Consider the following 110,582-nt stretch of genomic DNA (forward strand, 5'->3'; position numbering starts at 1 on the left):
TAGGCGTCGGCGAGGATCGCGTCCATCAGCTCGGCCCGCTGCACGAGCCCGGCCTCGAGGTGGCGCCACTCCTCCGGCCCGATCAGCACCGGCACGTGCGACAGCGGCCAGGGCCGCTCGGCGCCGCCCTCCCCGTCATAGGCGCGGAACACCACGCCCGAATCGCGCAGATGCCGGTCGGCGGTCTGGAAGCGGCGCGCCACCTCGTCGACGCCGAGCCCGGCGAGCGTCTCGACGAACCGGCCCCAATGCGGCCGCACCGTGCCCGACAGGTCGATCAGCTCGTCGGCCGCCCCGGCGAGCGGCCGGTACCCCGCGATCAGCGCGGCGGCGCGCTCCCCCCGCGCCCGCCGCTTCGCCGCACTCTCCCCCCGTGCCATCGCCCCGCCTCAGATATTGGCCGGGCGGCGCAGGTCGAGCGTCGCCGGGAATTCGTCGGAGGGGATTTCCGGCATGGGCATGAAGGTGCCGCCGGTATGGCCGATCGCCTCGAAGCGGGCGAGCCGCCGCGCCTCCGCCTCGTAGGAATTGACCGGGAAGGTCTCGTAGTTCCGCCCGCCCGGATGGGCGACGTGATAGACGCAGCCGCCGAGCGAGCGGTGCGACCACTGGTCGACGATGTCGAAGGTGAGCGGGGCGTGCACCGGGATCGTCGGGTGGAGGCCCGAGGCCGGCTGCCAGGCCTTGTAGCGCACGCCGCCGACATAGGACCCCGTCGCACCCGTCGAGACGAGCGGCACCCGCCTGCCGTTGCAGGCGAGGATGTGGCGGCGCGGATCGAAGCCGTCGACGCGCACCTGCAGCCGCTCGACCGAGGAATCGACGTAGCGCACCGTGCCGCCGACCGCCCCCTCTTCGCCGAGCACGTGCCACGGCTCGAGCGCCTGCCGCAGTTCGAGCGCCACGCCCTGCTGCTCGATCCGGCCGCACAAGGGGAAGCGGAATTCGCGCTGCGCCTCGAACCAAACCGGCTCGAAGGGATAGCCGGCGCGGCCGAGATCGCCGAGCACGTCGAGGAAGTCCGCCCAGACGAAGTGCGGCAGCATGAAGCGGTCGTGCAGCGCCGTGCCCCAGCGGGTCAGCTTGCCCTGCTGCGGGGTGCGCCAGAACCAGGCGATCAGCGCCCGCAGCAGCAATTGCTGCGCGAGGCTCATCCGGTAGTCGGGCGGCATCTCGAAGGAGCGGAATTCGACGAGCCCGAGCCGGCCGGTCGGCCCGTCCGGCGAATAGAGCTTGTCGATGCAGATCTCCGCCCGGTGCGTGTTGCCGGTCACGTCGGTGAGCAGGTTGCGGAACAGCCGGTCGACCAGCCAGGGCAGAGGCTGCGGCCCGTATTCCGGCGGCGGCACCTTGGCGAGCGCGATCTCGAGCTCGTAGAGCGAATCGTGCCGTGCCTCGTCGATGCGCGGCGCCTGGCTGGTCGGGCCGATGAAGAGCCCGGAGAACAGGTAGGACAGCGAGGGGTGGCGCTGCCAGTAGAGGACGAGGCTCTTCAGGAGGTCCGGGCGGCGCAGGAACGGGCTGTCCTCCGGCCGCGCCCCGCCGACCACGACATGATTGCCGCCGCCGGTTCCGGTGTGGCGACCGTCGACCATGAACTTCTCGGTGCCGAGCCGCGAGGCCCGCGCATCCTCATAGAGCCCCCTGGTCGTCGAAACGCAGGTCGTCCAGTCGCCGGAGGGGTGGATGTTGACCTCGATCACGCCGGGGTCCGGCGTCACCTTGATCACGTCGAGCCGCGGGTCGACCGGCGGCGGATAGCCCTCGACATGGATCGGCAAAGCGAGTTCGGCCGCCGTCGTCTCGATCGCGGTCAGGATCTCGAGATAGTCCTCGAGCCGCTCGGTCGGCGGCATGAAGACGCAGAGCCGGCCGTCCCGCGGCTCGACGGCGAGCGCGGTGCGCACCGCCCGCGTGCCGGTCAGGAACTGGTCGACCTGCTCGGTCCGGTCGGCCTCCCCGCCCGCCGCGCCGGCGCGGGCGAGCACGTGCGAGGCGATCTCGTCCGGATCGGGCAGCGCCTGCGGCACGGAGCCGGGATCGGCCTGGATGATGTAGGGATAGGAGGCGGCCGGCACATAGGGCAGCGTGGCGAGCGGCAGGCGATAGCCGACCGGGCTGTCGCCGGGCACGAGGAAGATCTTGCCGCGCCGCAGCGGCCAGCGCTCCGAGATCCAGCGCGGCTGCGCCTTCGCCTGCCAGCGCTGCACCGGCAGCACGTACCCCGTCGGATTGCCGAGACCGCGCTCGAAGACCCGCGCGATGCGGGCGCGCGCCTCCGGATCGTCGAGCTTCGAATCCTCGGGCGTGACGTTTTCGGGCAGGTCCTGTTCTTTCAGGATCCAGTGCGCCGGGTCCTCATAGGCGGGGTGCACGAAGCCCGGGGCGATGCCGAGCGCCCCGGCGAGCCGCTCGGTGAAGCGCTTCGCCGCCGAGCCGTTCGCCTCCGCCGGCTTCGCCTCCTCCGCGATCAGCGCGGCGTTCCGCCAGATCGGCTTGCCGTCGCGCCGCCAGTAGAGCGCGAAGGTCCAGCGCGGCAGGCTTTCACCGGGATACCACTTGCCCTGGCCGTAATGCAGGAAGCCGCCCGGCGCGAAGCGGTCGCGCAGCCGCCGGATCAGCTCGTCGGCGCGGCTCCGCTTGGTCGGCCCGACCGCCGCGGTGTTCCATTCCGCCGACTGGTAGTCGTCGATCGACACGAAGGTCGGCTCGCCGCCCATGGTCAGCCGCACGTCCTGCGCCGCGAGGTCGGCGTCGACCTTCTGGCCCAGGGCGTCGAGCGCGGCCCAGCTCTCGTCCGAGAAGGGCAGCGTCACCCGCGGCTGCTCGGCGATCCGCTCGACCTTCATCTCGAAGGTGAAGTCGGACTTGGTACCGGGCGGCGCCGCGAACGAGCCGGTGATCGGCGCGGCCGAGCGGTAATGCGGCGTCGCGGCGAGCGGCAGATGCCCCTCGCCGGTGAAGAGGCCGGAGGTCGGGTCGAGCCCGACCCAGCCGGCGCCCGGAATATAGACCTCCGCCCAAGCGTGCAGGTCGGTGAAGTCGACCTCGGTGCCGGACGGCCCGTCGAGCGCCTTCACGTCGGGGCGGAGCTGGATCAGGTAGCCGGAGACGAAGCGGGCGGCGAGGCCGAGATGGCGCAGCATCTGCACGAGCAGCCAGCCTGTGTCGCGGCAGGAGCCGGCGGCGCTTTCGAGCGTCTCCTCGGGCGTCTGCACGCCCGGCTCCATCCGGATCAGATAGCGGATGTCGCCCTGCAGCTTCTGGTTCAGCCAGACGAGAAAGTCGACGATCGGCCGCTCCTCGCGCGGCACTTCGGCGAGCGCCCGTTCGAGCAGCGGCCCGGCCGGCTCCGGCGCCAGATAGGCGGCGAGTTCCTCGGCGAGTTCGGGCGCATAGGTGAAGGGGAATTTCTCGGCATAGGGTTCGACGAAGAAGTCGAACGGATTATAGACCTCGAGCTCGGCGATGAGGTCGACCTCGATGCGGAATTCGCGCGTCGGCTCGGGGAAGACGAAGCGGGCCTGCCAGTTGCCGTGCGGATCCTGTTGCCAGTTCACGAAGTGATTGGCCGGCGAAACCTTGAGCGCATAGCTCGGCACCTTGGTGCGGCAATGCGGCGCCGGCCGCAGCCGGATGACCTGCGGCGCGAGCGTGACCGCATGGTCGTAGCGGTATTCGGTGACGTGGCGAAGCGCGGCTAGGATCGACATGCGCGAACGGAACCCCCGAAAGACCTCGCCGCCCCGGCGTCGCCGCCGGGCGCGAGGCACGTGCCAAGATGGAACGGCGCGCCCGCCGCACGCAACATCCGCGCCAGCGCGCCGCCGGCGGGATCGCGCGGCAGGACGGCCCGGCGGCTCATGCCTTTGCCACCGTCGAGCGGAATTTCGCGGCGAGATAGGCGCCGGAGCCGACCGGCGCATATTTGGGCAGCGCGCCGGAGGCGAGGCAGGTCTCGATGCAGGCGATCTCCGCATCCCAGTTCGGCTGGTGGAAGAAGGCGATCGACTGGCGCCGCGTCGCGCCGGTGGCGCTCTTCGGCGGAACGGCGACGCGGTGCAGCGTCGATCGCCAGGCGTCGTTCGTCCAGCGCTGCATCAGGTCGCCGATATTGATGACGAAGGTGTCGGCCACCGCCGGCACGGCGTGCCAAGCGCCGTCGCTGCCGAGCACTTCGAGCCCGCCCGGTGCGTCCTCCTGCATCAGGATGGTGAGCGAGCCGTAATCGGAGTGCTCGCCGGCGCGCAACTGCCCGGGTGCCGGCTCCTCGGCGAGGTCGGGATAGTTGAGGAGCCGCAGCGCGCTCGCCTCGGCGTCGACGAAACGCTCGAAATGCTCGTCCGGCAGGCCGAGCCCGCGAGCGAAGAAACGCATGATGCGGCGGGCGAGCGCCGACATCTCGCGGTAATAGGCGCGCACCGCGCGGCGGAAATCGTCGCCGCCGAGCGGCCAGGGATTGGCGGAGAAGACGAAGGCCTCGGCGTCGTCGGCCGGCCGGTGGTCGAGCCGGCGGAACTCGGACGGGCCGAAGGAGAAGGTCTCCTTCAGATCGGCCGGCCGCGCCGCGCCGAGCGAGGCGGCGAGCGTCTCGCCCTTGACCGGGCTGTAGCCATAGGGATAGCCCGGATAGGGCATCGCCGCGGTCATCTTCTCGGCGAGCGGCCGGTCGAAGAAGGCGCGCGTCGCCGCCCATCCCGCAGCGATCGTGTCGGCGTCCGCGCCGTGCCCGGTGACGAGGAGGAAGCCCGTGTGTCGACAGGCCCGGTCGATCGCCCGCGCGACATGGTCGACGCCGCGCTGGTCGGCGAGATCGATGAGCGGCACGGCGGTCATGGCATCCTCTGCGCAAGTGACGCCGGGACAAGTGACCCGGGGAAAAGAGACCCGGCCCCGAGAGACCCGGTCGCGCCGGAGCCTAGGGGCCGGCTGCCTGTTTGGGAAGCATGCACGTGAATGACGCAGCAGAACCGGCCGTAGCGCCGGACTTCCTCCGCCGGCACGCCGACCTGACGCCGGCTTCGGCGCCCCGCGGACCGCGAATCGCCCTCCTCGATCTGGTGCGCGGCGGCGCCCTCGTCGCCATGGCGATCTATCACGGCGCCTGGGACCTTTCGTTCTTCCGCCTCGTCGCGATCGACGTCAACGAAGGCGGCTGGCGGATCTTCGCCCGGCTGATCGCCGGCACCTTCCTCCTCCTCTCCGGCGCGGCGCTCGCCCTCGCGACGCGGAACGGCCTGCGCTGGCGGCCCTATCTGCGGCGCACCGGCATGATCGCGCTCGCTGCCGTCCTCGTCACGGCGGCGACCTATTTCGTGATGGGGGAAGGCTTCGTCTTCTTCGGCATCCTGCACGAGATCGCGCTCGCGAGCCTCCTCGCCATCCCCTTCCTCGCCGCGCCGCTTTCCCTTGTCGGGCTCGCCGCGGCGGTCGTCTTCGCCCTCCCCTTCTTCTGGCGGCATGCGGTCTTCTCGGCCCCGCCGCTCTGGTGGGTCGGCCTCGCGCCGACGCCACCGCCCTCCTTCGACTATGTGCCGGTCTTCCCCTGGTTCGGCCTCGTGCTCGCCGGCCTCCTCTTCGGCCGGCTGATGATCGCGGGCGGTCTCGACCGCCGCCTCGCCGCGGTCGGCCTCCCCCGCCCATTCCGCCCCCTCGCCTTCGCCGGCCGGCACTCGCTGATCGTCTATCTCGTCCACCAGCCGATCCTCATCGGCCTCGCTTTCGTCACCGCGACCGTGATCCTGCCCAATCACGGCGTGACCGAGTTCCGCAGCCAGTGCGAGGCGGCGTGCGGCGCGAACGGCCAGCCGGACAGCGTCTGCCGGCCCTATTGCGCCTGCATCGTCGACGGGCTGCGCGAGGCCGGCGAGCTCGGTCCGGCGGTCGCCGGCATGCTGACCCCGACCGGACAGGACCGGCTCCAGACCGTCATCGGCGTCTGCCGGACCGAAGTGCTCGGCCCGCCCGTCGAGCGCGAAGTGCCGCCACCCTAGGCGCCCGTCGGGCCCGGAAGACGGGGATGACGCTGCATCCGGTTATCGATAAAGAGCAGGGATCGAAGAGGGAGAAACCGCGATGCGCGCGATCATCTGCGAAGAGCCGGGCCGGCTCGCCGCCATCGAGCGGGACCGGCCGGAGCGCCCGGCGGGCTGGGTGTCGGTCGACATCCGCCATGTCGGCGTCTGCGGCACCGACTTCCACATCTTCGCCGGCAAGCACCCCTACCTCGCCTATCCGCGCGTCATGGGCCACGAACTGTCCGGCACGGTGGCCGAGCCCTCCGAGGACGGCCGCTTCGCCGCCGGCGACGCGGTGATCGTCAACCCCTATCTCGCCTGCGGCAGTTGCATCGCCTGCCGCAAGGGCAAGCCGAACTGCTGCGTCGCGATCAAGGTGCTCGGTGTCCACACCGATGGCGGCATGTGCGAGCGGATCGTCGTGCCGGCCCAGAACCTCTATCCGGCCGAGGGCCTGTCGCTGCGCGATGCGGCGATGGTCGAGTTCCTGGCGATCGGTGCCCATGCCGTCCGCCGGTCCGAGGCGAAGCCGGGCGACCGGGCGCTCGTCGTCGGCGCCGGCCCGATCGGCCTCGGCACCGCCCTCTTCGCCCGCCTCGCCGGAGCCGAGGTCACCATGATGGACACCTCCGAGGAGCGCCTCGACAAGGCGGCCGGCACGTTCGGCTTCGCCGACCCGATCCGCGCCGGCGCCGACGCGATCGAGGCGGCGCGGCGGGCGACCGGCGGCGACTTCTACGACCTCGTCTTCGACGCCACCGGCAATGCCCGCGCGATGGAGGGCGGCATCGGCTTCGTCGCCCATGGCGGCTCGCTCGTCTTCGTCTCGATCGTCAAGGACCGTATCGGCTTCGACGACCCTGAGTTGCACAAGCGCGAAATGAAGATCGTCGGCAGCCGCAACGCGCTGAAGGCCGATTTCGAGACCGTCGTCGCGGCGATGAAGGCGGGCGCGGTCCCGGTCGACGCGATCAACACGCACCGCGCCGCGCTCGACGACCTGCCGGAGGCGATGCCGGCCTGGCTCGCCGACGGGCGCGGCCTGATCAAGGCCGTGCTCACCGTCTGACCGGCGCGGTGTTCGTCCTCGTCCAGCCGCAGAGGCCGGATTCCGCGCTCAGGGAGTAGACGAAGGTGGCAGGCCCGAAGGGCCGTCCGCCGCCTCGTCGACGGAGCGCATCAGCGTCGTCCGCGCCGAGGCGAGATGGCGGGAAACCGCCATCGTCAGCCTGTCCCGGTCGCCGGCGCGCAGCGCATCGATATAGGCGAGATGCTCGGCGATCGCCGAGGCGTTGCGCCGGCGTTCGTCCTGCTTCTTCCACTGGTAGTGATAGTGGAAGATGAATGAAATGATGTCGTAGAAATCGTGTATGAACCGGTTCGACGAAGCCTCATGGATCGTCCGATGAAAGGCGTCATCGAGATCGGAGAATTCCGGCCACCGCGTGTCGATCGCCGCCGCCAGCTCGTGATGCCGCGCCTCCAGTCGGTCGAGCTTCTGCCAGAGAGCATGCTCCTTGGGCAGTTCAAGGAAGGCACGGACCGAGAAATACTCGTACATCTCGCGGATATCGGCGAGTTCGGTGGCGAAACTCTTCGTCACACCCTTCAGAACCCATCCGCCGCGCGGCCTCTTCTCGATCAGCCGGAAGCGGGAAAACCGCATCAGGAATTCCCGCACCGCCGAGGTCGAGGTGCCGATCCGGCGCGCGAAATCGAGCTCGTTGACCGGGTGGCCGGGCCGGAAATCGCCCCGCTCGATGATCGCCATGAAGGCCCGTTCGACGAGCACCGCGGTCGATGTGGTCTCCGCCTCGGGGAAGAATTCGTCGGCCCGCGGCGCCCGCTTCACCGCCTTCGCCCGGCCGTCGACGGCGAGGATGCCGGCCTCGGCGAGCCGGCCGAGCCCCGCCCGCACCGTCGTCCGGCTCACCCCGAGGCGGTCGGCGAGCGCCGTCTCGGACGGCAGCGCGCCACCGGCGCCGACCTCGGAAGCGAGCGCCATCAAGCGGTTGGCGGTTTCCTTGAAGCGGGTGTTCGGCTTCACCATCGGGCCGCGTCAGCCCTCCGGAACGCCGTTCGACCAACCCCGATACCAGTCGACGAAGCGCGGTATGCCCTCCTCGAGCGGGGTGCGCGGCCGATAGCCGAGCTCGGCGGCGCTCGTCTCGATGTCGGCGCAGGTCTCGACCACATCGGCCGGCCGCATCGGCGCCTCGACGATCGTCGCCGCCCGGCCGACCGCCCGCTCGATCGCGGCGACGAAGGTCCTGAGCTCGACCGGCCGGTTGTTGCCGAGATTGAAAAGCCGCGTCTCGGCCGGCTCCGGCGTCCGGTCGACCGCGGCGAGCGTCCCCGCCACCACGTCATCGACGAAGGTGAAATCCCGCCGCATCCGCCCCTCGTTGAAGAGGGTGATCGGCCGCCCGGCCATGATCGCCTCGGTGAAGAGCCAGGGCGCCATGTCGGGCCGGCCATAGGGACCGTAAACGGTGAAGAAGCGCAGCCCCGTCGAGGCGATGCCGTGCACATGGGCGTAAGTGCGGGCGATCAGTTCCCCCGCCCGCTTGGTCGCGGCATAGAGCGACACCGGCTGATCGACCCGGTCCGTCTCCCGGAACGGCGTCGCCTCGTTGGCGCCGTAGACCGAGGAGGAGGAGGCGTAGACGACCTGCCGAAGCCCCGAGAGCCGGCGCGCCGCCTCGAACACCACCACCTGCCCGGCGACGTTCGACTGCACATAGGCGAGCGGGTTCTCGATCGAATAGGCGACGCCCGCCTGCGCCGCGAGATGCACGATCGCCGTGCAGTCGGGCTCGGCGGCGACGAGCGCGTTCATCGCCGCCGGATCGGCGACATCCCCCTCGACGAAACGGAAGCGCGGATGAGCGGAAAGGAGCGCGAGCCGGGCCGCCTTCAAACGCGGATCATAATAGGCATTCAGATTGTCGTAGCCGATCACCGTATCGCCGCGCCGGAGCGCCGCGCCCGCCGTGTGGAACCCGATGAAGCCGGCGGCGCCGGTCACAATCATCTTCAAGCGAAAGGTCCTCCGCGGAGGGGCGATAGAGACGAAGATGCCCTGTCTACCCGATCGAAAGAGCGCCTCATAGCGGCGCCGCCGCGGCCGGTCGGCGCGGCCTCGCGTGTTTCCACGATCGAACCGATCGGATATAGGGAATTTTCACCCCGGGCAGACCGATGATCTCTCAGAAAGCCAAATACGCCTTCAAGGCGCTGATCCATCTCGCCCGCCAGCCCACGGGCGCCACGGTGCAGATCGACGAGATCGCCCGCGAAGCGGGGGTGCCGCGCAAGTTTCTCGAACACATTCTGCTCGACCTGAAGCGGCGCGGCCTCATCGTCAGCCGGCGTGGACGCGCGGGGGGTTATACCATGCTGAAATCGCCCGCCGAGATCACGCTCGGCCAGGTGCTGCGGGCGATCGACGGGCCGATCGCGCCGCTCTCCTGCATCTCGCGCACCGCCTACCAGCCCTGTGCGGATTGCGCCGACGAGAAGACCTGCGCGGTGCGACGGATCTTCGCCGACACCTATGCCGCGCAGCTGCTGCTGTTCGATGCCACCACCCTCGCCGACGCCCTGCGCGGCGACGAAACGGCCGACAATCCCGCCGATCGAGAATCCGTTTTCGTGGCTTGAGGTTGCCGAGAAGGATTTTCTCTCTAGCCTCCTCCCGAGCCTATCGGCATAGTTTGAAATTGCCGACCACCTATGTCGAGATGAACGGGTCATCAATCAGGGAGGCCACCTCATGGCCATGACCTCCACCCGTCTTCGCCGCCGGGCCGCGCCGTTCCTCGCCGCCCTGGCGCTCGGCCTGTCCGTCGCCCTGCCGCCCGCCTTCGCCGATGTCGCGCTGCTCAATGTCAGCTACGACCCGACCCGCGAGCTCTACAAGGACTACAACACCGCCTTCGCCGCGCATTGGAAGCAGGAAACCGGCGAGACGGTCACCGTTCAGGTGTCGCATGGCGGCTCCGGCAAGCAGGCCCGGTCGGTGATCGACGGTCTCGACGCAGACGTGGTGACGCTGGCGCTGGAAGCGGACATCGATGCCATCGCCAAGGGGAGCGGCAAGATCGCCGCCGACTGGCGCGGCCGCCTGCCGCACAATTCGGCGCCCTACACCTCGACCATCGTCTTCCTCGTCCGCAAGGGCAATCCGAAAGGGATCAAGGACTGGGGCGACCTGATCAAGGACGGCGTCGAAGTGATCACGCCGAACCCGAAGACCTCCGGCGGCGCCCGCTGGAATTATCTCGCCGCCTGGGCCTACGCCAACAAGGCGTTCGGCAATGACGAGGCGAAGACCCGCGATTTCGTCGCGACACTCTACAGGCACGTCCCCGTGCTCGATACCGGCGCGCGCGGCTCGACCACGACCTTCGCCCAGCGCGGCATCGGCGATGTGCTGCTCGCCTGGGAGAACGAGGCCTTCCTGGCGCTCGAGGAACTCGGCCCGGACCAGTTCGAGATCGTCGTGCCGCCGCTCTCGATCCTCGCCGAGCCCCCGGTCGCGGTGGTCGACGGCAATGTCGACGAGAAGGGCAGCCGCAAGCAGGCCGAGGCCTATCTGACCTATCTCTACTCGGAAGAAGGCCAGACGATCGCGGCGAAGCACTATTACCGGCCGTCCGAGCCGGAGAAGGTCGCCGACAAAGCCCTGCTCGAGCGTTTCCCGAAGATCGATCTCGTCACCATCGACGATCCGCAGTTCGGCGGATGGGCGAAAGCACAGCCGACCCATTTCGGCGATGGCGGCGTGTTCGACCAGATCTACAAGCCGACCAAGTGAATTGCGCCGATCCGAGGTTGACCTCCGCTTAACCGGCCGAACGAGACGGCCCGCCCTGCGACCGCCCCTTTGATGGAGAGACGATGGCCGCCACGACCATCGCCAGCCTGAGAAAGCCGAGCGTCATCCCGGGATTCGGGTTGGCGCTCGGCTTTACCGTAACCTATCTCGGCCTCGTCGTGCTGATCCCGCTCGCCGCGCTGTTCCTGCGCTCGGCGTCGCTCGGCCCGGCCGAGTTCTGGCGGATCGCCACCGACGAACGGACCCTCGCCGCGCTCCGGCTGTCCTTCGGCGCGTCCCTCGTCGCCGCGCTCGTCAACGTCGTGTTCGGCCTGATCCTCGCCTGGGTGCTGGTGCGCTACCGCTTCCCCGGCCGGCGGCTGGTCGACGCGGTGATCGACCTGCCCTTTGCGCTGCCGACGGCCGTCGCCGGCATCGCGCTCACAGCGCTCTACGCACCGAACGGCTGGATCGGCTCGCTGCTGGCGCCCTTCGGCATCCGCATAGCCTACACCCCGATCGGCATCATGATCGCGCTCGTCTTCATCGGGCTGCCCTTCGTCGTGCGCTCGGTGCAGCCGGTGCTCGAGGATTTCGACCGCGAGACCGAGGAGATGGCCGCGACCCTCGGCGCGACGCGGCTGCAGACGGTGCGCCGCGTCGTGCTGCCGGCCATCCTGCCGGCCCTGACGACCGGCTTCGCCCTCGCCTTCGCCCGGGCCGTCGGCGAATACGGCTCGGTCATCTTCATCGCCGGCAACAGCCCGTACCGGACCGAGATCGCACCGCTGCTGATCGTCATCCGGCTGGAAGAATTCTCCTATCCCGCGGCCGCGACGATCGCCGTGGTGATGCTCCTGATCGCCTTCGCGCTGCTCTTCGCGATCAATCTCGTCCAGGCCTGGAGCCGCAGGAGGTTCGGCGATGTCTGACGCCGAGTTCACCACCGCGCGCCTGCCGGGCGCCGCGGCCGTGCGCTTCCGCCGGGTGACCACCGAGCGGGCGCCGGTGCGGATCGCGCTCGTCCTCGTCGGCATCGCTTTTCTCGGCCTGTTCCTGCTCCTGCCGCTCGTCGCCGTCTTCGTCGAGGCGCTGCGCGGCGGGGCGGCCGCCTACTGGACGGCGCTGGTCGAGCCCGACGCCGCCGCGGCGATCCGGCTCACCCTCTTCGTCGCGGCGATTGCGGTGCCCGCCAATCTCGTCTTCGGCATCGCCGCGTCCTGGGCCATCGCGAAGTTCGATTTCCGCGGCAAGAGCCTCCTCAACACGCTGATCGATCTGCCCTTTTCGGTCTCCCCGGTGATCTCGGGCCTGATCTACGTGCTGCTGTTCGGGGCGCACAGCTGGCTCGGGCCCCTGTTCAAGAGCGCCGGCATCCAGGTGATCTTCGCGGTGCCGGGCATCGTGCTCGCCACCATCTTCGTCACCTTCCCCTTCGTCGCTCGCGAGTTGATCCCGCTGATGGAATCGCAGGGCCGCGGCGACGAGGAGGCAGCGCTTTCGCTCGGCGCATCGGGCTGGCAGACCTTCTTCCGGGTCACCCTGCCGAACGTCAAATGGGCGCTGCTCTACGGCGTGCTGCTCTGCAACGCCCGCGCGATGGGCGAGTTCGGCGCGGTGTCGGTGGTGTCCGGCCATATTCGCGGCCTCACCAACACCATGCCGTTGCATGTCGAGATCCTCTACAACGAGTATAACTTCGCCGCCGCCTTCGCCGTGGCGTCGCTGCTCGCCGCGCTCGCGCTCGTGACGCTGGCAGTGAAATCGCTGCTGGAGTGGCACTATGCCGACGAAATCGCCGCCACCCGCAAGCATTGAGGCTTCGATGAACGCGAGACCCGACATCCGTCCGGCCGAGGCCGTGGCGCTCGGAGAGACCGAAGGACCGGCCATTCGTGTGACGGTCGAATCGGTGGCGAAGGCGTTCGGCGACACGCCGGCGCTGCACGGCGTCTCGCTCGACGTCGCGCCGGGCGAACTCGTCGCCCTGCTCGGCCCTTCCGGCTCCGGCAAGACGACGCTCCTGCGCATCCTCGCCGGGCTCGACGCGCCGACCGGCGGGCGCGTGCTCTTCGACGGCGAGGACGCGCTCCAGCTCACCGTGCAGCAGCGCAACATCGGCTTCGTGTTCCAGCACTACGCCCTGTTCCGCAACATGACGGTGTTCGACAACATCGCCTTCGGCCTCACCGTGCGGCCCCGCGACCGGCGCCCGCCGAAGGCCGAGATCCGCCGCCGCGTGCTCGCGCTGCTCGATCTCGTCCAGCTTGCCGGGCTCGAGCGGCGCTATCCGAACCAGCTCTCCGGCGGCCAGCGCCAGCGCGTCGCGCTCGCCCGCGCGCTCGCCATCGAGCCGCGCGTGCTGCTGCTCGACGAACCGTTCGGCGCGCTCGATGCGCAGGTGCGCAAGGACCTCCGCCGCTGGCTGCGCGAGATCCACGACCGCACCGGCCATACGACGTTCTTCGTCACCCACGACCAGGACGAAGCGCTCGAACTCGCCGACCGGGTCGTCGTGATGTCGAAGGGCCGGATCGAGCAGGTCGGCACGCCGGACCAGATCTATGACGCGCCGGCGAGCCCCTTCGTCTTCGGCTTCATCGGCGAATCCTCCTTCGTGCCGGTCGAGATCGCCGACGGCACGGTGACGCTGGACGGGGCGAGCCTCGACCTCGCCGCGCTCGGCGCAACGCACGGCAAGGCGACGCTCGGCTTCCGGCCGCACGACGTCGCGATCGTCTCCGAAGGTCCGGCGCTTTCCGGGCCGATCCTCTCCGAACGGCGGCACGGCGGCATGCGGCGGCTCGAGGTCGAGGTGGGCGCGGGCCGCCACCGGGCGGAGATCGACGTCGCCGTCGACGTGCCGCGGCCGGCCTCAGGGACGATCGCCTTCCGGCCGACCAAGTGGCGCGTCTTCCCTGCGTGAGCCCTCTTCCGCAAGCCCTTGCGAGGCCGTAAGGTCCGCCGCAACGGGCGAGCCGGCCCGACGAGAGAGGAACCGCTCATGAAACGCTCCCGCGTCAACGAGATCATGCGCGCAGCGGACGACTTCATCCGCTCCTTCGGGACGGTGTTGCCGCCCTTCGCCTATTGGACGCCGGACGAGTTCAAGGCGCGCAAGGAGACCGCGCGCGGCGTCATCGACGCCCGGCTCGGCTGGGACATCACCGATTACGGCGCCGGCGATTTCGACCGGCTCGGCCTGTTCCTGTTCACCGCGCGCAACGGCAACCAGGCCGATCTCGCCCGCGGCAAGGGCATGCTCTACGCGGAAAAGATCATGATCTCGCGGCAGGATCAGATCTCGCCGATGCACCGGCACAACATCAAGGCCGAGGACATCATCAACCGCGGCGGCGGCACGCTCGTCATCGAGCTGTTCATGCCCGACGCCGAGGGCGGCATCGACGAGAAGGCCGAGGTCACCGTGCCGACCGACGGCGTGATCCGCAAACTGCCGGCGGGCGGCAAGCTCGAGCTCGCGCCTGGCGAGAGCGTCACGCTGCTGCCCGGCGTCTGGCACGCCTTCTGGGGCGAAGGCGCGGACGTGCTGATCGGCGAGGTTTCGACCGTCAATGACGACCTGACCGACAACATCTTCCGCGAGCCGATCGGCCGCTTTGCCGCCATCGAGGAGGACGAGGCGCCGCTGCACCTCCTCGTCGCCGACTACGACGCCTGGCTGAAGTAACGGCTCGGCCTTAGCGAAGGGTGCCGGCGTATCGCGCCGGCGCCACCCGCCTGTGCGGGCGCGGCCCTGCAGGCGACGGCGGCCGCTCAGAGCGTCGGCAGGACGCGAAAATCCGTATCGCCCGGCGGCTCCGCCTCCTCGATCACCACCGTGTCGACGCGGGCGGCGCGCGGTCCCTCGCGGCAGGCGACGAGCATCGCCGCGACGGCCTCTCCGGCGCCGGAGAGAAGCGCCTCGACCGTGCCGTCGCGCCGGTTGCGCACCCAGCCGGCGAGGTCGCGTGCGCCCGCCTCCTCGACCGCCCAGGCGCGATAGCCGACGCCCTGCACCCGCCCCGAAACGACGACGCGCACGCTCCTCACGCCGCGACCCCGAGCCCGAGCAGGCGGAAGACCGTCGGCGGCAGCTCCGCCACCGCGGCGATCATCACGTCCGGCGGCTCGGCCGCGAACTCCGCCTCCGAGCCATAGCCCCAGGCGACGCCGATCACCGGCAGGCCGTTCGCGCGCGCGCCGGCGACATCGTGCATGCGGTCGCCGATCATCACCGCGGCGGCGGGGTCGATCCCCTGCTGCGCCAGCACATGGGCGATCACCTCGGCCTTGTCGACGCGGGTGCCGTCGAACTCCGAGCCGTGCACGGCGTCGAAGAAATCGATCAGGCCGAAATGGGCGAGGATCGTCTCGACATAGGGCCGCGGCTTCGAGCTCGCCGTTGTGAGCGTCAGGCCGGCCGCCTTGAGCGCGGCGAGCGCCTCGGGAATGCCGGGGAAGACGAGGTTCTCGTAAAGACCGATCGGCGCGTAGCGTTCGCGATAGAGCCGCAGCGCCTCCTTGGCGAGGAGGGGGTCGCCGTCGAGCATCGCCTGGAACGCGGCTTCGAGCGGCGGGCCGATCATCGCCCGCAGCGCCGCCTCCTCCGGCCGCGGCCGGCCGAGCGTCTCGAAGGCATAGGCGATCGAGCCGGTGATGCCGGGATAGGGGTCGGTCAGGGTTCCGTCGAGATCGAGGAGGACGGCGGGACGCGCCATGCGGCAAGGACTCCGTTCAGGCGAACTGCATGATCACGGCGTCGACCGCGAGGCTGTCGCCGGGTTTCGCAAGGATCGTTTCGACGACGAGATCGCGCTCCGCCCTGAGCACGTTCTCCATCTTCATCGCCTCGACGGTGGCGAGCGGCTCGCCCGCCTTCACCTCCTGGCCGACCGCGACGGCGATCGACACGACGAGGCCGGGCATCGGACAGAGGAGAAGGCGGGAGGTGTCGGGCGGCGCCTTCTTCGGCATGAGCGCATCGAGCGCGGCGACGGCGGGCGTCATCAGCCGCGCGTGGAGGTCGGCGCCGCGCCAGGAAAGCCGGAAGCCGGCGACCGCCGGGCGCAGCTGGACGGCGACCGGCTCCCCGTCGATCGTGCCGCTCCACACGGGCTCGCCGGGCGTCCAGCGCGAGGCGACGGTGACCGGCCGGTCCGCGCCGGGCAGCAGGACATCGATCTCGAGCGGGGTTGCGGCGATGCCGTCGGGTGTCGACAGCGCGATCCGCTCCTCGCCGAGCCGCACCACCCAGTCGGTCCGCCAGGCGCCCGAGGGCGGCGCGAGCCGGCCCGGCAGCCGGGCCCGCCGCTCTTCCTCGAGAAGGCCAATCGCGAGCGCCACCGCGGCGAGCCGGTGCCGCTCCCCGGGCTCGAGCGCGACCGGCGCGAAGCCGTCGGGATATTCCTCGGCGATGAAGCCGGTCGACAGCGCGCCTTCGCGGAAGCGCGGATGCGCCATCAGGGCGGAGAGGAAGGGGATGTTGTGACGGATGCCGTCGACGACGAAGCCGTCGAGCGCCGCGGCCATCGCATCGATCGCCTCCTCGCGGGTCGGCGCGTGCGTCGACAGCTTCGCCACCATCGGGTCGTAATAGACGGAGATCTCGGATCCTTCCGTCACACCGGTGTCGTTGCGCACCGTCACGCCGCCCTCCGCCTCGGCGGCCGGCGGGCGATAACGCGTGAGCCGCCCGGTCGAGGGCAGGAAGTTGCGATAGGGATCCTCGGCATAGATACGGCTCTCGATCGCCCAGCCGTCGAGGCGCACGTCCTTCTGGCGGATCGCCAGCCGCTCCCCGGCCGCGACGCGGATCATCTGCTCGACGAGATCGATGCCGGTGACGAGTTCGGTCACCGGATGCTCGACCTGCAGCCGGGTGTTCATCTCGAGGAAATAGAAGCCGCGGTCGCCGCCGACGACGAACTCGACCGTGCCGGCCGAATCATAGCCGACCGCCGCGGCGAGCGCGACCGCCTGCGCCCCCATCGCGGCGCGCATCGCCGGATCGACGAAGGGCGAGGGCGATTCCTCGACCACCTTCTGATTGCGCCGCTGGATCGAGCATTCCCGCTCGCCGAGATGGATGAGATTGCCGTGCTTGTCGCCGAGCACCTGGATCTCGATGTGGCGCGGATTCTCGATGAACTTCTCGAGGAAGACGCGGTCGTCGCCGAAGGACGAGCGCGCCTCCGATTTCGCGAGCCGAAAACCCTCCTCGACCTCGGCGGCCGAGCGGGCGATGCGCATGCCCTTGCCGCCGCCCCCCGCCGAGGCCTTTATCATCACAGGATAGCCGATCTCCGCGGCGATCACCGCGGCTTCGGCGGCGCTCTCGATGACGCCGATATGGCCGGGCACGGTCGACACGCCGGCGGCAGCGGCCTTGCGCTTCGATTCGATCTTGTCGCCCATCGCCTCGATGGCGACAGGGTTCGGCCCGATGAACGCGATGCCGGCCTCGGCGAGCGCCTGCGCGAAGGCGGCGCGCTCCGACAGGAAGCCATAGCCCGGGTGGACCGCGTCCGCCCCCGTCTGCCGCGCCGCCTCGACGAGCCGCTCGATCACCAGATAGGACTGCGCTGCGGGCGCCGGCCCGATCGGCACGGCGAGATCGGCCATCTCGACATGGACCGCATCGCGATCGGCGTCGGAATGGACGGCGACCGTCTCGATGCCCATGCGCCGGGCGGTCCTGATGATGCGACAGGCGATTTCGCCGCGATTGGCGATCAGGATCCGCTCGAACATGGGCGTTTCACGTTTCCTCGTCCCTTTCCTCGCTTCTACGCCGCGCCCTCCCCGCCATCAATCCGTCCTCCGGAGGGGTGTCCCCCGCCTCTCCCGGCCGGACGCCTCGTCGAGCCCCCGGCCTGCGCGAGCTTTACCACCTTGACACGCCCCGGTTCATACGATGATTTGAGAGGAGAGCGCGGCCGGCGCAACGACCCGGCCGTGATCCGCGAGACCGGACGCGCCGAAGATGCGCGCCGCATCTCGGTTTGCATCGTCCATCGCGCGCTTTCTCGGGGAGGAGAAGCCGTTGACTGAGACACCGGACGCGGCGGTCGCACCGGCCGCCGGCTTTCGCGACATCGTGCGTCTCGAGGGCGTCCAGAAATATTTCGGCTCGATCCATGCGCTGCGCGACATCGATCTTTCGATCGGCCGCAACGAGATCGTCGGCCTGATCGGCGACAACGGCGCCGGAAAATCGACCCTCATCAAGGTGATGACCGGCGTTCTCGCGCCGACATCGGGCCGCATCTTCATTCGCGATCGCGCCGTCGATCTCGGCGACTACTCGGTCCGCATGGCGCACGACCTCGCGATCGAAACAGTCTACCAGGACAAATCTCTCGCCGAGAAGCAGCCGCTCTGGCGCAACTTCTTCGTCGGCCGGCAGATCACCAACCGCTTCGGCTTCATCGACATCAAGCGGCAGAAGAAGATCGCGGAGGACATCCTCCTCAACTCGATCGGATTCCGCGGCGTCGGCATCACGGTCGACTCGACGGTGGCGCAGCTCTCGGGCGGCGAGCGACAGGGCATCGCGATCGGCCGGGCGATGCACTACAATTCCGACCTCATCGTACTCGACGAGCCGACCGTCGCCCTCGCCGTCAAGGAGGTGCGCAAGGTTCTCGATTTCGTCAGACGGATCAAGGAATCAGGACGCGCCTGCGTCTATATCGAACACAACCTCGCCCATGTGCACGAGGTCGCCGACCGGCTGGTCGTGCTCGATCGTGGCCGGGTCGTCGCCGAGATCGCGCCGCGCGACATGTCGGTCAGCGCGCTCACCGAGTTCCTGATCGACCTGCAGAAGGCGCATTGAGATGGGACGCGGTACCGCCGGCGGGATCGAGGGTCTGCCGATCATTCTCGTCTTCCTCTGCCTGCTCGGCCTGTTCATGTATACCGCGCCGAGCGTCTTCCTCTCGCCCTTCATCTACACGACCTTCCTGTCGACCCTGCCGCCGCTCGTTCTGCTGGCCGTCGGCCTCACCTATGTGATCGGCGCGGGCGAGATCGACCTTTCCTTCCCGGCGATCATCGCCTTTTCCGGCTTCGTCTTCGCCGTGTTGTTCAAGGAATACCAACTCGGCTGGATCGCCGTGATCGCCGCGCTCGCCGCAGGCCTCCTCGTCGGCTTCGTCAACGGCCTGCTGATCGCCAAGGTCGGCCTCCCCTCCTTCATCGCGACGCTCGGCACGCAGTTCTTCTGGGCCGGCATGGCGACCGTGCTGTCGGGGGGCAAGTCCTATGCGCTGCGCGGCGCGGAGGATTCGAGCGTCTGGCAGGTGCTGGTCGGCCGCCTCGATTTCGGCGCCGGCGCGCCGCTCTGGCTCAACCAGATCTCGCTGCAGGCGGTGTGGACGGCGCTCATCGCGGCCTTCCTCTGGCTGGTGCTCAACCGCCACCGCTTCGGCGAGCATGTCCTCTTCATCGGCGATTCGAACGCCGTCTCGCGCGTCGTCGGCATCGATGTCGACCGCGAGAAGATCAAGCTCTTCACGCTGATGGGCGGCCTCGCCGGCCTCGCCGCGATCTTTCTGACGCTCGAGAACAAGAATTTCTTCGGCAATCAGGGCCAGGGCTATCTGCTCACCGCGATCGCCTCGGTGCTGATCGGCGGCACCTCGATCTTCGGCGGCCGGGCAACGGTGATCGGCACCGTGTTCGGCTGTTTCATCATCGGCATGCTGGAAGCCGGGCTCGTCGCCTCGGGCCTCACCGGCGCCTGGGTGCGCACCGTGCAGGGCCTGATCTTCCTGATCGCCATCATCTTCTATCTGACCGTCGAGGAGCCGCATCGGCGCGCCGCACTGATGGCGCGTTTCGGCTTCCGAAGGGGGTTCGGCCGGGCGAAGCCCGCCGAGTGAGACGCGGCGAGAAGCCGGGAGAACGGCCGCCGCGACCGAAGCATGAACCGAGGGAGGAATCGATCATGCGGATGAAGCAGGTGTTGGGAGTGGGTGCCGCCGCCATTGCGCTCGGCCTCGGCGCGGCGCCGGCGCTCGCGCAGGACGCGCCGGGCGCGGGCCTCGTGATGTATATGCAGATGGGCGGCAATGCCGGCGACGGCGCGACGCTCGCCCGGCAGACCGGCGCGGCGCAGGCCGCGAAGGCGCTCGGCGTCGATCTGCGCGAGCAGTTCTCCGCCTGGGCGCCGGAAACCATGATCAACCAGTTCAAGGAGGCGGTCGCCGCCAAGCCCGCCTGTATCGAGATCATGGGCCATCCCGGCAGCGCCGCCTTCCATGATCTCGTCAAGGGTGCCGTCGACCAGGGCATCGTCGTCACCGTCGGCAATTCGCCGATGACCGACCTGCAGCAGGAATTCGGTGCGCACGGCCTCGGCTATGCCGGTGTCGATCTCTATGCCGGCGGCACGCTGACGGCGGAGGCGATGATCGCCAAGGGGCTCAAGGCGGGCGACGAGGCGATGGTCTATGGCGTGTTCAGCCAGGCCGAGCGCGGCCAGTCGGAAAAGGGCCTCGCGGACACGCTCGAAAAGGCCGGCCTCAAGGTCGACCGGCTCGAGATCACGCAGGAGGTCAATTCCGACACGACGCTCGGCGTGCCCGTGCTCGCCGCCTATGTGCAGAGCCATCCGAATCTGAAGGCGATCGGCACCCAGCACGGCGGCATCACCGGCATCATGGGCGAGGTGCTGAAAAAGGCCGGCAAGCAGCCGGGCGACATCATCGTCGGCGGCATCGATCTCGGCCCGGCGACGATCGACGGCCTGAAGTCCGGCTATGTCAGCGCGACGCTCGACCAGCTGCTCTATCTGCAGGGCTTCATGCCGGTCGTGCAGTGCGTGATGACCGCGAAATACAAGATGCCCGGCCTCAGCCTCAACACCGGCGCCGGCGTCGTGACCCCGGAGACGATCGACGGTCTCGTCGACCTGATCGACGCGGGGATCCGGTAACACACTCATTGCCGAAATCCGACCTCGACGCTATCATCATGATAGCGTCGAGGTTCATATGGGACAGATCCTAGTCAGAAACCTGGATGACGCCGTGATCGCGCGCATGAAGGCGCGGGCGCGGCGCGAGAGCACGTCGCTCGAGCAGAAGATTCGTGACCTCATTATCGCCGATGCGCGGCCTACACGCGCAGAACGCATCGAAGAAGCACGCGAGATCCGGGAGCGCATCGGACGGGTAAAGGGCAGTTCGGTGGAGTTGATCCGGGAGGATCGTGACAAGGATGAGCCTTATCGTTGATGCCTCCGTCGCGATCCGCTGGTATGTGCCGGAAGACGGTTGGCGCGAGGCTGAAGCCATCCTGCATGAACCAGACGAACTGCTCGCGCCCGATCTGATCATCGCGGAAATCGGCAGCGCGATCTGGAAGCGTATTCGAAGAGGCGACATACCCTCCGGCTTCGAGGCGGGTTTGCTCGAGCGAGCAGCGAGCGCTTTCGATGTGCTGGTGCCTTCTGCGGAGCTCGGCGCGGATGCGTTGAAGCTTGCCCTGAGCGTCGGCCATCCGATCTACGACTGCCTTTATCTCTCGCTCTGCCGGAGAGAAAACGCCGGCCTCGTCACAGCCGACAAGCGGCTCGCCGCCCTAGCGGCCGAGATCGGGATCATCACGAGGCTCCTCTAGCCGTCATGCTCGACCAGTTCCACCGCCGCGCCACCGGCCGGACGCTCGTGATGGGCGTGGTCAACGTCACGCCGGACAGCTTTTCCGACGGCGGCGACTTTGCCGACGCCGAGGCGGCGATCGCGCACGGGGTGGCGCTCGCCGCGGAAGGCGCAGACATTCTCGACGTCGGCGGGGAATCGACGCGGCCGGGGGCCACCGAGGTCGACGCCGAGACCGAATGCCGCCGCATCCTGCCGGTCATCGCAGGGCTCGCCCGGCGGACCGCGGTGACCCTCTCGGTCGATACCTACAAGGCTGCGGTCGCGGAGGCGGCGCTCGCCGCCGGGGCGCGGATCATCAACGATGTCTGGGGGTTGCAACGCGAGCCCGAGATCGCCCCAATCGCGGCGGCGCACGGCGCGGCGGTGGTCGCGAGCCATTGGGAGCGGGAGGCGCGCACGCCCGCCACCATCCTCGACGCCGTGCTCCGCTTCTTCGAGCGTTCGCTCGCCATCGCCCGCCGGGCCGGAGTTCCCGACGATCGAATCGTGCTCGATCCCGGACTGGGCTTCAACAAGACCGGCGCCGAGAACCTCGCCCTCCTCGCGCATCTCGACCGGATCGTCGCGCTCGGCTTTCCGGTGCTGGTCGGCGCCTCGCGCAAGCGCTTCATCGGCGAGCTGACCGGAAAGCCGCCGAAGGAGCGCACCATGGGTTCGGTCGGCGCCCATGTCGTCGCAGCGACGAAGGGAGCTTCGATCGTTAGGGTGCACGACGTCGCGGCGCATCGGCAGGCGCTCTCCGTCGCCGACGCCGTTCTCGCCGCGCAGGAGCACAGATGACCGACCGGATCCTGATCTCGGACCTTCGCTTCTTCGCCTTTCACGGCGTCTATCCCGAGGAGGAGACGCTCGGCCAGCGCTTCCGCGTCGACCTCGTGCTCGAGATCGATCTCGCCGACGCGGCCGGCAGCGACGCGGTCGACGACACGGTCAGCTATGCCGAGATCATCAAGCTCGCCGAGCGGATCACGACCGGCCGCCGCTTCCGGCTGATCGAGGCGCTCGCCGGCGCGATCGCGCAGGAGATTCTCGACGGCTATGAGCGGGTGGCGCGCGTCACCGTGCGGGTCACCAAGCCCGAGGCGCCGGTCGCGATCGCGGTCGGCTCCGTCGCCGTCGAGATCGAACGCGCCCGCCATGGATGAGGCCGTTCCGACCGCGGCCCATCTCGGCCTCGGCAGCAATCTCGGCGATCGTGCGGCGGCGCTGTCGGCCGCCGTCGGCGATCTCCGGCGCGCGCCCGGTGTTTCGGTCACCCGCGTCTCCTCGCTCTACGAGACGCCGCCCTGGGGTCCGGTGCCGCAAGGGTCTTATCTCAACGCCTGCATCGCGATCGAGACGACGCTGCCGCCCCGCGCCCTGCTCGAACTCTGCCTCGCGATCGAGCGGGCGCACGGCCGCGAGCGGCGGGTGCGCTGGGGGCCGCGCACGCTCGACATCGACGTGCTCGCCTATGGGGACAGGACGGTCGAAGCGCCCGACCTCCACATTCCGCATCCCCGGCTCACCGAGCGCGCCTTCGTGCTCGTGCCGCTCGCGGAGATCGCGCCCGACCTCGTCATCGCCGGCCGCACCGTCGCCGATTGGCGCGCCGTCATCGATACCGAGGGTATCCACAAGCTTCAGAAAGAGCTTTAGGAGAGATCGATTTCTCTTTCTTCCTCAATCGCCTAGAGTGGAATGTTGTCGTGCTTCTTCCACGGGTTCTCGAGCTGCTTGTTGCGCAGCAGACGGAGCGCCCGGGCGATCCGGCGGCGGGTCGAATGCGGCATGATCACCTCGTCGATATAGCCGCGCTCGGCGGCGACGAAGGGTGACAGGAAGCGGTCCTCATACTCCTTCGTCCGCTCGGCGAGCTTCTCCCTGTCGCCGTTCTCGGCGCGGAAGATGATCTCGACGGCGCCCTTCGCGCCCATCACGGCGATCTGCGCCGTCGGCCAGGCATAGATGACGTCGCCGCGCAGGTGCTTCGAGGCCATCACGTCATAGGCGCCGCCATAGGCCTTGCGGGTGATCACCGTGATCTTCGGCACCGTCGCCTCGCCATAGGCGAAGAGGAGCTTCGCCCCGTGCTTGATCAGGCCGCCATATTCCTGCGCGGTCCCCGGGAGGAAGCCCGGCACGTCGACGAAGGTGACGATCGGGATCGAGAAGGCGTCGCAGAAGCGGACGAAGCGCGCGGCCTTGCGGCTCGCATCGGCATCGAGCACGCCGGCGAGCACCATCGGCTGGTTGGCGACGATGCCGACCGTGCGCCCCTCCATGCGGCCGAAGCCGGTGACGATGTTCCGGGCGAAGGCCGCCTGGATCTCGAAGAAGTCGCCCTCGTCGACGGTCTTTCCGATCAGCTCCTTGACGTCATAGGGCTTGTTCGGATTGTCGGGCACCAGCGTGTCGAGCGAGGGCTCGGCGCGGTCGGCCGGATCGACGCTCTCGATCTCGGGCAGCGGCGCGCGGTTGTTCGCGGGCAGGAAGTCGATCAGCCGGCGCATCTCGATCAGCGCCTCGACATCGTCGTCGAAGGCGCCGTCGGCGATCGAGGAGCGCGTCGTGTGCACCTTGGCTCCGCCGAGCTCTTCGGCCGTGACGCTCTCATTCGTCACCGTCTTCACCACGTCCGGCCCGGTGACGAACATGTAGCTCGTGTCGCGCACCATGAAGATGAAGTCGGTCATCGCCGGCGAGTAGACGTCGCCGCCGGCGCAGGGTCCCATGATGACGGAGACCTGCGGGATCACGCCCGAGGCGAGCACGTTGCGCTGGAACACCTCGCCATAGCCGGCGAGCGCCGCGACGCCCTCCTGGATGCGCGCGCCGCCGGCATCGAACAGGCCGATGATCGGGGCGCCGTTCTTCAGCGCCATGTCCTGGATCTTGGTGATCTTCTGGGCGTGCGTCTCGGAGAGGGAGCCGCCGAACACCGTGAAATCCTTGGCGAAGACATAGACGACCCGGCCGTTCACCGTGCCCCAGCCGGTGACGACGCCGTCGCCGGCGATCCGCGTCTTCGCCATGCCGAAATCGGTCGCCCGGTGCTCGACGAACATGTCGAACTCCTCGAACGAGTCCTCGTCGAGCAGCACGGCGATGCGCTCGCGCGCCGTCAGCTTCGCCTTCATGTGCTGCGCGGCGATGCGAGCCTCGCCGCCGCCGAGCCGTGCCCGGGCGCGGCGCGCCTCGAGCTCCTCCAGAATGTGTTTCATACCCCGGTCCCGCACCGTCTCATGACCGATTGATAGCACCGGGCGGAGATGGCGGCGACGCTTCCTTCGACGGATAAAACGGCCGCGGCCGGTTCAGCCGCCGGCGCCGAGAACGAAGGCGGCGGCGTCGAACTCGCGCCGGCGAGCGGCGCGGCGAGCGGACGCCTCTTCATCGCCCCCCCACAGGCTCGCCTGATAGTCCTCGTCGACATGCGCTGCCGTCCAGGCCGCATCGGCGCTCAGCCCGCCATGGACGAGCGCGAGCGCCAGAGCCGCCGAGCCGGTCAGCGTCGTGATCGAGGAGAGCGCGGCGAGTGCGAGCGGATCGGGATCGCCGAGCGCCCGGTCGAACAGCGGCGCCGTCTCGTCGGGCTGCGCGACATGCACCACGCCGCCGGCGAGCACGAAGCGCAGGCCGAACCGCTCGCGCAGGAAGGCGAGCGGCGGGTCCCAGTGCTCGGTCTGCAGCTCGGCGAGGCGCTGCGGCCCATCGGCCCGGTAGCAGAGGAGGTCCGAACCCGCATAGCGCACGATCTCCGCCCGCACGGCCGCCATCTCGCGCGCGACGCCGTCCAGCGCGGAATTGACGAGACGGGTGAGCGGCATCGCGGCCGGGTCGATCTCGGCGCCTTGCGCGTTCCATTCCGCGGCGAGCGCTTCGGCGATGCGGGCCTTCGCGACGGCGAGCGGCGCGCGGGCCGGGGTGCGCGCCCGGCGGCCGTCGAGCGTCAGCACGAAACCTTCCGGAGCCGGTTCATAGGCCGCTCGCTCATAGAACCGCTTCGGCCTGGCCGGCGCAGCGAGCTTGCGCGCAGTCTCGACGGGATTGCCCGTCGCCGAAGGGGTTTCGAACCAGTCGACCTCGTCCGCCTTCATTCGTCCTCCACCGCCTCGTCGGCCTCGTCGCCCATGGTCGCGTCGAAACCGAGCAGATTCCAGCTCTGCTTCATATGGGGCGGCAGAGGCGCGGTGACATCGAGAATGCCGCCGGCGGGGTGCGGGATGACGATGCGGCGGGCGTGCAAATGGAGTTTCTGCTGCATGCCGCCCGGAAAGGTCCAGTTCGAATCGGCCTCGAAATATTTCGGATCGCCGATGATCGGATGGCCGATATGGGCGGCATGGGCGCGCAACTGGTGCGTCCGGCCGGTGACGGGCCGCATGGTCAGCCAGGCGAGATTCTGGCCCGCCTGGTCGACGACGCTGTAGAGCGAGACGGCGTGGCTGGCATCCTCCTCGCCGTGCTTCGCCACCTTCATCCGCTCGTCGCCGGGACCGCCCTCCTTGGCGAGCCAGGTCGAAATGCGGCCCTGCCGGGGCTTCGGGACGCCCTTGACCAGCGCCCAATAGACCTTGCGCGTGGTGCGCGCCCGGAAGGCGCCGGCGAGCTTCGAAGCCGCGAGCCGGGTACGGGCGACGACGAGCACGCCGGAGGTGTCGCGGTCGAGCCGGTGGACCAGCCGCGGCTTCTGGCCCTTCCGGTCGCGGAAGACCTCGAGCATGCCGTCGATATGGGTCGAGAGGCCGGAGCCGCCCTGCACGGCGAGGCCGGGCGGTTTGTTGAAGACGAAGACGTGCTCGTCCTCGTGCAGGATCATGTCGCGCAGCGCCTTTTCCGCGCCGCCGGGCGCGATCGCGCCCGGCTTCGCCTCATAGGCGCTGTTGCCCGCCTCGTCCGTGCCGAGCGGGGGAATGCGGATCGCCATGCCGGGGTCGACGCGATCGCTCGTCTTCGCCCGCGCACCATCGACGCGAACCTGGCCGGAACGCAGCAGCTTCTGCAGATGACCGAAAGAAAGGCCCGGATAGTGCTGCTTGAACCATCGGTCGAGCCGCATCCCGGCCTCGTCCGGCTTCACCACACGCGTGACGACACCCGCCATCGATTTTTCATCCTCTTCGGGCCGGCGTCATAGCATCAGGCGAGCGTCCTTACGAGGGCAAGGCCCAGAAACACCGCCGCGATGGCCCCGAGCACCGAGACGAGAACATAGAGGATCGCAGAAGGTGCCGCGCCGCGTTCGAGAAGTACCGCGACATCGAGCGAGAAGGCGGAGAAGGTGGTGAAGCCGCCGAGCACGCCGGTGGCGAGGAAGAGACGGGCCCCTTGCGTCCAGCCCTCACCGGCCTTCAGCGCCAGCCAGCCGGCGAGCAGCCCCATCAGGAAACAGCCGAGAAGGTTGATCACCATCGTGCCGAAGGGGAAGTCCGGCCCGGCGAGACGCATCGCCAGCGTGTTGACGCCGTGACGGGCAGCGCCGCCGATGCCGGCGCCGAGGAAGACGATGAGGAAGGGCATGGCGGCTCTCGGAAACGACGAGCGGGGAAGACAGGGAGGCGACGACATCCTATACCGCTCGCCGCCCCACAGGACCGAAATCGACCGCTGCCGATGATCGCACCCCCGCATCCCGCCCCTCGCCGCACCGTCGCGATCGTCGGCGCCGGACCGGCCGGCCTCGCCGCCGCGGAGCGGCTCGCCATGGCGGGTCATGCGGTCACCGTCTACGACCGCATGCCGTCCGCCGGACGGAAGTTCCTGATGGCCGGACGCGGCGGGCTCAACCTCACCCATTCCGAGCCGCTCGATGCCTTTCTCGGCCGCTATGGCGCGGCGCGGGGCTGGCTCGAGCCGATGATCGCGGCATTTCCGCCCGACGCGCTGCGCGCCTGGGCGGACGGGCTCGGCGCCGAGACCTTCGTCGGATCGAGCGGCCGGGTGTTCCCGAAGGCGATGAAGGCCTCGCCGCTGCTGCGCGCCTGGCTCGCCCGGCTCGGCGGTCTCGGAGTCGGAATCGCGACACGGCGGACGTTCCTCGGCTGGGACGAGACGGGCGCCCTGCTCTTTCGCGGGCCCGACGGCACGACAGAAGCGGTCGCCGCCGATGCGACGCTGCTTGCGCTCGGCGGGGCGAGCTGGCCCCGGCTCGGCTCGGACGGCGGCTGGGCGCCCCTGCTCGCGGAACGCGGCGTCGCGATCGCGCGGCTCCGGCCCGCCAATGCCGGCGTCCGCATCGACTGGAGCACGACCTTCGCCGAGCGCTTCGCCGGCGCGCCCGTGAAATCCGCCGCCTTCCTCCATGTCGGGCGGCGGCTCCGCGGCGAGGCGGTGGTTACCGCGACGGGCCTCGAAGGCGGCACGATCTATACGCTCTTCCCGGCGCTCCGCGACGCCGTCGAGACCGGGAGGACCGCGACGCTGACGCTCGATCTCGCGCCCGATCTCCCGTTGGAAACGCTCGTCACGCGCCTCGCCGCCCGGCCGGCGGCCGAATCGCTCTCCAACCGGCTGCGCAAAGCCGCGCATCTCGCGCCGGTTTCGGTGGGGCTGCTGCGCGAGGCGGCAGGCAACACGCCGCCGAAATCGGCCGACGCGCTCGCGGCGCTCGTCAAGGCGGCGCCGTTTCGCCTCACGGGCGTCGCACCGATCGAGCGGGCGATCTCGACTGCCGGCGGCATCGCCCGGGAGGCGGTGGACGGGCGGCTCATGCTCACCGCCCTCCCGGGCACCTTCGTCGCCGGGGAAATGCTCGACTGGGAGGCGCCGACCGGCGGCTATCTGCTGCAGGCGTCGTTCGCCTCGGGCCTCTGGGCGGCCGAAGGCATCATCGCGCGGCTCGGCGCCGGCTGAGCGCTCACCATAGCCGCGACACACCGAAGGCGTCGAAGACCGTTTCGTTGGACACGAGCACCATCTCCTCGGCGAGCGCCTGCGCGATCAGCATGCGGTCGAACGGATCCCTGTGCTCGCCGGGCATCGAGCCGGCACGGCGGCCGTGTTCGAAGCTGATCGGAAGCAGCTCGAAGCCTTCCGCTTGGATCTCTTCCGCCAGCCGCCCGACGACGGACGCGACGGAAGGCAGTTTGCCCCTTCGCACCTTGGTCGTCATCTCCCAAGCCGTCGCGGCACTCACGAACACCGTATTCTCCGGGTCGCCGATCGCCGCCTCGGCCCGAAGGGACAGTCGCTCACTGTCCTCGAGCCACCAGATCAACGCGTGCGTGTCGAGCAGCAGTCTCAATCCGGATCGTTCCAGGCTCTGAGTTCGTCATCCGGAAGCGGATCAAAGAAGGAATCGTCCAGATGGATGAGGCCTTTCAGACGTCCGGGCCGCCGCCGCGGCCGATCATCTGTGAGCGGTTCGGCCGCCGATTCAGGGATCGGCACGAGCCTCGCGACGGGCTCGCTTCCCTTCGCGATCACCACCTCGCCGCCGGCGCGCACGGTCTCGATCAGCGCGGCGAGGTCGGCCTTCGCCTTCTCGATGGTGACGGTCGTCATGCTGCGCCCTCCTTGTCGGCCTGCGCTCCTCGCTCGAGGTAAGCACTCGGCCACCGGAACAGCAAGCGGCAGGCGGCTCGCGAACCTTCAGGGCTCTCCCCGCTCCTTCCTGAGCTTCGCCCAATAATCCATCCGCTTGCGGATCTCGCGCTCGAAGCCGCGCTCGGCGGGAGCATAGAAGCTCTGCCGGCCGAGCGCCTCGGGAAAATAGTTCTGGCCGGAAAAGGCGTCGGGCTCGTCGTGATCGTAGCGATAGCCCGCACCATAGCCCTCGCCCTTCATGAGCTTGGTCGGCGCGTTGAGGATGGTCTTCGGCGGCACGAGGGAGCCGGCCGACTTGGCGGTCGCCATCGCGGCCTTGTAGGCGGTATAGAGCGCGTTCGATTTCGGCGCGGTGGCGAGATAGACGGCGGCCTGCGCGAGCGCGAGCTCCCCTTCCGGACTGCCGAGATAGTCATAGGCGTCCTTCGCGGCATTGGCGATGCCGAGCGCCTGCGGGTCGGCGAGGCCGATGTCCTCGACCGCCATCCGGACAAGCCGGCGGCCGAGATAGAGCGGGTCCTCGCCGGCGTCGAGCATGCGGCAGAGATAATAGAGCGCCGCATCGGGGTCGGAGCCGCGCACGCTCTTGTGCAGCGCCGAGATCAGATTGTAGTGGCCGTCCTGGCTCTTGTCGTAGATCGGCGCGCGCCGCTGCACGATCGCCTGCAGCGCCGCGGCGTCGAACACCTCGTCCGCCCGCGCCGCGCGCCAGACCTCCTCGGCGAGCGTCAGCGCGGCACGGCCGTCGCCGTCGGCCATCCGAACCAGCGCGGCGCGCGCCGTCTCGTCGAGCGGCAGCGGCCGGCCCTCGATCGCCTCGGCGCGCGCGAGAAGCTGGGCGATCGCCGCCTCGCCGAGCGGCTGGAAGACCAGCACGCGGGCGCGCGACAGCAGCGCGGCATTGAGCTCGAAGGACGGGTTCTCGGTCGTCGCGCCGACGAGCGTCACCGTGCCGTCCTCCATAACGGGCAGGAAGCTGTCCTGCTGCGCCCGGTTGAAGCGGTGGATCTCGTCGACGAAGAGCAGCGTGCCCTGGCCGATCGCCCGCCGGCCACGCGCCTGCTCGAACACCTTCTTCAGTTCCGCGACACCCGAGAAGATCGCCGAGATCTGCTCGAAATGCAGGTCCGTCTCGCGGGCGAGCAGGCGCGCGACGGTGGTCTTGCCGGTGCCGGGCGGCCCCCAGAAGATCATCGAGCCGAGCGAGCCCGAGCGCAGCATGCGGCCGAGCGCGCCGTCGGGGCCGACGAGATGGTCCTGCCCGACGACATCGGCGAGCTTCTCCGGCCGCATGCGGTCGGCGAGCGGCCGCGGCGCCGCCTTCTCCATGCCCGCGGCCTCGAAGAGGTTCGCCACCGCTAGCCGCCGATCACCGACCGGACTATGCGGCCGCCGCGCTCGATCGAGACGCGCCACAGACCGATTCGCTGGCGGGCGATCTGCGCGAGTGCCGCCGTCGTCTCGACGGGCTGGCGGTTGATCTCGACCAGCACATCGCCGGGGCGGAAGCCGACATCGGCGGCGTTCGAGCCGTCGGCGACCGCCGTGACGAGCGCACCGCTGGTCTGCCGGCCGCGATAGCCGAGTTCCTCCGTCACGGCGGGTGACAGGTTGACCACTGTGAGGCCGGCAAAGGGGGAGCCGCCATCGATCGTGCGCTCGTCGCGCGGCACGGTCTCGGGCGCCGCTTCGAGGGCGAGCGTCGCGGTGCGTTCGCGGCCCTTGCGCAGATAGCGCAGCTCCGCCGCACCGCCGACGCCGCGCGTCGCGAGGCGATAGTTGAGCGCGTTCGGGTCATCGACGTCGAGCCCGTCGACCGCCACCACGACATCGCCGGCGGCGAGGCCCGCCCGCTCCGCCGGACCACCCGGAACGAGCGCCGTGACGAGCGCGCCGCGCGGCCGGTCGAGGCCGAGCCCCTCGGCGAGTTCGCCGTTCAGCGCCTGGAAGTCGGCGCCGATCCAGGGGCGCTTGACCGCACCACCCGACTTCGCCGCATCGGCCACCACCCGGACGAGGTTGGCGGGGATGGCGAAGCCGATGCCCATCGAGCCGCCGCTGCGCGAATAGATCGCCGTGTTGATGCCGACCAGGCGGCCGTCGACATCGATCAGCGCGCCGCCGGAATTGCCGGGATTGATCGCAGCGTCGGTCTGGATGAAGAACTGGTAGTCGCTGACGCCGACCTGGGTGCGGGCGAGCGCCGAGACGATGCCGCTCGTCACCGTCTGGCCGACGCCGAACGGGTTGCCGATGGCGAGCACGATGTCGCCCACTTCGAGCGCGTCGGAATCGGCGAAGGCGAGCGTCGGATAGGTGCCCTTCTCCTTGATCCGCAGGATGGCGAGGTCGGTGCGCTCGTCCTTCAGCACGATCTCGCATTCGAGTTCGCGCCGGTCGGACAGCGCGACCTTCACCTCGTCGGCGTTCTCGATGACGTGGTTGTTGGTCACGATGATGCCCGAGGGATCGACGATCACGCCCGAGCCGAGCGATTGCTGGACGCGCGAGCGCGGCGCGGCGGGCGCATCGTCGAGACCGAAGAAGCGCCGGAAGAACGGATCGTCCATGAAGGGCGAGTTGCGCTGCCGCACGGTGCGCGAGGCGTAGACGTTGACGACGGCGGGCGAGACCTGCTTGACGATCGGCGCGAAGGAATAGCGGATCGCCTCCTCCGTCCGCGGCACGACACGCTCCTGCGCGACAGCCGCAGAGAAGGCGATCACCGCGGCGAAGACCGCCAGTGCCGCACGGTAGAGTTGAGACATCGAGCGTTTCCTCCTTCTCGCCGCGAAACTAGCAGAGATGTCGCTTGCCCGCGGCATGCAGATCGTCTCAGTGTTTGCCTCGCGGCGTGTTCGGGATAATGCTGATACGCGGGGGGCACGGAGCCGCAATGCAATTTCTCGCAGCTTATTCGGCGGGCCTCGTCCTGCTCGCGATCGGCCTGTTCCGTTTGCTGGCCGGACGGGGTGGCGCGACCGGCGGGCTGATCTTGGTCGCCGGTCTGGTGCTCGCGGCCGCCGGCGGGGCGGCCATGGTGATCGCCCCGCGTGACGGGCAGACGCTGTCGCTCGGCTTCGGCGATGACGGCGGTTCGAAGAGCCAGGAGCGGCTCGACGACGGTGCACCCCAGGACGAGCCCGGCAGCAACGCCGCGGCGCCGGCGGCCCCGGCCGCGGCGGAAGCCGAGGCGCCGACCCGCCCGCCGCGAATCATCGAGGCGCCCACGACGACGATCCGGCCGGCGGACGGGGCGGTCACCGAAGACGTTCCGGCACCGGCGGCCAGCCCCGATTTCGTCGACCCGCTGACGCAGGATGCGCAGGCCGCCGCAGAGCCGACGCCGCCGCTGCCGACACCCCCGCCGGACGACGACCGCGCCGTCGCGCTCGCCTCGCTAGCCCCGGCCGCGAGCAAGAAACAGAAGGCCTTCATGGAGGCGCTCGCCAAGGGACGCGAGGCCTATCAGGCCGCCGCGGACGATGTCGCCCGTGAGGCCGCGCGTGCCGATCGTTCGGCGGCGCTCTGCGGCACCGCATCGAGCCCCGATGTCGAGAACTGGGCGGCCACCGTCGAGGCGATCGACACCGATCCGAGCGGCCGCATCGCCTTCGCGGTCGCCCTGCCGGATGGCACGATCCTGCGCACCTGGAACAACCCGATGTCCGATCTCGACGATCAGACGCTGGTGCTCGCCGGCACCGAGCTCGCCGGCATCATCGGCGGGCTGAAAACGGGTGACGCGGTGCGGGTGTCCGGCAGCCTCTTCCCCGAACCGCCGGATTGCTGGCGTTCGAGCCGGCTGTCGGTCGATCAGGCGATCCGCGAGCCGAGCTTCATCTTCCGTTTTACCCGTGTCGCCCGGCTGCAGAACTGACGAGCCGTAGCGAGGAAAGTCCCTGATGTCCGATTCGTTTGATACCGCAGCGCTCGCCGCCCGCGTCGATGCCGCCGTCGCGAAGGCGATCGCCGAGAACCGCATCGTCGGCGCCGTCGTCCTCGTCGCGAAGGACGGCGCGATCCTCCACCGCGGCGTCGCCGGGCTCGCCGACCGCGAGGCGGGACGGCCGATGACCGAGGATGCGATCTTCCGGCTCGCCTCGGTGACGAAGCCGCTCGTCGCGGCGGCGACCCTGTCGCTGATCGAGGCGGGTGCGCTGACGCTCGACACCCCGGTCTCCGCCCATCTGCCGCGATTCCGGCCGCGCCTCGCCGACGGCACCACGCCGGACATCCTGGTGCGCCACCTGCTCACCCATACGGCGGGCCTCGCCTATGGCTTCAAGGAGACGGCGGGCGGGCCTTACCGCGCCGCCGGGGTTTCGGACGGCCTCGAGATTTCGGGCCTGACGCTCGACGAAAACCTCGAGCGGATCGCCGCCGTGCCGCTCCGCTTCGCGCCCGGCACGGGCTGGTATTATTCGGTCGCGATCGATGTGCTCGGCGCGCTGTTGCAAGCGGTGACCGGCGAGACGCTGCCGGAGATCATCGCGGCGCGCGTGACGCGGCCGCTCGGGCTCGCCGACACCGCCTTCGGGGCCACGGATCCCGACCGGCTCGCCGTGCCCTACGCCGACGGCGACCCGGCACCGCTCCGCATGGCCGGTCGCACCGAGGTCGACAATGGCGAAGGGACGTGGCTGACCTTCGACCCGGATCGCGTCTTCGATCCTGCCGCCTTCCCCTCCGGCGGCGCGGGGATGGCCGGCACGGCCGGCGACATCCTCCGCTTCCTCGAGGCGCTGCGCACCGGCGGCGCGCCGATCCTCGGTGCTGAGACCGTCGCCGAGGGCTCGGCCAACCAGATCGGCGACCTGCCGCGCGAGGCGGACGACGCCGGCTGGCGCTTCGGCTTCTTCGGCGCGGTGCTCGACGATCCGGCTGCGGCGAAGACGCCGCAGGGCCGCGGCACCCTCCAATGGGGCGGCGCCTATGGCCACACCTGGTTCATCGACCCGGCGGCCGGCCTGTCCGCGGTCTACTTCACGAACACCGCGATGGAGGGCGTCGGCGGAGCCTTTCCGACCGAGATTCGCGACGCCATCTACGGCTGATCGGCGACCCGCCCGCTCTTCCGGCGCCCCTTCCCTCAAAAGGAGGGGCGCTCCCGAGAGCTTCAGAGCGACCAGTCGAGCGGGCGCCCGATCATCCCGTCGACACGCTCGGTCAGTCCGTCGAAATACGGGCGCATGAAGGCCGCCGCCTCCTCATCGAAGGGCCCGCAGGGCGGCGCCGCATTGGCGCGCGGGAACTTCCCGCCGAAGCCCGCCGGATCGACATCGAGAAAGGCCGCGAGCGTCCTCATCGTCCGCTCGGGCTGCCCTGCTCAGAGGATGAAGAGATTGGGGCTCGCCACCGGCCGCAGCGCGTTCCCGCCGAGACCGGCGCGAGCGTGATGATCAAAGGCCGCGGCGGCCCCCCGCCCGCTGCGCGCCGCATCGCCGCCCTTTCGCCCCCTTCCGAAAAGAGAAAAGGCGGCCCACGGGCCGCCCCATCCACCTTCGAAAAGAGACCCTCGGGGCACGGCTTACGCCGCCTCCTCCGTCGCCTCGACCTCGGCCGCATGGCGGGCCTTGTCGTCGGCGCCCTTCGCTGCCGGATCGCGGTCGACGAACTCGATCACCGCGATCGGCGCCGAATCGCCATAGCGGAAGCCGGCCTTGACGACACGGGTGTAGCCGCCGTGCCGCTCCTTGTAGCGCGGGCCGATCGTCTCGAAGAGCTTCTTCACCTGCTCGAGGTCGCGGATCTGCGCGATCGCCTGACGGCGGGCGTGCAGGTCGCCGCGCTTGCCGAGCGTCACGAGCTTCTCGACGATCGGACGCAGGTCCTTCGCCTTCGGCAGGGTCGTGACGATCTGCTCGTGCTTGATCAGCGACGCCGCCATGTTGGCGAACATCGCCTTGCGGTGGCTCGCGGTCCGGTTCAGCTTACGGCCGGATTTGCCGTGACGCATGGCCCTCTCCTCAGTCTTCTGTCCGGCGGCTCACGCCGCGGGTCGCTGTCTCAATAATGGTCTTCGTAGCGTTTGGCGAGCTCTTCGATGTTCTCCGGCGGCCAGTTGGTCACCTCCATGCCGAGATGGAGACCCATCTGGGCGAGAACTTCCTTGATCTCGTTCAGCGACTTGCGGCCGAAATTCGGAGTGCGGAGCATCTCCGCCTCGGTCTTCTGGATCAGGTCGCCGATATAGACGATGTTGTCGTTCTTCAGGCAGTTGGCCGAGCGGACCGAGAGTTCGAGCTCGTCGACCTTCTTCAGAAGTGCCGGGTTGAAGGCGAGCTCGGGGATCGACTCCGCCGCGGTCTCCTTCTCGGGCTCTTCGAAATTGACGAAGATCGAGAGCTGATCCTGCAGGATTCGCGCGGCATAGGCCACAGCGTCGTCAGGACGAATCGAGCCGTCGGTCTCGACCGTCAGCGTCAGCTTGTCATAATCGAGCACCTGGCCCTCGCGGGTGTTCTCGACCCGGTAGGACACCTTCTTGACCGGCGAATAGATCGCATCGACCGGGATCAGGCCGATCGGCGCGTCCTCGGGCCGGTTGCGGTCCGCCGCGACATAGCCCTTGCCAGTGTTGACGGTGAACTCCATGCGGATCTCGGCACCCTCGTCGAGCGTGCAGAGCACGAGACCGGGGTTGAGCACCTCGATGTCGCCCACCGTCTGGATGTCGCCCGCCGTGACGACACCCGGACCGGACTTCCTGACCACCATCCGCTTCGGGCCATCGCCCTGCATGCGGATCGCGATCTCCTTGATGTTGAGCACGATATCGGTGACGTCCTCGCGGACGCCCGGGATCGAGGAGAACTCGTGCAGGACACCGTCGATCTGGACGGCGGTGACCGCGGCGCCCTGGAGAGAGGAAAGCAGGACACGGCGCAGCGCATTGCCGAGCGTCAGACCGAAGCCGCGCTCCAGCGGCTCGGCGACGACGGTGGCGAGCCGCTTCGGGTCCGAACCGGGCGCAACATCGAGCTTGTTCGGCTTGATCAGCTCTTGCCAGTTCTTGTGGATCACGGTCGTATCCTTTCGGTCGTTGCGCCCTCCGCCGGGGCGGCGGCGCGGCGTTCCCGTCCGGACAGGGAACGCTGAATACGGATGAGAGCCCGACGCGAGAAGGCGGCCCGACGGGCCGCCCTGGCGAGGCTCAGACGCGCCGGCGCTTGCGCGGGCGGCAGCCGTTGTGCGCGATCGGCGTCACGTCGCGGATCGAGGTGATCGTGAAGCCGGCGGCCTGCAGGGCGCGGAGCGCCGACTCGCGGCCGGCGCCCGGGCCGGAAACCTCGACCTCGAGGGTGCGCATGCCGTGCTCGGTGGCCTTGCGGCTGGCATCTTCGGCGGCCATCTGGGCCGCGAACGGGGTCGACTTGCGCGAGCCCTTGAAGCCCATCATGCCGGCGGACGACCAGGAGATGGTGTTCCCCTGCGCGTCGGTGATGGTGATCATCGTGTTGTTGAACGTCGAATTCACATGCGCGACGCCGGAGGAGATGTTCTTGCGCTCGCGGCGGCGCACGCGGGTGGCTTCCTTGGCCATTTTCGGTCCTTACCTTTGATCTCGACACCGCCGTAATGCCGGCGGCTCCACCGGGTCCGTCGCGCCCGGCATCGGCCGGACGCGCGGACCGCTCGACGTCACTTACTTCTTCTTGCCGGCGATCGGCTTCGCCGGCCCCTTGCGGGTGCGGGCGTTGGTGTGCGTGCGCTGGCCGCGGACCGGCAGGCCCTTGCGGTGACGCAGGCCGCGATAGCAGCCGAGATCCATCAGCCGCTTGATGTTCATCGACACTTCGCGACGCAGGTCGCCCTCGACGAGATAGTCGCGGTCGATCACTTCGCGGATCTGCAGCACTTCCGCATCGGACAGCTCGTTGACGCGGCGCTGCGGCTCGATGCGCACCTTCTCGACGATCTCCTGCGCCTTGGCGGCGCCGATTCCATGGATATACTGAAGCGCGATGACGACGCGCTTGTTCGTCGGGATGTTGACGCCGGCGATACGGGCCATGGGCCGTCTCCATATGAGGAGCCGAAGCTCCGGTTGCAGCACACCCCGCGTCCGGTGGAGGCCGGCCCCTGCGGGGGATCTCATGAGCGAACGAGGCCGCCCTCGGCCAAACCGAGAAACGCCCTCGTGCCTATTCGGAAGGCGGCGAGCCTTAGCGGGTCGCGACCCGTTCGTCAAGTCGTTCGAGCGTATTTTCGATCGCGGCCGTGACATCATCGATCGACTGCATGCCGTCGATCTCGGTCAGCATGCCGCGCGCCCGATAGTAGGGCGACACCACGGCGGTGTCGCGATTGTAGGCGGCGAGCCGGGTCTTGAACACGTCCGGGTCGTCATCCTTGCGGACCGTGCCGCCCGCGGCGACCGTCTCGGCCGCCCGCTTGGCGATGCGCTCCACGAGCTTCGACTGGTCGACCTTGAGCTCGATCACGGCGTCGAGCTTCAGACCCTTGGCCGCCAGCATGTCGGCGAGCGCATCGGCCTGCGCGATGGTGCGCGGAAATCCGTCGAGGATGAAGCCGCGCTGCGCATCCGCTTCGTCGATTCGCTCGGCGACAATGCCGATCACCACCTCGTCCGGAACGAGATTGCCGCCGTCCATGATCGCCTTGGCCTTGCGGCCGATCGGGGTTCCCGACGCCACCGCGGCGCGCAGCATGTCGCCGGTGGAGAGCTGCGGGATACCGTAACGCTTGACCAGTCGTGCCGACTGTGTGCCCTTCCCTGCCCCCGGCGGTCCGAGCAGTATGAGCCTCATCGCTTCTTCCCTCTGAGCTTGGCCTTCTTGACGAGGCCTTCGTACTGGTGGGCCAGGAGATGCCCCTGGATCTGCGACACCGTATCCATCGTCACGTTCACGACGATGAGCAGCGAGGTGCCGCCGAAGTAGAACGGTACGCCCGTCGCCGAAATCAGGAATTCCGGCAGGAGGCAGACCACCACCAGATAAACAGCACCGACGACCGTAATGCGAGTCAGCACATGGTCGATATATTCCGCGGTGCGCTGACCCGGTCGGATGCCGGGGATGAAGCCGCCATGCTTCTTGAGGTTGTCGGCCGTGTCGGTCGGGTTGAAGACGATCGCCGTGTAGAAGAAGCAGAAGAACACGATCATCGCCGCATAGAGGACCATATAGAGCGGCTGGCCGTGACCGAGCACGGCGACGATCGTCTGGAACCACGCCGGACCCGTGCCGGCCGAGAAATTGGCGATCGTCGCCGGGAGCAGCAGGAGCGACGAGGCGAAGATCGGCGGGATGACGCCCGCGGTGTTCAGCTTGAGCGGCAGGTGCGAGGACTCGCCCTGGAACATCCGGTTGCCGATCTGGCGCTTCGGATACTGGATGATCAGCCGGCGCTGGGCCCGCTCCATATAGACGATGAAGGCGATCGCGGCGACCGCCACGACGACGACCATCAGGATCACCCAGCCCGACAGCGCGCCCTGGCGGCCGAGCTCGAGCATGCCGGCGAGCGCGTGCGGCAGGCCGGCCACGATGCCCGCGAAAATGATCAGCGAGATGCCGTTGCCGATGCCGCGCGAGGTGATCTGCTCGCCGAGCCACATCAGGAACAGCGTGCCGCCGGTCAGCGTGATCACGGTCGAGATGCGGAAGAACAGGCCCGGGTCGTGCACGATGTTGGTGCCGCCCTCGAGGCCGACGGCGATGCCATAGGCCTGCAGGACGGCGAGCAGCACCGTGCCGTAGCGCGTGTACTGGTTGATGATCTTGCGGCCGGCCTCGCCTTCCTTCTTCAGCGCCTCGAGCGAGGGGATGATCGAGGTGAGCAGCTGGACGATGATCGAGGCGGAGATGTAGGGCATGATCCCGAGGGCGAAGATCGCCATGCGGCCGACGGCGCCGCCCGAGAACATGTTGAAGAGCCCGACAATGCCGCTCTGCTGCTGCGAAAAGGCAGAAGCGAGCGCATCCGGATTGATGCCCGGCAGCGGAATATAGGTGCCGAGACGGTAGACGAGCAAAGCGCCGAGCGTGAACCAAATGCGCTTCTTCAGCGCCTCGGCCTTCGCGAAGGCGCCAAAGTTCAGGTTTGCCGCAAGTTGTTCAGCTGCTGATGCCATGCCCCGCTCCGATCGGGCTAATTGAGCCCCCGACCAGGCCATAGTTGGTTGGTCCGCGACGCCGCATCAAGCGACATCTCACTCGGCTCCGACGATAGGGCGAAGACCGCTCCGCCTCGCGGGGCAAAAACGCCGCAGGGTTGCGGCGTTCGCGCTGGGATCGACGGAGAGGCCCTAAGGGCCTCACGCCGCGTCGGTCGTCTCGACCTTGACGGCGAGCAGCTTGACGCTGCCGCCGGCCTTCTCGATCGCCTCGAGCGCCGGCTTCGACGCACCGGCAACCTCGAAGGAGACGGCCGACTTGAGCTCGCCCGGACCGAGAACGCGCACGCCGTCCTTGAGCCGCTTGATCACGCCGGCGGCCTTCAGGGCCTCCACCGTCACCGGCGCGGCCGCGTCGAGCTTGCCGGCCTCGATCGCCGCCTGGACGCGCTCGAGGCTGACCTCGTTATAGTCCTTGGCGAAGATGTTGTTGAAGCCGCGCTTCGGCAGGCGCCGATGCAGCGGCATCTGGCCGCCCTCGAAGCCGTTGATCGACACGCCGGTGCGGGACTTCTGGCCCTTGACGCCACGGCCGCCGGTCTTGCCCTTGCCCGAGCCGATGCCACGGCCGACCCGGATGCGCTCCTTGGTGGCGCCCGGATTGTCGCGGATTTCGTTGAGCTTCATGGTCGCTTCCTCGCTTTGCGGCTCACGCCTCGTCCACGACACGGACGAGATGCGCGACCTTGGCGATCATGCCGCGCACGGCCGGCGTGTCCTCGAGGGTCGCGCGGCGGCGAATCTTGTTGAGGCCGAGGCCGATCAGCGTCGCGCGCTGCTCGGCCGGGCGGCGGATCGGGCTGCCCGTCTGCTCGACGGTGACCGTCTTCTTGGCGGTGGCCATGATCGTTGTTCCTCGACCTTTCCGGCTCACGCTTCGGCGGAGGCGGCCTCGCCGCCCTCGCCGCGACGCGCCTGCAGGAGCGACACCTTGATGCCGCGACGGGCGGCGACCGCCCGCGGGCTGTCCTCGCTCTTCAGCGCGTCGAAGGTGGCGCGGATCATGTTGTAGGGGTTCGACGAGCCGAGCGACTTCGCCACCACGTCCTGGACGCCGAGCGTCTCGAACACGGCGCGCATCGGGCCGCCGGCGATGATGCCGGTGCCCGCCGGCGCGGCGCGCAGCAGGACGCGCCCGGCGCCGTGCCGACCGGCGACGTCGTGATGAAGCGTGCGGCCTTCGCGCAGCGGCACCCGAACGAGCGAACGCTTCGCCGCCTCGGTCGCCTTGCGGATCGCCTCGGGCACTTCACGGGCCTTGCCGTGGCCGAACCCGACCCGGCCCTTCTGGTCGCCGACGACGACGAGCGCCGCGAAGCCGAAGCGCCGGCCGCCCTTCACCACCTTAGCGACGCGGTTGATGTGGACGAGCTTGTCGACGAACTCGCCGTCGCGATCCCGCTCTTCCCGCTGCTCTCTCGCCATCTCAGTTCCAATCTCTAGCTGTCTGGGTGGACGCGGGCATGCGCGTCAGAAATCGAGGCCGCCTTCGCGGGCGCCATCGGCGAGCGCCTTGACGCGGCCGTGGAAGAGGTACGGCCCGCGGTCGAAGACCACCGCCTTCACCCCGGCGGCGAGCGCGCGCTCGGCGACCAGCTTGCCGATCGCCTCGGCGGCCGCCTTGTCGGCGCCGGTCTTCAGCGAAGCCTTCAGGTCCTTCTCGAGCGACGACGCCGCGGCAACGGTGCGGCCGGCCGCATCGTCGATCACCTGGGCATAGATGTGCTTCGAGGAGCGGAACACCGAAAGCCGCGGCCGTTCGCCCGCGACGCTGCGGATGTGCCGGCGGACGCGCGCCGAGCGGCGCTCCATCTGAGTATTGGCCATGGCGACCACCCTTACTTCTTCTTGCCTTCCTTGCGGAAGATCACCTCGTTCGCGTATTTCACGCCCTTGCCCTTATAGGGCTCCGGGCTGCGGAACTCGCGGATCTCGGCGGCCACCTGGCCGACCTGCTGCTTGTCGTTGCCCGAGATGAGGATCTCGATCGGGCGGGGCGTCTGGATGGTGATGCCCTCCGGGATCGGATAGTTCACCTCATGGCTGTAGCCGAGCGACAGCTGCAGCACCTTGCCCTGGACCGCCGCACGATAGCCGACGCCGCTGATCTCGAGCTTCTTCGTGAAGCCCTGCGTCACGCCGGTCATCAGATTGGCGACCATGGTCCGCGTCATGCCCCAGGCCGAGCGGGCCTGCTTCGAGGCGTCGCGCGGCGCCACCTCGACACCGGTGTCGCCGAGCTTCACCGTCACCAGATCCGTGAAGTCGAAGGTCAGCTCGCCCTTCGGGCCCTTGGCCACGACGGTCTGGCCGTTGATCGTGGCCGTCACACCCTTGGGCACGGCGACCGGCTTCTTACCAATACGAGACATCAGACAACCCGTCCGGTTCGTGTTTCCCGTGGAAGCTCCGCAACATCAGAAGACGTTGCAGAGCACCTCGCCGCCGACGTTCTGCTCGCGCGCATCCGCATCCGACATGACCCCCTTCGGGGTCGAGAGGATCGCCACGCCGAGCCCGTTCGCGACGCGCGGAATCGCCTTTACGGAAGCATAGACCCGACGGCCCGGCTTCGAAACGCGCTCGATCGTCCGGATCACCGGCTCGCCGTCATAATACTTGAGTTCGATCTCGAACTCCTTCTTGCCGTCGCCGAAATCGACCGCGGAATAGCCGCGGATGTAGCCTTCCGACTGCAGCACGTCGAGGACGCGCTGACGCAGCTTGGAGGCCGGCGTCGACACCTTCGTCATCCGGCGCAGCTGCGCGTTACGGATGCGGGTGAGCATATCGCCCAAAGGATCGGTCAGAGACATGGACCTGCTCCTTACCAGCTGGACTTGACGAGGCCGGGGATCATCCCGAGCGAGCCGAGCTCGCGCAGCGCGATACGCGACATCTTCAACTTGCGATAGACGGCGCGGGGGCGGCCGGTGACTTCGCACCGGTTGCGCACGCGGACCGCCGACGAATTGCGCGGCAGCTCGGCGAGCTTGAGCGTCGCCTGGAACCGCTCCTCGAGGGGGAGCTGCTCGTTGCGGGCGATCGCCTTCAGCTCGGCACGCTTGCCGGCATACTGCTTGGCGAGCTTCCGGCGCCGGTTGTTCTTTTCGATAGAGCTCTTCTTAGCCATCGATATCGTCCTTCAGGCCCGGATCACTGCCGGAACGGGAAGTTGAGCGCCTTCAGGAGCGCCCGGGCTTCCTCGTCCGTCTTGGCCGTGGTGCAGACGATGACGTCCATACCCCAGACCTGGTCGATCTTGTCGTAGTCGATCTCGGGGAACACGAGATGCTCCTTGATGCCCATGGCATAGTTGCCACGGCCGTCGAAGCTCTTCGGGTTCAAGCCGCGGAAGTCGCGGACGCGGGGCAGCGCGATCGTCACGAGCCGGTCGAGGAACTCGTACATCCGCTGCTTGCGCAGCGTGACCTTGCCGCCGATCGGCATGTTCTCGCGGACCTTGAAGGTCGCGATCGACTTGCGCGCCCGCGTCACCGCCGGCTTCTGGCCGGCGATCAGCGCCAGATCGCCGAGCGCGACCTGCACCTTCTTCGTGTCGTTGACCGCCTCGCCGACGCCCATATTGAGGACGATCTTGTCGAGCTTCGGAACCTCCATCGGGTTCTTGTAGCCGAACTGCTCGACGAGCTTCGAGCGGACCGTGTCCTCGTAGAATTTCTTGAGCCGCGGCTCGATTGCTGCCTCAGCCATCGATCGTCTCTCCCGAACGCTTAGCGACGCGCAGCTTGCGTCCGTCTTCGGTGATCTTGAATCCAACCCGGGTGGGCTTGCCGTCCGAGGGGTCGGCGAGCGCGAGGTTCGACAGGTGGATCGGCATCTCCTTCGAGACGATGCCGCCCTGCTGATTCATGCTCTGCTTCTGGTGCCGCTGCGCCACGTTGATGCCGCGCACCACGGCACGGTCATCCGCCGGCTGCACGCTCAGCACTTCACCCGACTTGCCCTTGTCCTTGCCGGCGAGAACGACGACGCGGTCGCCCTTCTTGATCTTCGCGGCCATCACAGCACCTCCGGCGCGAGCGAGATGATCTTCATGTGGTTCTTCGCGCGCAGCTCGCGCGGCACCGGTCCGAAGATACGGGTCCCGATCGGCTCCTTCTGATTGTTGATCAGCACCGCCGCATTCTTGTCGAAGCGGATCACGCTGCCGTCCGGGCGGCGGATATCCTTCGCCGTGCGCACGACCACGGCCTTCATGACGTCGCCCTTCTTGACGCGACCGCGGGGGATCGCCTCCTTGATCGAGACGACGATGATGTCGCCGACCGAAGCGTATTTCCGCTTCGAGCCGCCGAGAACCTTGATGCACATAACACGACGGGCACCGGAATTGTCCGCGACGTCGAGGTTCGTCTGCATCTGAATCATGACTGATCGCCTACTTCTCTCAGTCGCCCCCGCGCACCCTCGAAGGGCACGCGACGGGGCGGAACCTCGTTCTTATTCGCCCGCCGGCAGGTCCGTGCCGAGCACGACCCAGCGCTTGTTCTTCGAGATCGGCTTCGACTCCTCGATGAAGACGGTGTCGCCGGTCTTGTAGGTGTTGGCCTCGTCATGGGCCTGGTACTTCTTCGAGCGGCGGACGGTCTTCTTCAGCACCGGATGGGTGAAGCGGCGCTCGACACGCACCACCACCGTCTTGTCGGTCTTGTCGCTGACGACCGTACCCTGCAGAACGCGCTTCGGCATGGCGGCCTCCTTACTTCGTCTCGGCCGCCGCCTTCTGGGCGGCGATGGTCTTGATGCGGGCGATGTCGCGACGGATCTGACGGACCCGCGCGGTGTTCTCGAGCTGACCCGTCGCCCGCTGGAAGCGCAGGTTGAACTGCTCCTTCTTGAGCGCGACGAGCTGATCGTCGAGCTGATCGGCGGTCATGACCCGCACATCCTTGGCCTTCATGGCTCTATCCTCGTCGAACGCGCGGTCAATCGGCGATGCGCTGAACGAAGCGCGTCTTGATCGGAAGCTTGGCGGCGCCGAGACGCAGCGCCTCGCGGGCCACGTCCTCCGGCACACCGTCGATCTCGAACATGATGCGGCCCGGCTTGATGCGCACCGCCCAGAATTCCGGCGAGCCCTTGCCCTTGCCCATGCGGACCTCGGTCGGCTTGGCGGTCACCGGCACGTCCGGGAACACCCGGATCCAGACGCGGCCGGCGCGCTTCATCTCGCGGGTGATCGCGCGGCGGGCCGCCTCGATCTGGCGCGCGGTGACCCGCTCCGGCTCCAGCGCCTTCAGGCCGAAACCGCCGAAGTTGAGGTCCGTGCCGCCCTTCGAGACGCCATGGATGCGTCCCTTGAACTGCTTGCGGAACTTGGTGCGCTTGGGTTGCAGCATCGTTCTTCTCTTTCAGTCCTTCGGCTCAGGCCGCGTCGCGGTCGCGATCGCGACGCCGGCCGCTCGAGCCCTGCTCCGCACCCTCGGTCTGGCGACGCTCGGACGCCATCGGATCGTGCTCGAGGATCTCGCCCTTGAAGATCCACACCTTGATGCCGCAGGTGCCGTAAGCGGTGTGCGCGGTCGCAACGCCATAGTCGATGTCCGCACGCAGCGTGTGCAGCGGAACCCGGCCCTCGCGATACCACTCGAGACGCGCGATCTCGGCGCCGCCCAGACGCCCGGAGGCGTTGATGCGGATGCCCTCGGCGCCGAGGCGCATCGCCGACTGCACCGAGCGCTTCATGGCGCGCCGGAAGGCGACGCGACGCTCGAGCTGCTGGGCGATCGAGGCGGCGACCAGGTTGGCGTCGGTCTCGGGCTTGCGGACTTCCACAATGTTGATGTGGACTTCCGAATCCGTCAGACGGCCGACTTCCTTGCGCAGCTTCTCGATATCCGCGCCCTTCTTGCCGATCACGATGCCCGGGCGCGCCGAATGGATCGTCACCCGGCACTTCTTGTGCGGGCGCTCGATCACGATCTTCGACACGGCGGCCTGCTTCAGCTCCTTCATGAGGCGCTCGCGGATGCGGACGTCCTCGTGCAGCAGCTTCGCATACTCGCCGCGGCCGGCGAACCAGCGGCTGTCCCAGGTCCGGTTGATGCCGAGACGCAGGCCGATCGGATTGACTTTCTGACCCATCAGGCGGTCTCCTGAACTTCCCGGACGACGATCGTCAGGTGCGAGAACGGCTTCTGAATGCGGCCGACGCGGCCACGGGCACGCGGCGTCCAGCGCTTCAGAACCAGCGCCTTGCCGACATGGGCCTCGGCGACGACCAGGCTGTCGACGTCGAGGTCATGATTGTTCTCGGCATTGGCGATCGCGCTCTCGAGCGCCTTCTTGACGTCCTTGGCGATGCGCTTGCGCGAGAAGGTCAGGTCCGCGAGCGCGGCCGAGGCCTTCTTGCCGCGGATCAGCGCCGCGACGAGGTTGAGCTTCTGCGGCGAGACGCGGAGCATCCGCGCCACGGCGCGGGCTTCCGTGTCCTTGAGCGCCCGCTCGGTCTTGGGCTTGCTCATCGCCTACTTCCTCTTCGCCTTCTTGTCGGCCGTGTGGCCATAGTAGGTCCGGGTCGGCGAGAACTCGCCGAACTTGTGACCCACCATGTCCTCATTGACCAGCACGGGAATGTGCTTCTGGCCATTGTAGACGCCGAAGGTCAAGCCGACGAACTGCGGCAGGATGGTGGAGCGGCGGCTCCAGATCTTGATGATTTCGGCCCGGCCCGAAGACCGCGCCTTTTCCGCCTTGCGGAGGAGGTATCCGTCGACGAACGGACCTTTCCAGGTAGAGCGAGCCACGGGAGCCTCTTACTTAGCCTTGCGCAGATGACGGCTGCGCACGATGAACTTGTCGGTCGACTTGTTGTTGCGGGTCTTCTTGCCCTTGGTCGGCTTGCCCCAGGGCGTGACCGGATGACGGCCGCCCGAGGTGCGGCCTTCGCCGCCGCCATGCGGATGGTCGACCGGGTTCATCGCCACGCCGCGGACGCTCGGACGCTTGCCGAGCCAGCGGTTGCGGCCGGCCTTGCCGATCGAGACGTTGGCGTGATCGGCGTTCGACACCGCGCCGACCGTCGCGAAGCAGGCCTGCGAGATCAGCCGCTGCTCGCCCGAAGCGAGGCGAAGGATCGCCATGCCCTGGTCGCGGCCGACATACTGCGCATAAGCGCCGGCCGAACGGGCGATCTGGCCGCCCTTGCCGGGCTTCATCTCGATGTTGTGGACGATGGTTCCGACCGGCAGGGCGCCGAGCGGCATCGCATTGCCGGGCTTCACGTCCGCCTGATTCGACGAGATCACCGTATCGCCGACGGCCAGACGCTGCGGCGCCAGGATGTAGCTGAGCTCGCCGTCCGCATACTTGATCAGCGCGATGAACGCCGTGCGGTTCGGATCGTATTCGAGCCGCTCGACCGTCGCCGGCACATCGAGCTTGCGACGCTTGAAGTCGACCAGGCGATAGGCCCGCTTATGACCGCCGCCACGCCCGAAGGCGGTGACACGGCCGAGATTGTTGCGGCCGCCCGACTGGCGCAGACCGACGGTGAGACCCTTCACCGGCTTGCCGGCGTAGAGCTCGGAGCGGTCGACGAGAACCAGCTGGCGCTGGCCCGGCGTCGTCGGCTTGTAATGCTTGAGTGCCATGACTTAGCCCGTTCCTTCCGCTCAGAGACCGGTCGATACGTCGATCGAGTCGCCCTCGGCGAGGGTGACGATCGCCTTCTTGACGTCGCTCTGCTGGCCGATCACGCCGCGGAAACGCTTGACCTTGCCCTTGCGGACCATGGTGTTGACGGCCGTCACCTTGACCTTGAAGAGCGCCTCGACGGCAGCCTTGATCTCCGGCTTCGTCGCGGTCTTCAGGACGTTGAAGACGACCTTGTTCTGCTCCGTCGCGACGGTCGACTTCTCCGAGAGGACCGGGCTGCGGATGATGTCGTAGTGCGAGAGGTCGCTCATTTGAACCGCTCTCCGATCGCGTCGACGGCGGCCTTGGTGAGAACGAGCTTCTCGCGCCGCAGGATGTCGTAGACGTTGAGGCCGGCGACCGGCAGCACGTCCACGTCCGGAATGTTGCGGGCGGCGAGCGCGAAGTTCTCGTCCACCGCCGGACCGCCGATGATCAGCGCATTGCCGAGGCCGAGCTTGGCGAACCGCTCGCGCAGCGCCTTCGTCTTCGGCTCACCGACCGCGACGTCGGAGACGACGATCAGATTGTCGCCCTTCGCCTTCGCCGACAGCGCGAGCTTCAGAGCGAGCGCGCGCACCTTCTTCGGCAGATCGTGCTCGTGGCTGCGGACGACCGGGCCGAAAGCCTTGCCGCCGCCGCGGAACTGCGGCGCCGTCTTGGCACCGTGGCGTGCGCCGCCGGTGCCCTTCTGCTTGTACATCTTCTTCGTCGTGCCGTGGACCTCGGTCCGCGTCTTCGACTTGTGCGTGCCGGCCTGCCGGCGCGCGAGCTGCCAGCGGACCATGCGCTGCAGGATGTCGGCGCGCGGCTCGAGACCGAAGATCGCTTCGTCGAGCGTGACCGAACCGTCCTCGGCGCCGTCGAGCGTGGTGACTTTGACTTCCATCACTCGGACTCCTTCGCCTCGACCTCGGCCACCGGGGCCTCGGCCTTGCCGTTCTTCGCCGGCGCCCGGAAGGCGCCCGGAACCGGGGCGTCCTTCGGCAGCGCGCGCTTGACGGCGTCGCGAACCTCGATCCAGCCGCCCTTGGCGCCCGGAACCGCGCCCTCGACGAGGATCAGACCCCGCTCAAGATCGGTGCGGATGACCTTCAGGTTCTGGGTGGTGACCCGCTCGTCGCCGAGATGGCCGGCCATCTTCTTGCCCTTGAAGACCTTGCCCGGATCCTGCCGCTGGCCGGTCGAGCCGTGCACACGGTGCGAGACCGAGTTGCCGTGCGTCGCGCGGCCGCCGCCGAAGTTCCAGCGCTTCATCGAGCCGGCGAAGCCCTTGCCGATCGAGGTGCCGGTGACGTCGACGAACTGGCCGACGACGAAGTGCTCGACGGTCAGCTCGGCGCCGATCTCGATCAGGTTCTCGGGCGACACCCGGAACTCGACCACCTTGCGCTTCGGCTCGACTTCGGCCTTGGCGAAGTGGCCGCGCTCGGCCTTCGAAACGTTTTTGACTTTCTTGAGGCCCGCGCCCAGCTGCACCGCAGTGTAGCCGTTCTTGTCCTCAGTCCGCTGGGCGACAACCTGACAGTTGTCGAGCTTCAGCACCGTCACCGGCACCTGCTCGCCCGCATCGGTATAGATGCGGGTCATGCCCAACTTCTGTGCGATCACTCCAGAACGCATGGCTTAAGCCTCGCTCGCTTGACCGATCAGAGCTTGATCTCGACGTCCACGCCCGCGGCGAGGTCGAGCTTCATCAGCGCGTCCACGGTCTGCGGGGTGGGGTCGACGATATCGAGAAGGCGCTTGTGGGTGCGCATCTCGAACTGCTCGCGGCTCTTCTTGTCGATATGCGGCGACCGGTTGACCGTGAACTTCTCGATCTGCGTCGGCAGCGGCACGGGGCCGACCACGCGCGCGCCCGTCCGTTTCGCCGTGTTCACGATCTCGCGGGTCGACGCATCGAGGATGCGATGGTCGAACGCCTTGAGCCGGATCCGGATATTCTGACCGTTCATCGAATTCTGTCCTCGAAACGAGAAGGGTGCGCCGCGCCGGCGGCGCACCCGTTTCGCCGGATCCCTTACTTGATGATGCTGGCGACGACGCCGGCGCCGACGGTGCGCCCGCCTTCACGGATGGCGAAGCGCAGCTTCTCTTCCATCGCGATCGGGACGATCAGCGTCACTTCCATCGCCACATTGTCGCCCGGCATCACCATCTCGACGCCTTCCGGCAGCGCGACCACGCCCGTCACGTCCGTCGTGCGGAAGTAGAACTGCGGACGGTAGTTGGTGAAGAACGGCGTATGACGGCCGCCCTCTTCCTTCGTCAGGATGTACGCCTCGGCCTTGAACACCGTGTGCGGCGTCACAGAGCCGGGCTTGCACAGAACCTGGCCGCGCTCGACGCCCTCGCGGTCGATGCCGCGCAGCAGCGCGCCGATATTGTCGCCCGCCTGGCCCTGATCGAGCAGCTTGCGGAACATCTCGACGCCCGTCACCGTCGACTTCACCGTCGGACGGATGCCGACGATCTCGACTTCCTCGCCGACCTTCACGACGCCGCGCTCGACGCGACCCGTCACGACCGTGCCGCGGCCCGAGATCGAGAACACGTCTTCGATCGGCATCAGGAACGGCTGGTCGATCGGACGCTCCGGCTGCGGGATGTAGTCGTCCACCGCCTGCATCAGCTGCAGGATCGCGTCATGGCCGAGCTCGGGATTGGTCCCCTCCAGCGCGCACAGCGCCGAGCCCTTGACGATCGGAATGTCGTCGCCGGGGAAGTCGTAGGACGACAGAAGCTCGCGAACCTCGAGCTCGACGAGCTCCAGAAGCTCCGGATCGTCGACCATGTCGACCTTGTTCAGGAACACGACGAGCGCCGGAACGCCGACCTGCCGGGCGAGCAGGATGTGCTCCCGCGTCTGCGGCATCGGGCCGTCCGCCGCCGAAACGACGAGGATCGCGCCGTCCATCTGCGCCGCGCCGGTGATCATGTTCTTCACATAGTCGGCGTGCCCGGGGCAGTCGACATGCGCATAGTGCCGGTTCGTCGTCTGGTATTCCACATGCGCCGTGTTGATCGTGATGCCGCGCGCACGCTCCTCCGGAGCCGCGTCGATCTGGTCATACGCCTTGAACGTCGCACCGCCCGTCTCGGCAAGAACCTTCGTGATCGCCGCCGTCAGCGACGTCTTGCCATGGTCGACATGGCCGATCGTCCCGATGTTGCAGTGCGGCTTGTTACGCTCGAACTTCTCTTTCGCCATCGGAGTGCTCCGTTTTTCTCTTTCGACAGGTGGTGGGTTCGCTACCGGGAAGCTCAGGCGTATTTCGCCTGAACCTCCTGAGCGACCGCAGCCGGCACCTGTTCATAGTGGTCGAACTGCATGGTGTAGCTGGCGCGACCCTGCGACATCGACCGCAGGTTGTTCACATAGGAGAACATGTTCGCGAGCGGGACGAAGGCCGTGATGACATTCGCGTTGCCGCGCATGTCCTGGCCCTGGATCTGGCCGCGCCGCGAGTTGAGATCGCCGATCACCGAACCGACATACTCTTCCGGCGACACGACCTCGACCTTCATGATCGGCTCGAGCAGCGCGGGGCTCGCCTTCTCGATGCCTTCGCGAAGCGCGGCGCGTGCCGCGATCTCGAAGGCGATCGCCGAAGAGTCGACCTCGTGATAGGCGCCGTCGATCAGCGCCACCTTGACGTCGACCACCGGGAAGCCGGCGATCGGACCCGAGGTGAGCACCGAATTGATGCCCTTCTCGACGCCGGGGATGTATTCCTTCGGAACCACACCGCCGATGATCTTGTTCTCGAACTTGTGACCGGCGCCGATCTCGTTCGGCTCGACCACCAGCTTGACGCGGGCGAACTGGCCGGTGCCGCCCGTCTGCTTCTTGTGGGTGTAGTCGATCTCCGCCGCCTTGCGGATCGTCTCGCGATACGCAACCTGCGGCGCGCCGACATTCACCTTGATGTTGTACGGCGCGCGGCGAAGGATATCGACCTTGATGTCGAGATGCAGCTCGCCCATGCCCTTGATGATGGTCTGGCCGGACTCGCTGTCGGTCGACACGTAGAAGGACGGATCCTCCGACGCGAGCTTCATGAGAGCCGTGGTCAGCTTCTCCTGATCGCTCTTCGTCGCGGCCTCGACCGACATCTCGATGACCGGAGCCGGGAATTCCATCTTCTCGAGGATGACCGGATGGGCCGGATCGCAGAGCGTGTCGCCGGTGCGGCTCTCCTTGAGGCCGACCAGAGCGACGATGTCGCCGGCGAACGCCTCATCGATTTCCTCACGCGAATTGGCGTGCATCTGCACCATGCGGCCGATGCGCTCGCGCTTCTCCTTCGTCGAGTTGAGCAGCGTGACGCCCTTCTCGAGCTTGCCCGAATAGATGCGGGCGAAGGTCAGCACGCCGAACGGATCCTCGATGATCTTGAAGGCGAGCATGGCGAGCGGCTCGTCATCCGTCGAATGACGAACGACTTCGGCCTCGGTCTTGGCGTCGATGCCCTTGGTCGGCGGAACGTCCACCGGCGACGGCAGGTAGTCGACCACCGCGTCGAGCAGCGTCTGCACGCCCTTGTTCTTGAAGGCCGAGCCGGCGAGCACCGGGAACCACGCCGAGGTGCGCACCGCCTCGCGGATCAGCCGCTTCAGGGTCGCCTCGTCGGGCTCGTTGCCCTCGAGATAAGCCTCCATCGCGCCCTCGTCGAGCTCGACGGCGGCCTCGATCAGCTCCATGCGCGCCGCCTCGGCCTTCTCCTGAAGGTCGGCCGGAATCTCCGCGTCATGGAATTTCGCGCCGAGGCTCTCGTCTTCCCAGATCACCGCCTTCATGCGGACGAGGTCGACGATGCCCTTGAAATCGCTCTCGGCGCCGATCGGAAGCTGGATCGGAACCGGACGGGCACCGAGGCGCTTCTTGATGTCGTCGATGCACTGATCGAAGCTCGCACCGGTCTTGTCCATCTTGTTGCAGAAGACGATCCGGGGAACCTTGTACTTGTCGCCCTGGCGCCACACCGTCTCGGTCTGCGGCTCGACGCCCTGGTTGGAGTCGAGCACGCACACCGCACCGTCGAGCACGCGCAGCGAACGCTCCACCTCGATGGTGAAGTCGACGTGGCCGGGCGTGTCGATGATGTTGAGACGCTTGCCGTTCCAGAAGGTCGTGGTCGCGGCGGACGTGATCGTGATGCCGCGCTCCTGCTCCTGCTCCATGTAGTCCATGGTCGCAGCGCCGTCGTGGACTTCGCCGATCTTATGCGATTTGCCGGAATAGTAGAGGATCCGCTCGGTCGTCGTCGTCTTGCCCGCGTCGATGTGGGCCATGATGCCGAAGTTGCGGTAGTCCTCGATCTTGTGGCTACGGGCCATGACGGTCGCTCCGCTCGGTTACCAGCGATAGTGCGAGAAGGCGCGGTTGGCTTCCGCCATCCGGTGCGTGTCTTCCCGCTTCTTCACGGCGTTGCCGCGGTTGTTCGAGGCGTCGAGCAGTTCGCCGGACAGGCGCTCGACCATCGTCTTCTCATTGCGGCCGCGGGCGGCCGACAGCAGCCAGCGGATCGCCAGCGCCTGGCGGCGCTCGGTGCGAACCTCGACCGGAACCTGGTAGGTCGCGCCGCCGACACGGCGGGAGCGGACCTCGAGATGCGGCGCAACGTTCTCGAGCGCCTGGCGGAACACCACCACCGGCTCCTGCCGGGTGCGGGCCTGGATCGTGTCGAAGGCGCCATAGACGATCTGCTCGGCGACGGACTTCTTGCCGTCATACATGAGCGCGTTCATGAACTTCGAGACGACGAGGTCGCCGAACTTCGGATCCGGATTGATCTCGCGCTTCTCGGCGCGGTGACGACGGGACATGAGCTCGTTCCTTCCCGCTTACTTCGGACGCTTGGCGCCGTACTTCGAACGGCGCTGCTTGCGGTTCTTGACGCCCTGGGTGTCGAGCACGCCGCGCAGGATGTGGTAGCGCACGCCCGGCAGATCCTTGACGCGGCCGCCACGGATCATGACGACGGAGTGCTCCTGCAGGTTGTGGCCCTCGCCCGGGATGTAGCCGATGACTTCGAAGCCGTTGGTCAGGCGCACCTTGGCGACCTTACGAAGCGCCGAGTTCGGCTTCTTCGGAGTCGTCGTATAGACGCGCGTGCAGACGCCGCGCTTCTGGGGATTGCCCTCGAGGTGACGGGCCTTCTCCCGGTAGACGGAGGCGACCCGCGGCTTGCGGATCAGCTGATTGATCGTCGGCATCCCTTGCCTTCCAGCTCGGTTTCCTTCTCGACGCCACGGCGCACCGCTTTCCCGTCCATGGCGAACCATGAACGAAGAGCGCCTGACCCACATCATCCGCGGGAGGCGCACCGAAAAGCAGAGGACCACGGAGACCGCGATCGTGCGTGTCGTCGAAACGTCTGTCTCTAAGCCCGGGCAGTGTCTAGGATCGAACTCCGCGGCGTGGCGCCGTCAGATGAATGGTTCCTACCACCTGCTCGAAAGCGAGCGGAACCTAGGCATTTGGGGTGTTGCAGTCAACCCCTTGTTTTGCGCGTTTTCCGCAGCCCCGCCGGCGCAATTTAGCGAAAGGCCGAGGTCTCACGAGAATGAAACGGCAAAGGCGCGGGCCTTTCGATGAAACATTCTTTCGGCGGCCGCAGAGAGGGGGCGAAGCCGCCTCATGAGAAGGGCCGCCCCGGGGGCGGCCCTTCCGAATCCGTTAACAGAATCGCTCAGCGCGCGGCAAGAAGCCCGCCGACCTCGAGCACGACGAACTCGTCGTCATCGGCCTTGCCCTTCGCACGTCCGACCGAGAAGGGGAAATTGTTGTCGCAGGCGACGATGATTTCCGTCTCGCTGATCCGGTCGACGTTTTCGATCGTCTGGAACGGGAAGGTAAAGATGCCGTCGATCGTGCCGGCCCGGGCGACGCCGTTCGGATCACGGATCGCCATCAGGTCGATATAGCCGATCTTCCTGACGACGCCGTCCGCGTCCGTCTGCGCAAGATCGACGAGGTAGATCCGCTTGAACTTCGCCGGCGTCTCCGCCCAGCCTTCACGCGGATCGCCCTGACCGTCGTCGCGCTCGATGACGAGAGCACGGGTCTCGTCGATCATGTTGAAATCGCCGATCGCGTTGGTGGGCGCTTCGAGCGGGTAGTAGCGGACCGTGTCGGCGAAAGCGAGGGTCTGGGCGTCGACGTCATAGACGCGCAGCACCGCCTTGCCACCCTTCTCCTCCTTCTTGCCCTCGATCCAGACCGGACCTTCGAGCATCGGATGGAGCGTCTTGCCGTCGGCCGAAATCGCCATTCCCTCATAGCCCTTCGAGCGGGAAACCTCGAAGGCGGGCAGCGGCTTGTCGGGCGAGGCCGGCAGGATCATCGCGTAATGGTCGGGCGAGTGCAGCGTCGTGCCGCCGACCGTCGTCTCGGTGTACCGCGTCACGACACCGTCGGCATCGGCCGCGATCAGATAGGGGCCGAACTCGTCGCCGATGACGAAGCCTTCGCCGACCGGCTGGATGCTCTCCGTGTCGAGATCGGCCCCGGTCAGATAGCGTGCGGCGGTCGCTTCGTTGACGACGCGGAACGGCAGGACGCGGTTCGGGTCCTTGAGGAAGGTGGTCTTCTCGACCGTGACGCGGCCCGTCTGCCAGTCCGGCCGGACAACATGGACCATCAGCATGGCGTCCGCCGAGTTCGCCTTGGCGCCGAAGCCATTGTCGGTCAGGACGAGATAGCGGCCATCGCCGAGCGCGCGGATGCCCGAGAAGCCCTGAACGGGCTGGCCGGGGAACGGCCGGGCGAGGCCGGTCTTCGCGTCGTAGATCGAATAGAGCGCGTCGAAGCGACGGCCCAGTTCGTTCGGCGCGCCGGTGTAGCGACCGGAGACGGTGAGGCCGGCGGGCGCATCGGCCGGAGCGGCGGCAAAGGTCGCGCCCGGCAGAACGGCATGGTGGACGAGCGTCGCGTCGAAGGCTTTCGGCTCTTCGGCCCGCGCCGCAGAGACGGCGGCGAGCGACAGGCCGGCGAGGAGAAGCGCACGGACGGACGGGGCGAGGAAACGCATCGGGGGGCTCCCTGTGTTGTGGGCGCTCCCTTGCTAGTCGGCGGCCTTGGCGTCGGGGCGACGGTTCGGTGTCGGCTCGATGAAGCCCCGGCCGCATGCCCACACCAGGCCGCGCCCCCTGCCCCTCCCCGGCCGGCGCTATTCGGCCTTCTGCGAGAACGGTCGACCCTTCTCGCCCGTCGCGAACATCAGAATCGTCACCGGTCCCGGCCCCGGGTTGCGGCCGTTGTGTTCGGTATCGACCATCTCGGCGAGCGCCTCCCCGGCGGAGAAGCGCCGCTTCGCGCCGCCCCGCATCTCGACCTCGATCGCGCCGTCGATGACATAGGCGTAAGCCGGCACCGGATGGATGTGCCAGCCGGTCTCCCCGCCCGCCGGAATCTCGACGAGAACGGCGGTGACTTCCGGGTCGTCGAAGGACGGATAACGGATCGCCGCGCCGCTCGTCGTCGTGGTGGTCTTGAGGAGCGGCGTCACCTTGACCGCCGTCTGGTAGCCGCCCGCCTCCTCCGCGCGGAGCGCCGAGGGGGCGAGCACGGTCACCATCACCGCCGCGGCGACGGACGCCGAGACGGCGGCGCGCCGGATCATCTGTCTCATCCTCTGTCCTCCCATGCGCAATGCTAGCCGCCCCGGCCGAAATGAAAAGGGCCGCCCGAGGGCGGCCCTTTCCGAAGCTCAGGAGGACATCCGATCACTCGGCGGCGGTGCCGAGATCCTCGAGCTGGCCCTCGGTGGCCCCCGAAGCGCGGCGACGCTCCTCGAGGATCAGCGCATCGCGCCGGGTGGCGATCTCGCGGATCCGGCTCATCGATCCGCCGGTGCCGGCCGGGATCAGCCGGCCGACGATAATGTTCTCCTTGAGACCATCGAGCGGATCGATCTTGCCCTGGACCGCAGCCTCGGTGAGGACGCGGGTCGTCTCCTGGAAGGAGGCGGCGGAGAAGAAGGACCGCGTCTGCAGGCTCGCCTTGGTGATGCCGAGGAGAACCGGAGCGCCGACCGCCGGCTTCTTGCCTTCCGCGACCGCCTTCTCGTTGACGAGATCGAACTCGAGCTGGTCGACCTGCTCGCCCGAGAAGAACTCGGTCTCGCCGGCGTCGGACACCTCGACCTTCTGCAGCATCTGACGGACGATCACCTCGATGTGCTTGTCGTTGATCGACACGCCCTGCAGCCGGTAGACGTCCTGGATCTCGTTGACGAGGTAGGCGGCCAGCGCCTCCACGCCCTTGATCGCCAGGATGTCGTGCGGCGCCGGGTTGCCGTCGAGGATGTATTCGCCCTTCTCGATGGTGTCGCCTTCCTGGAGATGGAACGGCTTGCCCTTCTGGATCAGGTACTCGATCGGCTCGGCGGGATTGCCGAACTTGTCGACGGCGCCCTCGTGCGGCTCGACGATGACGCGACGCTTGTTCTTGTAGTCGCGCCCGAAGCGGATCGTGCCGTCCTGCTCCGCGATGATCGCATGGTCCTTCGGACGACGCGCCTCGAACAGCTCCGCCACGCGCGGCAGACCGCCCGTGATGTCGCGGGTCTTGGCGCTTTCGAGCGGCAGGCGGGCGAGCACGTCGCCGGCCTTCACATGCGCGCCCGGATCGACCGAGAGGATCGCCTCGACGGAGAGCTGGTAGCGCGCATCGCCGCCACGGGCGAGCTTGAGCACCTTGCCGTCGGGACCCTTGACGATCATCGACGGCTTCAGGTCGCCGCCGCGCGGATTGGCCCGCCAGTCGATGACGACGCGCTTGGTGATGCCCGTCGACTCGTCGGCGCTCTCGGCGACCGAGATGCCCTCGACGAGATCCTCATAGGACACCGTGCCCTCGACCTCGGTGAGGATCGGACGGGTGTAGGGGTCCCACTCGGCGAGACGCTGGCCGCGCCGCACCTGATCGCCCTCGTCGACATGCAGGCGCGAGCCGTAGGTGATGCGGTGGACCGCACGCTCCGTCCCGTCCTTGTCGAGGATCACGATCGCCATGTTGCGGCCGAGCGCGATCAGCTTGCCTTCCGAATCGCGCACCACGTTGCGGTTGCGGATCGCCACCGTGCCCTCGAAGCTCGACTCGAGGAAGGAGGAGTCCACCACCTGCGCCGTGCCGCCGATGTGGAAGGTACGCATGGTGAGCTGGGTGCCCGGCTCGCCGATCGACTGCGCCGCGATGACGCCAACCGCCTCGCCCATGTTCACCCGCGTGCCGCGCGCCAGGTCACGGCCGTAGCAGGCCGCGCAGACGCCGATCTTGGTATCGCAGGTGAGCACGGAGCGAATCCGCGCCGACTGGACGCCCGCCTTCTCGACCCGCTCGACGTCGCGCTCGGCGATCAGCGTGCCAGCCGTCACCACCACCTCGCCGGTCGCCGGCGCAATGATGTCCTCCGCCGCGGTGCGGCCGAGAATGCGCTGGCCGAGCGAGGCGATGACGGTGCCCGACTCGATCACGGCCTGCATCTTGAGGCCGGCGGTGGTGCCGCAATCGGTCTCGATGATGATGCAGTCCTGCGCCACGTCGACGAGACGGCGGGTCAGATAGCCCGAATTCGCCGTCTTGAGCGCCGTGTCCGCGAGGCCCTTACGGGCGCCGTGCGTCGAGTTGAAGTATTCGAGAACCGTCAGGCCTTCCTTGAAGTTGGAGATGATCGGGTTCTCGATGATCGAGCCGTCCGGACGCGCCATCAGGCCGCGCATGCCGGCGAGCTGCTTCATCTGCGCCGGCGAGCCGCGCGCACCCGAATGGCTCATCATATAGATCGAGTTGATCGGCTTCTGCCGGCCGGTCTCGGTCTTCTGCACCGCGGAGATGCGCTTCATCATCTCCTCGGCGATGCGATCCGTGCACTTCGCCCAGGCGTCGACCACCTTGTTGTACTTCTCGCCTTGGGTGATCAGGCCGTCGGAATACTGCTGCTCGTATTCCTTGGTGAGCGACCGGGTCTCCTCGACCAGCTTCTCCTTCGTGTCCGGGATGACCATGTCGTCCTTGCCGAAGGAAATGCCGGCCTTGAAGGCCTGCGTGAAGCCGAGCGCCATGATCCGGTCGCAGAAGATCACCGTCTCCTTCTGACCGCAATGACGGTAGACCGCGTCGATCGTGTTCGAGATCTCCTTCTTCGTCATCAGCTTGTTGACGACGTCGTAGGGCAGGTTCGGATGCTTGGGCAGCAGTTCGCCCAGCATCATCCGGCCCGGAGTGGTCTCGTAGATCTTCGAGTTCGGCTTGCCGTCCTTGTCGACGCCGCGATAGCGACCCTTGATCTTGGTGTGCAGGGTGATCGCCTTGGCGGCGAGGGCGTGCTCGATCTCGCCCATATTGCCGAAGGCCATGCCTTCGCCGGGCTCGTTCTCGGCCATGATCGACAGGTAATAGAGGCCGAGCACGATGTCCTGCGACGGCACGATGATCGGCGAGCCGTTCGCCGGGTGCAGGATGTTGTTGGTCGACATCATCAGCACGCGGGCTTCGAGCTGCGCCTCGAGCGAGAGCGGCACGTGCACGGCCATCTGGTCGCCGTCGAAGTCGGCGTTGAAGGCCGAGCAGACGAGCGGATGCAGCTGGATCGCCTTGCCCTCGATCAGCACCGGCTCGAAGGCCTGGATGCCGAGGCGGTGCAGCGTCGGCGCACGGTTGAGCAGCACCGGATGCTCGCGGATGACCTCGTCGAGGATGTCCCAGACCTCCGGCCGCTCCTTCTCGACGAGCTTCTTCGCCTGCTTGACGGTCGAGGAATAGCCCTTCGCGTCGAGACGCGAGTAGATGAAGGGCTTGAACAGCTCGAGCGCCATCTTCTTCGGCAAGCCGCACTGGTGCAGCTTCATCTCCGGGCCGACGACGATCACCGAACGGCCGGAATAGTCGACGCGCTTGCCGAGCAGGTTCTGCCGGAACCGGCCCTGCTTGCCCTTCAGCATGTCGGAGAGCGACTTCAGCGGACGCTTGTTGGCGCCCGTGATGACGCGGCCGCGCCGGCCGTTGTCGAACAGCGCGTCGACCGCCTCCTGAAGCATGCGCTTCTCGTTGCGGATGATGATGTCCGGCGCGCGCAGTTCGATCAGCCGCTTCAGACGGTTGTTGCGGTTGATGACGCGCCGGTAGAGGTCGTTGAGGTCGGAGGTCGCGAAGCGGCCGCCGTCGAGCGGCACGAGCGGACGCAGGTCCGGCGGGATGACCGGCACGACCTGCAGGATCATCCATTCCGGACGGTTGCCCGACTCGATGAACGCCTCGACGAGCTTCAGCCGCTTGCCGAGCTTCTTCGGCTTCAGGTCCGAGGTCGATTCGGCGATCTCCTGGCGCAGATCCGCCGCGAGCTTCTCGAGCTCGAGGCTCTGCAGGATGGTGCGGATCGCCTCGGCGCCGATCAGGGCGACGAAGTTGTCCTCGCCATACTCGTCCTGGGCGCGCAGATACTCGTCCTCGGTGAGGAGCTGACGCTCCTTCAGCGGGGTGAGGCCGGGCTCGATGACGACGTAGTTCTCGAAATAGAGGATGCGCTCGAGATCCTTGAGCGTCATGTCGAGCAGCATGCCGATGCGGGACGGCAGCGACTTCAGAAACCAGATATGGGCGACGGGCGCGGCGAGCTCGATATGGCCCATGCGGTCGCGCCGCACGCGCGCGAGGGTCACCTCGACGCCGCACTTCTCGCAGATGATGCCCTTGTACTTCATCCGCTTGTACTTGCCGCACAAGCACTCGTAGTCCTTGATCGGCCCGAAGATCCGGGCGCAGAACAGACCGTCACGTTCGGGCTTGAACGTCCGGTAGTTGATCGTTTCCGGCTTCTTGATCTCGCCATAGGACCAAGAGAGAATCTTCTCCGGGCTGGCGATCTGGATGCGGATCTGGTCGAAATTCTGAGCCGGCGCAGCCAGCGGATTGAAGATGTTCGCGACTTCCTGATTCATCGCCGATCTCCTTCACTGCGCATGGCCGGAGGAGGCAAATGCCTGCCTCTCGACCACCGCATGAGTACGTTTTGGGTTTCCGACCGAGAGATGCGACGGATCACTCCGCCGCATCGGCCAGGGACCCTCGAGCGGGCGCAGCATCGTCCTGCTTGGACTGATTGAGCTCGACGTCGAGACCCAGCGACCGCATTTCCTTGACGAGCACGTTGAAGCTCTCCGGGATGCCGGCCTCGAACGTGTCGTCGCCGCGGACGATCGCCTCGTAGACCTTGGTGCGGCCGGCCACGTCGTCCGACTTCACGGTCAGCATCTCCTGCAAGGTATAGGCCGCGCCGTACGCCTCGAGCGCCCAGACCTCCATTTCGCCGAAGCGCTGGCCGCCGAACTGCGCCTTGCCGCCCAGCGGCTGCTGGGTGACGAGCGAGTACGGGCCGATCGAGCGCGCATGGATCTTGTCGTCGACCAGGTGGTGGAGCTTCAGCATGTAGATGTAGCCCACCGTGACCCTGCGGTCGAACGTGTCGCCCGTGCGGCCGTCATAGAGCTGGACCTGACCCGAGGAATCGAGTCCGGCCTTCGACAGCATCTCGACGATGTCCGGCTCGCGGGCGCCGTCGAACACCGGCGTGGCGATCGAGACGCCCTTGGCGAGGTGCTCCGAGACCTTGACGACGGATTCGTCGTCGTATTCCCAGATGCGGTCGTTCTTCGAGTTGTCGCCGTAGATCTCCTCGAGCGTGCCGCGCAGCACCGCGACGTCGCCGTTCTTGCGATAGGATTCGAGCATGCGGCCGACCTTCAGGCCCATGCCGGCGCAAGCCCAGCCGAGATGGGTCTCGAGGATCTGGCCGACATTCATGCGCGACGGCACGCCGAGCGGGTTCAGCACGATGTCGACATGCGTGCCGTCGTCGAGGAACGGCATGTCCTCGATCGGAACGATGCGCGACACCACGCCCTTGTTGCCGTGCCGGCCGGCCATCTTGTCGCCCGGCTGGATCTTGCGCTTCACCGCGACGAAGACCTTGACCATCTTCATAACGCCCGGAGGCAGCTCGTCGCCGCGCTGCAGCTTCTCGACCTTGTCGATGAAGCGCTTCTCCAGCCGCTTGCGGCTCTCGTCATACTGGCCGCGCAGCGCCTCGATCTCCGACATGAACTTGTCGTCGGCGACCGCGAACTGCCACCACTGGCTGCGCGGGAACTCGTCGAGCAGCTCGCGGCCGATCGCCGTGTCCTTCTTGTAGCCCTTGGGGCCGCTCGCCGCGGCCTTGCCGATCAGCATGTCGGCGAGACGGCCATAGACGTTGCGGTCGAGGATCGCCTGCTCGTCGTCGCGGTCCTTGGCGAGGCGTTCGATCTCCTCGCGCTCGATCGCCATGGCGCGCTCGTCCTTCTCGACGCCGTGCCGGTTGAACACCCGCACCTCGACGATCGTGCCGGTGACGCCGGGCGGAACGCGCAAGCTGGTGTCGCGCACGTCCGACGCCTTCTCGCCGAAGATGGCGCGCAGAAGCTTCTCTTCCGGCGTCATCGGGCTCTCGCCCTTCGGCGTGATCTTGCCGACGAGGATGTCACCCGCCTGCACGTCCGCACCGATATAGACGATGCCGGCTTCGTCGAGGTTCTTCAGCGCCTCTTCCGAGACGTTCGGGATGTCGCGGGTGATTTCTTCCGGCCCGAGCTTGGTGTCGCGGGCCATCACCTCGAACTCCTCGATATGGATCGAGGTGAACACGTCATCCTTGACGATCCGCTCGGAGAGCAGGATCGAGTCCTCGAAATTGTAGCCGTTCCAAGGCATGAACGCGACGAGCACGTTCCGGCCGAGCGCCAGATCGCCGAGATCGGTCGAGGGACCGTCGGCGATGATGTCGCCCTTGCCGACCCGGTCGCCCACCCGCACCAGCGGACGCTGGTTGATGCAGGTCGACTGGTTGGAGCGCTGGAACTTCATCAGCCGGTAGATGTCGACGCCGGACTTCGACGGATCGAGCTCCTCGGTCGCGCGGATGACGATACGGGTCGCGTCCACCTGGTCGATGACGCCGGCGCGCCGCGCCGCGATCGCCGCGCCCGAATCCCGGGCGACGACGCTTTCCATGCCGGTGCCGACGAACGGCGCCTCGGCGCGAACGAGCGGCACCGCCTGGCGCTGCATGTTCGAGCCCATCAGCGCGCGGTTGGCGTCGTCGTTCTCGAGGAACGGGATCAGCGCCGCGGCGACCGAAACGAGCTGCTTCGGCGACACGTCCATGAAGTCGACGCGGTCCGGCGTGACGAGCACGTTCTCGCCGGCATGGCGGCAGACGACGAGGTCGGAGGTCAGCCGGCCGTCTTCCGACAGCTCGGAATCCGCCTGCGCGACATAGTATTTCGACTCCTCCATCGCCGAGAGGTAGATCACCTCCTCGGTGACGGCGGCGTCCTTGATACGGCGATACGGGCTCTCGATGAAGCCGTACTTGTTCACCCGCGCGAAGGTCGCGAGGCTGTTGATCAGACCGATGTTCGGGCCTTCCGGCGTCTCGATCGGGCAGATCCGGCCGTAATGCGTCGGATGCACGTCGCGCACCTCGAAGCCGGCGCGCTCACGGGTCAGGCCGCCCGGGCCGAGCGCCGAGAGACGCCGCTTGTGCGTGATCTCGGAGAGCGGATTGGTCTGGTCCATGAACTGCGACAGCTGCGACGAGCCGAAGAACTCGCGCACCGCGGCCGCCGCGGGCTTCGCATTGATCAGGTCCTGCGGCATGACGTTGCCGATCTCGACCGACGACATGCGCTCCTTGATCGCCCGCTCCATGCGGAGCAGGCCGACGCGATACTGGTTCTCCATCAGCTCGCCGACCGAGCGGACGCGCCGGTTGCCGAGATTGTCGATGTCGTCGATCTCGCCCTTGCCGTCGCGCAGCTCGACGAGCGTCTTGATGACGGCGAGGATGTCCTCCCGCCGCAGCACGCGCACCGTGTCGGCGGCGTCGAGATCGAGACGCATGTTCATCTTGACGCGGCCGACCGCGGAGAGGTCGTAGCGCTCCGGATCGAAGAACAGCGACTGGAACATCGCCTCCGCGGTGTCGATGGTCGGCGGCTCGCCGGGACGCATCACGCGGTAAATGTCGAACAGCGCTTCTTCGCGGCTCTCGTTCTTGTCGACCGCGAGCGTGTTGCGGATGTAGCCGCCGACATTGACGTGGTCGATGTCGAGCACGCTGATCTCGTCGAAGCCCGCGCCCTCGAGAACGCCGAGGATCTTCTCGGTGATCTCGTCGCCCGCCTCGGCATAGACCTCACCCGTCACCGGGTTGGCCGCGTCCTCGGCGAGATAATGGCCGTGCAGGTCCTCGTTGAGCACCCGCAGCGCCTTGACGCCCTTCTCGGCGAGCTGGCGCGCGGCGCGCACGGTGAGCTTCTTGCCGGCCTCGACGACCACCTCGCCGGAATCGGCATCGATCAGGTCGGCCGTCGCCTTCAGGCCGCGCATGCGCTGCGGGTCGAAGGGCAGACGCCAGCCGTCGCCGTCCTTGGTGTAGGCGATCTTCTTGTAGAAGGTGTCGAGGATTTCCTCGCCATCCATGCCGAGCGCGAACATCAGGCTCGTCACCGGAATCTTCCGGCGCCGGTCGATGCGCGCGAACACGATGTCCTTCGCATCGAACTCGATGTCGAGCCAGGAACCGCGATAGGGGATGATCCGGGCGGCGAACAGCAGCTTGCCCGACGAATGGGTCTTGCCCTTGTCGTGGTCGAAGAAGACGCCCGGCGAGCGGTGCATCTGCGAGACGATCACGCGCTCGGTGCCGTTGACGATGAACGTGCCGTTCGACGTCATGAGCGGCATCTCGCCCATATAGACTTCCTGCTCCTTGATGTCCTTGACGGACTTGGCGCCGGTGTCCTCGTCGGTATCGAACACGATGAGGCGCAGCGTCACCTTCAAGGGCGCGGAGAAGGTCATGCCGCGCTGGCGGCACTCGTCGACGTCATATTTCGGCGGGTCGAAATCGTAACGGACGAATTCGAGCAGCGCGGTGTTCGAGAAATCGGAAATCGGGAAGACGGACTTGAAGACCGCCTGCAGGCCCTCGTCCGGACGGCCGCCTTTGGGCTCGTCGACGAGCAGGAACTGATCGTACGAGGCCTTCTGCACCTCGATGAGGTTCGGCATCTCGGCGACGTCGCCGATCGAGCCGAAGAACTTGCGCACGCGCTTACGACCGGTGAAAGCCTGGACCGCGTTCAGGGTGGCCATGGTCACTCCTCGTATGCTCGGAAAACCACTGTCCGGAAGACCGGCGAACCACTCTTCGGCATTCTGGACAATGGTCCTCGCGGGACCTGTTTCATTGACGGTGGGCCGGCCCCGCGGACGGGGCCGGCCGTTTCGTTCGTCCTCGGACCGGCGGTCCAGGGATGATTACTTGACGTCGACCTTGGCGCCGGCGCCCTCGAGCTGGGCCTTGAGCTTGGCGGCCTCCTCCTTGGAGACGGCCTCCTTGACGGCCTTCGGAGCACCCTCGACGAGGTCCTTGGCTTCCTTGAGGCCGAGCGCCGTGATCGCGCGGACTTCCTTGATGACGTTGATCTTGTTCGCGCCGGCCTCGACGAGGATGACGTCGAACTCGGTCTTCTCTTCGACCGGCGCGGCGGCGGCAGCCGCACCGCCACCGACCGCGGCGACCGCGACCGGAGCGGCGGCCGAGACGCCCCACTTCTCTTCGAGCATCTTCGAGAGCTCGGCGGCCTCGAGAACGGTCAGGGTCGACAGCTCGTCGACGAGTTTCGAAAGATCAGCCATTTTCTACTTCCTATCGGTTCGATGTGTTGTTCCGGAAGAACGGCCTCACGCCGCTTCGTCCTTCTTGGCATAGGCTCCGAACACCCGCGCGAGCTGTGCAGCCGGCGCGTTGACGACCCGGGCGATGTTGCTGGCCGGCGCCTGGATGAGGCCGATCAGCTTGCCGCGCAGTTCGTCGAGCGACGGCAGCGAGGCGAGCGCCTTCACACCGTCGGCATCCAGAGAGGTCTTGCCCAGCGCGCCGCCGAGGATCACGAGCTTGTCGTTGGTCCTGGCGAAGTCGCTGGCGACCTTGGCCGCCGCCACGGGGTCATCGGAATAGGCGATGACCGTCTGGCCGGTCAGCAGACCGGCCACGTGTTCGGCGTCCGTGCCTTGAAGAGCCAGCTTGGCGAGGCGGTTCTTCGCGACCTTGACGCTGGCTCCCGCCTCGCGCATCTGACCGCGCAGCGCGGTCATCTGAGCGACGGTGAGCCCGGCGTAATGGGCGACGACGACAACGCCCGTCTTCTTGAAGACGGCGTTGAGCGACGCGACCAGTTCGCTTTTCTCCGCTCTGTCCACTGCCTCTCTCCGGTTGGCGGCCGATCTGCGATCGGGACCGCCGGTTGCAAAGCCGTCCGGAAGATTCCGAACGGCGCCTCCAGGCCTGTCCCCCCGCAACACGATCGTGCCGCAAGGCAAAGAGGATCGAACCGATCTCCGGCTGACCGGAAATCTGCCTTCACCCCGTCTATGCGGGCGTTTCGATTAAGCCGGAAAACCCGGCGCCCGCAGTCTCGGACAGGTTCGGCCGCCGGGGGTTTCCCTCCGCCGGCCTCGTCGCGCCCGGCCGAAGCCGGGCGAAGTCGAACGATCAGCCGTTCGCTGCCGCGAGCGAAGCCGGGTCGATATGGACGCCCGGCCCCATCGTCGAGGACAGCGCGACCTTCTGCACGAAGGTGCCCTTGGCGCCCGAGGGCCGCGCACGCTGCACCGCGTCGGCGAAGGCGCGGATGTTCTCGGCGAGCTTCTGCGCGTCGAACGAGGCCTTGCCGACGCCGGCATGGATGATGCCGGCCTTCTCGACGCGGAACTCGACCGCGCCGCCCTTGGCGTCGGTCACCGCCTTCTTGACGTCCATCGTCACCGTGCCGACCTTCGGGTTCGGCATCAGACCGCGCGGGCCGAGCACCTTGCCGAGGCGGCCGACGAGCGGCATCATGTCGGGCGTCGCGATGCAGCGATCGAAGTCGATCGTGCCGCCCTGAACGGTCTCGAGCAGGTCCTCCGCGCCGACGATGTCGGCACCGGCGGCGCGAGCCTCGTCGGCCTTGGCACCACGGGCGAACACCGCCACGCGCACCGTCCGGCCGGAGCCGTTCGGCAGGTTGCAGACGCCGCGGACCATCTGGTCCGCGTGGCGCGGATCGACGCCGAGATTCATCGCGATCTCGATCGTCTCGTCGAACTTCGCCGTCGCCCGGTCCTTGATGAGGCCGAGCGCCTCGTCGAGGCCATAGAGCTTCGTGCGGTCGATGCCCTCGCGGGCGGCGCGGACGCGCTTGCCGGTCTTAGCCATCGCTCAGTCCACCACCGTCAGGCCCATGGAACGGGCCGAGCCTTCGACCATGCTCGCCGCCGCCTCGACGTCGACCGCATTGAGATCCTTCATCTTCTGCGTCGCGATTTCGCGCAACTGGGCGCGCGTCACGCTGCCGGCCGGCGCCTTGCCCGGCGTCTTCGAGCCGGAGGCGATGCCCGCCGCCTTCTTGAGGAAGAAGCTCACGGGAGCCGACTTCATCTGGAAGGTGAAGGACTTGTCCTGGTAGTAGGTGATCACGACCGGCACCGGCGAGCCCTTCTCGAGCTCCTGGGTGCGCGCGTTGAACTGCTTGCAGAATTCCATGATGTTGATACCGCGCTGGCCGAGCGCGGGGCCGATCGGCGGCGACGGCGTCGCCGACCCGGCCTTCACCTGAAGCTTCAGGTAGCCTGCTACTTTCTTCGCCATCTTTCTTCCTTTGCTCCGCCGGCACCGCCGGCGATCGCCGGCTCATCGGCCGGCAGGAATGGTGTGGTGCGGTTCCGGCGCCTGGCGAGCACCCTCCCCTCCCACACCCTGCGTGACCGGACCGCGCACGGACCGATCGCCTGAGGCACACGCCGCGGAGCCATCGCCCCGTCGCGCTTCCCGATTCCGGCAGGGCCGGACCGGGCGGACCGTGCCGGCCGCTAGACCTTCTCGACCTGGCCGTATTCGAGCTCGACCGGGGTCGCCCGGCCGAAGATCGAGACCGCCACCTTGAGGCGCGAGCGAACCTCGTCGACCTCTTCGACATGGCCGTTGAACGAGGCGAACGGACCGTCGGAAACGCGCACCTGCTCGCCGATCTCGAAGGAGACCGAGGGCTTCGGCCGCTCGACGCCTTCCTGCACCTGCTGCAGGATGCGCCGGGCCTCGCTCTCGGAGATCGGCATCGGCCGGTTGTCGGCACCGAGGAAACCGGTCACCTTCGGCGTGTTCTTGATCAGATGGTACGCCTCGTCGGTCATCGCCATCTTCACGAGCACATAGCCCGGAAAGAACTTCCGCTCGGCATCGACCTTGCGGCCGCGCCGCACCTCGACGACCTTCTCGGTCGGCACGAGGATCTCCTCGAAGAGATCCCCGAGACCGCGCTGCTCCGCCTGCTCACGGATCGATTCGGCGACCTTGCGCTCGAAGTTCGAATAGGCGTGGACGATGTACCACCGCTTTTCCATCGCTCGTCCCTCGCTCAGCGGCCGATGCCGACCAGAAGCGACACGCCCCAGCCGAGCACCATATCGGCGAGGAGGAAGAAGATGCTGGCAGCCGCGGCCATCACGAACACCATAGCGGTGGTGATCGCCGTTTCACGCCGCGACGGCCAAACGACCTTGGCGACCTCCGACCGGACCTGCTGGAGGAACGTGAAAGGGTTTGTCTTGGTGGCCATTCACTCGCTCATGACTTGCGGGCGCGCGAACGACCGGTCCACGCGCCACGCCGAGTTGCCTTAGATAGAACCGCCGCGACGATTCCTCAAGCGTTAATTTTGGCAGGGGCAGCAGGACTCGAACCTGCGACCCTCGGTTTTGGAGACCGATGCTCTACCGACTGAGCTATACCCCTACCGGGGAAGGCCGCGAACGGCCCTCCGAAACTCTTGAAGCGAGGGACGTCTAGCACATCCCGTAACCGCTTTTCTACCGTTCCATGGCGGCCGGAACCAATTCTCCCCCGCCGCCTTCGGAAGCCGCGGCGCCAGCCTCGGCCGCCGCTTCGCGCTCGGACCCGGCGCGGCGCTTGCGCGGCCGCTCCGCGAGAGCACAGTCGCGATTCCCGCCCGTCCCGGGTGCGTTCTCGAACACGCAGCGCGTCTCCGGCGGCACGCCGCCGATCCGGTCGAGCGACCGGAAGCCGACGCAGCGGCCGTCCGGCGCGCGATAACCGGCCCGCCCTTGCAGCCGCAGCCGCGACAGGCGGGACGCTCCGGGCAGTCCGCCCCGGCAGGGACCGCCGCGACGAGAAGCATGACGAGGCCGAAGGCGAGCGCGCAGAGCGCCCGCCGCCGGCCCGGCACGGCCTTACTTGATGATGCTGGCGACGACGCCGGCGCCGACGGTGCGCCCGCCTTCACGGATGGCGAAGCGCAGCTTCTCTTCCATCGCGATCGGGACGATCAGCGTCACTTCCATCGCCACATTGTCGCCCGGCATCACCATCTCGACGCCTTCCGGCAGCGCGACCACGCCCGTCACGTCCGTCGTGCGGAAGTAGAACTGCGGACGGTAGTTGGTGAAGAACGGCGTATGACGGCCGCCCTCTTCCTTCGTCAGGATATACGCCTCGGCCTTGAACACCGTGTGCGGCGTCACAGAGCCGGGCTTGCACAGAACCTGGCCGCGCTCGACGCCCTCGCGGTCGATGCCGCGCAGCAGCGCGCCGATATTGTCGCCCGCCTGGCCCTGATCGAGCAGCTTGCGGAACATCTCGACGCCCGTCACCGTCGACTTCACCGTCGGACGGATGCCGACGATCTCGACTTCCTCGCCGACCTTCACGACGCCGCGCTCGACGCGACCCGTCACGACCGTGCCGCGGCCCGAGATCGAGAACACGTCTTCGATCGGCATCAGGAACGGCTGGTCGATCGGACGCTCCGGCTGCGGGATGTAGTCGTCCACCGCCTGCATCAGCTGCAGGATCGCGTCATGGCCGAGCTCGGGATTGGTCCCCTCGAGCGCGCACAGCGCCGAGCCCTTGACGATCGGAATGTCGTCGCCGGGGAAGTCGTAGGACGACAGAAGCTCGCGAACCTCGAGCTCGACGAGCTCCAGAAGCTCCGGATCGTCGACCATGTCGACCTTGTTCAGGAACACGACGAGCGCCGGGACGCCGACCTGGCGGGCGAGCAGGATGTGCTCCCGCGTCTGCGGCATCGGGCCGTCCGCCGCCGAAACGACGAGGATCGCACCGTCCATCTGCGCCGCGCCGGTGATCATGTTCTTCACATAGTCGGCGTGCCCGGGGCAGTCGACATGCGCATAGTGCCGGTTCGTCGTCTGGTATTCCACATGCGCCGTGTTGATCGTGATGCCGCGCGCACGCTCCTCCGGAGCCGCGTCGATCTGGTCATACGCCTTGAACGTCGCACCGCCCGTCTCGGCAAGAACCTTCGTGATCGCCGCAGTCAGCGACGTCTTGCCATGGTCGACATGGCCGATCGTCCCGATGTTGCAGTGCGGCTTGTTACGCTCGAACTTCTCTTTCGCCATCGACGCTGTCCCTGGAGCTCGGACCTTAGGTGGCGGGTCGCTTAAGGCACTTTCGACGGCTCTTCAAGCCCCCGCGCGCGCGACAGACCCGTAGCGAGAGACGCGACCCGAAGCCGGCGAAGCAACACGCCGCGCGTCGCAGCGCCGCCCTCTCCACCGACCGGACTTCGGAATGGGTCGTCGCTGGAGCGGGTAGCGGGAATCGAACCCGCGTATTCAGCTTGGAAGGCTGCTGCTCTACCATTGAGCTATACCCGCAGCGCACGCCGACGAATGGTGGAGGGGGTTGGATTCGAACCAACGTAGGCTAAGCCAACGGATTTACAGTCCGTCCCCTTTAACCACTCGGGCACCCCTCCGTCATTCGTCGAGGCGTGAGCAGCTCGTCGCCGGAGAGGCCGTCCCGAGTGTCCGGCCGTCCCCGCGGCGCGCTTTATGGCGAGCCGGCTCTGCGCTGTCAACGCATAAGGCGCGATCGCGCACAGCTGTGTCGCACGGCCTCCCCCCGCGCGCCCGACCGGCCGCGGGCGGCCGATGGACGCGCCCCGCGCCGCCGCCTATAACGCGCCCATGAGCGAAGACGACGACAAGCCCGCCCGGCCGCGCGGCGGCAAATGGCACGGCAAGGAACGCCATGTGCGCGAGCGCTACGGCCACGGCCTGAAGCGCGAGCGGCCGGCCGAGGCCGACCGGCCGCGGCCCCGAACGCCGGGCGATCGGCGCCCCGACCAGCTCTTCCTCTACGGCATCCACCCGGTCGCCGCCGCGCTCGCCAATCCGCGCCGCAAGATCCTGCGCCTCGCGGCGACGAAGAACGCGCTCGACCGGCTCGTCGAGGAAGGCGCGCCGCTGCCCGATTCGGTCGAGGAGACCAATCCCCGCGCCCTCGACAAGCTGCTCGGCTCGGAAGCGGTGCATCAGGGCGTCGCGGCGGAGGTCGCGCCGCTCGATCCGATCGGTCTCGCCGATCTCGGCGAGGCGAGGCTCGTCGTCGTGCTCGACCAGCTCACCGACCCGCACAATGTCGGGGCGATCCTGCGCTCGGCCGTCGCGCTCGGCGCCGATGCGATCGTCTCGACCTGGCGGCACGCGCCGGTCGAGACCGGCGTGCTCGCCAAGGCCGCGTCCGGCGCGCTCGAGATGATCGCCTGGGTCGAGGTGCAGAATCTCGCCCGCGCGCTCGACGAGCTCGGCGAACGGGGCTTCACCCGGGTCGGACTCGACAGCGAAGGCGGCGTGCCGATCGAGGCGGCGTTCGGCGACGCGGGGCGGCGAATCGCCCTGGTGCTCGGCGCCGAGGGCAAGGGCCTCCGAAAGCTGACCCGCGAGACCTGCGACGTGGTCGCCCGGCTCGACATGCCCGGTCCGATCAAGAGCCTCAACGTCTCGAACGCCGCCGCCCTCGCCCTCTATCTCGCCCGCCGCCACCTCGGCTGACGGGGTAAGCGGCGAGGCCGTCGCGCGGCCGACGTTACCCCCAGCGTGTCTGATGCGCCTCCTCGATCCGGAGGAAGGCGAGACCGGGGCGCGCGCCGACGCCACCGCCGTCCGCACGCGCCCTTCCGGCGCGACGGGCGCGGTTCCACCCTTGACCGGACGCGCCCCGCGCCTCTACTGGTCCACAGCGTACGGACGACCGTCCGCGGGCCGGCTTAGCACAGCGGTAGTGCAGCGGTTTTGTAAACCGAAGGTCGGGGGTTCGATCCCCTCAGCCGGCACCATTTCCAAGCGAACACCGGGCGGCCCCGGCCCGGCGAGTGGACTATTCCTGCTATCTTCTCGTATCCCCAAGGTCCAAACCCAATCAGACTATTAATCCAGCTATGGGTATGTGGTTGAGGGAATCTCCCGTTCGGAAGGAGGTCCCGGATGTCGCGTTCGCTGTTCTGGCTTTCGGATGGGGCGTGGGCTGCGATCGAGCCGCATCTGCCGCATAACCAGCCCGGCGCGGTCGAGTGGACGACCGGCGGGTGATCTCCGACGCCCGCGCCGCCGCCGCGCTGATCGATGAGCCGGCGAGCATGAAGCGGATGATCGCCGACAAGGGCTATAACGCCAACCGCATCCGGGCGCAGGGCGCGATCCCCGTCATCTCCGGCCGCCGCAACCGCAAGCGCCCGATCCAGTACGACGAGCGACGTTACAAGGACCGCTGGCGGATCGAGGCCATGTTCTGCAGGCTCGAGGACTTTCGACGCGTCGCCACCCGCTACGACGAACTCGGCCGGAACTTCCTCTCAGCCGCCCACCTCGCCGCCGCCGTCGCATTCTGGCTGTGAGCGAGTCTCGACCCTAATATCCCATTCCATTCGCTCAATAACGCCCAATTCGAAGAAGATGGTCGTATAATTAAGAGGGTTCTTCAACACTTTCGAAAAATGAATTCATCATGGCCTCGTTATTTCTACCTAATGAAGGAATTTTCCTAGAACCTTTCTCCGAAAACATCCCGGAGCGCACCGCAGCGTTCGTCTGCCTGGCCGGGCGCGGCGCAAGGAATTCCACTCGGCGGCCGACACTCCCGTCAGACGAGGACCGAACCGACCGGCCGACGAGGCGAGAAGGGGAGAATCGGGCCGGTACCGAAGCGCATCACGAGGTCGGGCCGCGCATCCGGCGCGCCGACGAGCGCGGCGAGGCGGCGGCGCAGGGCGGCGACTTCGACGGGCTGGTTGACGAAGGACGTCCGTAAGCCGAGGCCCGTCGCGGCGAGCGCGAAACGCTGGCACGCACGGCCGACCGCAACCCAGTGCGCCCGGTCCGCCCGCGCGCCGACGAAGACCGCGAGGCCTGCGGATGTGTCGATCTGGCGGAGATAGCGGGCGCTCTCCGACGCGGCGGTGACGAAGAGATCGAAGGCGATCCCGCCGAGCGCATCGGGGAGAACGGGGTTGCCGCTCGCCGCGGAGAGCAGCCCGTCGCCGGTCGCCATCGCCTGCTTCGGGCCGAAACGCAGCCAGCGCTTCAGTTCCGCAAGGAAAGCCGGATCGGCCATCTGCATGCCGTTGCCCTCGATCACGAGATCGCGGATGCGGTCGATCTGCGGCCGCTCGGTGATGAGGGCGAGCGAGACGCCCGGAATCGCGGCGGCCGCCTCGATCTGCGCGAGATCGGCGGCCGAAACGGCCCGGCCATCGAAGGGCGCGCGGGTCGACTGGCGGAGCGGGATGGCCGCGAAGAGCGGATCGGGCCGCGCTGCGCCGGTCGTGAAGGCGAAACGTATGGTGCCGTCGGAGGCGACCGCGATCTCGCCCGGGCGGCCGGTCGCCGCAGCGGCTATGCCGAGCGTCTCGGCGATGCAGCCGAGGCTGACGAAGAGATGGTGATCGTCGGGATCGACGACGGGCGTCGCGCGGGTCGGATCGGGGAGGATGTCGATGGCGTGCTCGCGGATGGCGAAGCGCCAGGGCTGGGTGTTGTGCCCGCTCGGGGCGAGCGTCGCATGGGCGATGAGATCGCGGAGCGACGGATCGATGCCGAGCGGTCGCCGCAGCGCGGCGCCATAGCGGGCGTAGTCGGCCATCGATCCGGTCGATGCGCGCCAGCCGAGGGCGCCCGCGCCGCCGAGGGCCGCGAGGCTCGCCGCTCCGATCACCACTCTGCGCCGGTTCATGTCCGCCTCATCCTTCGACCATCCCTTACCGCAGCGCGGACGGGGGTTCGTTGCGCTGCATCAAGACGCAGGCGGCGGCGGCATGAGAACGAGCCCCTCGAATCCCGTAGCGGCTGTCCGTCCTCCGGGCCAACAGCCGCCGCGCGCGGTTACTCCGGGGCGGCGAGCGAGCCCGTGAGGGCGGCGTGGTCCGGGACGGCCGGGCGCGGCAGGAGACGCGCAATGGCGGCGAAAGCGGCGAGCGCACCGCCGCAGGCGAGCGCGCAAACGCCGAGTGCGGGGGCCGGGCCGATGCGCTCGATCATCAGCGCGAAGGCAAAGGGCGCCGCTGCGCCGACCACGAGGCGGATCGAGGTCACCCGCCCCTGCTGCGCGCCATAGCCCGCCGCGCCGAAGAGGGCGAGCGGCAGCGTCCCGCCGACGAGGCTCTGAAGGCCGCTGCCCATGCCGAACAGCACGGCGAACACGGCCGCGCCGACGAAGGACGGCGCCGTCGCCGTGAGCACGACGAGCGCGGCGGCCATCAGCCCGGCCGAGATCATCGCGAGGGCGCGCTGCGACAGGTCGCGGCCGAACAGCATGTTGATCAGCCGGCTCGCCACCTGAGCCGGGCCGAAGAGAGCCCCGACGGTCACGCCGGCGAGACCCAGTCCGAGGGCGCCGAGGATCGGCAGCATGTGGACGAGAAGGGCCGATCCGGCGAAGCTCTGCAGCGCGAACGCCGTCGCCATCAGGAGAAAGCCGCGTCGGCGCGCCCCGACCGGCAGGCTGCCCGCCGCCGCGGGCAGGACCGCCGCCGGACCGGGCTCCTCGCTCCGGCCCGCCCCGCGCCGCGGGCGCGCGAGCCAGAGATGGATCGGCAGCGCGAGGCCGAGATTGAGCCCGGCGAAGACCAGATAGACGGTGCGCCAGTCGAGAAACGCGTGCAGGGCCGTCGTCAGCGGCCAGAACAGCGTCGAGGCAAAGCCGGCGATCAGCGTCAGGTGGACGATGCGGCGCGGCGCCGTGTCCGGATGGCGCTGCACGAGGAGCGGAAAGGCCGCGCCATATTGCACGAAGGTCGACGCGACCTCGATCGCGACGAGCCCGGCGAAGAAGACCGGGCCGGACGGGGCGAGCGCACAGACGACGAGCGCCGCGGCGGCGGCGAGCGAGCCGGCCGCCATCACCCGGCCGGCGCCGAAGCGATCGATCCATCGCCCGGTCCGGGGCGCGACGAGGCCGCCGATCAGCAGCGCGGCGGAGAGCGCACCGAACACCCATTCCTGCGGCCAGCCGAGATCGCGCGCCATCGCCGGCGCGAGAATGCCGAAGCTGTAATAGAGCGTGCCGTAGCCGATGATCTGGGTGAGTCCGAGGGCGGCGACGTCGAGAAACGCCGCCGCGCCGGGGCGGAAACGGATCAACGCCGGGCCTCGACCGCGCCCACCGTGCGTCCGCTCTCGTACCAGCCCTTCGAGCGATTGACGATCCACACCACCGACAGCATCACCGGCACCTCGATCAGCACACCGACCACGGTCGCGAGCGCCGCGCCGGACTGGAAGCCGAACAGGGAGATGGCGGCGGCGACCGCGAGCTCGAAGAAATTGGACGCGCCGATCAGCGCCGACGGGCCGGCGACGCAGTGCCGCTCGCCGGTCAGCCGGTTGAGCAGATAGGCGAGCCCCGAATTGAAATAGACCTGGATCAGGATCGGCACGGCGAGCAACGCGATGACGAGCGGCTGGGCGAGGATCTGCTCGCCCTGGAACCCGAACAACAGGACGAGGGTCGCGAGAAGCGCCACCAGCGACAGCGGCTGGAGCTTGTCGAGGAACCGTTTCAGGGCGGGCGCGCCGCCGGACGCCAGCAGCCCGCGGCGGAGGAACTGCGCCGCGACGACCGGCACGACGATATAGAGCGCAACGGAGAGGACGAGCGTATCCCACGGTACGGTGATCGCCGAGAGACCGAGCAGCAGGCCGACGATCGGCGCGAAGGCGAACACCATGATGCTGTCGTTGAGCGCGACCTGGCTCAGCGTGAAGTGCGGCTCGCCCCGGGTCAGGTTCGACCAGACGAACACCATGGCCGTGCACGGCGCGGCCGCCAGAATGATCAGACCGGCGATGTAGCTGTCGATCTGATCGGCCGGCAGGTAGGGCCGGAAAAGATACCCGATGAACAGCCAGCCGAGCGCCGCCATCGAGAACGGCTTCACCGCCCAGTTGACGAACAACGTGACGCCGATGCCGCGCCAGTGCTCCCTGACCTGGCCGAGCGCGGCGAAGTCGATCTTGACCAGCATCGGCACGATCATCAGCCAGATCAGCGCGGCGACGGCGAGATTGACCTTGGCGATCTCGGCGCCGCCGATGGCCTGGAAAAAGCCGGGCACGACATGGCCGAGGGCGACCCCGGCGACGATGCACAGCGCGACCCAGAGCGTCAGATACCGTTCGAAGCGGGACATCACCGATCCTTACGCCGTGGCCACGCGGCGGCCGTGTTCGTCCACCACGCGCTCGCCGTCTTCCTTGACGAATTCGCCCTGTTGCCGCGGCAGGAGGTCGAGCACCGCTTCGGAGGGCCGGCAGAGCCGCACCCCCGCCGGCGCGACCACGATCGGACGGTTGATGAGGATCGGATGCGCCAGCATGGCGTCGAGCAGCTCGTCATCCGTCAGTGCAGGGTCGCCGAGGCCGAGCTCCGCATAGGGCGTGCCCTTTTCGCGCAGCAGCGCGCGGGGCGTGATGCCCATGCGTGCGATCAGTTGCTCGAGCATGGTCCGGCTCGGCGGCGTCTTCAGATATTCGATCACGTGCGGTTCAACGCCGGAGTTGCGGATCATCGCCAGCGCGTTGCGCGAGGTGCCGCAATCGGGGTTGTGGTAGATGATGATGTCCATGGCCGACCTCATGCCGCACCGACCGGCGGCGTCGATGCGCCTTCGGAACGGCCGATCTCGACGAGCCGCGAGCGCAGCGACGCCCGGTCGAGGCTCGCGAGCGGCAGCGCGACGAAAGCGGTGATGCGGTTGCGCAAGTAGCGGAAGGCGGTGACGAAGGCGGCCTGCCGTTCGAGCGTCGTGCCTTCGACGGCGGCCGGATCCTCGATCCCCCAATGCGCGGTCATCGGCTGGCCCGGCCAGACGGGACAGGCCTCGCCGGCCGCGCTGTCACAGACGGTGAAGACGAAGTCCATCTCCGGCGCGCCCGGAGCGGCGAATTCGTCCCAGTTCTTCGAGCGGAAGCCTTCGATCGGATAGTCGAAGCTCGCCAGCACATCGAGCGCGAGCGGGTTGACCGCGCCCCTCGGCCGGCTGCCGGCGGAGAAGGCGCGGAAGCGGCCGGCGCCGTCCTTCGAGAGGATGCTCTCGGCGAGGATGGAGCGGGCGGAATTGCCGGTACAGAGGAAAAGGACGTTGAAGATGCGGTCGGATGACCCGGTCTCACTCACGGTGCGCCCCCTTGGCCGGCTCGCAGCGGCACGACAGCGCGGCGACGGCCGGATCGCACACCGCGGGATGGCCCTGGCAGCAGTCGCGCATCAGGAAATCGACGAGGCCGGCGAGCCTCGGATAGGCGGCGCTGTAGAAGATGGAGCGGCCGTCACGCCGGGCGGCGACGAGACCGGCCTGCTCGAGCTGGGCGAGATGGAACGACATCTTCGAGGACGAGGCGCCGTCCATCGCCGCGCCGATCGCCCCGGCCGGCATGCCTTCCGGGCCCGCCGTCACGAGCAGGCGCACGATGCGCAGCCGGATCTCCTGCGACAGCGCGGCGAAGGCTTCGAGGGCCTGCTTCTCGTCGATCATCTCAACATCTCATGAATCGTTGAGATGACGAATAGCCGAGAATTCGACGGAGCGCCAGCCCCCTGCCCGCGCGACGAAGGCGCCGTGGCGTCAGCGCGCCGGTGCGGTGCGCCAGCCGTGCTCCGGCCGGAAACCGAGGAGATCACGCGCCTTCCGGTTGCTGAGCGGTGCCTCGAAGCCGGGTAAAGACCGGGTCAGCGGCGTGCCGGGCGCGTGACGAGCGAGGAAAGCCTCGGTCGGCTGATCGGCGATGATGTCGTCATTGGTGACGTTGAAGATCTGGAAGCCGAGGCCGTCGGTCTCGATGCAGCAGTCGACCATCTGGGCGAGGTCGCGCACATCGATATAGCTCCAGGCGTCGCGCTTGCGCGACAGAGGCTCGGCCACATTGTCGGGGAAGCGGACATAGTCCTCCGGCAGGGTGACGGCGCCGATGCGCAGCGCATAGACGTCGGCGCCGCTCCGCGAGGCGAAGGAACGGCCGATCTTCTCGGCGAGCACCTTCGAAAGTCCGTAGCTGTCGGTCGGATCGGCGTCGTGCTCCTCGTCGACCGGGAAGCTCCCGAAGTCGCGGTCGCCCTCGGCGAAGCAGACGCCGTAGACAGTCTCGCTCGAGGCGAGGATGACCTTGCGGATGCCGAGCTTGGTCGCCGCCTCGAGCACATTGTAGGTCGACAGTACATTCGCTGCGAACATCGTATTGTCCGGCACCATGAAGATGCGCGGGATGGCGGCGAAATGAACGACCGCATCGACCGGCTGTCGCCCGCCGCCTGCGAAATACTCCGCGAAGCCGAAATGGGTCGACAGGGCATTGAACGCCTGGCCGCTGTCGGCGAGATCGGCGATCAGGGTTTCGACGCCCTGCACATCGAGCGGCACCCGATCGACGTTGAGCACGCTGTGGCCGCGGCTGAGCAGGTGAGGCACGGCATAGCGGCCGACCTTGCCGCTGCCGCCTGTGAAGATGACGCGCTTGCCCATTCCGTCCTCCGCATCGCAACGCCGCCCGGCAAGGGATCGCGGGCGGTCTGGCCCCTGTGCGGTGCGCCGGCCCAGACCGGCGCACCGGCCGCTCGTCAGGCGAAGATGCCGTAGCCCGGCACCGCGTGTTTGCGCACGCCGTCCATGTCGAGTTCGACGCCGATTCCCGGCGTCTCCGGAATGCGGATGTGACCGTTCTCGACGATCGACGTCGCGCCGTCCGGCAGCTTCACATAGCTGTCCCAGGCGACCCGCTCCTCGAGCGCATGCCATTCGAGGACCAGGAAGTTCGGCACCGCGGCACAGGTGTGGGCCGTCGCCATCGTGCCGATCGGCGTCGAGACCAAGTGCGGCGCGAAAGGGAGGTAGTAGATCTCGGCGAGGTTCGCGATCTTCTTGCTCTCGGCGAGGCCACCGCATTTCGGCACGTCCGGCATGATCACGTCGGCGACCTGCTGCTGCATCATCTCGCGGAAGCCCCAGCGCATGTAGAGATTCTCGCCAATGCAGATCGGCGTGCGACTGCGGGCACGGACCTGTCGCAGCGCGTCGACGTTCTCCGCCGGGATCGGTTCCTCGAGCCAGAGCAGGTTGAACGGTTCCATCTCCCAGGCGATGCGGCAGGCGCTCGGCACATCGTAGCGCGCATGGAGATCGATGCAGAGATCGATGTCCGGACCGACCGCCTCGCGCACGGCCTGGACGCGCTCGACCATCGAGCGGATCTCGGCGGCGTTCGCCGTGTGGTTCATCGCATCGAACTTCGCCGCGTGCTGCAGATTGTCGATGTCGAACTTCAGCGCCGTGAAGCCCTCGGCGACCATCCGCCTGGCCCGCGCCGCGCAGCCGGCGGGCGAGCCGTCCGCTTCGTCGCCGTCACCGCAATCGGCATAGAGCCGGACCTTGTCGCGGTACTTGCCGCCCATCATGCGATAGAGCGGCTGGCCGGCGGCCTTCGCGGCGAGATCCCACAGCGCGATCTCGATGCCCGACAGCGCGATCAGGAACACGCCCGACTGGGCACCCGAGAAGACGTGCGCGCGCCGCAGCTTGTCCCAGCAATATTCGACATTGCGCGGATCCTCGCCGATCAGCTCGTGCTTCAGCTCCGAAATGAGGCCGACGATCGCCGCGGCGCCGGCGTCCGGGTTCGCTTCGCCGATGCCATAGATGCCTTCGTCGGTGTCGATCCGCACCAGCGTCGCGTGGCCGTGATAGGCGACGACGGCTGTCTTGATGTCGACGATCTTCATGAAACTCTCCGATTGATGATGGCGCTGGAGCGCGCGGCCGCGCTCGGTCCGCAAGACGTGCGGACCGGTTCGGGCGGGCGGCCCGACGGTTGTCTCGATCGCGCGCCCGCGCCGCCGGCCGGAGGGAGGGGGCGGCGCCGGGCGGGAACCCCGGCGCGGCGGCGGGCGCGGGCGCGCGAGGCGGTCAGCGGGCGGCGGCCCGCGGCCTGTGATGGCGGGTCCAGTAGCCGAACATGTCGCCCTTGTCGGCGATCGCGGCCCAGACCGGCTTGGTCAGCGCGTCGATCGCGGCGACATCCTCGGGCGCGATCGTCCAGCCGACACTGCCGACATTCTCCTCGATCTCGCGAACCGTGCGGGCGCCGAGCAGCGGCGCGCTGACGCCCGGCCGGCTGGTCAGCCATTGCACGGCGAGTTGCGGCACCGACTTGCCGTATTTCGCCGCGATCGGCCGCAGCCCCTCGACGGCGTCGATCGCCTGCTCGTAGATGCCGGGCTGGAAGAGCACGGTGGTGCGCCGTTCGTCGCCTTCGGCGAACTGCGTGTCGCGCGACAGCATGCCGGTCAGAAGCCCCTGCGCGAGGCCGCTATAGGGCATGACGCCGATGGCACGCTCGCGGCAGAAGGGCAGAACCTCGGCCTCGATCTCCCGCCACAGCATGTTGTAGGGCGGCTGCAGCACGTCGATCGTGCCGTGCTCGCTCGCCGCCGCGATGTCGCGGGTGCTGAAATTGGAGACGCCCACCGCGCGGATCTTGCCGTCGGCGCGCAGCTTCTCGAGCGCCGCCATGGTGTCGCCGATCGGGTAGTCCGGATGCGGCCAGTGGATGAAATAGATGTCCACATAGTCGGTCTGCAGACGCCGCAGCGAGCCTTCGAGTGCTCCGACCAGATCGGCCGGATCGAGATGGTTGGGCGCGACCTTGGTGGCGACGACCGCCTTGTCGCGCCGGTCGGCGAGCGCGGCGCCGAGCACCTCTTCGGAGTGGCCGTTGCCATAGGCCTCGGCCGTATCGATCAGCGTCACGCCGAGTTCCAGCGCGCGATGGATGACGCGGATCGATTCCGCATCGTCGGCGGCACCCCAGAAGGCGCCGGACATCCCCCAGGTGCCGAGGCCGATTTCCGAAACGGAGACGGGGGACGACCCCAGACGCCGCTGTTGCATGGTTTTCCTCCCGAATGGGCCGACCGCTCTCTCCCTCGGCCGATGGAAAGAGCCTATATACTGATCCGCTTATCTGACAAGTCTAATCTGCACGAAGCCGCTGCAGATCGACGTAAGGAGCGCGATGGCGGCCTCGGGCGGGCGGGCGACGCGGCCGGTTCTGGAGCCTTGCGGGGCCGCGTCCATCGGCCGCCATCGGAGGTCTCGCTGCGCGCCGTTTCGAGCGACACCTCGCCAAGGAACGGAACGCCGCGCCGTTCCGCTTCGGCCTTCGCCCCGCCACGGCCCGGAGCCGACGACCAACGGGCCGTCCTCCGCGCGCGAGGCCCGATCCCCCGGCTGGCGTCCTCCGCCGCATCGCTCTAAGACTGCGCTGTCCGTCGCTTCACAGAGCTCGCCGATCCCGATGACCGCCGTATCCGTTCCCGTCCGGCTCGAGGACTATCGCGCCCCCGCCTTCACGATCGACACCGTGTCGCTCGATTTCCGGCTCACGCCCGAGGCGACGCGGATCAAGGCCCGGATGGCCTTCCGGCCGAACACGGCTGAGGCCGCGTCGGGCCGGCTGGAACTCGCCGGCGATGAGACGAAGCTCGTCGCGATCGCCCTCGACGGCGTGCCGCTCGACGCCGGCCGCTATGTCGCGACGCCCGACCGGCTGGTGATCGAGGGCGTGCCGAGCCGGCCCTTCACGCTCGACATCGAGACGGAGGTTGATCCCTCGGCCAATACCAAGCTGATGGGGCTCTACCGCAGCTCGGGCAATTACTGCACGCAATGCGAGGCCGAGGGCTTCCGCCGGATCACCTATTTCCTCGACCGGCCGGACGTGCTCGCCGTCTATACGACCCGGATCGAGGCCGAGAAGACGGAGGCGCCCGTCCTGCTCGCCAACGGCAATCCCGCCGAGGCGGGAGACATTCCCGGCACCGGCCGTCACTACGCCGTGTGGCACGACCCCTTCCCCAAGCCTTCCTATCTCTTCGCGATGGTGGCCGGCGATCTCGGCGTCGTCACCGACCGGTTCGTGACGATGTCCGGCCGTGATGTCGAACTGCGCATCTATTGCGAGCACGGCAAGGAAGCGCGCTGCGCCTATGCGATGGACGCGCTGAAGCGGTCCATGCGCTGGGACGAGACCGCCTTCGGCCGCGAATACGACCTCGACATCTTCATCGTCGTCGCCGTCTCCGACTTCAACATGGGGGCGATGGAGAACAAGGGGCTCAACGTCTTCAACGACAAATACGTGCTCGCCGACCCCGACACGGCGACCGACGCCGACTATGCCGGCATCGAGACGGTCATCGCGCACGAATATTTCCACAACTGGACCGGGAACCGGATCACCTGCCGCGACTGGTTCCAGCTCTGCCTCAAGGAAGGGCTGACGGTCTTCCGCGACCAGGAGTTTTCGTCCGACGAGCGCTCTCGCGCCGTGAAGCGCATCGCCGATGTGCGCACCCTCCAGGCGCGCCAGTTCCCCGAGGACGGCGGTCCGCTCGCGCATCCGGTCCGGCCTGAAATCTACCACGAGATCAACAACTTCTATACGCCGACGGTGTACGAGAAGGGCGCCGAGGTGGTCCGCATGCTGAAGACCATCCTCGGCGAGGACGGCTTCCGGCGCGGCATGGACCTCTATTTCGAGCGCCATGACGGCGAGGCCGCGACGGTCGAGGATTTCCTCGCCGCCTTCGCGGACGCGACGGGCGCGGACCTCTCGCAATTCAAGCTCTGGTATGCGCAATCCGGGACGCCCGAGATCACGGCGCGCGGACAATTCGACCCGGCGGCGAAGCGCTTCACGCTGACCCTCGCCCAGACGCTCGGCCCGACGCCCGGCCAGCCGATCAAGCGGCCGATGCACATCCCGATCCGCTTCGGCCTCGTCGGTCCGAACGGTGAGGCGATCGAGGCCGAGCGGGTTTCCGGCGCGACGGTCACCGGCGATGTGATCCAGCTGACCGCGCCGAGCCATACGGTCGTCTTCGAAGGCGTCGGCGCCCGGCCTGTGCCCTCGCTGCTGCGCGGCTTCTCTGCGCCGGTGAAGCTCTCGACCGACCTTTCGGCCGAGGATCTGCTCTTTCTCGTGCGGACCGATAGCGATCCCTTCAACCGCTGGCAGGCGGCGCAGACGCTCGCCATGCGGACCCTCGTTGAAGGTACCGCGGCGATCCGCGCCGGGCGTCGGCCCGCCGTCGAGACGGCGCTCATCGACGCGCTCGGCGTCGTCGCAGAGGACGCGACCCTCGAACCCGCCTTCCGCGCGCAGGTGCTCACCCTGCCGAGCGAAGGCGACATCGCCCGCGAGATCGGCCGCGACGTCGATCCCGAGGCGGTCGCCGCGGCCCGCTCCGCACTCCGGGCGGCGATCGCCGGCCGTCTGGGGGAGCGCCTCGCAGCGCTCCATGCCGGGCTCGCCGATGCGGCGCCGTTCCGCCCCGATGCGGCCGGCGCCGGCCGCCGGGCGCTGCGCAACGTGCTGCTCGATCTCGGCGTCGCCGGCGGCACGCCGGAGGCGGTCGCCCGCGCGCGCGCCCATTTTGAAGCGGCCGACAACATGACGGATCGGATCGCCGCGCTCGCGACCCTCTGCGCCGCAGCCCTCCCCGAGCGGCTGGCGCCGCTCGCCGCTTTCCGAAAACGCTATGCGGGCGACGCGCTGGCGCTCGACAAGTGGTTCACGCTCGAAGCGACCGTTCCGGCGTCCGACACACTCGCCCGGGTCGAGGCACTCCTTGCCGACCCTGCCTTCTCGATCGGCAATCCGAACCGGGTGCGGGCGCTCGTCGGGTCGTTCGCCGCCGCCAACCCGACCCAGTTCAACCGCGCCGACGGCGCCGGCTTCGATTTCCTCGCTGATTTCGTTCGCCGACTCGACGCGCGCAATCCGCAGACGGCCGCACGGCTGCTCGTCTCCTTCCGTTCGTGGCGGTCGCTCGAGCCCGTCCGCCGCGCCCACGCGGAAGCCGCGCTCGCCGGCATCGCGGCGGCACCCGGCCTCTCGCCGGACACGCGCGACATCGTCACCCGCACGCTCGCCTGAGCACGGTGCGAATCGGTCCGGAGGCCGCTTCGGATCGCCCACAAATCGCCGCTCCCGCACCGCAGAAGGGGTTTGTGCGCTGCAGCCCTACCAGATGTAGCGGTGGCGAAATTATGGTTAACAAGAGCCTAAATCGAGGCTGGACATCGCGAGTCGGCTCGATTCAAATGACCGCGATTCGGCAGTGCGCGTACCCGGATCCAGCCGTTTTCAAGAGGACTTCGAATGGCGCAGGCTGGTTCAGCCAGTGCGTCCGGGGTGAGGCGCGTGCCCGTTTTCACGATGCTTTTCGACCGGAGACAGGCCCTGAAGGGACATGCGCGCCTGCTCGCCAAGCCCGCCTACGAGAATCTGCTGCGTTTCGAGACGCTGCTGCGGCGGCTGATCCCGATCCTGATCGTCCTCTTTCTCGCCTTCGTCGCGCTGGCCCGCGGCGTCGAACTGCTCGATCAGCGCGCCGAGCGCGAGACCCAGACCCGCGACGCTCTCGTCATGACGACCTCGCTCGCCGCCGGGGCGCTCCGCCGGGTCGAGCCGGGCCTGCCGGATGACGGCTTCGCGATGGCGCTGCAGAACGCGCTCGCCGACGCCGTGCCGCGCGCCGCCACCGCCGAGGGGCGGCTCATCTATGTGCTCGATCCGGCCGGCACGGTGATCGCCACCGCACCGCGTTCGACCGCCGACGAAGGCCGTTACTTTGCCGAGGTGGTCGGCCGCTCGCACCCGCTCATCATCTTCGGCGAGCGGGCGGGCGTGCTCGACGTGACCCTCGACAATGGGGAGCCGGCCTTCGGTGCGGCGGCTGCGCTGGACGGCCGGCTGGGCGCGGTGGTCGTCGTCGCGCCGCTCGCCGCGGCCTATGCCGAATGGCGTGGCACGGTCACGCTCAACGTCACCATCTTCGTCGGCACGAGCGGTATCCTGCTCATCATCCTCTACGGCTATTTCGCCCAGTCGGCCCGCGCCAACCAGGCCGACCGCATCTATGCCGAGACGCACGAGCGCTTCGATACGGCGCTGAAGCGCGGCCGCTGCGGCCTGATCGACTGGGACCTGGCCCATGGCCGGATGTTCTGGTCGAAGTCGATGTTCGATCTGATCGGCGTGCCGGCCCGCGACGGCCTGCTCTCCTTCGGTGAGGCGAACGCCCTCGTCCATCCCGACGATGGCGACCTGATGAACCTCGTCGAGGCGCTTTACGACAGCGGGGAGACGACGGTCGACCGGATGTTCCGGATGCGGAAGGAGGACGGTGGCTGGGTCTGGCTGCGCGCCCGCGTCGAACTGGTCGGCCGAGACGGACCCGAGCCGCACCTGATCGGCATCGCCGTCGACGTGACGGAACAGATGCGCCTCGCCGAAAGCTCGCGCACCGCCGATATCCGGCTGCGCGACGCGATCGAGACGATCAACGAGGCCTTCGTGCTGTGGGACGCCGACAACCGCCTCGTCATGTGCAACACGAAATACCAGCAGTTGCACGGCATTCCGGGCGAGGCGCTGGTGCCGGGGCGGCCCTATGCCGAGATCGTCGGCGCCGGCCGCCAGCCGATCGTGCGCATGCAGACCCCCGCCGAGGCACGGCCCGAGGACGGCGCGAAAAGCCTCGAAGCGCAGCTCGAGGACGGCCGCTGGCTGCAGATCTCCGAGCGGCGCACCAAGGATGGGGGTTTCGTGTCCGTCGGCACCGACATCACCGCGCTGAAGCGGCACGAGGAGAAGCTGATCGAGGGCGAGCGCCGGCTGATGGCGACGATCGCGGATCTGCGCCAGTCGCGCCAGAAGCTCGAAAGTCAGGCCCAGGAGATGGTCGAACTCGCCGAGAAATATTCCGAGGAGAAGAACCGCGCCGAGGCGGCGAACCGCTCGAAGTCCGAGTTCCTCGCCAATATCAGCCATGAGCTGCGGACGCCGCTCAACGCCATCATCGGCTTCTCGGAGATCATGCAATCGGCGATGTTCGGGCCGCTCGGCTCACCGCGCTATGCCGAATATTGTCGCGACATCAACGCCTCGGGCACCTTCCTCCTCAACGTCATCAACGACATTCTCGACATGGCGCGGATCGAGGCCGGCCGGCTGCAGCTGGAACCGGAAGAGATCGGCCTCGATGCGCTGATCGAGGAGAGCACGCGGGTCACCGCCGAGGAGGCGAAGAAGCGCGGCATCACGGTGGCGACGGAGGTCGAGGAGCCGATCCGCCTCGTCGCCGACCGCCGCGCCGTCAAGCAGATGCTCCTCAACATCCTGTCGAACGCGGTGAAGTTCACGCCCGAAGGCGGCCGCATCGCCGTCCGCGCCCGCAAGCTGCGCGGTGCCGTCAGCCTGTCGATCGAGGACACCGGCATCGGCATCCCGCGCGAGGCGTTGGCGAAGCTCGGCCGGCCCTTCGAACAGGTGCAGAACCAGTTCACCAAGAGCCATTCCGGCTCCGGCCTCGGCCTCGCCATTACCCGCTCGCTCGCCGAGCTGCACGGCGGCGCGATGCGCATCCGTTCGATCGAGGGCAAGGGCACGATCGTCTCGATCCGCCTGCCCGAACGGCCACCGCTCGCCGGAGCGGCGCATGCGCCCGGCGCCGGCGTGTCGCTCAGGATCGGGGCTTCCGCGGAACCTTGCCGATGATCCGTTCGAAGCTCGCCCGCACGGCGGCTTCCGTCTCCTTGAGCGCGGCATCGAGCGCTGCGAAATCCGGCAGCTCGCCGGCCCGGGCGAGCAGTTCGAGCAGGCCGCGCGGCGCTTCCTCCGGCCGGAACGGCCCGCCCACGCAGAGCCGCAGGATCTGGACGAGCCGCTGATAGAGGCGGAGCGCCGGCAGAAGCACCTCCGCGTCGCCGGCCGGCAGGATCTCGGCAAACGCCGCCTTGACGAGCACCGCCTCGGTCTCGACGTCGAGGATCTCCGGCCGCGCCGCGCCATCGGTCAGCTGCAGGAACTGCGCGATGAATTCGATGTCGACGAGGCCGCCCTTCGACTGCTTGAGATCCCAGTGCCCCTCGGCAGGCTTTTCCTGTTCGAGGAGGGCGCGCATTTCGAGGATGTCGGCCTTCACCTTCGCCCGGTCCCGGGGGGTCGCCAGAACGGCGGCCTTCTCGCGCTCGACCCGCTCGACGAGATCGGCGTCGCCGGCGATCGGCCGGGCGCGGGTGAGCGCCATGTGCTCCCAGGTCCAGGCGTCCTTCCGCTGATAGCCGGAGAAGGCGTCGATATGGGTGGCGAGCGGGCCGGCATTGCCGGACGGCCGCAGCCGGAAATCGACCTCGTAGAGCTTGCCCTCGGCGGTCGGCGCGGAGAGCGCGGCGATCAGGCGCTGCGTCAGCCGGGTGTAGTACTGGCTGCCCATCAGAGGTCGGTCGCCGTCGGAGGCCGGCGCATCGGCATCGAAGTCATAGAGCAGGATCAGGTCGAGGTCCGAGGCCGCCGTCATCTCGCGACCGCCGAGCTTGCCCATGGCGAGCAGCGCGATGCGGCCGTCCTTCATCCGCCCGTGCACCCGCTCGAGCTCCCGCCGCGCCGCGTCGAGCAGCGCCGCGACGAGCACGTCGGCGAGATCGGCGTAGGCAAAGCCGGCTGCCCGCGCGCCGACCGTGCCGGAGATCACCCGCACCCCGATCAGGAAGGCCTGTTCCGAGCCGAAGATGCGCGCCCGGTCGAGCGCCTCCTCGAGCGCAGCCGCCTCGCCGAGTGTCGTGGCGAGCCGCGCGGCGAGCGTCGCCTTGTCCGGCAGGCGGCCGAAGAAGGCCGGGTCGAGCACCGCGTCGACGACGTGCGGCCGGCGCATCATCGTCTCGGCGAGCCGCGGCGCGGTGCCGAGCACGGTCGCAAGCAACCGCAGGAGGCTCGGGTTGCTGGCGAGCAGCGAGAAGAGCTGCACGCCGGCCGGCAGCCGGGCGAGGAAGCGGTCGAAGGCGTTGAAGGCCGCGTCGGCATTGTCGGTGGTGGCGAGCGCCTCGAGCAGGGCCGGCGTTATCTCGGTCAGCCGTTCCCGCGCCGTCGCCGAGCGCATCGCCGGATAGCGGCCGAAATGCCAGCCGCGCACCGTCTTCGACACTTCCGTCGGGTTGTGATAGCCCATCGCGCCGAGCGTGGCGACGGTCTCGGGGTCCTCGTCGTCGCCGGTGAAGACGAGGCTGCCGCGCATGGTCGATAAGGTGGGCGCGCTCTCGAAGAGCTTCATGTAATGGCCGCGCACGGTCTCGAGCGTCGCGGTCAGCCGCGCCGCAAAGGCCGCGAACGAGACCTCTCCCGACAGCCGCGCCACGACGGCGAGCGCCGCCTCGTCCTCGGGCAAGGTGTGCGTCTGCTCATCGGCGATCATCTGCAGCCGGTGTTCCACTTTGCGCAGATGGCGGTAGCAGGCGGCGAGTTCGGCCTCCGCCGCCGGCTCGATCCAGCCCCGTTCTGCAAGGGCGGCGAGCATGGCGAGCGTCTCGCGGCCGCGCAGCGCCGGATCGCGTCCGCCGGCGATCAGCTGCTGGGTCTGGACGAAGAACTCGATCTCGCGGATGCCGCCGCGGCCGAGCTTGATGTTGTGGCCGGCGACCGCCACGGCCTCATGGCCGCGATGCTCGTGGATCTGCCGTTTGATCGAATGGATGTCGGCGATCGCCGCATAGTCGAGATACTTGCGGAAGACGAAGGGCACGAGTTCGGCGAGGAAGGCCTCGCCCGCCGCGATGTCGCCGGCGATCGGGCGCGCCTTGATGAGCGCCGCACGCTCCCAGTTCTGGCCGCTCGATTCGTAATAGAGGAGCGCCGCCTCGGTCGAGATCGCGACCGCCGTCGAGCCGGGATCGGGCCTGAGCCGCAGATCGGTGCGGAAGACGTAGCCCTCGCCGGTCCGCTCCTGCATCAGCTTCACGAGACGCTGCGTGATCTTGACGAAGAAGGCGCCGATCTCGTCGCGGTCGGCGACCGGCGCCACGGCCGGATCGTAGAGCACGATCAGATCGATATCGCTCGAATAGTTGAGCTCGAAGGCGCCGTGCTTGCCCATGGCGAGCACGATGTAGCCGGAGCCGCGCGCCGGATCGCCCGGGTCGGCCTCGATCATCCGGCCGGAGGCGGCCGCCTCGGCGAGCAGGAAGCGCACCGCGGCCCCCACGGCGGCATCGGCAAAGCGGGTCAGGGCGCGGGTCACCGCGTCGATGTCGAGCGCGCCGCCGAGATCGGCGAGTCCGATCAGCAGCGCCGCCTCGGCCCGCGCATCGCGGAGCGCCGCGCCGAGCGCCGCCTCGTTGGTGTCGCGCCAGGCGCCCGCCGTCTCGGCGAACAGCGCTTCGAGCCGCGCCTCCGGCGGCGCCTCGAGCAGGCCGACGAGCCGCGCCGCATGACGGAGCGCGGTCCGCCGCAGGAAGGGCGAGAGATCGAAGACGGCCGCGAGGAAGGACGAGAGGCCTGAATGCGCCGCGAAGAGCGCCGCGAGCCGCTCGCCGACGCCCGCCTCCTTCGCCGCCGCGACGAAATCCGCGATCAGCACCTTCACGCGCGCCGCCGGCGTCTTTCCCGGCAGCGGCACCAGGCGCGCCGCAAGCGGCGCATCGCCACCCGGTGTTACCGCCGCGGGCTTCGTGGTCTTCGCCATCGTTCATCCTCCCGAGGCCTTGTTACATCAGCCGGAAGCGGGATGGAAAACCGATCGCCCCTTCCCTACCAAAGGACGCTGCGGCCGGCGGAGCCCTCGAGCCATTCTTTCGCCGCTTGGGATCGCTTATCCTGCCCCCGCCCCTCCGCTTCGAGACGCCGATGCATCGCCGCCTGCTGTTCCTGCCCGTTCTTCTCGCTCTCGCCGCGCCCGCCGCCGCCAATGATGCGATGGTGGTGCTCGACGTCTCCGCCTCGATGAGCGGCAAGCTCGGCGGTACCGCGAAAATGGCGCTCGCCGTCGAGGCGGTCGAAACCGCGGTCGCCGGCTTCCCCGCCGATTCCCGGCTCGGCCTCGTCGCCTACGGCTCGAAATCGTCGAAGAGCTGCAGCGACGTCGAGATGTTGGTGCCCCCGGCGCTCGATGCCGCCGAGCGGATCGGCGAGGCGGCCCAGGACCTGAAGCCGCGCGGCCGGGCGCCGCTCGCGATCGCGCTGCAGCGCGCCGCGGAGGCGATCGACTACACGAAGCAGCGGGCGACCATCGTCGTCATCGCCGACGCGATCGAGCCCTGCGACGCCGACCCTTGCGCCCTCGCCGCCGCTCTCAAGGAAAAGGGCAAGGACCTCGCCATCCACGTCGTCGGCCTCGGCCTGAAACCGGGCGAGGAAGCCGGCCTTTCCTGCGTCGCCGAGGCGACCGGCGGCCGCTTCGTCAACGCGATCGACGGCGCCGATGTGACCGGCGGGCTCGGCGCGGCGCTGGCCTCCGCCAAGGCGCCGCCGCGCAATCTCCCCTTCGCGTCGATCGAGGCGCCGGACAGCGTCTTCGCCGGAGCGACCTTCACCATCGGCTATGACGGGCCGAAGGCCGCCGACGACCGGCTGCAGATCACCTGGCCGGATCAGCCGGTCGGCTCGGAGGTGCGCGCCGCGATGGTCGGCAAGGATGCGAAGCCGCGCCGGCTGATGGCGCCCGCCGAGGCCGCGGTCTACGAACTCCGCTATTACAGCCCGTCCCGCGAGGCCGTGCTCGCGACCCGTTCGATCACCGTGTCGTTGCCGCCCGTGACGCTCGATGCGCCGGCGTCCGGCGCCGCCGGCAGCGAGATCCGCGTCGGCTGGACCGGCCCCGCCGGCCCCGAAGACCGCATCGTAATCGTGCCGGCCGCGGGCGGCCCGTCCGTCGCGACCGCACCGCCGCGGCGCGACGGCCTGCCGGTGCGTTTCACCCTGCCGCTCGCCGCCGGCCGGTTCGAGATCCGCTACATGATCGGCGGCGACACGGCGCCCGCCGCCCGCCGCGCCTTCACGGTCGAGCCGCCCGCGGCCACGGTCGCCGGACCCGCGACCGTGGCCGCGGGCAGCCTGTTCGAGGTCACGCTATCCGGTCCCGCGGCGCGCTTCGACGACATCGTCGTCGCCCGGCCGGGCGCGCCGACCGGCGAGCACGTGACCGCTTCGCGCGTCCGGCCCCGCCGGGATACGCTGCGGCTGCGCGCGCCCGCGGAACCCGGCGCCTATGAGTTGCGCTATGTCGCGGGCGATGGCGGCGCGGTGTTCGCGCGGGCGCCGATCGTGGTGAAATAGGCCCGAAAAGGTCGGGTCTTGCCGCGAGACTTCGCCGAACCGATCTGATAGGAGACCGGCAACGGCCCCCAAGCGGCCGCTCCTCCGGCCGCAACACCGACGCCAACGGATGGCGGCCCCCTCCCCAACGGGACCTGAAGACGATGCTGGTCATCTTCGACTGCGACGGCGTGCTCGTCGATTCGGAAATCCTCGCCTCGCGGCTCGACGCCGAACGCTTCACCGAGATCGGCTATCCGATCACCGCGGAGGAGATGTCGCTGCGCTTCGCCGGCCTCACCTTCGACCGCATCGCCAAGATCGTCGAGGATGAGCTCGGCCGGCCGCTGCCGCAGAGCTTCCACGACGAGACCGACAAGGCGCTCGACCATCTGCTGACGACCGAGCTGCAGGCCATCCCGGGCATCGCCGAGGCGCTCGACCGCATCGAGCATCCTCGCTGCATCTGCTCGAACTCCTCGCCCGAGCGTCTGCGCGTCTCGCTCACCCACACGAAGCTCTATGACCGGTTCCGGCCCTATATCTTCTCGGCCGTCGCGGTCGGCGCCAAGCGGCCGAAGCCGGCGCCCGACGTCTTCCTCCACGCGATGGCGGAGTTCGACGCCGATCCGCGCGAGACGGTGGTGATCGAGGATTCGACGCACGGCATCCATGGCGCCAAGGCCGCGGGGTGCCGGGTCATCGGCTTCATCGGCGGGTCGCATTCCTGGCCCGGCCATGCCGATGCGCTGACCGCAGCGGGCGCCGAAACGGTGATCCGCCATCACCGCGATCTGCCGGCGACCATCGAGGCGATCGCCGCCTGGGACGGCATCGTCGACTGAGCGGACTTCCGCCGCGCCCCCGCTTGCGCCACTCTGGCCGGCGATGACCGATCCCCTTGCCTCCACGCCGGCCGAAGACGGCTTCGCCATGCCGGCGGAGGGCGCGCCGCATCGCGGCTGCTTCATGATCTGGCCGGAGCGGCCGGACAATTGGCGGCTCGGCGCGGGGCCGGCGCGCGCCGCTTTCGCCGCCGTCGCCCACGCGATCGCCGAGACGGAGCCGGTGACGATGATCGTCTCGGCCGCGGCGCGGGAGAGCGCCCGCGCTCTCCTCTCCCCCGCCATTCGACTCGTCGAGGCAGCGACCGACGACGCCTGGTGCCGCGACACCGGGCCGACCTTCGTCACCGATGCGGCCGGGCGCCTGCGCGGGGTCGACTGGCGCTTCAACGCCTGGGGCGGCTTCGACGGCGGGCTCTATGCGCCCTGGGCGCAGGACGACCGCCTGGCCGAGATCATCCTCGCCGGCGAGGACGTGCCGCGCTATCGGGCCGGCTTCGTGCTCGAGGGCGGCGCCATCCATGTCGACGGCGACGGCACGGCGCTCGTGACCGAGGCATGCCTGCTGTCGAACAACCGCAATCCCGGCATGGACCGCGCGGCGATCGAGACGGCGCTGCGGGCTTACCTCGGCGTCTCCACCGTGATCTGGCTCGGCGCCGGCGTCGTCGAGGACGAGACCGGCGGCCATGTCGACAACCTCGCCTGCTTCGCCCGGCCGGGCCTCGTCGTGCTCGCCGGCTGCGACGATCCCGCCGATCCGCAATATGAGGTGACGCACGACGCGAAGGCCCGGCTCGCCGCGGCGCGGGACGCCCGCGGCCGGCCGATCGAGGTCGCGACGCTGCCGATGCCCGGCCCGCTCTTCATGACCGCCGAGGAGGCTTCGGGCCTCGACGCAAGCAACGGCGCCGGCATGGCCCGCGGCGCCGGTCAGCGGCTCGCCGCGTCCTATGTCAACCATTACCTCGCCAATGGCCGCGTCGTGATGCCCCTCCTCGATCCGGCGACCGACGAGGACGCCGCCGCGCTGCTCGCCCGGCTGCACCCGGACCGCCGCGTGGCCGGCATTCCGGCGCGCGAGATCCTGCTCGGCGGGGGCAACATCCATTGCATCACCCAGCAGATGCCGGCCGGCACGCCCGGCTGAGCGCGACAGGAGCCGAAATGTCCGAACGCTCGTCCTCGTCCCGCCTCGCCTTCGTCTCGGGATCCTGCCGCCTACTCGCGGCGACAGCGGCCGAGTTCCGCGACACCCGGCCTTTCGAGGGACTGTCGATCGGCGTGTCCATCCATCTCGAACCGAAGACCGCCGCACTCATCGAGACGCTCGCCGCCGGCGGCGCGCGCGTCGTCGCGACCGGCAATCTCAACAGCACGCAGGCCGAGACGGTCGCCCATCTCGCGGCGCAGGGCATCACCGTAATCGGCGGGCCGACCGCGGACCCCGCCGTGCACGATGCCGACCTCGATGCCGTGGCGGGGGAAAAGCCCGACCTCCTGCTCGACAATGGCGGAGACTTGTTCCTGCGCTATCTCGCGGCGCCCTGGCCGAACCTCCTCGGCGGCACCGAGGAGACGACGTCGGGCCGGATGCGGCTCGCGCCGCTCCGCGACCGGCTGGCCCTGCCCGTCCTCGTCATCAATGACAGCCCGATCAAGCAGTTCGCCGAGAACCGCCACGCCGTCGGGCAGAGCCTCTTCGAGGCCTATCTGCGCTTCACCAACCGCTCGACCAATGGCAAGCGCGTCACCGTCTTCGGCTACGGCGCCTGCGGCCGCGGCGTCGCCGCCTGTTTCGCGAACGCCTTCGCCCGCGTCTCGGTGGTCGACATCGACCCCGTGACGACCCTCGAGGCGCATCTCGACGGCTTCGCGACGCCGCATCGGGACGAAGCGGTGCGCTCGGCCGACGTGATCGTGACGGTGACCGGCGCCGCCGGCGTCCTCACCGCCGACGATCTGCCGCTTCTGAAGGACGGCGTGATCCTGATGAATGGCGGCCATTTTCCGGTCGAGATCGATGCGGACGGACTCGCGGCCGAGCGGAGCGTGACAGCGATCGCCCGTTCCGCCGCCGACGACATCGAGACCTTCGCGCTCGACGACGGCCGCGTCTTCCACCTGCTCGGCCGCGGCCACATGGCCAATCTCGCCGGGCCGCGGCCGCTCGGCAACACGATCGAATCGATGGATCTCGGCTTCACCCTGCAGGCGCGTTCCCTCGAACGTGTGGCGAAAGGCGGGCTCGGGGCCGAGAGCTGCGTCGTGCCGGTGCCGGCGGAGATCGACCGCGCGGTGGCGTCGGCCTATCTCGACCTGTGGCGCTGAGTTGGCCATGGCCCACCACGACGCCCCCGCCGCGCCGCTCGACGCGCTCGAACCGGGCGCGCCGGAGCTGACGCCGGTGCCCGCAATGCTCGCCGTGCTCGAACGGCGGCGCTCGGTGCCGCTGCGCGCCTTCGCCGACACGCCGATCGCGGCGGCCGACCTCGCCCGCATGCTCGCCATCGCGGCGCGGGTGCCGGATCACGGCCGGCTGACGCCCTGGCGCTTCATCGTCGTCGAGGGCGAGGCGCGCGCCGCGGCCGGGCGGCTGCTCGACGCGCTCTATGCCCGGCAGAACCCCGATCTCGCCGAGGCGAAGCGGGATATGTGGACGGTCTATATGATGCGCGCGCCGGCGACCGTCCTCCTCGTCAGCCGGCCCGATGCCGCGGCGAAGGTGCCGGAATGGGACCAGGTGCTGTCTGCCGGCTGTGCCGGTATGAACCTCGTCACCGCCGCCGCCGCGCTCGGCTACGCTGCGCAATGGCTGATCAAATGGCCGGGTCGCGATCCGAACGCCGCGGCGCTGTTCGGCGTCGGCGCCGGCGAGCGGGTCGCCGGCTTCATCCATCTCGGCCGGCCGGCGGCGCGGCAGGCCGACCGGCCGCGTCCGGCCATCGGGAGCGTCGTGACACACTGGCGGTCGCCGGCCGATTGAGGCCGGCGACCGCGTAACCCGGACGCCGGCCGGAAGCGGCGTCCGCCCCGCCGCCGATCAGGCCGGCGTGCCGAGGGCGGCGCGGTGGGCGGTGAGGAAGTCGGCGACCGAGACCGGCTTGCGGCCGGTCAGCCGCTCCACCGTGTCGGTGACGATGGCGTGGTGGCCCTGCGCCGCGGCGACGTCGAAGGCGACGAGGCCGTCCACCATCAGCGGCGGCAGGCCGGCGGCGGTCAGCCCCTGGCGAAGCCCCTCGGCCGGTACCGGGATGTGCGTCACGGTGCGGCCCGAGAGCGCGGAGACGAGCGCGGCGATCTCGTTCTGCGTCACCGCCGCCGGACCCGTCACGTCGAGAATGGTCCGCCCGTTCGTGGCGCCGGCGAGCGCGGCGGCAGCCGTGCGGGCGCAGTCGTCGCGCGAGACATAGGAGCGGCCACCCGAGCCGGTCGCGGTGAAGAGCTGGCCGGTCTCGAGCGCGTGGCCGATGCCGACCAGGATGATCTCGCTGTAGATGTGATCGCGCAGAAAGGTCCAGTCGAGCCCGCTCGCGGCGAGCGCCTGTTCGGTCCAGTAATGGTCGCCGATCAGGGACGATGTCGGCGTCGGATGGGGCGCCGGCGCCGACAGGTAGACCACATGGGCGACGCCGGCCGCTTCCGCCGCGGCGACCGCGGCGCGATGCTGGGCGAGACGGCGGCCCGGCGCGTCGAGCGCATCGGTCGACACGAGCAACAGCCGCTCGGCACCCGAGAAGGCCGCAGCGAGGCTCGCCGGATCGTCGAAATCGGCGCGGCGAACCGCGACGCCCCGCGCCGCGAGATCGGCGAGCGCCTCGGGCTTGCGCGTCGTCGCGATGATCGGACCCGCTTCCTGGTCGAGCAGCGTCTCGACCACCTTGCGGCCGAGATGGCCGCCGGCGCCGGTCACGAGCAGAGTGGGCTTGGACATCGGTCTCTCCATCGCACGATCCCGGGGTGCCGCGCTGCGCGGCGGTTCGCTCCGGGCCTCAGGTTACGCAGGATAACTAGGCGGTTGACCGGCGCCTGTTAAGAACGCATGTTCCGCTCACCAGGGCACACCGAGGGAACCGAGGGGCGGATCGATGGCGGTCACGGTGCTGAGACCGGTTCTCGTCGAGCCGGCGGAGGACCAGTCGGCGGGGCTCGTTCGTCTCGAAGACATGACGCCGCCCAGTGCGGGGGCGCCCTGCCCGGTGCGCGACGTGCTCGACCGGCTCGGCGACGCCTGGAGCCTGCTCGTCGTGCTGCGGCTCGGGGTCGGTCCGGCGCGCTTCAACCAACTCCGCCGTTCGGTCGACGGCATTTCGCAGCGCATGCTGACGGTGACGCTGCGAAGCCTCGAACGCGACGGCCTCGTCAGCCGCACGGTCTTCCCGACCACCCCGCCGCAGGTCGAATATGCCCTCACCCCGCTCGGCGCCTCGCTGCACGGCCCGATCGGCGCGCTGAGCCGCTGGGCGAGCATGCATCAGGCGACGATCCAGGACGCCCGCCGCCGCTACGACGGCGCGGCCGCCGCGGCGGAATGAGGCGGCGCAGCCCGCGGTGATGCAGGGCGGGCACGCCCCCTCCAAGAACACCCGTCCCCTTGCCGCGCCGGCTTGACCGTCGCCCGGCTTCCGCCGGGTGACGGATGGAGCGGGTCGCGCCCCGAAGCCCCCACCCGCACGATTATGGATGCCGGCACGGAGGCCGGCATGACGGGTGGAGGGGGTGTTCGGATATCTGACAGGATGGTCGGGAGAAAGCCGGCAGGGCGGCTCGTAGGCGCAGAGCGTCCGATCTCCCGAGAGCACCCGTCACCCCGGCCTCCGTGCCGGGGTCCATAATCGCGACGCCGGGCGAAGGCGCGCGGCGCCGCCGTCCCGCACACCCGTCATTCCGCGCGAGACACAGCCGAGATCCGGGACCGATCACGCAGAGCCCCGTCCCCTTGCCGCGCCGGCGTGACCGTCGCCCGGCTTTCGCCGGGTGACGAATGGAGAGGACATCCCCGAAGCCCCCACCCGCACGATTATGGATGCCGGCACGGAGGCCGGCATGACGGGTGGAGGGGGTGTTCGGATATCTGACAGGATGGTCGGGAGAAAGCCGGCAGGGCGGCTCGTAGGCGCAGAGCGTCCGATCTCCCGAGAACACCCGTCACCCCGGCCTCCGTGCCGGGGTCCATAATCGTGACGCCGGGCGAAAGCGCGCGGCGCCGCCGTCCCGCACACCACTGTCCAGGGATTCCCGCCTTCGCGGGAAGGACGGGTGGGGAGGACGGTTCGCAGGCCGCCGACCGGCACGATCGGGCAGGCTCGCATGACGAATGGAGAGGACATCCCCGAAGCCCCCACCCGCACGATCATGGATGCCGGCACGGAGGCCGGCATGACGGGTGGAGGGGGTGTTCGGATATCCGACGGGATGGCGCCGGGAGAAAGCCGGCAGGGCGGCTCGTAGGCGCAGAGCGTCCGATCTCCCGAGAGCACCCGTCACCCCGGCCTCCGTGCCGGGGTCCATAATCGCGACGCCGGGCGAAAGCGCGCGGCGCCGCCGTCCCGCACACCCGTCATCCTCGCGAAGGCGAGGATCCATCACGCCGGCCGTCCACTGTCCAGGGATTCCCGCCTTCGCGGGAAGGACGGGTGGGGAGGACGGTTCGCAGGCCGCCGACCGGCACGATCGGGCAGGCTCGCATGACGAATGGAGAGGACATCCCCGAAGCCCCCACCCGCACGATTATGGATGCCGGCACGGAGGCCGGCATGACGGGCGGAGGGCGGCTCCGAGTATGGCCGGGAGGGCCTCGGCCGCCCTACCGCGCCGCCCAGAGCATGCCGCGCAGCAGAATGGTCTTCATCTGCGGCACCTGGAATTCCGAGGCGACATGACCGAGCGAGGAGTAGAACACCCGCCCCTCGCCATAGCGCTTCTTCCAGACGACCGGCATGACGACGCCGTCGATCCAGGGGGCGTGAGCGCCGGTGAAGGTGGTCGTCGCGAGCACCTCGTTCGCCGGGTCGACATGCATGTAATACTGCTCCGACCGGTAGGGGAAAGAGGCGATCCCCTCCATCACCGGATCGTCCGGGCGGATCACATCGACGGTGTAGTCGATGATGTTGCCCGGATGGGAGACCCACTGGCCGCCCACCATGAACTGGTACTCGGTGGCCGTGCGGAAGGCGTCGCCCATGCCGCCGTGCCAGCCGGCGATGCCGACGCCGCCGCGCACCGCGGCGGTCAGGTTCTCGACCTCGCCCTTCTCGATCGTCGCCATGGTGTAGATCGGCACGATCAGGGAATAGTCGCGGATCGCCGGGTCGGCGAAGGCGGCGGTCTCGGTCTCGACACGGACGCGAAAGCCCTCGCCCTCGAGCATCTCCTTGACGACGGCCGCCCCTTGCTCCGGCTCGTGCCCGGCCCAGCCGCCCCAGACGATCAAAGCGTCGCGCATGTGTTCCTCCACTCCTCAGTATCGCCGCGCGAGAGCCTCACTCCGACCCTCTCCCGCAGCCGGAAAGAGGGATCGGCCGCTCTCCCCGCGGAGCCGCGCACGGAGGGCGCGGCATAGAGCGCCGATACGAATGCCCCTCCCCGTGCGGGAGAGGGCCGGGGTGAGGCTCTCACACGATGTGGCCGTCGACGAGGCTCTCGGCGAGCGGCGACGGTCGATCCGGCCGGGTCGCGATCTCGACGTGGCGGCCGGTCTGCGATGAGACGCCGATCGCCTCCATCACCTCGAGCACGTGCAGCGCCAGCGCGCCGCTCGCCCTGTGCGGCCGGCCGTCGCGAATGGCCTGCGCCATCTCGGCGACACCGATCGAGCGCCAGTTGGCGTCGGCGTAAGGATAGCGCGTCTCGACCGGCGCCCACTGTCCGCCCTTCGGCAGATGCTCGACCGTGCCGCCGAAGAAATTCGGGTCGGGCACGAGGAGCGAGCCCTCGGTGCCGTAGATCTCGAGCGGCAGGTGCCGGTGCGCCGCGACGTCGAAACTCATCGTGATCGACACTGCGGCGCCGGAGACGAATTCGAGCATGCCGGAGACATGGGTGGGCACGTGCACCGGGATCGTCTGTCCGGAGCGCGGCGCGCTGGTGATCGTGCGGGTCTGCCGCGGCGTGGTGGCGATGCCGGTGACACGGGCCACGGGTCCGAGCAGGTTGACGAGATCGGTGACGTAATACGGACCCATGTCGAGCATCGGGCCGCCGCCGACCTCGTAATAGAAATCCGGAGCGGGATGCCAGCGCTCGTGGCCCGGACACATGAAGAAGGCGGTGCCGCCGACCGGCGCGCCGATCGCCCCTTCGTCGATCAGCGCCCGCGCGGTCTGATGGGCGCCCCCCAGAAAGGTGTCCGGCGCGGCGCCGACCCGCAGGCCCCGCGCCGCCGCAGCCGCCATCAGCCGCTCGCCCTCGGCAAAGGCGATGCCGAGCGGCTTCTCGGTATAGACGTGTTTGCCGGCCTCGAGCGCCCTGAGGCCGACCGCGACATGCGCCTTCGGGATGGTCAGATTGACGAGAATCTCGACCGCCGGATCGGCGAGCAGCGTATCGACCGGCACGGCGGAAAGGCCGAATTCCGCGGCGCGGGCTTCCGCCGCCGCCGGATTCATGTCGGCGAGGCCGCGGACCTCCACGATCGGCAGGTTCCGCATCGCCTTCAGATAGGCGCCGGAGATGTTGCCGCAGCCGATGATGCCGATGCCGACCCGCTTCACCGGGCAGTCCTCCCAACCGCGCTGATGTGCGTTCCTCAGGACCCTTCATTCGACGGAACGGGGTCAAAGTCAAGCTGCCGCGCCGCCGCTTTCCAGAGCGTGGGCGCTCGGCTACAGAGAGGCCGTCCTCCCCGGGAGCCCATCATGAGCGTCGCCGACCGCGTCCGCATCCGCGAGACCACCCTCCTGTCCGACAATTGGGGAAGGCTCGAGAAAACGGTGTTCGACTGGCGCCGTTCCGACGGCAGTTGGCAGACCCAGATCCGCGAGACCTATGACCGCGGCGATGGTGCCGCCGTTCTGCCCTATGATCCGGAACGCGGCACGGTGCTGCTGGTGCGGCAGTTCCGCTTCCCGGCCTTCCGCCGCGGTCATGACGAGCCGCTGCTCGAGGCCTGCGCGGGCCTGCTCGATGCCGACGATCCGGCCGGCTGTGCGAAGAAGGAGGCCGAGGAGGAACTCGGCATCCGGCTCACCGACGTCGCTTTCGCCATGGCGGCCTTCATGTCGCCCGGCTCGGTGACCGAGCGCCTGCATCTCTTCACCGCGCGCTATCGGCCCGAGGACCGCATCGGAACCGGCGGCGGCCATGTCGAGGAGGGCGAGGACATCGAGGCCGTCGAACTGCCCTTCGAGACCGCGCTCGCCATGATCGACACGGGTGAGATCTGCGACGGCAAGACCGTGATGCTGCTGCAGCACATCGCCCTCAAGGGGCTGATGCGCCGCTGAGACCCGCCACGCTTCAGTCGCCGGTGATGCGCTCGTAGAGCCGCGAGCGCGAGCCGCAGAGGCCGAGCACGCGCCCGGCCGTCCAGCCGAGCGACCGCGCGAGGTCGACGAGGGCGAGGCCGGGCCGGAACGGCAGCATCAGGACGAGGCCGAGGCTGCCGACGAGCCGCAGCGGCACGACGACGAGAACGTCGAAGGCGACCCGCTCCTCGCCGCGCGCCATCTTGCGGCGCAGCGAGACCTTCGACTGGTCCTTGGCGCGGGTGAACTGGTAGGCGAAACTCAACCGCTCGGCCGGCAGCGTCTCGAACACGAGCGCCTCGGGGGCCCAGGATTTCGACAGGCCGCGCGCCCGCACCTGCTCATCGAAGGCCGCGTCACTGCCGCCGGTGTGGCGCAGGCTCTCGTCGAAGCGCAGCCCGTGATCGCTGAAGAGCGTGGTGCGCGCCAGCCAGTTATTGGTGACGATCGTGTGCCGGAACGGTCGACCCGAGCGCGCCATCGCGGCCATCTGCGCCTCCCGGCGGGCGAGACGCGCCGCGACGCCACGGTGGATCGCCCGCTGCATCGGCCCGAGCCCTGCATCGGGCGGCATGATCCGCACGGGTCCGCCGATCAGATCGGCGCCGGAACGGCGGTATTCGGCGACGAGATGAACCAGCCAGTCCCGCGCAACGACCTCGTCGTCGTCGACGAAGGCGAGCAGGTCGGCACCCCGGGCGAGCGCCTCGTCGATCGCCCGGTTGCGACCGAAGGGAATACCGAGTTCGGTCTCGAGAACGAGGACCAGCTGGCGCCCGCCGAGTTTCGGCCGCAAGGACTCGATGGTCGCGCGGCTGCGTGCCTGGTGATCGTTCTCGACGATCAGGAACAGCGGCTCGACGCCCGGCGGGGTGTGGCACTCGGCAAAGGACTGCAGCAGCGCTCGCAGCATGCGCGGCCTTCGCCGGGTGAGCGCCGCGATGCAGATGCGCAAAGGTCGATGGGGATCGGCGGCGGGAGGCGTCGGGCCGCGAGCCATCAGACCGGAACGCCGATGCCGCTGAGCGGCCAGAAGGGTGGCAGGCCGGTCTCCTCGGACAAGCGGATTGCGGCATCGGAAAACGGCGGTGCCGGCTCGCCCCGACGATGCGCCGCGAAGGCGGCGAGCGGCGCAAGACGGTGAACGTCAAAGCGGGCGTCCGGCCACGCCGCCGCTTGAGGTCGATCGAGCAGCCAGGCGACGGCGTTGAGAATGTCGCGCCCGTCGCTCCGCCGCCCCCCCTCGAAGCGCAGACCACACCGTTCCGCAAGCACGGCGAGAGCGACCCACCCGGCGAGATTGAACGCGCAATAATGGCGAGAATCGCGCCGCTTCAGCTCTCCGGGCTGTGCGCCGTCGGGCGTCACCTGGCTGCGCAGCCGGTCCTCGGCCCGCCGGAACGTCTCCAGAAGCAACCTCGCCTCGCCCAGATAGGCGGCGATCGCCGCGACCTGCAGATCATAATAGGTGCCGTGATTGTTGACGGCACGGCATTCGGCCCTGCCCTGCGGGCTGTCGAGCAGCCAGCCGAGATAGGCCTCGAGCCACTCCGCGAAACGGTCCGCTTCCTGCTGCGAAAGAGCGCCGGCCCTTCGGCAGAGCGTTACCGCATCGAGAAAGTAATAGAAGTCCTTGGCCTCTATGATGCCGGCCGGCGCGCCCTCATTGCCGGCATGGCCGAGGCGGACCTGCGCGTAGCGCAGATGCGCGGTCATCGCCGTGTCGGGATCGAGGAACCACATCCGTACGCGCTCGGCGGCGTGACGGGCAAAGACCGGATCGCCGGTGATGCCCCAAGCGAGCGCGAGCGCCGTCGTGTCGTCGAACACGCGCTGCAGGGCCGAGCGATCGAACTGCTCGCTGCCGGGGCCGAACGGCACGGTGCCGGGCGCCCGCTCGCCGTCGCGGCGAATATAGGGCAGGCCGTTCGGACTCGCCGGATTGGGCCACCAATAGGGCGCGGGATGCCAATAGTCGCGCGGATCGCCGCTCGGCGCCCGGGTGGTCTTCTGGAGGGGCGAGAACGGCCCTCGGCCCAATGCCTCTTCGGCTTCAGCGAGGATCGATGCGCGGAGCGCTCCGGGCGGCCCGTCCCCTTCGGCGGTGGCGGCCAGTCGGGCGAGACTCGCGTCATCGAACAATCGCAGCCGGTCCGGGCCGATGAAGGGAGAGATCGTCGCGCTGTCCATGCCGCTCAGAAGCTCGATGATCGCCTGGTTGCGCAAGGATCCGCGCGCCCGCATCTCGAGGGATCGGGCGGCGGCCCCCCTGCCATTGCCATTGTCGAGCCGCGCAACCCACCCGACGGCATGGTGGGCGGCCGGGACCGGTGTCGGCGGCGGGAGATCCCAGGCCTCGAGCCTGAACTTGTCCCAAGCGCCTCGAACACCGAGGCGCCAGAGAAGTTCCACCTTCGAGCGACGGCCGTAAGGAAACCGCTCGTCGAAGGCATGGTCGGCATCGCACCGGAAGATCAGCTGCGGCTCGTGTGTCGCTTGGCGGGCACCGACCCGGCCCTCGACGACATCGACGTTTCTCTCCGCTCGCGCCATGGGGACGCAGACATAATGGTGATGCGGCGCAGTACGAACGCCGGCCCGCAGCGTCTCCCAGGCCTCCTTCGTCAAAAAGCAGTTGCCGTCCCAGGGAAGAACCCATTTGGCCCGGCCCCGCCCGTCCGCCAGCGCCGCGTTGCGTGCGCCGTTATTGTTCATCACATAGTTGTTCTTGTGCCGGTAGAGACCCGCGATCGCTGCATCGCGACGATCTGCCGGCAGTTCGTCGATGGCGTCGCCGAGCAGGTAGCCAATGGGATAATCATCGAGCGCCCACGGAATCTGCCGGTAGACGCTCCACTCGAACGGAATCTCGAGATAGGGCTGGCCATGCTGCTCGAGCAGATCGATCATGGCGGCCCGTCGCTCCGGATCCACCACCCGGTTGATCACGAAGCGCTTTTCGCAATCCTCGAGCAGCGGCTCGTGCTCGAGCAGGAACCGGAGATTGTCGAGCGACTGGTCCGGCGCGTGCAGGGGCGGCAGATCATTGCCGACGATCCGGTAGAGCACGAAGGTGTCGGGTCCCGGCAGAACATCGAGCCGTTCGGCGTCCGCGCCTCCCCGGACAGCCGGCATCTCCCGCGGCGGCCGGCGCAGAGCCGATGTCATCGCCGAATCCACGCGGTCGCGGAAGAGCCTGAGCTTGGTCTGCACACGGCCGAACACGATCGAGATCGGTAGGCGCCGAGCCTCAGCCATCCCGCTCTCCCCCTCGCGGAAGCCGAGACCCGGTCCGGCGCTGCCGCGATCTTTGCATTGCCCGATTCGTCCCCCGCGATGTTCGTGTGATCGATCGTAGTGCGACCGGCGGAGGGCATGCAACGCTGCGCTTCATCCTCAGGCGAGCGCGATCTCTATTCGAGCGCCGACCCGGGCCAATGGCCCTCGGAGGCGATCGCCGACACCGGCAGCCGTTCGCGCGGCGCGGTCTCCTGCGCGCGGTGGCGTTCCGAAAGAAGGGCGGGATCGCCGTAGCGGCCGATGGCGATCGCGGTCCAGGCGGCGAAGTGCTCGGGAATGCCGAGGAGCTCCCGTGCCCGCTCGTCGTCGAAGCCGCCCATCGGATGGATGGCGAGGCCGTTCGACACTGCCTGGAGGAGCATGTAGCCGATCGACAGGCCGAGATCGTGCCCGCCATGGAAGTTCGGCTTGCCGTTGTCGCGCACGGTGCGGGTCGCCGCGATGACGAGCACCGACGCCCGCCGGCAGTAGTCGCGATTGCCCTCGCTGAGACAGGAGAGCAACCGGTCGAACGCCTCGGTGCCGCGATGGCCGTAGACATAGCGCCAGGGCTGATTGTTGGCTGAGGACGGTGCCCAGCGTGCCGCCTCGAAGAGCGGCGCGAGCTCCTCCGCGGTCAGCACCGCCTCGGGGTCGAAGGCGCGCGGGCTCCATCGCTCGGCGATGACCGGAAGGATCGGAACGGCGGTCGGGGCGGGCTTTCGCATGGCAGTGGTCCTCGTGGCCGATCTCGGGCGAAACGCGAGCGGCCGTCACGTCGGGCTATCGGCCGATCGACCGCCCTTGGCAACTCTATGCCCAGCTCGGCGGCTTCGCGATAGAGCTCCCGTCGGCGGCGAGGACAGGGTCGGGAAACTGGGCTCTGGCGAGATGACCCGGTCTCAAACGCAGATAGAACGAAGCGACGTTCATCAGACTCTGCGTCGGATATTTTACAGGAACAAGAAGCCCAACCCGCTTGCCGGCTTCCGTAACGGCGATCCGGATGGGCTCAACCAAGTCCGAGTCATTGGTGATCACGACGCCGACGTCGAAGGCGTCGGTGAAGGCGTCCCGCACCAAGTGGGCGCCGAGGTTCACATCGCTGCCTTTCTCCTCACTCTTTATGACGCGCACCATCGCGGGAGCGGGAAGTGTCCAGAGATAGCCGTCGGGTTTCGCCTGAGGCGGCACCGTCAGGGGCATCCAGGGCTCCGATGTCATGAAGCTGCCCTCATGGATAGCAATCTCAGGAACGGACGCCAGCGCATTGAGGTAGGTAGCCTGCCGCGGCGGCGCCCCCGGATCATGGGCCCGCGCCGACACGCGTGCGATGTAATAATTGACGCGCGTGATCCGATGGCTCGCGTCGAGAACTTCGGATGCCAGCGACAGCGGATTGAGCCACTTCATCGAAGGGCGGCTCTTCAGCATTCTATAATAGAGATTGAAGCCATCAATGTAGACGATGGTACGCATCGCGCACGCCTACAAAAGCAAAGGCCACGAAAGGGTCGCCCCTCGTGGCCTTTGAGCCCGCAGCAAGCTACGGGTGGGTGATGAACGGAAGATAGGTTGCGAAAAGCCAGCGGTCAATCGCTATGTCCTCTCACTCGTGCCGAGCCGGGTGCGCATGCCGAGGCTCGCCTCCTGCGTTTATATCTTCCACGCGTTGCAACCGATCGCAACTCCGGTGTAATCGCGCTCGCCGTGACCTTGATCCCCTCCGCTTGACAGCACCGGCGCGGCGCGGGAACCCTCCTCCATCGATCCACGCGGGAGGAGCCGGCGACGCCGGAAGCGCGGGGGACGGCAACGGGCGGGCGCAGTGAGCCCGGCCGCGGGAGGAATCATGAAGTCGGTTCTGTGTTTCGGCGATTCGAACACCTGGGGTTCCTCGACCGTGCCGCCGGAGCCGGGCGGCCGCTACGCGCCCGACATCCGCTGGCCGGGCGTGCTGCGCGCCGCGCTCGGCACCGACTGGACCGTCGTCGAGGAGGGCCTGCCGGCCCGCACCACCGTCCATGCCGATCCCGTCGAAGGCAGCTATATGAGCGGCGCGGCCTACTTCCTGCCCTGCCTCAGGAGCCACCGGCCGCTCGACGTGGTCGTCATCATGCTCGGCACCAACGATCTCAAGGCGCGCTTCGCGCTGCAGCCGCTCGACATCGCGGCCGGCGTCGGCCAGCTCCTCAGGATCCTCGAGGCGGCCGAATGCGGGGTCGGCGGCGGCGTGCCGAAAGCGCTCGTCGTCTGCCCGCCGCCGCTGCTCGCGGACATGGGCACGGGCAACGGCTTCCCGATGATGTTCGCCGGCGGCTACGAGAAGTCGCTCGCCCTGCTGCCGCATTACGAGAAGGTCTGCGCCGCGCACGGCGCCGCGCTGCTCGACGCCGGGGCGATCATCGCGTCGAGCCGGTTCGACGGCCTGCATCTCGACCCCGAGGCGCACGCGACGCTCGGCCGTGCGGTCGCCGCGCGCGTCGCGGCGCTCGTCTGAGGAGGCGCCGATGACCAGCCTCGGTGTCGCCCTGATCGGAACCGGCTTCATGGGCAAGTGCCACGCGCTCGCCTGGAACGCCGTCGCCGCCACCTTTCCCGATGTCGCCGCGCCGCGCCTCGTCGCGGTCGCCGATGTCGACATCGCGCGGGCGGAGACGATCGCCGCCAGCGTCGGCTTCGCGCGCGCCGAGGCCGACTGGCGCGCCGTGATCGACGATCCGGCCGTCGACGTCGTTTCGATCACGGCGCCGAACCAGTTTCACAAGGAGATGGCGCTCGCCGCGCTCGCCGCCGGAAAGCACGTCTGGTGCGAGAAGCCGATGGCGACCGCGCTCGCCGATGCCGAGGCGATGGAGGCGGCGGCGCAAGCGAGCGGCCGCGTCACGCTGCTCGGCTACAATTACATCCAGAACCCGGCGATCGCCCTCATCCGCGGTATCCTCGCCGACGGCACGATCGGCGCGCTCACCCATCTCAGGATCGAGATGGACGAGGATTTCATGGCCGACCCGGCCGCGCCCTTCGGCTGGAAGAGCGCGGCGAGTTCGGGTTATGGCGCGCTGGACGATTTCGCCGTGCACCCCTTGAGCCTCCTCGCGACTCTCGTCGGCCTGCCGGCGCGGGTGCTCGGGACCGTGGCGAAACCCTATCCGACCCGGCCTCTCGCCGAGGGTGGCGAACGCGCCGTCGAGACGGCCGACATCGCCTCCGCCTTCCTCGAATGGGAGGGCGGGCTGTCCGGCCTGCTCGCCGTCAACCGCACAGCCTGGGGCCGCAAGGGGCGCATCGCGCTGCAGATCTTCGGCGCCGAAGGGGCGATCCTCTACGACCAGGAGCGGATGAACGAGGTGCAGCTCTACGAGGCGAAGGGCCCGCGCGACCGGCGCGGCTTCCGCACCGTGCTGATGGGGCCGGAGCACCCGCCCTATGGCGCCTTCGTGCCCGCGCCGGGCCATCAGCTCGGCTTCAACGATCTGAAGGTGATCGAGGCGCACGCCCTTCTGCGGCGGATCGCCGGCGAGACGACGCTCGGCGTCGACTTCACCGCCGGCCTCGCCATCGAGCGGACGGTGCACGCGATCGCCGCCTCGGCGGAGGCGGGTGCCTGGGTGACGGTCGGGGGCTGACGCCCCCGGCGCTCAGCCGCGGCCGTAGCGGGCCACGATCGTGTCGCGGAAGAGCGCCAGCGACCGCTCGGCGTCGACCGCGGTGGCGATCCTGTGCGACGGCCGGCCGCTCCAGGCGTTCGGCGCGAATTTCCGCAGCTCGGATTGCTGGATCGTCTGGCCCTCGGCGATCCCCTCCGTGACGACCCGGATCGGGCCACCGCGCAGCGCGAAGAGCTGCGGCGCGACGATATAGGCGGCGGCGGAGAAATCATGGCCGAACACGCCCTCTGCGCCCGTCGCGTCGCGATAGAAGGCCTCGTAGAAGCGGCTGATCTCCCAGATGAAGCGGCCGGCCTCGCCGCCCTCGTCGCGCAGCGCGGCGAGATAGGCGGTCGTCATCAACGTCTCCTGCGTGACGTCGAGGCCGATCACCACCACTTCCCACGCGGCGCCGAAGATCTCGTCGGCCGCCTGGGGGTCGCCGGCGATGTTCGCCTCGGCGACCGGCGTCACATTGCCGGAATGGCCGGCGAAGCCGAAAGCGCCGCCCATGATCACGACGCGCTCGACGAGGCTCGCGATCTCCGGGTCCTCGCGCAGCGCCAGAGCGAGATTGGTCATCCGGCCCACGGCGAGCAGCGTGATCTCGCCGGGATGCGCGCGCACCGTGTCGATGATGAAGCGGTGCGCCGGCCGCGGGTCGAGCTCGCCCGGGATGGCAGGGGGAATGACGACGCCGCCGAGACCGTTCTCGCCGTGCACATGGCCGGCATCGGCGACCTCGAGACCGGAGAGGGGCCGGTCGGCGCCCTTCGCGACCGGTGCCGCGAGCCCGAAGCGGTGCTTCAAATAGAGGGCGTTGCGTGTCGTCGTCTCGACGCCGCCATTGCCGAACACGGTGGTGATGCCGACGAGGTCGAGGGCCGGTGCCGCCTCGATGAAGAGCAGCGCCATGGCGTCGTCGACGCCCGGATCGGTGTCGAAGATGATCTTGGTCGGCTTCATCGGCGGCTCCCTGGGCGAGAGCGCTTCTCTAGGCGCCCGCCGCGCCGCTTTCAACCGTTCGGAACGGCCGGCTGAGGAAGGGCGAGCCGGCGAGACCGAAACGCCAGGGCTGCTCGACCGCCCGGCTGATGCCGATGCGCCGGCCGACCAGGAGGACCGGCTCCTCCGCTCGGGCCGTGAGCCGGAAGGGCGCGGCGGCGAGATCCGCGCCGTCCTGCGCCGCGGCGATGCCGAGCGCCTGACAAAGCCGCCCCGGACCGGAGGCGAGAAGCCGCGGCACGGCGACACCGCGGCGCCCCATCATCTTGGCGAGGCCGGCCGTCGGCTCGATCGCGCGCAGAAGCACTGCCTGCCCCTCGCCTTCCCGTCCGCACACGACGTTCATGCACCAGTGGATGCCGTAGGAGCGGTAGACATAGGCCCGGCCCGGCGGCCCGAACATCACCCGGTTGCGGCCGCGCGGCCCGCCGAAGCTGTGCGAGGCGGGATCGTCCTCGCGATAGGCCTCGGTCTCGACAATGACACCGCCGACGCCCTCGACGAAGAAGCCGACACCGACGAGCGCCGCGGCGACCGTCACCGCGTCCGCAGCGAGGATCGAGAGGTCGAAGGCTGCTGGGGCGGCCTCAGAGCCGGACAAAGCGGGGATCCGTCGCCGCCGCGATGAGCGCTGCGGCGAGATCGCCGCGGCTGCCGAGCGCCACCGTCTCGAGGCCGAGCCAGTCGGCGAGGCGGATGAGTTCGTCGGCCAGCGCCGCGGCGAGCGGCCCGTGCCGCACGCCCGGCTCGGCGAAGGCGCCGAGCGCCAGCAGCCGCTTCCCCGCCCGGTCGGCCTTCAGATCGACCCGGGCCTCGAGCCGGCCGCGATGAAGGAAGGGCATGACGAAATAGCCGAAGGTCCGCTTCGGCTCGGGCGTGTAGAATTCGAGCCGGTAGTGGAAGCCGAAGATCCGCTCGGTACGCGGCCGGAACCAGACGAGCGGATCGAAGGGGGAGAGCAGCGCGCTCGGCGTCGCCCGCGCCGGCGGTGCGGCGGCGGCATCGAGAAAGGCCGGGTGGCGCCAGCCCTCGACCGTCGCCGGCAGGAGCGCGCCGGCCTCGACCAGCTCGCCGATCGCGCGGCGCGCCGGCTCGACCGGCAGGCGGAAATAGTCCCGCAGGTCCGCCTCGGTGCCGATGCCGAGCGCCGTCGCCGAGCGGGCGACGAGGGCGCGGATCGCGTCGGGCTCCTCAGGCGTCGGTCTTGCAGTCACCTCGGCCGGAAGCGCCCGCTCGGTCAGGTCGTAGATGCGCTCGAAATTACGCCGGTGTGCCGTGGTGACGGCGCCCGTCCAGAACAGATATTCGAGCGCGATCTTGCCCTTGTGCCAGCCCCACCAGGGGCCGCTCCGCTCGCCCGGATCGTCGAGCGCGCTCGCCGCCGTCGGCCCGCGGCGGCCGATCTCGTCGAGCACGGCGGCGACATAGGCGGGCTGCTCGCGCGCGAAGCGGACGAGCCCGCCATAGATCCCCTCCCCGTCCGCGGCGCGGCGCATTCGCCAGCGCATCATCGGCTGCAGGTCGAGCGGCAGCACGGAGGCCTCGTGCGCCCAGTATTCGAAGGCGGCGCGCTGCCGGCCGGCATCGAAGACGCGGTGATCGAGCACCGCCCGGTCATAGCCGCCGAGCCGGCTGTAGAGCGGCAGATAGTGCGAGCGGACGAGCACGTTGACGGAATCGAGCTGCAGGAGCCCCATGCGCTCGATCCCGGCGGCGAGCGCGCTCCAGCGCGCCGCGCCGGCGCGGCGGGTCGAGAAGCCCTGGCTCGCCAGCGCCAGCCGGCGGGCCTCCTCGGCGGAAAGGACAGTGCGGGGGGCGGGAAGCTCGGAAGGCGCGTCCATGGCGCTGTTATGACAGGGGCCCGCGGCCGACGCCACCCGGTTGCAGCCGGCCGCCCTGCGTGGCGATCCGACCGTGATCAGAGCTTGGCAAGGGAGAAGACCCGGTCCTGGCCGTCGCCCGACCCGCCCTCGAGGATCAGGCGCCGTTCGCCGCCGAGCCGCTCGAACAGCGCGCCGAGATCGGCGACCTTGAGCGGCTTGGCGATGTGATAGCCCTGCAGGTATTCGCAGCGCAGCAGCCGCAGCAGGCGGAGCTGTTCGCCGGTCTCCACCCCCTCGGCGACGACCTCGATGTCCATCGCGTCGCCGAGCGCCACCATCGACTGAATGAGCGCATTCGCGGTGGGATTGGCGCCGAGATCGGCGACGAAGGACCGGTCGATCTTCAAGGCGTCGAAGGGGAACTGGCGCAGATAGCCGATCGAGGAGAAGCCGGTGCCGAAATCGTCGAGCGAGAGACTGAAGCCGAGCGCCTTCAGCCGGGCGAGCTTGCGCTTGGCGATGGTGGGGTTGCGCACCAGCAGCCCCTCGGTCAGTTCGAGGGTGAAGCGCCCCGGGGCCGAGCCGTGCCGCCGCGTGATGGCGACGAGATCGTTGGCAAAATTCGGATCGCGCAGCTGCGCCGGCGACACGTTGACGGAGACCTTGAGGCCGGGCCAGTCGGCGAGATCGGTGCAGGCCCGGCGCACGACGAAGCGGCCGAGTTCATGGATCAGCCCGGTCTCCTCGGCGACCGGAACGAATTCGCCCGGCGAGACGAAACCGAGGGTGGGCGAGTTCCACCGCAGGAGCGCCTCGACATGGGTGACCTGCAGGTCCGCGGCGCGCACGATCGGCTGATAGACGAGACTGAGTTCCTCGCGCTCGATCGCCTCGCGGAGCGCCGCTTCGAGGCGCTTCTTCTGCAGGGCGCCGGTCTCCATCCCCGCGTGATAGGAAATCGCGTCACGCTCGGCCGCCGCTTTCGCCTGATACATGGCGAGATCGGCGCGCCGCAGCAGTTCGGCCGCGGTCGAATCCACCCCTTCGGCAACCGCATAGCCGACCGCGGCGGTCACCTGGAACTGGAAGCCGCCGATCGAGAAGGGCTGGTCGAGCGCGTGCAC

General features: G+C 68.6%; 112 protein-coding genes, 4 tRNA genes and 1 pseudogene (2 of these 117 cut by a window edge). 34 read left to right on the plus strand and 83 right to left on the minus strand.

The window, feature by feature from the left end; all coding sequences use genetic code 11:
- The 3 genes from GGQ63_RS16150 to GGQ63_RS16160 form a co-directional block, all read right to left on the minus strand.
- Positions 1 to 380, minus strand: partial view of a circularly permuted type 2 ATP-grasp protein gene (locus tag GGQ63_RS16150; protein ID WP_183857645.1) — the 5' end (the start) only. The gene continues 2,125 nt to the left of window position 1, outside the view; 380 of the gene's 2,505 nt are visible here — the first part of the coding sequence; the start codon lies at positions 378 to 380; its stop codon lies off the left edge, out of view.
- A 9-nt stretch (positions 381 to 389) separates the two neighbouring features.
- Positions 390 to 3,713, minus strand: a complete 3,324-nt coding sequence (locus GGQ63_RS16155) for a transglutaminase family protein (RefSeq protein ID WP_183857646.1) — start codon at positions 3,711 to 3,713, stop codon at positions 390 to 392.
- A 148-nt stretch (positions 3,714 to 3,861) separates the two neighbouring features.
- The gene (locus GGQ63_RS16160) at positions 3,862 to 4,836 is read right to left on the minus strand and encodes an isopenicillin N synthase family dioxygenase (RefSeq protein ID WP_183857647.1); all 975 of its coding nucleotides are present in this window, start codon (positions 4,834 to 4,836) and stop codon (positions 3,862 to 3,864) included.
- Positions 4,837 to 4,952: 116 nt separating this feature from the next.
- On the opposite strand from GGQ63_RS16160, the gene GGQ63_RS16165 reads away from it, so the two are divergent.
- Both GGQ63_RS16165 and GGQ63_RS16170 read left to right on the plus strand, forming a co-directional pair.
- Positions 4,953 to 5,993, plus strand: a complete 1,041-nt coding sequence (locus tag GGQ63_RS16165) for a heparan-alpha-glucosaminide N-acetyltransferase domain-containing protein (protein ID WP_183857648.1) — start codon at positions 4,953 to 4,955, stop codon at positions 5,991 to 5,993.
- A gap of 82 nt (positions 5,994 to 6,075) precedes the next feature.
- Positions 6,076 to 7,086 carry a zinc-binding alcohol dehydrogenase family protein gene (locus GGQ63_RS16170; RefSeq protein WP_183857649.1) on the plus strand — a complete coding sequence of 337 codons (1,011 nt, stop codon included), beginning with the start codon at positions 6,076 to 6,078 and terminating at the stop codon, positions 7,084 to 7,086.
- 48 nt (positions 7,087 to 7,134) lie between these two features.
- On the opposite strand, the gene GGQ63_RS16175 is transcribed toward GGQ63_RS16170, so the two are convergent.
- Positions 7,135 to 8,067 carry a GntR family transcriptional regulator gene (locus tag GGQ63_RS16175; protein WP_183857650.1) on the minus strand — a complete coding sequence of 311 codons (933 nt, stop codon included), beginning with the start codon at positions 8,065 to 8,067 and terminating at the stop codon, positions 7,135 to 7,137.
- Positions 8,068 to 8,076: 9 nt separating this feature from the next.
- Positions 8,077 to 9,057 carry an NAD-dependent epimerase/dehydratase family protein gene (locus GGQ63_RS16180; RefSeq protein WP_183857651.1) on the minus strand — a complete coding sequence of 327 codons (981 nt, stop codon included), beginning with the start codon at positions 9,055 to 9,057 and terminating at the stop codon, positions 8,077 to 8,079.
- A gap of 161 nt (positions 9,058 to 9,218) precedes the next feature.
- Here GGQ63_RS16180 and GGQ63_RS16185 point away from each other — a divergent pair, with 161 nt between their 5' ends.
- The 6 genes from GGQ63_RS16185 (at position 9,219) to GGQ63_RS16210 (ending at position 14,527) form a co-directional block, all read left to right on the plus strand.
- On the plus strand, positions 9,219 to 9,680 hold the full coding sequence (locus GGQ63_RS16185) for an RrF2 family transcriptional regulator (RefSeq protein ID WP_183857652.1): 462 nt from the start codon (positions 9,219 to 9,221) through the stop codon (positions 9,678 to 9,680).
- A gap of 118 nt (positions 9,681 to 9,798) precedes the next feature.
- A complete protein-coding gene (locus tag GGQ63_RS16190; protein WP_183857790.1) occupies positions 9,799 to 10,836 on the plus strand; it encodes a sulfate ABC transporter substrate-binding protein in 1,038 nt (345 codons plus the stop codon).
- 83 nt (positions 10,837 to 10,919) lie between these two features.
- Positions 10,920 to 11,768, plus strand: coding sequence for a sulfate ABC transporter permease subunit CysT (gene cysT / locus GGQ63_RS16195; RefSeq protein ID WP_183857653.1), 849 nt, complete (start codon positions 10,920 to 10,922; stop codon positions 11,766 to 11,768).
- Positions 11,761 to 12,654 (plus strand): sulfate ABC transporter permease subunit CysW, encoded by an 894-nt coding sequence (gene cysW / locus GGQ63_RS16200; protein ID WP_183857654.1) that lies wholly within the window; start codon positions 11,761 to 11,763, stop codon positions 12,652 to 12,654. Before cysT ends, cysW begins: the two co-directional genes overlap by 8 nt.
- Before the next feature lie 73 nt (positions 12,655 to 12,727).
- On the plus strand, positions 12,728 to 13,762 hold the full coding sequence (locus tag GGQ63_RS16205) for a sulfate/molybdate ABC transporter ATP-binding protein (protein ID WP_425502084.1): 1,035 nt from the start codon (positions 12,728 to 12,730) through the stop codon (positions 13,760 to 13,762).
- 78 nt (positions 13,763 to 13,840) lie between these two features.
- On the plus strand, positions 13,841 to 14,527 hold the full coding sequence (locus tag GGQ63_RS16210) for a D-lyxose/D-mannose family sugar isomerase (protein ID WP_183857656.1): 687 nt from the start codon (positions 13,841 to 13,843) through the stop codon (positions 14,525 to 14,527).
- 86 nt (positions 14,528 to 14,613) lie between these two features.
- Here the strand turns inward: GGQ63_RS16210 and GGQ63_RS16215 are convergent, their stop codons facing one another.
- Genes GGQ63_RS16215 through GGQ63_RS16225 form a run of 3 tightly spaced genes read right to left on the minus strand, consistent with a single transcriptional unit; the run spans position 14,614 to position 17,589 of the window.
- Positions 14,614 to 14,889, minus strand: coding sequence for an acylphosphatase (locus GGQ63_RS16215; RefSeq protein ID WP_183857657.1), 276 nt, complete (start codon positions 14,887 to 14,889; stop codon positions 14,614 to 14,616).
- Positions 14,886 to 15,557, minus strand: coding sequence for an HAD hydrolase-like protein (locus GGQ63_RS16220; protein WP_183857658.1), 672 nt, complete (start codon positions 15,555 to 15,557; stop codon positions 14,886 to 14,888). Before GGQ63_RS16220 ends, GGQ63_RS16215 begins: the two co-directional genes overlap by 4 nt.
- A 16-nt stretch (positions 15,558 to 15,573) precedes the next feature.
- Complete coding sequence (locus tag GGQ63_RS16225; RefSeq protein ID WP_183857659.1) at positions 15,574 to 17,589, minus strand: acetyl-CoA carboxylase biotin carboxylase subunit; 2,016 nt, start codon at positions 17,587 to 17,589, stop codon at positions 15,574 to 15,576.
- Positions 17,590 to 17,881: 292 nt separating this feature from the next.
- Here GGQ63_RS16225 and GGQ63_RS16230 point away from each other — a divergent pair, with 292 nt between their 5' ends.
- The 8 genes from GGQ63_RS16230 (at position 17,882) to folK (ending at position 23,147) form a co-directional block, all read left to right on the plus strand.
- Positions 17,882 to 18,676 carry an ATP-binding cassette domain-containing protein gene (locus GGQ63_RS16230; protein WP_210308547.1) on the plus strand — a complete coding sequence of 265 codons (795 nt, stop codon included), beginning with the start codon at positions 17,882 to 17,884 and terminating at the stop codon, positions 18,674 to 18,676.
- 1 nt (position 18,677) lies between these two features.
- Positions 18,678 to 19,724 carry an ABC transporter permease gene (locus tag GGQ63_RS16235; RefSeq protein WP_183857661.1) on the plus strand — a complete coding sequence of 349 codons (1,047 nt, stop codon included), beginning with the start codon at positions 18,678 to 18,680 and terminating at the stop codon, positions 19,722 to 19,724.
- Between the two features lie 65 nt (positions 19,725 to 19,789).
- On the plus strand, positions 19,790 to 20,779 hold the full coding sequence (locus GGQ63_RS16240; protein ID WP_183857662.1) for a substrate-binding domain-containing protein: 990 nt from the start codon (positions 19,790 to 19,792) through the stop codon (positions 20,777 to 20,779).
- Between the two features lie 58 nt (positions 20,780 to 20,837).
- Positions 20,838 to 21,080, plus strand: a complete 243-nt coding sequence (locus GGQ63_RS16245; protein ID WP_425502083.1) for a FitA-like ribbon-helix-helix domain-containing protein — start codon at positions 20,838 to 20,840, stop codon at positions 21,078 to 21,080.
- Positions 21,064 to 21,465 carry a type II toxin-antitoxin system VapC family toxin gene (locus tag GGQ63_RS16250; RefSeq protein WP_183857664.1) on the plus strand — a complete coding sequence of 134 codons (402 nt, stop codon included), beginning with the start codon at positions 21,064 to 21,066 and terminating at the stop codon, positions 21,463 to 21,465. Before GGQ63_RS16245 ends, GGQ63_RS16250 begins: the two co-directional genes overlap by 17 nt.
- A 5-nt stretch (positions 21,466 to 21,470) precedes the next feature.
- Positions 21,471 to 22,289, plus strand: coding sequence for a dihydropteroate synthase (gene folP, locus GGQ63_RS16255; RefSeq protein WP_183857665.1), 819 nt, complete (start codon positions 21,471 to 21,473; stop codon positions 22,287 to 22,289).
- Positions 22,286 to 22,654, plus strand: coding sequence for a dihydroneopterin aldolase (gene folB / locus GGQ63_RS16260; RefSeq protein ID WP_183857666.1), 369 nt, complete (start codon positions 22,286 to 22,288; stop codon positions 22,652 to 22,654). Before folP ends, folB begins: the two co-directional genes overlap by 4 nt.
- Positions 22,647 to 23,147: a 2-amino-4-hydroxy-6-hydroxymethyldihydropteridine diphosphokinase gene (gene folK, locus GGQ63_RS16265; RefSeq protein ID WP_183857667.1), complete on the plus strand. Its 501-nt coding sequence runs from the start codon at positions 22,647 to 22,649 to the stop codon at positions 23,145 to 23,147. Before folB ends, folK begins: the two co-directional genes overlap by 8 nt.
- Before the next feature lie 32 nt (positions 23,148 to 23,179).
- On the opposite strand, the gene GGQ63_RS16270 is transcribed toward folK, so the two are convergent.
- From GGQ63_RS16270 to crcB, 4 genes are all read right to left on the minus strand, one after another.
- Entirely contained in the window at positions 23,180 to 24,712 is a 1,533-nt protein-coding gene (locus GGQ63_RS16270) for an acyl-CoA carboxylase subunit beta (RefSeq protein WP_183857668.1), read from the minus strand.
- Between the two features lie 93 nt (positions 24,713 to 24,805).
- On the minus strand, positions 24,806 to 25,588 hold the full coding sequence (locus tag GGQ63_RS16275; RefSeq protein ID WP_183857669.1) for an ATP12 family chaperone protein: 783 nt from the start codon (positions 25,586 to 25,588) through the stop codon (positions 24,806 to 24,808).
- On the minus strand, positions 25,585 to 26,595 hold the full coding sequence (locus GGQ63_RS16280; RefSeq protein WP_183857670.1) for an RluA family pseudouridine synthase: 1,011 nt from the start codon (positions 26,593 to 26,595) through the stop codon (positions 25,585 to 25,587). Before GGQ63_RS16280 ends, GGQ63_RS16275 begins: the two co-directional genes overlap by 4 nt.
- 35 nt (positions 26,596 to 26,630) lie before the next feature.
- Positions 26,631 to 27,011 (minus strand): fluoride efflux transporter CrcB, encoded by a 381-nt coding sequence (gene crcB, locus GGQ63_RS16285; RefSeq protein ID WP_183857671.1) that lies wholly within the window; start codon positions 27,009 to 27,011, stop codon positions 26,631 to 26,633.
- A 93-nt stretch (positions 27,012 to 27,104) separates the two neighbouring features.
- Here crcB and GGQ63_RS16290 point away from each other — a divergent pair, with 93 nt between their 5' ends.
- Positions 27,105 to 28,343, plus strand: a complete 1,239-nt coding sequence (locus GGQ63_RS16290) for a TIGR03862 family flavoprotein (protein ID WP_183857672.1) — start codon at positions 27,105 to 27,107, stop codon at positions 28,341 to 28,343.
- Between the two features lie 4 nt (positions 28,344 to 28,347).
- Here GGQ63_RS16290 and GGQ63_RS16295 read toward each other — a convergent pair whose 3' ends face one another.
- The 4 genes from GGQ63_RS16295 to GGQ63_RS16310 form a co-directional block, all read right to left on the minus strand.
- On the minus strand, positions 28,348 to 28,734 hold the full coding sequence (locus GGQ63_RS16295) for a type II toxin-antitoxin system VapC family toxin (protein ID WP_183857673.1): 387 nt from the start codon (positions 28,732 to 28,734) through the stop codon (positions 28,348 to 28,350).
- The gene (locus tag GGQ63_RS16300) at positions 28,731 to 28,994 is read right to left on the minus strand and encodes a type II toxin-antitoxin system Phd/YefM family antitoxin (RefSeq protein WP_183857674.1); all 264 of its coding nucleotides are present in this window, start codon (positions 28,992 to 28,994) and stop codon (positions 28,731 to 28,733) included. The genes GGQ63_RS16295 and GGQ63_RS16300 overlap by 4 nt, the downstream gene beginning before the upstream one ends.
- An 87-nt stretch (positions 28,995 to 29,081) precedes the next feature.
- Positions 29,082 to 30,365: a replication-associated recombination protein A gene (locus GGQ63_RS16305; RefSeq protein ID WP_183857791.1), complete on the minus strand. Its 1,284-nt coding sequence runs from the start codon at positions 30,363 to 30,365 to the stop codon at positions 29,082 to 29,084.
- Positions 30,366 to 30,394: 29 nt separating this feature from the next.
- Positions 30,395 to 31,804, minus strand: a complete 1,410-nt coding sequence (locus GGQ63_RS16310) for a DegQ family serine endoprotease (protein WP_183857675.1) — start codon at positions 31,802 to 31,804, stop codon at positions 30,395 to 30,397.
- 128 nt (positions 31,805 to 31,932) lie between these two features.
- Between GGQ63_RS16310 and GGQ63_RS16315 the strand changes: the two genes are divergently transcribed.
- Together GGQ63_RS16315 and GGQ63_RS16320 are read left to right on the plus strand one after the other, a co-directional pair.
- Positions 31,933 to 32,916 carry a hypothetical protein gene (locus tag GGQ63_RS16315; RefSeq protein ID WP_183857676.1) on the plus strand — a complete coding sequence of 328 codons (984 nt, stop codon included), beginning with the start codon at positions 31,933 to 31,935 and terminating at the stop codon, positions 32,914 to 32,916.
- Between the two features lie 25 nt (positions 32,917 to 32,941).
- On the plus strand, positions 32,942 to 34,093 hold the full coding sequence (locus GGQ63_RS16320) for a serine hydrolase domain-containing protein (RefSeq protein ID WP_183857677.1): 1,152 nt from the start codon (positions 32,942 to 32,944) through the stop codon (positions 34,091 to 34,093).
- Positions 34,094 to 34,155: 62 nt separating this feature from the next.
- Here the strand turns inward: GGQ63_RS16320 and GGQ63_RS16325 are convergent, their stop codons facing one another.
- From GGQ63_RS16325 to GGQ63_RS16550, 46 genes are all read right to left on the minus strand, one after another.
- Positions 34,156 to 34,344 carry a hypothetical protein gene (locus GGQ63_RS16325; RefSeq protein ID WP_183857678.1) on the minus strand — a complete coding sequence of 63 codons (189 nt, stop codon included), beginning with the start codon at positions 34,342 to 34,344 and terminating at the stop codon, positions 34,156 to 34,158.
- A gap of 222 nt (positions 34,345 to 34,566) precedes the next feature.
- On the minus strand, positions 34,567 to 34,995 hold the full coding sequence (rplQ, locus tag GGQ63_RS16330) for a 50S ribosomal protein L17 (protein WP_183857679.1): 429 nt from the start codon (positions 34,993 to 34,995) through the stop codon (positions 34,567 to 34,569).
- Between the two features lie 50 nt (positions 34,996 to 35,045).
- A complete protein-coding gene (locus tag GGQ63_RS16335; RefSeq protein WP_183857680.1) occupies positions 35,046 to 36,062 on the minus strand; it encodes a DNA-directed RNA polymerase subunit alpha in 1,017 nt (338 codons plus the stop codon).
- 130 nt (positions 36,063 to 36,192) lie between these two features.
- Positions 36,193 to 36,582: a 30S ribosomal protein S11 gene (gene rpsK, locus GGQ63_RS16340; RefSeq protein WP_183857681.1), complete on the minus strand. Its 390-nt coding sequence runs from the start codon at positions 36,580 to 36,582 to the stop codon at positions 36,193 to 36,195.
- 102 nt (positions 36,583 to 36,684) lie between these two features.
- Positions 36,685 to 37,053 (minus strand): 30S ribosomal protein S13, encoded by a 369-nt coding sequence (gene rpsM / locus GGQ63_RS16345; protein WP_183857682.1) that lies wholly within the window; start codon positions 37,051 to 37,053, stop codon positions 36,685 to 36,687.
- Positions 37,054 to 37,204: 151 nt separating this feature from the next.
- Entirely contained in the window at positions 37,205 to 37,810 is a 606-nt protein-coding gene (locus tag GGQ63_RS16350) for an adenylate kinase (RefSeq protein ID WP_183857683.1), read from the minus strand.
- A complete protein-coding gene (gene secY, locus GGQ63_RS16355) occupies positions 37,807 to 39,138 on the minus strand; it encodes a preprotein translocase subunit SecY (protein ID WP_183857684.1) in 1,332 nt (443 codons plus the stop codon). Before secY ends, GGQ63_RS16350 begins: the two co-directional genes overlap by 4 nt.
- Before the next feature lie 183 nt (positions 39,139 to 39,321).
- On the minus strand, positions 39,322 to 39,807 hold the full coding sequence (gene rplO / locus GGQ63_RS16360; RefSeq protein WP_183857685.1) for a 50S ribosomal protein L15: 486 nt from the start codon (positions 39,805 to 39,807) through the stop codon (positions 39,322 to 39,324).
- Between the two features lie 22 nt (positions 39,808 to 39,829).
- Complete coding sequence (gene rpmD / locus GGQ63_RS16365) at positions 39,830 to 40,024, minus strand: 50S ribosomal protein L30 (protein WP_183857686.1); 195 nt, start codon at positions 40,022 to 40,024, stop codon at positions 39,830 to 39,832.
- 26 nt (positions 40,025 to 40,050) lie between these two features.
- Positions 40,051 to 40,605 carry a 30S ribosomal protein S5 gene (rpsE, locus tag GGQ63_RS16370; protein ID WP_183857687.1) on the minus strand — a complete coding sequence of 185 codons (555 nt, stop codon included), beginning with the start codon at positions 40,603 to 40,605 and terminating at the stop codon, positions 40,051 to 40,053.
- 45 nt (positions 40,606 to 40,650) lie between these two features.
- A complete protein-coding gene (gene rplR / locus GGQ63_RS16375; protein WP_183857688.1) occupies positions 40,651 to 41,007 on the minus strand; it encodes a 50S ribosomal protein L18 in 357 nt (118 codons plus the stop codon).
- A gap of 11 nt (positions 41,008 to 41,018) precedes the next feature.
- Positions 41,019 to 41,552, minus strand: a complete 534-nt coding sequence (gene rplF / locus GGQ63_RS16380; RefSeq protein ID WP_183857689.1) for a 50S ribosomal protein L6 — start codon at positions 41,550 to 41,552, stop codon at positions 41,019 to 41,021.
- Between the two features lie 45 nt (positions 41,553 to 41,597).
- Complete coding sequence (rpsH, locus tag GGQ63_RS16385; protein ID WP_183857690.1) at positions 41,598 to 41,996, minus strand: 30S ribosomal protein S8; 399 nt, start codon at positions 41,994 to 41,996, stop codon at positions 41,598 to 41,600.
- An 11-nt stretch (positions 41,997 to 42,007) separates the two neighbouring features.
- Entirely contained in the window at positions 42,008 to 42,313 is a 306-nt protein-coding gene (rpsN, locus tag GGQ63_RS16390) for a 30S ribosomal protein S14 (RefSeq protein WP_183857691.1), read from the minus strand.
- Positions 42,314 to 42,336: 23 nt separating this feature from the next.
- Entirely contained in the window at positions 42,337 to 42,894 is a 558-nt protein-coding gene (rplE, locus tag GGQ63_RS16395) for a 50S ribosomal protein L5 (RefSeq protein ID WP_183857692.1), read from the minus strand.
- A complete protein-coding gene (gene rplX / locus GGQ63_RS16400; RefSeq protein WP_183857693.1) occupies positions 42,887 to 43,204 on the minus strand; it encodes a 50S ribosomal protein L24 in 318 nt (105 codons plus the stop codon). The genes rplE and rplX overlap by 8 nt, the downstream gene beginning before the upstream one ends.
- The gene (rplN, locus tag GGQ63_RS16405; protein ID WP_029075463.1) at positions 43,204 to 43,572 is read right to left on the minus strand and encodes a 50S ribosomal protein L14; all 369 of its coding nucleotides are present in this window, start codon (positions 43,570 to 43,572) and stop codon (positions 43,204 to 43,206) included. The genes rplX and rplN overlap by 1 nt, the downstream gene beginning before the upstream one ends.
- Before the next feature lie 72 nt (positions 43,573 to 43,644).
- Positions 43,645 to 43,893, minus strand: coding sequence for a 30S ribosomal protein S17 (gene rpsQ / locus GGQ63_RS16410; RefSeq protein ID WP_183857694.1), 249 nt, complete (start codon positions 43,891 to 43,893; stop codon positions 43,645 to 43,647).
- A gap of 10 nt (positions 43,894 to 43,903) precedes the next feature.
- Positions 43,904 to 44,104: a 50S ribosomal protein L29 gene (gene rpmC, locus GGQ63_RS16415; protein WP_183857695.1), complete on the minus strand. Its 201-nt coding sequence runs from the start codon at positions 44,102 to 44,104 to the stop codon at positions 43,904 to 43,906.
- A gap of 25 nt (positions 44,105 to 44,129) precedes the next feature.
- The gene (gene rplP / locus GGQ63_RS16420) at positions 44,130 to 44,543 is read right to left on the minus strand and encodes a 50S ribosomal protein L16 (protein ID WP_183857696.1); all 414 of its coding nucleotides are present in this window, start codon (positions 44,541 to 44,543) and stop codon (positions 44,130 to 44,132) included.
- Positions 44,544 to 44,568: 25 nt separating this feature from the next.
- The gene (gene rpsC, locus GGQ63_RS16425; RefSeq protein WP_183857697.1) at positions 44,569 to 45,288 is read right to left on the minus strand and encodes a 30S ribosomal protein S3; all 720 of its coding nucleotides are present in this window, start codon (positions 45,286 to 45,288) and stop codon (positions 44,569 to 44,571) included.
- A complete protein-coding gene (gene rplV / locus GGQ63_RS16430) occupies positions 45,288 to 45,668 on the minus strand; it encodes a 50S ribosomal protein L22 (protein WP_183857698.1) in 381 nt (126 codons plus the stop codon). The genes rpsC and rplV overlap by 1 nt, the downstream gene beginning before the upstream one ends.
- A gap of 3 nt (positions 45,669 to 45,671) precedes the next feature.
- On the minus strand, positions 45,672 to 45,950 hold the full coding sequence (gene rpsS, locus GGQ63_RS16435; protein WP_183857699.1) for a 30S ribosomal protein S19: 279 nt from the start codon (positions 45,948 to 45,950) through the stop codon (positions 45,672 to 45,674).
- A 9-nt stretch (positions 45,951 to 45,959) separates the two neighbouring features.
- Complete coding sequence (gene rplB, locus GGQ63_RS16440; protein ID WP_183857700.1) at positions 45,960 to 46,796, minus strand: 50S ribosomal protein L2; 837 nt, start codon at positions 46,794 to 46,796, stop codon at positions 45,960 to 45,962.
- Between the two features lie 21 nt (positions 46,797 to 46,817).
- Complete coding sequence (locus tag GGQ63_RS16445) at positions 46,818 to 47,111, minus strand: 50S ribosomal protein L23 (protein WP_183857701.1); 294 nt, start codon at positions 47,109 to 47,111, stop codon at positions 46,818 to 46,820.
- Positions 47,108 to 47,728 carry a 50S ribosomal protein L4 gene (gene rplD, locus GGQ63_RS16450; RefSeq protein WP_183857702.1) on the minus strand — a complete coding sequence of 207 codons (621 nt, stop codon included), beginning with the start codon at positions 47,726 to 47,728 and terminating at the stop codon, positions 47,108 to 47,110. The genes GGQ63_RS16445 and rplD overlap by 4 nt, the downstream gene beginning before the upstream one ends.
- On the minus strand, positions 47,728 to 48,462 hold the full coding sequence (gene rplC, locus GGQ63_RS16455; protein WP_183857703.1) for a 50S ribosomal protein L3: 735 nt from the start codon (positions 48,460 to 48,462) through the stop codon (positions 47,728 to 47,730). Before rplC ends, rplD begins: the two co-directional genes overlap by 1 nt.
- A gap of 26 nt (positions 48,463 to 48,488) precedes the next feature.
- Positions 48,489 to 48,797, minus strand: coding sequence for a 30S ribosomal protein S10 (rpsJ, locus tag GGQ63_RS16460; RefSeq protein WP_018184903.1), 309 nt, complete (start codon positions 48,795 to 48,797; stop codon positions 48,489 to 48,491).
- A gap of 65 nt (positions 48,798 to 48,862) precedes the next feature.
- Positions 48,863 to 50,053, minus strand: coding sequence for an elongation factor Tu (gene tuf / locus GGQ63_RS16465; RefSeq protein WP_183857704.1), 1,191 nt, complete (start codon positions 50,051 to 50,053; stop codon positions 48,863 to 48,865).
- 53 nt (positions 50,054 to 50,106) lie between these two features.
- Positions 50,107 to 52,182, minus strand: a complete 2,076-nt coding sequence (gene fusA / locus GGQ63_RS16470) for an elongation factor G (protein WP_183857705.1) — start codon at positions 52,180 to 52,182, stop codon at positions 50,107 to 50,109.
- An 18-nt stretch (positions 52,183 to 52,200) separates the two neighbouring features.
- Positions 52,201 to 52,671: a 30S ribosomal protein S7 gene (gene rpsG / locus GGQ63_RS16475; protein ID WP_183857706.1), complete on the minus strand. Its 471-nt coding sequence runs from the start codon at positions 52,669 to 52,671 to the stop codon at positions 52,201 to 52,203.
- Positions 52,672 to 52,689: 18 nt separating this feature from the next.
- The gene (rpsL, locus tag GGQ63_RS16480) at positions 52,690 to 53,061 is read right to left on the minus strand and encodes a 30S ribosomal protein S12 (RefSeq protein WP_183857707.1); all 372 of its coding nucleotides are present in this window, start codon (positions 53,059 to 53,061) and stop codon (positions 52,690 to 52,692) included.
- Positions 53,062 to 53,537: 476 nt separating this feature from the next.
- Positions 53,538 to 54,878: an esterase-like activity of phytase family protein gene (locus GGQ63_RS16485; RefSeq protein WP_183857708.1), complete on the minus strand. Its 1,341-nt coding sequence runs from the start codon at positions 54,876 to 54,878 to the stop codon at positions 53,538 to 53,540.
- Positions 54,879 to 55,016: 138 nt separating this feature from the next.
- Complete coding sequence (locus tag GGQ63_RS16490; RefSeq protein WP_183857709.1) at positions 55,017 to 55,478, minus strand: cupin domain-containing protein; 462 nt, start codon at positions 55,476 to 55,478, stop codon at positions 55,017 to 55,019.
- 94 nt (positions 55,479 to 55,572) lie between these two features.
- Positions 55,573 to 59,787 (minus strand): DNA-directed RNA polymerase subunit beta', encoded by a 4,215-nt coding sequence (gene rpoC, locus GGQ63_RS16495; protein WP_183857710.1) that lies wholly within the window; start codon positions 59,785 to 59,787, stop codon positions 55,573 to 55,575.
- A gap of 100 nt (positions 59,788 to 59,887) precedes the next feature.
- Positions 59,888 to 64,033 (minus strand): DNA-directed RNA polymerase subunit beta, encoded by a 4,146-nt coding sequence (gene rpoB, locus GGQ63_RS16500; RefSeq protein WP_425502085.1) that lies wholly within the window; start codon positions 64,031 to 64,033, stop codon positions 59,888 to 59,890.
- A 174-nt stretch (positions 64,034 to 64,207) separates the two neighbouring features.
- Positions 64,208 to 64,588, minus strand: coding sequence for a 50S ribosomal protein L7/L12 (gene rplL, locus GGQ63_RS16505; protein WP_183857712.1), 381 nt, complete (start codon positions 64,586 to 64,588; stop codon positions 64,208 to 64,210).
- 45 nt (positions 64,589 to 64,633) lie between these two features.
- Positions 64,634 to 65,152, minus strand: a complete 519-nt coding sequence (rplJ, locus tag GGQ63_RS16510; protein ID WP_183857713.1) for a 50S ribosomal protein L10 — start codon at positions 65,150 to 65,152, stop codon at positions 64,634 to 64,636.
- 292 nt (positions 65,153 to 65,444) lie between these two features.
- Positions 65,445 to 66,149, minus strand: coding sequence for a 50S ribosomal protein L1 (rplA, locus tag GGQ63_RS16515; RefSeq protein WP_183857714.1), 705 nt, complete (start codon positions 66,147 to 66,149; stop codon positions 65,445 to 65,447).
- A gap of 3 nt (positions 66,150 to 66,152) precedes the next feature.
- Complete coding sequence (rplK, locus tag GGQ63_RS16520; RefSeq protein WP_183857715.1) at positions 66,153 to 66,581, minus strand: 50S ribosomal protein L11; 429 nt, start codon at positions 66,579 to 66,581, stop codon at positions 66,153 to 66,155.
- A 221-nt stretch (positions 66,582 to 66,802) separates the two neighbouring features.
- A complete protein-coding gene (nusG, locus tag GGQ63_RS16525) occupies positions 66,803 to 67,333 on the minus strand; it encodes a transcription termination/antitermination protein NusG (RefSeq protein ID WP_183857716.1) in 531 nt (176 codons plus the stop codon).
- A 14-nt stretch (positions 67,334 to 67,347) separates the two neighbouring features.
- On the minus strand, positions 67,348 to 67,548 hold the full coding sequence (gene secE, locus GGQ63_RS16530; RefSeq protein WP_183857717.1) for a preprotein translocase subunit SecE: 201 nt from the start codon (positions 67,546 to 67,548) through the stop codon (positions 67,348 to 67,350).
- A 100-nt stretch (positions 67,549 to 67,648) separates the two neighbouring features.
- Positions 67,649 to 67,724: transfer RNA gene (locus tag GGQ63_RS16535), tRNA-Trp, on the minus strand.
- A 455-nt stretch (positions 67,725 to 68,179) separates the two neighbouring features.
- Complete coding sequence (gene tuf, locus GGQ63_RS16540) at positions 68,180 to 69,370, minus strand: elongation factor Tu (RefSeq protein ID WP_183857704.1); 1,191 nt, start codon at positions 69,368 to 69,370, stop codon at positions 68,180 to 68,182.
- Between the two features lie 184 nt (positions 69,371 to 69,554).
- Positions 69,555 to 69,628: transfer RNA gene (locus GGQ63_RS16545), tRNA-Gly, on the minus strand.
- A gap of 16 nt (positions 69,629 to 69,644) precedes the next feature.
- A tRNA-Tyr gene (locus tag GGQ63_RS16550) sits at positions 69,645 to 69,729 on the minus strand.
- A 211-nt stretch (positions 69,730 to 69,940) separates the two neighbouring features.
- Here GGQ63_RS16550 and GGQ63_RS16555 point away from each other — a divergent pair.
- From GGQ63_RS16555 to GGQ63_RS22095, 4 genes and pseudogenes are all read left to right on the plus strand, one after another.
- Positions 69,941 to 70,807, plus strand: a complete 867-nt coding sequence (locus GGQ63_RS16555) for a TrmH family RNA methyltransferase (RefSeq protein ID WP_183857718.1) — start codon at positions 69,941 to 69,943, stop codon at positions 70,805 to 70,807.
- 209 nt (positions 70,808 to 71,016) lie between these two features.
- A tRNA-Thr gene (locus GGQ63_RS16560) sits at positions 71,017 to 71,091 on the plus strand.
- Between the two features lie 148 nt (positions 71,092 to 71,239).
- A pseudogene (locus GGQ63_RS22430) lies at positions 71,240 to 71,349 on the plus strand (IS5/IS1182 family transposase); the annotation flags it as partial.
- A 51-nt stretch (positions 71,350 to 71,400) separates the two neighbouring features.
- On the plus strand, positions 71,401 to 71,649 hold the full coding sequence (locus tag GGQ63_RS22095) for a hypothetical protein (protein WP_425502086.1): 249 nt from the start codon (positions 71,401 to 71,403) through the stop codon (positions 71,647 to 71,649).
- A 245-nt stretch (positions 71,650 to 71,894) separates the two neighbouring features.
- Here GGQ63_RS22095 and GGQ63_RS16570 read toward each other — a convergent pair whose 3' ends face one another.
- From GGQ63_RS16570 to GGQ63_RS16610, 9 genes are all read right to left on the minus strand, one after another.
- A complete protein-coding gene (locus GGQ63_RS16570; RefSeq protein WP_183857719.1) occupies positions 71,895 to 72,983 on the minus strand; it encodes an Acg family FMN-binding oxidoreductase in 1,089 nt (362 codons plus the stop codon).
- A gap of 149 nt (positions 72,984 to 73,132) precedes the next feature.
- Positions 73,133 to 74,389 carry an arsenite efflux MFS transporter ArsK gene (arsK, locus tag GGQ63_RS16575; RefSeq protein ID WP_210308548.1) on the minus strand — a complete coding sequence of 419 codons (1,257 nt, stop codon included), beginning with the start codon at positions 74,387 to 74,389 and terminating at the stop codon, positions 73,133 to 73,135.
- Positions 74,386 to 75,438 carry an ACR3 family arsenite efflux transporter gene (arsB, locus tag GGQ63_RS16580; protein ID WP_183857720.1) on the minus strand — a complete coding sequence of 351 codons (1,053 nt, stop codon included), beginning with the start codon at positions 75,436 to 75,438 and terminating at the stop codon, positions 74,386 to 74,388. The genes arsK and arsB overlap by 4 nt, the downstream gene beginning before the upstream one ends.
- Before the next feature lie 9 nt (positions 75,439 to 75,447).
- Complete coding sequence (gene arsC / locus GGQ63_RS16585) at positions 75,448 to 75,873, minus strand: arsenate reductase (glutaredoxin) (protein WP_183857721.1); 426 nt, start codon at positions 75,871 to 75,873, stop codon at positions 75,448 to 75,450.
- 8 nt (positions 75,874 to 75,881) lie between these two features.
- Complete coding sequence (locus GGQ63_RS16590; protein ID WP_183857722.1) at positions 75,882 to 76,424, minus strand: arsenate reductase/protein-tyrosine-phosphatase family protein; 543 nt, start codon at positions 76,422 to 76,424, stop codon at positions 75,882 to 75,884.
- On the minus strand, positions 76,417 to 76,782 hold the full coding sequence (locus tag GGQ63_RS16595) for an ArsR/SmtB family transcription factor (protein WP_210308549.1): 366 nt from the start codon (positions 76,780 to 76,782) through the stop codon (positions 76,417 to 76,419). The genes GGQ63_RS16590 and GGQ63_RS16595 overlap by 8 nt, the downstream gene beginning before the upstream one ends.
- A gap of 90 nt (positions 76,783 to 76,872) precedes the next feature.
- Positions 76,873 to 77,766 carry an NAD-dependent epimerase/dehydratase family protein gene (locus GGQ63_RS16600; protein ID WP_183857723.1) on the minus strand — a complete coding sequence of 298 codons (894 nt, stop codon included), beginning with the start codon at positions 77,764 to 77,766 and terminating at the stop codon, positions 76,873 to 76,875.
- A 95-nt stretch (positions 77,767 to 77,861) separates the two neighbouring features.
- Positions 77,862 to 79,019, minus strand: coding sequence for a mandelate racemase/muconate lactonizing enzyme family protein (locus tag GGQ63_RS16605; protein ID WP_183857724.1), 1,158 nt, complete (start codon positions 79,017 to 79,019; stop codon positions 77,862 to 77,864).
- A 184-nt stretch (positions 79,020 to 79,203) separates the two neighbouring features.
- Positions 79,204 to 80,187, minus strand: a complete 984-nt coding sequence (locus tag GGQ63_RS16610; protein ID WP_183857725.1) for an aldo/keto reductase — start codon at positions 80,185 to 80,187, stop codon at positions 79,204 to 79,206.
- Positions 80,188 to 80,593: 406 nt separating this feature from the next.
- Here GGQ63_RS16610 and pepN point away from each other — a divergent pair, with 406 nt between their 5' ends.
- Positions 80,594 to 83,236 carry an aminopeptidase N gene (pepN, locus tag GGQ63_RS16615; RefSeq protein WP_183857726.1) on the plus strand — a complete coding sequence of 881 codons (2,643 nt, stop codon included), beginning with the start codon at positions 80,594 to 80,596 and terminating at the stop codon, positions 83,234 to 83,236.
- Between the two features lie 267 nt (positions 83,237 to 83,503).
- Positions 83,504 to 85,861, plus strand: coding sequence for a PAS domain-containing sensor histidine kinase (locus GGQ63_RS16620; RefSeq protein ID WP_343061181.1), 2,358 nt, complete (start codon positions 83,504 to 83,506; stop codon positions 85,859 to 85,861).
- Here the strand turns inward: GGQ63_RS16620 and GGQ63_RS16625 are convergent.
- On the minus strand, positions 85,827 to 88,820 hold the full coding sequence (locus GGQ63_RS16625; RefSeq protein ID WP_183857727.1) for a bifunctional [glutamine synthetase] adenylyltransferase/[glutamine synthetase]-adenylyl-L-tyrosine phosphorylase: 2,994 nt from the start codon (positions 88,818 to 88,820) through the stop codon (positions 85,827 to 85,829). The genes GGQ63_RS16620 and GGQ63_RS16625 overlap by 35 nt on opposite strands.
- A gap of 161 nt (positions 88,821 to 88,981) precedes the next feature.
- On the opposite strand from GGQ63_RS16625, the gene GGQ63_RS16630 reads away from it, so the two are divergent.
- From GGQ63_RS16630 to GGQ63_RS16650, 5 genes are all read left to right on the plus strand, one after another.
- Entirely contained in the window at positions 88,982 to 90,409 is a 1,428-nt protein-coding gene (locus GGQ63_RS16630; protein ID WP_183857728.1) for a vWA domain-containing protein, read from the plus strand.
- Between the two features lie 143 nt (positions 90,410 to 90,552).
- Entirely contained in the window at positions 90,553 to 91,233 is a 681-nt protein-coding gene (locus GGQ63_RS16635; protein WP_183857729.1) for an HAD family hydrolase, read from the plus strand.
- Positions 91,234 to 91,276: 43 nt separating this feature from the next.
- The gene (gene aguA, locus GGQ63_RS16640) at positions 91,277 to 92,383 is read left to right on the plus strand and encodes an agmatine deiminase (RefSeq protein WP_183857730.1); all 1,107 of its coding nucleotides are present in this window, start codon (positions 91,277 to 91,279) and stop codon (positions 92,381 to 92,383) included.
- A 17-nt stretch (positions 92,384 to 92,400) separates the two neighbouring features.
- The gene (locus GGQ63_RS16645) at positions 92,401 to 93,564 is read left to right on the plus strand and encodes an adenosylhomocysteinase (protein ID WP_183857731.1); all 1,164 of its coding nucleotides are present in this window, start codon (positions 92,401 to 92,403) and stop codon (positions 93,562 to 93,564) included.
- Positions 93,565 to 93,571: 7 nt separating this feature from the next.
- Positions 93,572 to 94,219: a nitroreductase family protein gene (locus tag GGQ63_RS16650; RefSeq protein ID WP_183857732.1), complete on the plus strand. Its 648-nt coding sequence runs from the start codon at positions 93,572 to 93,574 to the stop codon at positions 94,217 to 94,219.
- A 57-nt stretch (positions 94,220 to 94,276) separates the two neighbouring features.
- On the opposite strand, the gene GGQ63_RS16655 is transcribed toward GGQ63_RS16650, so the two are convergent.
- Positions 94,277 to 95,167, minus strand: coding sequence for an NAD(P)H-binding protein (locus GGQ63_RS16655; RefSeq protein ID WP_183857733.1), 891 nt, complete (start codon positions 95,165 to 95,167; stop codon positions 94,277 to 94,279).
- Between the two features lie 232 nt (positions 95,168 to 95,399).
- Here GGQ63_RS16655 and GGQ63_RS16660 point away from each other — a divergent pair, with 232 nt between their 5' ends.
- Entirely contained in the window at positions 95,400 to 95,768 is a 369-nt protein-coding gene (locus GGQ63_RS16660) for a winged helix-turn-helix transcriptional regulator (RefSeq protein ID WP_183857795.1), read from the plus strand.
- Positions 95,769 to 97,039: 1,271 nt separating this feature from the next.
- On the opposite strand, the gene GGQ63_RS16665 is transcribed toward GGQ63_RS16660, so the two are convergent.
- Together GGQ63_RS16665 and GGQ63_RS16670 are read right to left on the minus strand one after the other, a co-directional pair.
- On the minus strand, positions 97,040 to 97,681 hold the full coding sequence (locus GGQ63_RS16665) for a ThuA domain-containing protein (protein WP_183857734.1): 642 nt from the start codon (positions 97,679 to 97,681) through the stop codon (positions 97,040 to 97,042).
- 169 nt (positions 97,682 to 97,850) lie between these two features.
- Entirely contained in the window at positions 97,851 to 98,948 is a 1,098-nt protein-coding gene (locus tag GGQ63_RS16670; protein ID WP_183857735.1) for a Gfo/Idh/MocA family protein, read from the minus strand.
- 144 nt (positions 98,949 to 99,092) lie between these two features.
- Here GGQ63_RS16670 and GGQ63_RS16675 point away from each other — a divergent pair, with 144 nt between their 5' ends.
- On the plus strand, positions 99,093 to 99,680 hold the full coding sequence (locus tag GGQ63_RS16675) for an NUDIX domain-containing protein (protein ID WP_183857736.1): 588 nt from the start codon (positions 99,093 to 99,095) through the stop codon (positions 99,678 to 99,680).
- Positions 99,681 to 99,693: 13 nt separating this feature from the next.
- On the opposite strand, the gene GGQ63_RS16680 is transcribed toward GGQ63_RS16675, so the two are convergent.
- From GGQ63_RS16680 to GGQ63_RS16695, 4 genes are all read right to left on the minus strand, one after another.
- Positions 99,694 to 100,701 (minus strand): glycosyltransferase family 2 protein, encoded by a 1,008-nt coding sequence (locus GGQ63_RS16680; RefSeq protein WP_281380218.1) that lies wholly within the window; start codon positions 100,699 to 100,701, stop codon positions 99,694 to 99,696.
- Positions 100,701 to 102,959 (minus strand): alginate lyase family protein, encoded by a 2,259-nt coding sequence (locus tag GGQ63_RS16685; RefSeq protein WP_183857738.1) that lies wholly within the window; start codon positions 102,957 to 102,959, stop codon positions 100,701 to 100,703. The genes GGQ63_RS16680 and GGQ63_RS16685 overlap by 1 nt, the downstream gene beginning before the upstream one ends.
- A 155-nt stretch (positions 102,960 to 103,114) precedes the next feature.
- Positions 103,115 to 103,708 (minus strand): nitroreductase family protein, encoded by a 594-nt coding sequence (locus tag GGQ63_RS16690; protein WP_183857739.1) that lies wholly within the window; start codon positions 103,706 to 103,708, stop codon positions 103,115 to 103,117.
- Between the two features lie 85 nt (positions 103,709 to 103,793).
- The gene (locus GGQ63_RS16695; protein ID WP_183857740.1) at positions 103,794 to 104,459 is read right to left on the minus strand and encodes an NYN domain-containing protein; all 666 of its coding nucleotides are present in this window, start codon (positions 104,457 to 104,459) and stop codon (positions 103,794 to 103,796) included.
- Between the two features lie 373 nt (positions 104,460 to 104,832).
- Between GGQ63_RS16695 and GGQ63_RS16700 the strand changes: the two genes are divergently transcribed.
- Positions 104,833 to 105,480, plus strand: a complete 648-nt coding sequence (locus GGQ63_RS16700; RefSeq protein ID WP_183857741.1) for an SGNH/GDSL hydrolase family protein — start codon at positions 104,833 to 104,835, stop codon at positions 105,478 to 105,480.
- 10 nt (positions 105,481 to 105,490) lie between these two features.
- Positions 105,491 to 106,609, plus strand: a complete 1,119-nt coding sequence (locus tag GGQ63_RS16705; RefSeq protein ID WP_183857742.1) for a Gfo/Idh/MocA family protein — start codon at positions 105,491 to 105,493, stop codon at positions 106,607 to 106,609.
- A 12-nt stretch (positions 106,610 to 106,621) separates the two neighbouring features.
- Here the strand turns inward: GGQ63_RS16705 and GGQ63_RS16710 are convergent, their stop codons facing one another.
- The 4 genes from GGQ63_RS16710 to GGQ63_RS16725 form a co-directional block, all read right to left on the minus strand.
- Positions 106,622 to 107,596, minus strand: coding sequence for a nucleoside hydrolase (locus tag GGQ63_RS16710; RefSeq protein WP_183857743.1), 975 nt, complete (start codon positions 107,594 to 107,596; stop codon positions 106,622 to 106,624).
- A 28-nt stretch (positions 107,597 to 107,624) separates the two neighbouring features.
- The gene (locus GGQ63_RS16715; protein ID WP_183857744.1) at positions 107,625 to 108,236 is read right to left on the minus strand and encodes a DNA-3-methyladenine glycosylase; all 612 of its coding nucleotides are present in this window, start codon (positions 108,234 to 108,236) and stop codon (positions 107,625 to 107,627) included.
- Positions 108,223 to 109,476, minus strand: coding sequence for a winged helix-turn-helix domain-containing protein (locus tag GGQ63_RS16720; RefSeq protein ID WP_183857745.1), 1,254 nt, complete (start codon positions 109,474 to 109,476; stop codon positions 108,223 to 108,225). The genes GGQ63_RS16715 and GGQ63_RS16720 overlap by 14 nt, the downstream gene beginning before the upstream one ends.
- Positions 109,477 to 109,553: 77 nt before the next feature.
- Positions 109,554 to 110,582 carry the end of a putative bifunctional diguanylate cyclase/phosphodiesterase gene (locus tag GGQ63_RS16725; RefSeq protein ID WP_183857746.1) on the minus strand. It continues 1,173 nt past the right edge of the window, so 1,029 of the gene's 2,202 nt are visible here — the last part of the coding sequence; the start codon falls outside the window, past its right edge; it ends in the stop codon at positions 109,554 to 109,556.

The organism is Prosthecomicrobium pneumaticum (assembly GCF_014199915.1).
Classification (GTDB): Bacteria; Pseudomonadota; Alphaproteobacteria; order Rhizobiales; family Kaistiaceae; genus Prosthecomicrobium; species Prosthecomicrobium pneumaticum.

Bases quoted from the DNA above. Each gene is read 5' to 3' on its own strand.
- rpsM (WP_183857682.1), bottom strand. From the start codon at position 37,053: ATGGCCCGTATCGCCGGCGTCAACATCCCGACGAACAAGCGCGTCGTC.
- nusG (WP_183857716.1), bottom strand. From the start codon at position 67,333: ATGGAAAAGCGGTGGTACATCGTCCACGCCTATTCGAACTTCGAGCGC.
- GGQ63_RS16290 (WP_183857672.1), top strand. From the start codon at position 27,105: ATGATCGCACCCCCGCATCCCGCCCCTCGCCGCACCGTCGCGATCGTC.
- GGQ63_RS16155 (WP_183857646.1), bottom strand. From the start codon at position 3,713: ATGTCGATCCTAGCCGCGCTTCGCCACGTCACCGAATACCGCTACGAC.
- GGQ63_RS16600 (WP_183857723.1), bottom strand. From the start codon at position 77,766: ATGGGCAAGCGCGTCATCTTCACAGGCGGCAGCGGCAAGGTCGGCCGC.
- GGQ63_RS16650 (WP_183857732.1), top strand. From the start codon at position 93,572: ATGGCCCACCACGACGCCCCCGCCGCGCCGCTCGACGCGCTCGAACCG.
- GGQ63_RS16720 (WP_183857745.1), bottom strand. From the start codon at position 109,476: ATGGACGCGCCTTCCGAGCTTCCCGCCCCCCGCACTGTCCTTTCCGCC.
- GGQ63_RS16660 (WP_183857795.1), top strand. From the start codon at position 95,400: ATGACGCCGCCCAGTGCGGGGGCGCCCTGCCCGGTGCGCGACGTGCTC.
- GGQ63_RS16595 (WP_210308549.1), bottom strand. From the start codon at position 76,782: ATGATCGACGAGAAGCAGGCCCTCGAAGCCTTCGCCGCGCTGTCGCAG.
- rplD (WP_183857702.1), bottom strand. From the start codon at position 47,728: ATGGAAGTCAAAGTCACCACGCTCGACGGCGCCGAGGACGGTTCGGTC.
- GGQ63_RS16320 (WP_183857677.1), top strand. From the start codon at position 32,942: ATGTCCGATTCGTTTGATACCGCAGCGCTCGCCGCCCGCGTCGATGCC.
- GGQ63_RS16185 (WP_183857652.1), top strand. From the start codon at position 9,219: ATGATCTCTCAGAAAGCCAAATACGCCTTCAAGGCGCTGATCCATCTC.
- secE (WP_183857717.1), bottom strand. From the start codon at position 67,548: ATGGCCACCAAGACAAACCCTTTCACGTTCCTCCAGCAGGTCCGGTCG.
- GGQ63_RS16325 (WP_183857678.1), bottom strand. From the start codon at position 34,344: ATGAGGACGCTCGCGGCCTTTCTCGATGTCGATCCGGCGGGCTTCGGC.
- GGQ63_RS16555 (WP_183857718.1), top strand. From the start codon at position 69,941: ATGAGCGAAGACGACGACAAGCCCGCCCGGCCGCGCGGCGGCAAATGG.
- GGQ63_RS16635 (WP_183857729.1), top strand. From the start codon at position 90,553: ATGCTGGTCATCTTCGACTGCGACGGCGTGCTCGTCGATTCGGAAATC.
- rplF (WP_183857689.1), bottom strand. From the start codon at position 41,552: ATGTCTCGTATTGGTAAGAAGCCGGTCGCCGTGCCCAAGGGTGTGACG.
- GGQ63_RS16170 (WP_183857649.1), top strand. From the start codon at position 6,076: ATGCGCGCGATCATCTGCGAAGAGCCGGGCCGGCTCGCCGCCATCGAG.
- arsB (WP_183857720.1), bottom strand. From the start codon at position 75,438: ATGTCCCGCTTCGAACGGTATCTGACGCTCTGGGTCGCGCTGTGCATC.
- GGQ63_RS16275 (WP_183857669.1), bottom strand. From the start codon at position 25,588: ATGAAGGCGGACGAGGTCGACTGGTTCGAAACCCCTTCGGCGACGGGC.
- rplN (WP_029075463.1), bottom strand. From the start codon at position 43,572: ATGATTCAGATGCAGACGAACCTCGACGTCGCGGACAATTCCGGTGCC.
- GGQ63_RS16190 (WP_183857790.1), top strand. From the start codon at position 9,799: ATGACCTCCACCCGTCTTCGCCGCCGGGCCGCGCCGTTCCTCGCCGCC.
- rpmC (WP_183857695.1), bottom strand. From the start codon at position 44,104: ATGAAGGCCAAGGATGTGCGGGTCATGACCGCCGATCAGCTCGACGAT.
- rplR (WP_183857688.1), bottom strand. From the start codon at position 41,007: ATGGCCAATACTCAGATGGAGCGCCGCTCGGCGCGCGTCCGCCGGCAC.
- rplL (WP_183857712.1), bottom strand. From the start codon at position 64,588: ATGGCTGATCTTTCGAAACTCGTCGACGAGCTGTCGACCCTGACCGTT.
- rplC (WP_183857703.1), bottom strand. From the start codon at position 48,462: ATGCGTTCTGGAGTGATCGCACAGAAGTTGGGCATGACCCGCATCTAT.
- secY (WP_183857684.1), bottom strand. From the start codon at position 39,138: ATGGCATCAGCAGCTGAACAACTTGCGGCAAACCTGAACTTTGGCGCC.
- GGQ63_RS16240 (WP_183857662.1), top strand. From the start codon at position 19,790: ATGCGGATGAAGCAGGTGTTGGGAGTGGGTGCCGCCGCCATTGCGCTC.
- GGQ63_RS16270 (WP_183857668.1), bottom strand. From the start codon at position 24,712: ATGAAACACATTCTGGAGGAGCTCGAGGCGCGCCGCGCCCGGGCACGG.
- rpsJ (WP_018184903.1), bottom strand. From the start codon at position 48,797: ATGAACGGTCAGAATATCCGGATCCGGCTCAAGGCGTTCGACCATCGC.
- rpsN (WP_183857691.1), bottom strand. From the start codon at position 42,313: ATGGCTAAGAAGAGCTCTATCGAAAAGAACAACCGGCGCCGGAAGCTC.
- GGQ63_RS16300 (WP_183857674.1), bottom strand. From the start codon at position 28,994: ATGACGACCGTCACCATCGAGAAGGCGAAGGCCGACCTCGCCGCGCTG.
- rplB (WP_183857700.1), bottom strand. From the start codon at position 46,796: ATGGCACTCAAGCATTACAAGCCGACGACGCCGGGCCAGCGCCAGCTG.
- GGQ63_RS16225 (WP_183857659.1), bottom strand. From the start codon at position 17,589: ATGTTCGAGCGGATCCTGATCGCCAATCGCGGCGAAATCGCCTGTCGC.
- GGQ63_RS16685 (WP_183857738.1), bottom strand. From the start codon at position 102,959: ATGGCTGAGGCTCGGCGCCTACCGATCTCGATCGTGTTCGGCCGTGTG.
- GGQ63_RS16160 (WP_183857647.1), bottom strand. From the start codon at position 4,836: ATGACCGCCGTGCCGCTCATCGATCTCGCCGACCAGCGCGGCGTCGAC.
- GGQ63_RS16175 (WP_183857650.1), bottom strand. From the start codon at position 8,067: ATGGTGAAGCCGAACACCCGCTTCAAGGAAACCGCCAACCGCTTGATG.
- GGQ63_RS16645 (WP_183857731.1), top strand. From the start codon at position 92,401: ATGTCCGAACGCTCGTCCTCGTCCCGCCTCGCCTTCGTCTCGGGATCC.
- rplX (WP_183857693.1), bottom strand. From the start codon at position 43,204: ATGGCCGCGAAGATCAAGAAGGGCGACCGCGTCGTCGTTCTCGCCGGC.
- tuf (WP_183857704.1), bottom strand. From the start codon at position 69,370: ATGGCGAAAGAGAAGTTCGAGCGTAACAAGCCGCACTGCAACATCGGG.
- GGQ63_RS16700 (WP_183857741.1), top strand. From the start codon at position 104,833: ATGAAGTCGGTTCTGTGTTTCGGCGATTCGAACACCTGGGGTTCCTCG.
- GGQ63_RS16315 (WP_183857676.1), top strand. From the start codon at position 31,933: ATGCAATTTCTCGCAGCTTATTCGGCGGGCCTCGTCCTGCTCGCGATC.
- pepN (WP_183857726.1), top strand. From the start codon at position 80,594: ATGACCGCCGTATCCGTTCCCGTCCGGCTCGAGGACTATCGCGCCCCC.
- GGQ63_RS16630 (WP_183857728.1), top strand. From the start codon at position 88,982: ATGCATCGCCGCCTGCTGTTCCTGCCCGTTCTTCTCGCTCTCGCCGCG.
- GGQ63_RS16210 (WP_183857656.1), top strand. From the start codon at position 13,841: ATGAAACGCTCCCGCGTCAACGAGATCATGCGCGCAGCGGACGACTTC.
- GGQ63_RS16695 (WP_183857740.1), bottom strand. From the start codon at position 104,459: ATGCGTACCATCGTCTACATTGATGGCTTCAATCTCTATTATAGAATG.
- crcB (WP_183857671.1), bottom strand. From the start codon at position 27,011: ATGCCCTTCCTCATCGTCTTCCTCGGCGCCGGCATCGGCGGCGCTGCC.
- GGQ63_RS16310 (WP_183857675.1), bottom strand. From the start codon at position 31,804: ATGTCTCAACTCTACCGTGCGGCACTGGCGGTCTTCGCCGCGGTGATC.
- GGQ63_RS16220 (WP_183857658.1), bottom strand. From the start codon at position 15,557: ATGGCGCGTCCCGCCGTCCTCCTCGATCTCGACGGAACCCTGACCGAC.
- rpsQ (WP_183857694.1), bottom strand. From the start codon at position 43,893: ATGCCGAAGCGCGTTCTGCAGGGTACGGTCGTCAGCGACAAGACCGAC.
- rplE (WP_183857692.1), bottom strand. From the start codon at position 42,894: ATGGCTGAGGCAGCAATCGAGCCGCGGCTCAAGAAATTCTACGAGGAC.
- rplA (WP_183857714.1), bottom strand. From the start codon at position 66,149: ATGGCTAAGACCGGCAAGCGCGTCCGCGCCGCCCGCGAGGGCATCGAC.
- GGQ63_RS16610 (WP_183857725.1), bottom strand. From the start codon at position 80,187: ATGCAACAGCGGCGTCTGGGGTCGTCCCCCGTCTCCGTTTCGGAAATC.
- GGQ63_RS16250 (WP_183857664.1), top strand. From the start codon at position 21,064: ATGAGCCTTATCGTTGATGCCTCCGTCGCGATCCGCTGGTATGTGCCG.
- folP (WP_183857665.1), top strand. From the start codon at position 21,471: ATGCTCGACCAGTTCCACCGCCGCGCCACCGGCCGGACGCTCGTGATG.
- GGQ63_RS16655 (WP_183857733.1), bottom strand. From the start codon at position 95,167: ATGTCCAAGCCCACTCTGCTCGTGACCGGCGCCGGCGGCCATCTCGGC.
- GGQ63_RS16280 (WP_183857670.1), bottom strand. From the start codon at position 26,595: ATGGCGGGTGTCGTCACGCGTGTGGTGAAGCCGGACGAGGCCGGGATG.
- rplK (WP_183857715.1), bottom strand. From the start codon at position 66,581: ATGGCGAAGAAAGTAGCAGGCTACCTGAAGCTTCAGGTGAAGGCCGGG.
- arsC (WP_183857721.1), bottom strand. From the start codon at position 75,873: ATGGACATCATCATCTACCACAACCCCGATTGCGGCACCTCGCGCAAC.
- rpsE (WP_183857687.1), bottom strand. From the start codon at position 40,605: ATGGCGAGAGAGCAGCGGGAAGAGCGGGATCGCGACGGCGAGTTCGTC.
- rpsC (WP_183857697.1), bottom strand. From the start codon at position 45,288: ATGGGTCAGAAAGTCAATCCGATCGGCCTGCGTCTCGGCATCAACCGG.
- GGQ63_RS16665 (WP_183857734.1), bottom strand. From the start codon at position 97,681: ATGCGCGACGCTTTGATCGTCTGGGGCGGCTGGGCCGGGCACGAGCCG.
- GGQ63_RS16710 (WP_183857743.1), bottom strand. From the start codon at position 107,596: ATGAAGCCGACCAAGATCATCTTCGACACCGATCCGGGCGTCGACGAC.
- GGQ63_RS16485 (WP_183857708.1), bottom strand. From the start codon at position 54,878: ATGCGTTTCCTCGCCCCGTCCGTCCGTGCGCTTCTCCTCGCCGGCCTG.
- GGQ63_RS16680 (WP_281380218.1), bottom strand. From the start codon at position 100,701: ATGGCTCGCGGCCCGACGCCTCCCGCCGCCGATCCCCATCGACCTTTG.
- rpsG (WP_183857706.1), bottom strand. From the start codon at position 52,671: ATGTCCCGTCGTCACCGCGCCGAGAAGCGCGAGATCAATCCGGATCCG.
- GGQ63_RS16625 (WP_183857727.1), bottom strand. From the start codon at position 88,820: ATGGCGAAGACCACGAAGCCCGCGGCGGTAACACCGGGTGGCGATGCG.
- GGQ63_RS16675 (WP_183857736.1), top strand. From the start codon at position 99,093: ATGAGCGTCGCCGACCGCGTCCGCATCCGCGAGACCACCCTCCTGTCC.
- GGQ63_RS16570 (WP_183857719.1), bottom strand. From the start codon at position 72,983: ATGAACCGGCGCAGAGTGGTGATCGGAGCGGCGAGCCTCGCGGCCCTC.
- GGQ63_RS16350 (WP_183857683.1), bottom strand. From the start codon at position 37,810: ATGAGGCTCATACTGCTCGGACCGCCGGGGGCAGGGAAGGGCACACAG.
- tuf (WP_183857704.1), bottom strand. From the start codon at position 50,053: ATGGCGAAAGAGAAGTTCGAGCGTAACAAGCCGCACTGCAACATCGGG.
- GGQ63_RS16490 (WP_183857709.1), bottom strand. From the start codon at position 55,478: ATGAGACAGATGATCCGGCGCGCCGCCGTCTCGGCGTCCGTCGCCGCG.
- GGQ63_RS16605 (WP_183857724.1), bottom strand. From the start codon at position 79,019: ATGAAGATCGTCGACATCAAGACAGCCGTCGTCGCCTATCACGGCCAC.
- rpsH (WP_183857690.1), bottom strand. From the start codon at position 41,996: ATGTCTCTGACCGATCCTTTGGGCGATATGCTCACCCGCATCCGTAAC.
- rpmD (WP_183857686.1), bottom strand. From the start codon at position 40,024: ATGGCCACCGCCAAGAAGACGGTCACCGTCGAGCAGACGGGCAGCCCG.
- rpsL (WP_183857707.1), bottom strand. From the start codon at position 53,061: ATGCCGACGATCAATCAGCTGATCCGCAAGCCGCGGGTCGCCTCCGTC.
- fusA (WP_183857705.1), bottom strand. From the start codon at position 52,182: ATGGCCCGTAGCCACAAGATCGAGGACTACCGCAACTTCGGCATCATG.
- aguA (WP_183857730.1), top strand. From the start codon at position 91,277: ATGACCGATCCCCTTGCCTCCACGCCGGCCGAAGACGGCTTCGCCATG.
- folB (WP_183857666.1), top strand. From the start codon at position 22,286: ATGACCGACCGGATCCTGATCTCGGACCTTCGCTTCTTCGCCTTTCAC.
- GGQ63_RS22095 (WP_425502086.1), top strand. From the start codon at position 71,401: ATGATCGCCGACAAGGGCTATAACGCCAACCGCATCCGGGCGCAGGGC.
- GGQ63_RS16245 (WP_425502083.1), top strand. From the start codon at position 20,838: ATGGGACAGATCCTAGTCAGAAACCTGGATGACGCCGTGATCGCGCGC.
- GGQ63_RS16305 (WP_183857791.1), bottom strand. From the start codon at position 30,365: ATGGAGAAGGCGGCGCCGCGGCCGCTCGCCGACCGCATGCGGCCGGAG.
- GGQ63_RS16235 (WP_183857661.1), top strand. From the start codon at position 18,678: ATGGGACGCGGTACCGCCGGCGGGATCGAGGGTCTGCCGATCATTCTC.
- rplQ (WP_183857679.1), bottom strand. From the start codon at position 34,995: ATGCGTCACGGCAAATCCGGCCGTAAGCTGAACCGGACCGCGAGCCAC.
- rplP (WP_183857696.1), bottom strand. From the start codon at position 44,543: ATGCTGCAACCCAAGCGCACCAAGTTCCGCAAGCAGTTCAAGGGACGC.
- rpsK (WP_183857681.1), bottom strand. From the start codon at position 36,582: ATGGCCAAGGAAGCCACCCGCGTGCGCCGCCGCGAGCGCAAGAACATC.
- GGQ63_RS16690 (WP_183857739.1), bottom strand. From the start codon at position 103,708: ATGCGAAAGCCCGCCCCGACCGCCGTTCCGATCCTTCCGGTCATCGCC.
- rplV (WP_183857698.1), bottom strand. From the start codon at position 45,668: ATGAGCAAGCCCAAGACCGAGCGGGCGCTCAAGGACACGGAAGCCCGC.
- GGQ63_RS16445 (WP_183857701.1), bottom strand. From the start codon at position 47,111: ATGAGCGACCTCTCGCACTACGACATCATCCGCAGCCCGGTCCTCTCG.
- cysW (WP_183857654.1), top strand. From the start codon at position 11,761: ATGTCTGACGCCGAGTTCACCACCGCGCGCCTGCCGGGCGCCGCGGCC.
- GGQ63_RS16705 (WP_183857742.1), top strand. From the start codon at position 105,491: ATGACCAGCCTCGGTGTCGCCCTGATCGGAACCGGCTTCATGGGCAAG.
- cysT (WP_183857653.1), top strand. From the start codon at position 10,920: ATGGCCGCCACGACCATCGCCAGCCTGAGAAAGCCGAGCGTCATCCCG.
- rplO (WP_183857685.1), bottom strand. From the start codon at position 39,807: ATGAAGCTCAACGAAATCCGCGACAATCCGGGCGCCACCAAGGAGCGC.
- rpoC (WP_183857710.1), bottom strand. From the start codon at position 59,787: ATGAATCAGGAAGTCGCGAACATCTTCAATCCGCTGGCTGCGCCGGCT.
- folK (WP_183857667.1), top strand. From the start codon at position 22,647: ATGGATGAGGCCGTTCCGACCGCGGCCCATCTCGGCCTCGGCAGCAAT.